Source organism: Ruegeria alba (genome assembly GCF_022321465.1).
Taxonomy (GTDB): Bacteria; Pseudomonadota; Alphaproteobacteria; order Rhodobacterales; family Rhodobacteraceae; genus Ruegeria_B; species Ruegeria_B alba.
The window spans coordinates 1-91,186 of record NZ_JAKOEM010000017.1; the positions used below are offsets into that span (position 1 = coordinate 1).

Sequence of the window (91,186 nt, forward strand, 5' to 3'; positions counted from 1 at the left end):
TCAGCAACTCTCCTGCAAATCAAGAGAATTGAATCAGCAGCCAAAGCATCGCTCAAGCAGAGTTTTTCAACAGCATCTCCGCAAAGAGGCCATTTTTTTCTCTCGCCGCAAATGCCGGGCTCTTACGCGGCGCGAGGGTTTCCTGCGGTAACTCGACGACCACGGATAAACTCCGGTTCGCCGAGTCTTCTGCCATCCCGGGTGTCACTTGCCGTCGCTACTGCCCCAGCCCCGGAAGCCAGAGCGCGATACCGGGGAATACGATCAGCAGCGCCACCAAGAGCATCGAACAGCCGATGAAAGGGATCGCGGACACGTAGATGTCGCGCATGCTGGTGCCGGGGGCCGAAACTCCCTTCATCACGAAGAGCAGCAGGCCGAAGGGCGGGGTGGTGAAGCTGATCTCGAGCGCCAAGAGCACGATCACCCCGAACCAGATCAGGTCGAACCCCAGCGTCTGCGCCAGCGGAAAGAAGATCGGCACGGTCAGCAGCATCATGCTGAGCTGGTCCATGAACATGCCCAGAACCAGCAGGATGGCGAACATGATCAGGAGCATCGTGCTGGGTTCCAGGTCGAACCCGGTGGCCCAGCGGATCAGCCCCGAGGAGGCCCCGGAGAAGGCCAGGAGCGCCGAGAAGGTGGCCGAGCCGAAGATGATCAGCAGCGCCATGGTGGTCACCTTGAGAGCGCCGGCCACGGATTTTACGATCCCCTCCCATGTCAGCGAGCGATAGAGGGCGGCCAGCACGACGACGCCGAGGCAGCCGAAGGCAGCGCTTTCCGACGGTGTGGCGATGCCGAACATGATCACCAGGATCACGCCGATCACGATCGAGACCATCGGCAGGATGTCGACAAAGATGAGGCGCAGTTTCTCGGTCCAACTCGAACCCTCGACCTCGTAGGCGGGGGCGGCGCTGGGATCGTAAAGCGCCATGCCCAGGATCATGATCGCGTAGAACACCGCCAGCAAGAGACCGGGCATGATGCCCGCGATCAGCAGGTCGCCGATGTCGAGTTCCGCCAGGGTCGCCAGCAGCACCGCCAGCGCCGAGGGCGGGATAAGCATTGCGAGGCCCCCGGTGCCCAGGATCGGGCCGATGGCCATATGCTTCTTGTAGCCGCGCTTCTGCATCTCGGGCACCATCAAGGAGCCCAGCAGCGCGGTCGAGCCCATCGACGACCCCGACAGCGTGGCAAAGGCAGTGCCGCCCGCCACGGTGACAAAGGACAGGCGCGCGGGCAGCTTGCCCATCAGCCGGTCGACCGCGCCGAACATGCGGTTGGCGAGGCCGGTGAAAAAGAAGATCTCGCCCATCAGCAGGAACATCGGCACCGGCATCAGGTTGAACGAGGTGACGGTGGGAATCGCGTTGTTCGCCAGTTGCCCGATGCCGCGCGCCATCTGGCTGGCGATATCGCCGCGCCCGCCCATGAAATAGGCCGCACCGATCATGTTGGCCGCCAGAAAGGCCAGCGCCACCGGAATGCCGAGCGCCATGAAAAAAAGGATCATGCCCAGCAGAAAGACGAGCGCCTCATACCATTCCATTGCCTGCGCCTCTTTTATTCTTGATTGTCATTCGTGTACGCCCGCTTCGCCGGTATGCATGGTCTCAGGGCCAAAGACAAAGCGGAGAAACTGTGCCGCCATCAGGCCGAACCCGATCGGCATCGCGCCCAGAAGCAGGTATTTCGGCATATCGAGGCTGCGCATCTCGGCATCGCCGAACTTCCAGGCCCGGGCGGTTGCACCCCAGGTGTACCAGACCAGCGTCAGGCAGATCACGACACAGAGCGCCGAGATCACCCGGCTGTAGGGCCGTTGCATCCGGAGCGGCAGGGCCGCGCTCAGAAGCTCGATGAACACATGGCCCCGATGGCGCACCAGCCAGGGCGAGGCGGCCATCACGATATAGAGCAGTCCGAATTCGGTGAAGGTGAAGATATGGCTGGACCAAGAGCCGGACAGGTTCAGCGTGCGGGCCAGCGCGCTGATCACGATCCCGAACATGATCCCTACCAGATAGATACCGGCCAGTATGGCCAGCAGGTCGCAAATACGGTCGATCAGGCGCATCATTTCTTGGCTTTGTTTGCTGGGGCAGGCCACGGCGTCACAGCCGCGGCCTGCCTTCAGGCTGTGTTACTCTTCCAGAGCATAGGTCTTGCGCAGGGCCTTGTAGGTTTCGGCACCGGCGCCGCCGCCGTCAATGCGCTCGTACATCCGCGCCCAGGCGGCATCGTCGGCCATCTTGCGATAGACTTCGCCCGCTTCGGCGGAATGGGCAACAAAGGTCATGCCGCCATCGGCCAGGGTCTTGGCATCTGCCGCAACTTCCGCCTGACGGTCGGCATAGGATTTGCCTTCCCACTCGATCACCACCTCTTCGATCAGCTTCTGGCTTTCCGGGGAAAGCGCGTTCCAGGCGTCGAGGTTGAAGATCACGCCGATATCGGTGTTGTAGAAGGTCGGGTCCACCCGATACTTGAGGAATTCGTTCCACTTGAGCTGCGGAATGCCGATTTCGGTCCAGGCCGCCGCGTCGACGACGCCCTTTTCAAGCGCCGAATAGACTTCGGTCGCCGGCATCGAGGCGGTGGTCGCGTTCAGTTGCTCGAAGAAGGCGTGATAGATCGGGTTGTCGCGCAGCTTGACCCCGGTCAGATCCAGAATGCCGTCGTCGCGGAACTTGGGTTCGCTGTTCATGTAGATGTGGAACTTGATGCCGCCATCGATCCAGCCCAGGTGGCGGACGTTGAAGCGCTCTTGATGTGCCTTGTCCATCAGTGCCGCGCCGCCATTGGCCCGGGCCTCCATCGGAGTCACGCGCGAGGCGACCATTGCGTCGATCTCGGGCACGTTGGCGCCATAGAAACTGCCGGGCGTGTGCACCATGTCGACCACGCCGTCACGCACGGCGGCGGGTTGCTCGAACATGCCGATCGCCTCGGGACCACCCCGCACCTCGATCTGCACGACGCCCTTGCCGCGCTCGTTGATGTCCGCGACCATCGCGAGAAAGGTCTTGGTGTAAACCAGAAACTCGGGGAACGCATGGACCGCGCTGACCCGGTCCTCGGCCTTGGCCGACATCGGGGCAGCCATGACGGCGAGTGCTGTCGCCGCCATCAGATAAGTGGCTTTTCTGGAAAGCCCGCTGAAGATTTTCATGTCACAACTCCCTGTTGATCCAACGGAGGATGAACCGCCTTCTGTCGGGCGGTACATTCCCTAAGGTGAAGTTAGGTCGGTCTGTCCCGACTTCTATGCATTTTCATGTAAGACCGGCCATCGGGCCCAATGCAATAGAAATATCCTTGATATATGATTTTTCATGTATGTAATCTGCTCCAGCAACTATCGGTGCGGGAGGGGGCGATGGAGATTGCAGTTCTAGGCGGTGGCAACGGCTCGACCGCCGCAGCGGTTGATCTGACAGCGCAGGGGCACAACATACGGTTCTGGCGCAGAAATGCGTCTGCGCAAGCAGAGCTGAGGGTGCGCGACAACGTCATCACGCTCAAGGATTTCGAGGGCGCGCGACCGATTCGCATTTCAATGGTCACTGACGATATCGGCGAGGCCATCCGGGGCGCCGACCTGATCGTCTGCCCGACACCGGCCACGGCCCAAGCCGATATCGCGGCGGCCATGGCGCCCTACCTGACAGACGGGCAGGTCGTCTTTTTGCCGCCGGGCAGCTTTGGCAGCTGGATCATGGCCGATATCGTCCGCAAGGCGGGAAACCACGCCGATGTCAGCTGGGCCGAAACCGGCACTCTGCCATATCTCACGCGTCTGCACGGAGCAGATACCGTCGCCATCACCACCCGTGCCACCCGTCTGCCCACCGGGGTCTATCCGCTTCGCAACGCGGAACATGCCCATTCGGTCCTTGCGCGGGCCTATCCCGCGGTCGAACCGGCGGGTGATGCGCTGTCGGGGGCGCTGATGAATGCCGGGCCTATCATCCATCCGCCGCTGATCACGATGAACGCGGGCCCGATCGAGCATTTCGACCATTGGGACATTCACAACGAGGGCACCCAGCCCGCCATCCGCCGGGTCACTACGCGGCTCGATGCCGAGCGTATGGCTGTGCGCGAGGCACTGGGCTATGGCGCGCCGCATTTCCCGCTGGCCGATCACTACGAGACCTCGGACTGGATGTACGGCAACCTCGCCCATGACAAGCTGGTCGACAGCGGCGACTGGCGCGAGCACCTGGTCCTGACCGAGCATCGCTACATGCGCGAGGATGTGGCGGTGGGGCTGGCCTTGCTGGTCTCGGTCGCCGATTGGGCCGGGGTACCCGCGCCCACGGCGACGGGGCTCCTGGCGCTGGGTTCGGCGATCTGCGAAGACGATTTCCGCCAGAGCGGCCGGACATTGGAAAACCTCGGGCTGGTCGGGATGGACCGCGCCGCTTTGCAGACCATGCTGCGGGACGGGGCCTGAGATGGCGGCGCGGGAAACCATCGCCGCTGTGGGCGCCGGGCGCATGGGCCGGGGCATGGCCGTCGCCTTCGCCTATTCCGGCCACCCGGTCCGCCTGATCGACGCCAAGCCTCGACCGATGGCAGAGTTTGACCGGCTCCGGGCCGAGATACGGGCCGAACTGCGCGCCACCTTTGCGCTGATGGCCGATGTGGGCCTGATGCGGGCGGCCGAAGCTGACGCCATGCTGGCGCGTGTCGAGGTTGTGGGCCACGACGATCTGGCGGCGGCGCTGGCGGGTGTACCCTTTATCTTCGAAGGCGTACCCGAGACGCTGGCGGCCAAGCGCGAGGTTTTCGATCTCCTGTCGCGCCACGCGGATGCAGATGCGGTGATCGCCTCGACCACCTCGACCATCCTGTCAAACGACCTTCAGGGGTTTGTCACCCCGCCCGAACGGTTCCTCAACGCCCACTGGCTCAACCCCGCCTACCTGGTGCCGCTGGTCGAGGTTTCGCCCGGCGATGCCACCGATCCGGCGATAACCGCCCGCCTGATCGACCTGCTGGAGCGGATCGGCAAGGTGCCCGTCACCTGTGCCGCCAGCCCCGGCTATATCGTGCCGCGCATCCAGGCGCTGGCGATGAACGAGGCCGCGCGCCTGGTCGAGGAAGGCGTTGCCAGCAGCGCCGATATCGACAAGGCCACGAAATACGGCTTCGGCTTCCGTTTCGCGGTTCTGGGCCTGCTGGAATTCATCGACTGGGGCGGCGGCGATATCCTCTATCACGCCAGCCGCTACATGACCCGCGCCACCGGGCAGGACAGGTTTGCCGCCCCCGACATCATCGAGACCAACATGGCCGAGGGTCGGCGCGGCCTGCGCGACGGGCGCGGTTTCCTCGACTATGAAGGACTCGATGTCGCCGCCTATCAGAGAGAGCGTATCGGCGCTTTTGCCGCCATGCTGCGGCACCTGGGCAAGATGCCGGTCAAGGGCGACTAGATCGGAGTTTGCACCCCGCCTCCTGCTTCTTTCTGGTCAAAAATACTCAAAAAAACACCGGCGCCATCCGCGCCGCCATTCCCGATTTAGCTTTGCCCGATGAACCTGCGCACACTGTCCAGCAGCAGATCGTTATGCGCGGGCAGCGACAGCGAGAAGCGGAAGAACGCTTCCAGCCCCGCCTCGCGGGTACGGTTGACGACGATTCCCGCATCCTCGAACAGATGCTCGACCAGTGCTTCAGTTCGGGCCGCATCGCCGTCCCGGAAACGGGCGATCAGGAAATTGGTGCGGCTGGGCACAACGACCAGCCCCAACTGTCCCAGTGCACCGGCCAGACGCGCGCGTTCGGACACGATCTCATCGACCCGCGCCTGGATAGCCTCAGGGTCGCCAAGGCCCGCCACCGCCCCGGCCTGCGCCATCGCGTTGACCGTCCCCATGCCGCGCGCGGCGTAGAGGACGGGCACCATCCACGCGGGTGCGTGGCACCAGCCAACGCGCGCCCCGGCGAGGCCATAGGCCTTGGAAAAGGTCCGGGTGACAACGATGTTCTCGTGGTTTGCCGCCAGGCTGTGCACCGCCGCGCAATAGTCGGGTGCGGCGAACTCGCCATAGGCGAGGTCAAGCACCAGCACGACCTGCGCAGGCAGGTCGCGGACCAGCCGGGAGAATTCGTCCATTTCCAACATGGTGCCAGTCGGATTGTTGGGATTGGCCAGGAACAAGAGCCGGGTGTGGTCGGTGACCGCCGCCAGCAGGGCATCGACATCGCTGGTGTAGTCGCGCTCGCGCGCCTTCACCAATGTCGCCCCCACCCGGTTGGCGGTCAGGGCGAACTGGATGTACCCGAACTCCGAGATCAGGATCTCGTCCCCGGGCCGGGCGAAGCAGCGGGCGATCACGTCGAGCAGCTCTTCGGACCCGTTGCCGCAGACGATCTGCTCGGGGTCCAGCCCATGCGCCGCGCCCAAGGCATCGCGCAGCGCGTCGCAATGCGGGCTGCCATAGGATTGCGCCCGCGCGGCGGTTTCCTCCATCGCGGCGCGGATCGCGGGCAGGGGGGGATAGGGCAGTTCGTTGTAGCCCATGTTGATGACCGGCAGGCCCTTGAGCTGCGGCCTGCTGATGCGCCCGCGCACGGGAACCGGGGCAAGATAGGGCGTTGGGCGCATGGGATCCTCGGCGTTGCTGCGTTACATGAGATGGTGTTTTTCTGGCAGGTTCAAGACACAGCCTCGCGACACGATCCCGCGATCCGGCCCAGCACAACCGCGCTCAGCAACCCGTTGCCGGACAGATATCCGCTGTCCCCGTTGCCTGACACGCCACAGGCCGCGCCGCCGCCCGCGTAAAGGCCCGGCACCGGCGTGCCATCGCGGCGCAGCACGCGGGCTTGCGTATCGGTGCGCAACCCGCCCTGGGTGTGAAACAGCGCCCCCGTCACCCGCACGCCGCAAAAGGGCGGGGCAAGCGGTGGGGGCTGGAACAGTCGCCCGAACCCATCGGTTCCGTCGCGGGGCAGGTCGCGCAGGGTTTGCGCCAACGCGTCGGGCGGCAGGCCGAGCAATCGGGCAAGCGCCTCGGACGTATCGGCCTGCCGGATCGCACCTGCGGCTTCGGCGCGGCGAAAATCCTCGAACTGGCGCGCTATACCCGCGATACGCGCGTCGAAGACTGCAAAAGCCTCGCCTCCGGGTTGCTCCATCACCGCGCGGGCGGCTTCGGAATAGCCTTGGCATTCATCCCAGAACCGCTCCCCGTCGCGGTTCACCTGCACACCGCCCGAGGTGATCACCGCCCAGGTGATCAGGATGCCGTGCGGATGGGCGACATTGCCATGCCCCTGATAGGCCCCGAGGTGTTTCAGATCGGCCCCCAGCGCGGCGCCCCACAGCACCGCCTCTCCCCGGTTACCATCATGCCCGAACCAGAGCGCCTCGCGGATCTCTGGCATGTGGTCGGTGACCAGTTGCCGATTGCCACCAAACCCATTGCAGGCCAGGATCAGCCGGTCGCAGGCGATGGTTTCGCCGCTGCCGTCGGGGCCAAAGACTGTGACACCGCGCACACGGCCGTTTTCCATATGCAGGATATGCGCCCGCCGGGAACAGATGATGTCGATCCCCTGCGCCTCGCAGGCGTGACGCAGCGCGTCGATCAGCTCTTCGCCCGAGCGGCCGGGCAGGCCGTGCATCCGGCGGCGGCTGTGTCCGGGATAGTCGAAATCGGTGACAACGGAGAAGGGCAGACCATGGCGCTGAGCCAGCCAGTCGATGACCGGCCCGGCCCCTGCGGCCAGGGTTTCGACCAGATCAGGATCGTTCTGCCCCTTGGCCTTGGCCTGGATGTCCTGCGAGAAGAGTGTGGCGCTGTCCTCGATCCCTGCCGCGCGCTGCATGGTGGTGCCGGGCGCCGGGATCAGCCCGGCCGAGAGCGCGGTCGAGCCGCGCGGTACTGCATCGGCCTCGACCACCAGAACCTCTTGCCCCGCTTCGCGTGCCGCAAGCGCGGCCACCAGCCCGCACGCCCCGGCGCCGATGATCAGCGTCTGGCAAGCGATGTCGAAGCGCGCGGGCGGCGGCGCGATATGCGGGTCACTGTCCGGGGGCATAGCGTTTGCCGCGCTCCAGCATCTCACCGGTTCCGATTATCTCGTTCAGGCCGGCAAAATCATACATCCGGTCCCGGAACGGTGCGGTGGTGCCATGCGCGCGCAGGCTGGTGTAATAGTCACGCGCCGTATGGGCGAGCGCCCGCACGATGCCGCCGGGAAAGATCACGAGGCGGAAGCCCAGCGCCTGCAACGCCTCGGCCGAGCGGATCGGCGTCGCACCCCCCTCGACCATGTTGGCGAGCAGCGGCACACGTGCCGCGAACCTGTCCGCGATACCGGTGAGCTCTGTCTCGGTCTGTGGCGCCTCGACGAACAACACATCGGCCCCGGCGGCCAGATAGGTCTCTGCCCGCTCCAGCGCCGCGTCGAAGCCTTCGACCGCGATGGCATCGGTGCGGGCGATGATCAGCGTCTGGTCCGAGCGGCGGGCGTCGGCCATGGCGGCGATCTTGCCCGCCATCTCGGCGGCCGGGATCAGCGCCTTGTCCTTCAGGTGGCCGCAGCGCTTGGGATAGGTCTGATCCTCGACCTGCAAGGCTGCCGCGCCTGCCCGTTCATAAAGCCGCATGGTGCGCTGGGCGTTCAGCGCGTTGCCGAAGCCGGTATCGGCGTCGATGATCACCGGCAGTCGGGTGCGGTCGGCGATCAGGGTCATGGTCTCGGCCATTTCCGTCACCGAGGTGAGGCCGATGTCTGGCCGCCCAAGCCGGGTATAGGCCACCGCCGCGCCGCTGAGATACAGCGCCTCGAACCCCGCCTGTTCCGCGATCAGCGCGGTCAGCCCATCGTAAATGCCGGGCGCCAACACGATGCCATCCCCGGCCAGCCTTGCCTTGAGCTTCATGCCGCGCCCTCCAGCCAGCCCAGTGCCTTGGCACAGGTCATCTGATGCGTGACGGTGCCCAGCGACAGCAGGGTGGCGTCATGCACCTCGTCCCGGAAGGCCGCACAGCCGTCGGTCAGCATCACGGTGTCGATGTCGCGCAGATGCGCGTCGCGCAGGGTCGATGCGACGCCGCCATTGGTGACGATGCCGCCGACGATCAGTTGGCGGATATTCATCGCGCGCAGGATGTATTCCAGCCGGGTTTGGTAAAAGGCGGAATAGGCCACTTTCTCGACGGTGAAGTCTGCGGGTTGCAGCGTATCGACCAATTGGTGGCCGAAACTGCCGGGCGCGAAATCGCCCCGCGTCAGAAAGGGCCGCAGCACCTTGAGATGCGGCGAGATCAATGGCTCGCCCCCCGGGCCTGGCACCAGTGTAAACTGGGCTGAGATGTAAAGCCCGCCCTTGGTCCGCAGCGCAGCGACCAGCGGCGCGATGCGGGTGGGCAGGGCGGCGATGGCGGCGGCTCCCTGTCCGGCCCGGCCATAGGCGCCCTCGGGATGCAGAAAGTCGTTTTGCAGGTCGATGGTCAGCAGCGCGGTCTGCGCCAGGGTCCAGCCTCTGGGATCGCTCATGCGCCTGCCTCCGGTCCGGTTTCAAGTATGACATTGCCCAGCGGGTCGACCCGGCCCACAAGCCCCGGTTCGATCAGCACCGTGGTGTCGGGCTGTTCCAGGATCGCTGGCCCGGTGATCACGGTGCCGACCGGCAATGTCAGGCGGTCGTAGATCGCGGTTTCATGCCAGTCCGTGCCAAAATGAACCTTGCGGGTGGATTTCGGACGGACCGGGTCGGTCACCGTGGGGGCCAGCGTGGCCAGGTCGAACTTGGGCCGCTTGCCGGTCACGGCACTGCGCAGGTTCAGGATGCGCCGCACCCCGCCGGGCAGAAGCCGCCCAAAAGTGTCGCGATAGACATTGTCGAAGGCGGCGGCGATCTGGGCCTGCGTCGGCGAATGCACCTTGCCCGCGCTCACCTGCGCGGGGATCGGCACCGAAACGGTATGGGTCTGGCCGATATAGGCCATGTCGAGCGCGAAAGTCGCGTCGCGCGCCTCGAACCGGGTGCCGGCGGCCTTTAGCATCGCCATGCCGCGATCATGATGGTCCTGCATCACCGCGCCAAGCATCTCGGTGTCCAAACCGTCCAGCATCGCGTTGAGGGTCTGGACGAAATCCTGCCGCATGTCGGCGATGACGCAGCCCAAGGCCGAGGTCACGCCCGGATAGCGCGGCACGATGGCGCGCGCGATCCCGACCTCGGCCAGCATCGCGCCCGCATGCAGCGCGCCGCCTCCACCAAAGGGCATGAAGGCGAATTTCTTGGGGTCGAAACCGCGCTCGATGCTGACCAGCCGCAAGGCGCCCGCCATGCGCGAGTTGGCCACCCGCAGGATCGCCTCGGCGGCCGCCAGCGTGTCGAGGCCCAGCGGCTGGCCGACATGGATGTCGATGGCCCGCGTCGCCGCCTCGACATCCAGCCGCGCAAGCTTGCCGCCGATGGGGTTCTCGGGGTCGATCCGGCCCAGCACCACATTGGCGTCGGTCACGGTGGGGCGGTCGTTGCCCAGCCCATAGGCCACCGGCCCCGGGTCTGACCCCGCGCTTTCCGGGCCGATGTTCAACAGCCCGCCCTTGTCCACCCAGGCGATCGAGCCGCCGCCCGCGCCGATGGTGGTGATCTCGATCATCGGGGTCCGCACCACCATGCCAAAGTCGATCGAGGTCTGCGGCGCCAGCATCGAGCGCCCCTCGGCGATCAGCGAGACATCGAAACTGGTGCCCCCCATGTCGCCGGTGATCACGTTGTCGAACCCGGCCGAGCGGGCGATATAGCCCGCCGCGATTACCCCCGCAGCAGGGCCAGACAGCGCCGTGCGGATCGGAAAGCGGCAGGCGGTGTCCACATCCATAACCCCGCCATTTGACTGCACGATCATGAACTCGCCGCCAAACCCGCCCGAGTCGAGCGCGGCCCCCAGCCGCCCCAGATAGCCCGAGACCTCAGGTTGCAGATAGGCGTTGAGCGCGGTGGTCGAGAACCGCTCGTATTCGCGGATCTCGGGCAGGATTTCCGAGGAGGCGGAGACATGTTCGTTGGGCCAGATCTGGCGCAGGGCAGCCACGGCGGCGGCCTCGTTGGCGGGGTTGGCATAGGCGTTGGCAAAGAGGATAGCGACAGCGATACAGCCCTGATCCTGCAATTGCCGGGCTGCGCGGCGCACCGCATCCAGGTCAACGGGGGTGCGGATGGTGCCATCGGCCAGCGTCCGTTCCGGCACTTCCAGCCGGTCGCGCCGGTCCACGACCGGCTCGAAATCGCCGCGCAACCCCCAGGTGCGGGGCCGGTCGCGGCGGCGCATCTCCAGCACGTCGCGCAAGCCTTGGGTGCAGATCACGCCCGTCCGCGCGCCCTTGCGCTCCAAGAGCGCATTGGTGCCCGCCGTGGTGCCATGCACCACCACGCCGACGCTGCCGATATCGGCGACCGCCTCGGTGATCCCTTGCAGGAAGCCCGTGGACTGGTCGGGGCGCGAGGTCGGCACCTTGCCGACACGGGCGGTGCCGTCGCTTTCATCGAGGACAAAGATATCCGTGAAAGTGCCGCCGACATCGACACCGATCATCTTGCCGCTCATCGCATGCCCTCACGCCAGGTTGGGCCATAGAGGCGGTCGGCCTCGGCCTCGCTCAGATAATCGCGCGCCACGTCCAGCGCCACGGCGGTGGGGTCACGTTCGGCGGGCGGGCCATAGCCGCCGCCGCCGGGGGTTTCCAGCCGCACCGCCTCGCCCTGTTTCAGGCGGATGCCACGCATCTTGGATACCAGCGGCGGGTGCGGCCACTCCGCCCCCTGCTGGTAGGTGAACACGTTCAGCGCGCCTTCCTGCCCGCCCGCCACGCCCTTGGGCGCAAAGCGCCCGCGCTCGCCGAACAGGAAGCCCTCGGCGCCGTTCTCCTCCAGCACCTCGATTTCATAGACCGCGCCCAGCCCGCCGCGATGCCGGCCCGCGCCCGCGCTGTCGCGCCTCAGCGCCCATTGCCGGAACATCACCGGATAGGCGGCCTCGAGGATCTCGAGCGGCGGGATGGTTGCCGTGGATATCGGCGCATTGCCGTGGTTCAACCCGTCGCCCTCGGGTGATCCGCCATGGCCGCCGCCGTAAAAGCTGAACATCACCCAGGGCTTGCCATTGCTGCGCCGCCCGGCAATGGAAAGCGCGTTGATCGTGCCATAGGCATTGGCCACCACCCGGTCCGGCACCGCTTGCGCAAAAGCGCAGAATACCACGTCGATCATCCGCAGGATGGTTTCGGTATAGCCGCCGGTGGGCGCGGGAAACTCCGCCGACAGGATCGAGCCCTCGGGAACCGTGACCTCGATGGGCCGCATCACACCCGCGTTAGCGGGCAGCAGCGGGAATATATGTTTGATGGCTACATAAACGGTGGCGATGGTGGTGGGCAGCGCGATATTCACCGGCCCGGCACATTTCGGAGCAGAGCCGGTGAAATCCAGATGCATCCGGTCGCCCTTGATCTCCAGCGCCACCCGGATCGGCAGCGGCGTGTCGGCAATGCCGTCGTTGTCGAGAAAATCCTCGGCCTCCCAGCGCCCGTCGGGAATAGCCTCCAGTTCCGAACGCATCAGCCGCTCAGCCCGGATGCCCAGAGCGTCGAGCGCCGCATCGACCGTGCCTGCGCCATATTCGTCCAGGAGTTCGTCCATCCGACGCAAGCCCAGATCCAGCGCGCCCAACTGGCCGTTCAGATCACCCTGCGCCGATTGCGGCAGGCGGGTGTTGCGCAGCAGGATGTCGATGATGTCCTGGTTGACCACACCCGCGCGCGCCAGCCGCACGGGTGGCAGCACAAACGCCTCTTGAAACACTTCGGTCGCGGCCGGGTTGTAATTGCCCGGCACGGCGCCGCCCACATCATGCCAATGCCCGACCGAGGCCAGCCAGCAGAACAGCTTCCCCTCCCGGAAATAGGGCCGCACAAGGCGCATGTCGCTCAGATGCGTGCCGCCGATATGGGCGTCGTTGAAGATGAAGATATCGCCATCGGCCAGGTCGCCATCCGCTGTGACCTTCTCGATCACCGCCTTTACGGCAAAGGACATGACGCCGACAAAGATCGGCAGGCCCGATTTGCCCTGCACCAGCGTGTCGCCGGTTTCGGCGTGATAGAGGCCGTGGCTTGCATCATGCGCTTCGGCGATGATCGGGTTGAAGGCGGCGCGAAACAGGGTCGCGTCCATCTCGTCGGCGATCTGTTCCATGCGCCCGGCCAGAACCGACAGGGTGATCGGGTCGATCTCGCTCATGTCCGCCCCCGCATTTCGCCCATGTCGTTCCACACGTCCTGCCGGGTGATCTTTCCTCCGATCAACTCGAACCGGTCGATGAAGCGGATGCCGGAAAAGGCGGTGCCATCCAGCCATTCGCCCGACAGCGTGCCACGGCAGTAGACGACCGAGGTATCGCCCGCACCGGGCATGGCGTCGAACCCCTCATAGGTCTTGGTCACAAAGCTGTAGCGGGGACGCGCCCAGTCGATCAGATCGGACAGATCGGTCATCGGGCCGGTACCGGGGAAAAACATGGTGAACCCGTCGCCCTGCATCGCGCGGGCGGCGTCCAGATCGCGCGCCTCCATCGCGGCCAGATAGGCATGCACGACTTCGGCCGGGTCGGGCAAGGCGGGTGCAGGGGTCTTTGTGCTGCGGCCCCGGAAATAAGCATCGGGCGCCATTTCGTGGATCATCACCACGACGCCTTCGGGCGCGGCAGGCACGACGAACCTCACGGCATCCGTCAGCGCATGGCCCAGGCGGCGCTTGTCCTCTTCGCCATACCCTTCGATCAGGTGCAGTTCGACCACCGGCATCGCATCCCTCCACGGATGAAAGCTGTATCATTGATAATACATTTAACCGGGATATAGTCAGAGGCAATTCTTTCCTTTCGAACGGGTCGAAAATGACAGAGCCGGGGATGCAGACGGGGGGCGGGATTCGGTTACCCGCAGGCGCGAAATCGCGTCGCGTCTACCTGTCCTTGCTGGAACAGATCTCGGCCGGGCGGCTGGAGCCGAGCCGGAAACTGCCGGGCGAGGAGCAGCTGGCAGAGGATTACGGCGTCTCTCGTGTCACCGTGCGCCGGGCGCTGGATGCATTGGCGGAAAACGGTTTTCTGTCGCGGCGTGCGGGCAGCGGCACCCGGGTGCGGCCGCGCCCCTCTGCGCCACAGCCGGTGACGATGGATTTCTCGACCCTGCTGCCGCAGCTGGTGGAAATCGGGCGCAGCACCGAGGTGCGCCTGTTGTCCAGCCGCATGGACGCCGCCCCCGAGCATGTGGCGCGCGCATTGGGCCTGGCGCCGGGCGAAGCGGTGCAGATCGCCCAGCGGACCCGCAGCATCGGTGGAACGGCCTATTCGCATCTGACCACCTATGTGCCGTCGCGCATCGCGGCGGGTATCTCGGACGAGGACCTTTCGCGAGAACCGCTGCATGTACTGCTGGAACGCAATGGCGTGCAGATCGCCGATGCGCGGCAGTCGGTGTCGGCCACCCTAGCAGGCCCCGAAGTGGCCTCGGCACTTGGCCTGCCCGAAGGCGCGGCCCTGCTGTCGCTGGACCGGGTCGTGCGTGATGCCACGGGGCGGGGGGTCGAGTGTCTGACCGGCCTCTACCGCCCCGACATGTTCCGCCTCGACATGAGCCTGGCGCGGGTCGAAAATGGCGAGGGCCGCCATTGGGAACCGGCCATCACCCCACTGAAGGAAACACCCCGATGAACGCGCCGCTGACCCTGTTGGACCGGCTCTGGTCGATACACGAGGTGCATCGCGGCGAGGATGGCGCATCGCTGCTTTGGGTCGACCGGCACCTGGTGCATGAGGGATCGCACCACGCCTTTGCGCGGCTGGCCGAGCGGGGCCTGCCGGTGGCCGAACCCGGCCTGACATTCGCGTTGGTGGATCACTATGCGCCGACCCGCAGGGCGGGCCCGATTGCCGACCCGGCGATTGCCCGCATGATCGAGACCCTGCGCGGCAATGCCGCCCGGCATGGGCTGCGCCTTTTCGATCTGGATGACCCCGATCAGGGAATTGTGCATGTGGTCGGGCCCGAGCAGGGGCTGACGCTGCCCGGCCTGCTGATCACCTGCGGCGATAGCCATACCTCGACCCACGGCGCATTCGGTGCGCTCGCCTTCGGCATCGGCGCGACCGAGGTGGCGCATGTGCTGGCAACCCAGACCATCTGGCAACGCAAGCCGCAGGCGATGCGGATCACCGTTGACGGCGCTTTGCCCGCGGGTGTGTCGGCCAAGGATATCGCACTGAACTGGATCGCGCGGCTCGGCGCTGACGGGGCACAGGGCCATGCGGTGGAATATGCTGGCAGCGCCATCCGTAGCCTGTCGATGGAGGGTCGGATGACCCTGTGCAACCTGACCATCGAAGGCGGCGGGCGCATGGGCATGGTGGCCCCGGACGAGGTGAGTTTTGCCTATCTGCGCAACAGGTCGCAGGCGCCCAGGGGCGGGGACTGGCACAAGGCGCTGGACAACTGGCAGGCCCTGGCCAGCGACGCCGATGCAGTGTTCGACCGCGACGTCGCCCTGTTGGCCGAGGAGATCGCGCCCATCGTAACCTGGGGCACCAGCCCCGAACAGGCCCTGCCCATTGATGCGTCCGTTCCCATCCCCGACACATTGCCGCCAGCCAAGGTGCAGGCCGCCCGCGCCGCGCTCGACTACATGGGGCTGGTGCCGGGTCGCTCGTTGGCGGGCACGCCGGTCGATCAGGTGTTCATCGGCTCCTGCACCAATGGCCGGATCGAGGATCTGCGTGCCGCCGCCGCGGTTCTGGCCGGGCGCAGGGCGCGCGTGCCCGGGCTGGTCTCGCCCGGTTCAGCCCGGGTCAAGGCGCAGGCCGAAGAGGAGGGGTTGGACCGTGTGTTCACCGAGGCGGGGCTGGACTGGGTCGCGTCGGGTTGTTCCATGTGCGTGGGCATGAACGGTGATCTGGTCGCCGCGGGCAAGCGATGCGCCTCTTCCACCAACCGCAATTTTCGCGGCCGTCAGGGCAAGGGCGCACGCACGCATCTGATGTCACCGGCCATGGTGGCGGCGGCGGCGGTCACCGGCACGCTGTGCGATGTCCGCCCCATGTTGCGGGGGAGGCCAGTCTGATGGCGGGGTGGAGCGAACAGCGTGGCAAGGCGATACTTTTGCCAATGGCCAATATCGACACCGATCAGCTGATCCCGGCGCGGTTCATGTCGACACCGCGCGCCGAGGGCTATGGCCGGTTCCTGCTGCACGATGTGCGGCGCACTTCCGAGGGCGAGATGGACCCGGAGTTTCCGCTCAATGCCCATCCGGACGCCTGCATTCTGGTGACAGGCCGAAACTTCGGCAGCGGGTCCTCGCGTGAGGCGGCGGTTTATGCGCTTGTGGATGCCGGGATACGCGTCGTTGTGGCGCCCAGTTTCGGCGATATCTTCGCGGGAAATGCGGTCAATAACGGCCTGCTTCCGGCCCGCGTGAGTGAGGCGGATGCGAAGCTGTTGACCAAGACCCTGTCCTCGGGCGTGGGGACCGGTGTCGCCGATCTGGCCTCGCGATTGCTGCTTATCCGGGGGGTGTCGGTTCCGTTCCAGCTGGATGATGTCTGGCGAACCAAGCTGCTGAACGGATGGGACGATATCGACCTTACCCGCCACCACAGCGCCGAAATAGCGGCATATCGCGGACGCATCCTTTCGGAACCGGGCCGCTTCCCCGCTGGCGACGCGCCCTGACACCGGCTGCAGGACCTTTGAAAGGGACAAGACCAGAGCCGCAGGATCGACCAATGGAGCGGGGTTCGATACTACTGGAGCGACGACCGTCGTTCGGTGGCAACTGCGTTTCCACGTCGAACCCTGCGTCCGACAAGATCGTCGGCGCAATTTCTCTGTTGCTGTACCAGAGGTCTCGCCCTCAGAAAACCTACCACGAGAAGGCTGTTTCGCGGCATAAGTGCCAGAACATGGATGCCAGGAACGAGCCTATTTCTGTCACCCGCCGCAAAGCCGGGACGCGCAAAGTCATAATGCCGGACGCGGTCCTGGCGGTCGTTGTCCGACCGAAAAGCTTGGGCAAAGGTCATCAAAGTGAGCGCCTCGGGACCACCGGGAAGCGCTTGTGCCGGTATTCAGCCCGCTGCATGCGGTGTATCGACGCCATCCGTACCGAACCTGCCCGCAAAACTTGCTGAAACACGTTATGCGACTTTAGATTGTTTCTGGGCACGGGAGTGTTGCTAGTCGGGGGAATGGCCCGGGAAATGCCGAAAGGTGCGGTCTTGACCGAGAACACGTTTACCATTCGAAATCTCAAGAAGATTTACGGCCACGGAGATACCGCCGTGCATGCCCTGCGTGGTGTCGATCTGGATATTCCGGTGGGCGAGTTCGTAGTTCTGCTGGGGGCGTCGGGCAGCGGAAAGTCGACACTCCTCAACATCATTGGCGGGCTCGACCGCGCCAGCGAAGGTACAGCATTGTTTCGGGATCGTGAGCTGACCACAATGTCGGACAGCGAGCTGACGCGATATCGGCGTGACCACGTGGGCTTTGTCTTTCAGTTCTACAACCTGATGCCAAGCTTGACTGCTCGCGAGAATGTCGAACTGGTGACCGAGATCGCCCGCAAACCGATGGACGCCGATACCGCGCTGGCGCTGGTGGGGTTGGCCGAGCGGGCCGATCATTTCCCGGCCCAGCTCTCGGGCGGTGAACAGCAGCGGGTGGCAATTGCCCGCGCGGTGGCCAAACAGCCCGAGGTGCTGTTCTGCGACGAACCCACCGGCGCGCTGGACAGCACCACGGGCCGGGCGGTGCTGAAGGTGCTGAAAGAGGTGAACGAGCGGCTGGGTGCCACGGTTCTGGTGGTCACCCATGCGGCCTCGCAGGCGGCAATGGCCGACCGGGTGATCCGGTTCGGCGACGGGCAGGTGATCGAGGTCAAGGTGAACGAGACCAAGCTGACCCCGGAGCAGATCGAATGGTAGGGGGGCGATGTCACCGCTAAGCATCAAACTCGGCCGCGATCTGTGGCGGATCAAGGGGCAGGCCGTCGCCATCGCCCTGGTGGTGGCGGTAGGGGTGCTGCTGCAAGTGATGCAAACAGGTCTGGTGCGCAGTCTCGACGAGACCCGGCGGGCCTATTACGAGCGATACCGGCTGGCGGAGGTATTCGCCCCGGTCACCCGCGCGCCCGTCCATGCGGCGGTCGATCTGCGCAAGATCGACGGTGTTGCCGCGGTCGAGACCCGGGTCGCAGGTGCAGCGATGGTCGATTTGCCCGGTGCGGCGGTGCCGGTGCGGGCACAGGTCGCCTCGCTGCCCGCGCAGGGCGCGCCCCGGCTGAACGATGTGCTGCTGACCGACGGGCGCGCCCTGTCGGGCGAGCGTCCCGATGAAATCCTGCTGTTGCAAAGCTTTGCCCGCGCGCATGGGCTGAAACCGGGTGACCGGATCAGCGCCACCATGAACGGGGCGCGGCACGACTTTACCGTCTCGGGCCTCGCCGTCTCTCCCGAGTTCATCTATACTACTGCGCCCGGTGAACTGGTGCCCGATGACCGCCGCTTTGCCGTGCTGTGGATGACCCGAACCGCGCTGGAGGCGGCGTTCGACATGGATGGCGCCTTTAACGAGGCGCTGCTGTCGCTGTCGCGCGGGACCGAGCCCGACGCGGTGATGGCCGAGGTGGACCGGCTGCTTGATCGCTATGGCGGCACCGGCGCCTATCATCTGGACGATCTACCCTCGAACAAATTCGTGGTCGAGGAGATTTCGGGCATCAAGCGAACCTCGAAAACGGTTCCGCCGGTGTTCATGGCGGTGGCGGCCTTTCTTCTCTACATCGTGATCTCGCGCCTGGTGGATGCAGAGCGCAAGGAGATCGGGCTGATGAAGGCCTTTGGCTATACCAGTTGGGAGGTGGGGGTACATTACCTCAAGATGGTGCTGGTGATCGCGGTTGGGGGCGCGGTTCTGGGCAGCGTATTGGGCGTCCTGGCGGGGCGCTGGTCGGTCAATGTCTACATGTTGTATTACAAGTTTCCCTTTCTGGTATTCCGGCTCGACCCGCCCAGCTTTGCTATCGGGTTCGGCGTCAGTGTGCTGGCGGCCTCGGCGGGTGGGCTCTTGGTGCTGCGGCGGGTCTTTGCCCTGACGCCGGCGGTGGCGATGCGCGCCGCCGCGCCCGCCGACTACAGCCGCGCCCGCCCGCTGGGTGGCTGGTTGGGCCGGGTGCTGGATCAGCCCACGCGCATGGTGTTGCGCCGATTGACGCGCCAGCCGCTGCGCATGGGGGGTGCGATCGCCGGAGTGGGCGCGGCAACCGCGCTGGGGGCGGCGATGGCCTCGTTGTTGGCCGCCTATGACGCCATGGTCGAGACGAGCTTTGGCGTCATAGACCGCAGCGATGTCACCGTGACCTTCACCCATCCCATCGCCGAGCAGAGCCGGTATGACCTTGCTTCCATTCCTGGCGTCATCGAGGTCGAGCCGATCCGGATTGTCAGCGCGGTGTTGCGTAACGGGCGCCACAGTTATCGCGGCGCGGTCAACGGCATGGCCGAGGCGCCGCGCCTGTACCGCGCGGTCGATGCGGATATGACCGATATCCCGATCCGCAGAGACGGCATCATCCTGTCCACGGGTCTGGCGCGCGAGCTGGAGATCGAAGCGGGCGACCGGCTGATCCTGGATGTACGAGAGGGGCGTCGACCCATTGTTGAGGTCCCCGTCAGCGGTGTCTCGGAAAGCCTGATCGGCTCACCCGCTTATATGGAGATCGGCGCGCTGAACCGGCTACTGAAAGAGCCGCTGCGTATCTCGGGCGCCTTCCTGCGGGTGGACCCGGCACAAGGCGACAGTGTCTACCGTATTCTCAAGGACCGGCCCATGGTGGCGGGGGTGGCGCTGAAATCCGAAAGCCGCGCCGCCTTGCGCAAGATGATGGACCAGGGCGCTGGCGCCATGCGCTATGTCATGGCGGTGATCGCCGGGGTGATCACATTCGGTGTCATCTACAATGCCGCGCGGGTGGCCCAGGCCGAGCGCGAGCGCGATCTGGCCGGGTTGCGGGTACTTGGCTTTACTCGGGGCGAGGTCGCCTTTGTCCTGCTGGGAGAGCTGGCAGCGGTGGTGGTGCTGGCGATGCCTCTGGGTGCTTTGGGGGGCTATTGGCTGAACCTTGCGATTTCGGCGGGGTTCAGCACCGATCTTTATCAGATACCGGCCAGTTTCGGGCTGACCGGTTTTGGCCAGGCGATGATCGTGGTGCTGATCGCGGCGCTGCTGTCGGGATGGCTGGTGAAACGTGATATCGACAGGACCGACCTGATCCTGGCGCTGAAAAACAGAGAGTGACGAGAGTGGCCCGGCAACGAAGACGATCCCGCAGCGTTCTGACCCTCGCAACCGCGCTTGGTGTGGCCGGGTTTCTGGCCTTCGCCTTCTGGCCGCGCCCGATGCTGGTGGATATGGCCGAGGTCCGGCAGGGCCGCATGGTGCTCACCATCGACGAGGAGGGGCGCACGCGGGTCAAGGAACCCTATGTGGTCTCTTCTCCAGTGGCCGGCGAGTTGCAGCGTGTCACGGTGGAACCGGGCGAGGTGGTCGAGCGTGGCAAGACCGTGGTGGCGCAGATGCGGCCCGCCAACCCCTCGGCGCTGGATGTGCGCACCCGCGAACAGGCCCATGCCGCCGTCACCGCCGCCGAGGCGGCGCTGCGGCTGGCCCATGCAGACCTGAACGCGGCCGAGGCCAAGCGCGACTTTGCCGAAAGCGAGCTGGAACGCGCCGGCAAGCTGGTCGAGCGCGGCGTGACCAGTCAGGTCACCCTGCAACGGGCCGAGCAGGAGGCACGGGTGGCACGGGCCAATCTGGACACGGTGGGCGCGGCCATCGCCATGCGCGAGGCAGAACTGGCCAATGCGCGCGCGCAGTTGATCGGATTTGACGACGCGGCGTTGGGGGCCGCGCTCTCCGAGCGCAACCCCGACGGCCACAGTATTCCGCTGCGCGCGCCCATCGACGGCACCATCCTGAAGGTGATCCAGAAAAGCGAGACAACCCTGCCGGCCGGTGCCCCGATCCTGGAAATCGGCGATATCGAAGGCGATCTGGAGGTGATGGCCGAACTGCTCTCCTCGGACGCGGTACAGGTGCAAACTGGGGATCGGGTGATCATCACCAACTGGGGCGGCGCGCGCGATCTGTCCGGTATCGTCAGCCGGATCGACCCCTATGGCTATACCAAGCATTCCGCCCTCGGGGTCGAGGAACAGCGGGTACAGGTCATCATCCAGTTCGAGACGCCCAGCGACGAGCGCGAGAACCTGGGCCATGGCTATCGGGTCGAGGTGCGGATCGTTGTCTGGGAGCGCGCGGATGCGCTGATCGTGCCCTCGGCGGCGATCTTCCGCCATGGCGACGCTTGGGCAGTCTTTGCGGTCGAAGAGGGGCGCGCGGTGCTGCGCGAGATCGAGGCCGGGCGCAACAACGGGCGCGAGGCTGAAGTCCTGTCTGGGCTAAAGTCCGGCGCGCGGGTGGTACTGTTCCCCTCGGCGGAACTGGTCGAGGGCGCGAAACTGGCACAGCGCCAACTGGATTGAGCGGCGCGCGGGATCGCCCCGCGCGCCTTGTGCCTCAGCTGCCCGCGGCCGTGGCGCGGCGCCACTTGGCCGGGCCGCTCTGGTGGATCGAATTGCCTTTGGTGTCGACCGCGACGGTTACCGGCATGTCCTCGACCTTGAGCTCGTAGATGGCTTCCATCCCGAGGTCCTGGAACGCGACCGGCTTGGCCGCCTTGATCGCCTTGGAGACCAGATAGGCCGCGCCCCCCACTGCGATCAGATAGGCCGCCTTGTGCTTGGCGATCGCCTCGATGGCGACCGGGCCGCGCTCGGCCTTGCCGACCATCACCTTGAGCCCGGTATCGCCCAGGATACGGTCGGTGAACTTGTCCATCCGGGTCGAGGTGGTCGGGCCCGCCGGGCCGATCACCTCGTCGCCCACCGCATCGACGGGACCGACGTAATAGATCGCCTTGCCCTTCAGATCGACGGGCAGCGGTTCGCCCTTGTCGAGCATGTCGACCATCCGCTTATGCGCGGCGTCGCGCCCGGTATAAAGCGTGCCCGAGAGCAGCAGCGTCTGTCCCGGTTCCAGCGCCGCCAGCGCGCTGTCGTTCAGATCGTCGAGGTTGAGCCGCGTCGCCTGCGCCCCGGCCGCATCCAGCAGGATGTCGGGATACAGGTCCATCGAGGGCGGGGTGAATTCAGCGGCCCCCGACCCGTCGAGGGTGAAATGCACATGCCTTGTGGCGGCGCAGTTGGGGATCAACCCCACGGGCAGCGAGGCCGCATGGGTCGGGAAGCTCTTGATCTTGACATCAAGCACGGTGGTCACGCCGCCCAGGCCCTGTGCGCCGATCCCCAGCGCGTTGACACGGTCATAGATTTCCAACCGCAGCTCCTCGGTCTTGTCCGAGGGGCCGCGGCGCAGCAGGTCGGCCATGTCGAGCGGTTCGCTCAGCGCCTGTTTGGCCAGCGCCATCGCCTTGTCGGCATTGCCGCCCACACCGATGCCCAGCACGCCCGGCGGGCACCAGCCGGCACCCAGCGTCTCGACCGTCTGCACCACCCAGTCGGCCACATTGCCCGAGGGGTTGAGCGTGGTGAATTTCGACTTGTTCTCGGATCCGCCACCCTTGGCCGCGACCTCGACCTCGATCGTGTCGCCCGCGACCATCTCGACCGTCAGCATGCAGGGCGTGTTGTCGCCCGAGTTCTTGCGGGCGCCGAACGGGTCGACCACCACGCTGGCGCGCAGCGGGTTGGTGTCGCGCTGGTATCCCTGGCGGGTGCCCTCGTCACAGATCTCTTGCAGCGAGCGGCTGAAATCGGTCTTGGCCTGGACGCCCACCTTGACGTGGATATTGGCGGCGCCGGTATCCTGACAGATCGGGCGGCGGCCCATGGCGCACATGCGCGAGTTGACCAGGATTTGGGCCATCGCGGCCTTGGCGCCGGGGTTTTCCTCGCGCTCCCAGGCGCTGGTCATGGCCCCGATGAAATCTGCCGGGTGGTAATACGAGATATATTGCAGCGCCTCGGCGATGCTTTCGATCATGTCGCTTTCGCGGATCACGCCCATGTCGGTCCTCCTGGGTGCGGCGGGCCGCGCCGGGGGCGCGCGGGTTGCCGGGTTGCCTGGTCTTAGGTGTCTGGCCACGCAAAGCGGCCGGTTTATGCGGGGTTTAGCGCGATTCCGGGGAGTGCTGCCATAGGGATATGCCCGGTGCGGCCTCGCGCCCCAATCGGGGCTTGCCTGTTGTGGCGCACTGGCGCAGCCTGCCGCAGTGGTCACGAAACAGGACGGGCAGGGAAGATGCAGCAGCGAACCGTTACCGCAGGCGTGCTCGCGGTCACCTATCTGGAGACGGGGCCCACCGATGGCTGGCCCTGTATCCTGAGCCATGGCTTTCCCTATGACGTGCAGACCTATGCCGAGGCCGCGCCGCTGCTGGCGGCGGCGGGGGCGCGGGTGATCGTGCCCTGGCTGCGCGGCTATGGCCCGACCCGGTTCCTGTCGCCCGACACGCCCCGCTCGGGCGAGCAGGCGGCGCTGGCCGCCGATCTTCTGGCGCTGATGGATGCGCTGGGGATCGGGCGCGCGCTGCTGGGGGGCTATGACTGGGGCGGGCGCGCCTCGTGCATTGTCGCGGCGCTTTGGCCCGAACGGGTCGAGGCGCTGGTGAGCGGCAATTCCTACAACATCCAGAACATCCCCCGTTCGGGCGAGCCCGAGGCGCCCGAGGTCGAGGCAAGTTTCTGGTACCAGTACTACTTTCATTCCGAGCGTGGGCGGCGCGGGTTGGAACGGGACCGCCGCGCGCTGGCCCGAACGCTCTGGCGCATGTGGTCGCCCACATGGGCATTCAGCACGGCAGAGTTCGACCGCACGGCGGACGCCTTCGACAACCCGGACTTTGTTGACGTGGTGATCCATTCCTATCGCCACCGCTTCGGCCTGGTGCCGGGTGATCCGGCCTATGCCCATATCGAGACGCAGCTGGTGGCGCAGCCCAGGATCAGCGTGCCGACGGTGGCAATCGACGGCAACCGCGACGGCGTGAACGCCGGAACCGCGGGGCATGCGACACAGTTCACCGGCCCGTTCGACTATCGGGTTTTCGAAGGTGCGGGCCACAATTTGCCACAGGAGCGGCCCCGTGACTGGGCGCAAGCGGTGCTGGATGCGCGGGCAATGGCGCGCGCCTAACCTTTGCGCGGCATCCGGCGATAGGTGAACTCTGCCGCGTCCCCCTCGGCCAGCGCGGTCTCGAGCAGCGCGGTGACCTTGTGGTGATCGGGTGAGCGCGAGCAGACAGGATCGGTCGCCGCCGCGTCGCCGGCCAGCGCCAGCGCTTGGCAGCGGCAGCCGCCAAAGTCGATCCCGACCCGCTCGCAGCTGCGGCAGGTCTCGGGCAGGTGATCGGTGCCGCGATAGGCGTTGAAGGCGGCGCCGTCATACCAGATCTCGCGCAGGGATTTGTCGGGGAAGCGGTCAAAGTCGAGATGCGGGATGGTCTCGGCCGCGTGACAGGGCAGCACAGTGCCATCGGGCGCGATGTTCAAACCTGCCGAACCCCAGCCGCCCATGCAGGCCTTTGGATAGTCGGCGTAATAGTCGGGCGGCACGAAATCGAAGGCGAGCGTGCCGCGCAGCCGCGCCTCGGCCTCGGCCACGATCCGCTTGGCGGCCTCGGTCTGGGAGCGGCTGGGCAGCAGCGCGGCGCGGTTGCGGGTGGCCCAGCCATGGAACTGCACGCATGCCACTTCGAGCCGGCGGGCGCCCAGCTCGATGGCCAATTCGATGGTGCGTTCCAGATCGTCGAGATTGTGGCGATGCATCACCGCGTTCAGGGTCAGCGGGATGCCGCGCGCCTTGATCTCGGCGGCCACCGCCATCTTGCGGGCAAAGCCACCTTTGTAGCCGCCGATGCGGTCGGCCAGTTCGGGCGTGGTGCCTTGCAGCGACAGCTGGATATGGTCGAGGCCCACGGCCTCGAGCGCGTCGAGCCGCGCGGGGGTCAAACCGATGCCGCTGGTGATCAGGTTGGTATAGAGCCCTGCCTCATGGGCCGCGCGGGTCAGATCGACCAGATCGGGACGCGAGGCGGGTTCGCCGCCAGAGAGATGTAGCTGCAATACACCCAGTTCGGCAGCCTCACCAAAGGCGCGCGCCCAGGTTTCAGTGCTCAGCTCGTTCTCCTTGCCGTGGAGCGCGAGCGGGTTCGAGCAATAGGGGCAGGCCAGCGGGCAGCGATGGGTCAGCTCGGCCAGCATGGCGATGGGAGCGGGAACACTCATGCGGGACGCCTCGCCGCCGGAATTCGGCACGAATTCCGGCCCGGAAAACCAATGGTTTTCCGGATCGTTTTCCGTGCCGGAAAACGCCCCCCCGTCATGGCGACACCATCAGGAACATGCGGGCGCGCAACCCTTGCAGAAAGGCCTGCACATCCTGCTCGATCTGCATCCGGGGCGCGTCATAGGCGGCCGCCAGCTGATCGACCAGCGCCGCCAGGCTGGTCTGCCCGTCCACGCGCGACAGGATCGCCTCGCCCACCGCATCCAGCGCCACCGCCTTTTCCGGCGCCAGCAGCACAAGGCCGCCGCGCACCCGGTCCGCCACCAGCCGCACGCCGCGCGGCAGATAGGGGCGGTCGGTGGGGGCCAGCGCCAGGGTCATGCCATGCCCTCGCCGGGGCGCCATGCGCCGGGGGGCACATGGCCGTCCACATATGCGCCCCAGAGCGCGTCGAGCTGCGCCCAGAGCACATCCGTCTTGAAGATCAGCGCCGCGCAGGCCATGTCGGCCTTCTCGGGCGTATCCGCGTGGTCCAGCACCCAGCCCAGCCCATAAGCCACGTCGCGCGGCGCCTCGGTCAGGCGTTTGCGGAAGTAACTCAGGCTGGTGTCGTCGGCGAAATCATAGTGCCTGAGCAGCCCCTCGATCCGGTTCTCGTGGATTTTCGGCGCGAACAGCTCTGTCAGGGACGAGGCCACCGCCTGCAACAAAGGTTGTTCGCGGACATAGTGGATATAGGCCTCGACCGCAAAGCGGGTGGCGGGGAGGATACCGCGCCCCGAGGCCACGTAGTCGGGGTCGAGCCCCACTGCCTCGGCCAGTTTCAGCCAGCGCCGCAGCCCGCCGCCGCTGTCGACCCCGCCATCGTGATCCTCGATCCGCGAGCGCCAGGCGCGGCGGATATCGGGATCGGCACAGCGTGACAGAAAGGCCGCGTCCTTCATCGGGATCGCCGCCTGATAGGCCCAGCGGTTGATCACCCAGGCACGCACCTGGTCGGGGGTGCAGTCGCCGCCATGCAGCTTGTGATGGAACGGGTGCTTGTCGTGATAGCGTTCGGCGCCGATTGCGCGCAGCCGGGCCTCAAGGTCTTTGCGGCTCATAGCACGATCTCCAATCCGTCATGGGCCACCTGCCAGCCCTGCCGCGCCACTTCGGCGCGTTCCGCGCCGTCCTCGCGCCAGACCGGATTGGTGTTGTTGATATGGATATAGGTCTTGTCCGCGGCCAGCCCGGTGAGCCGGACCATCGAGCCATCGGGGCCCGAGATCGGGATATGTCCCATGCGACGCCCGGTCTTGATGCCGGTGCCGCTGCGGATCATCTCGTCATCGTCCCAGAGCGTGCCGTCGAACAGCAGATGATCCGCATCCGACAGCCGGGCCAGCAGATCGTCGGGCACATGGGCGCAGCCGGGGATGTAATAGGCGATGCTGCGCCCGTCGCTGAGGCGCACGCCAACCGTCTGTTCGCCGATCAACCCGGTATCGACGGTCTCGCCCTCCATGAACAGAGGCACCTTGCCGGGCACAGCGAACAGCATGGCGTCCAGCCCGTCATGCAGCGCAAAGGGCGTGTCCAGAGCGACGCGGCGGCGGGCGACCTTGTCGCGGGCCAGTGCGTCAAAGATACGGTTGCCCTCCAGAACCTCGTGAATACCGGCAGTGGCAAACAGATCAAACGGCGTCTGCTCGCGCAGCGACAACAGCCCGGCGATATGGTCGATATCGCCATTGGTCACCAGCACCGAGGCCACGGGCGAGCCGCGCAGGCCTTGCGGGTGCAGCACGGGCCTGTCCTGCATCTGCTGGCGGATATCGGGCGAGGCATTCAGGATCGACCATTGCGACCCGTCCGCCGAGACCGCCAACGACGACTGGCCGGACGACCTGAGTCGCCCGGCACGCGCATCGTTGCAATTGACGCAGCCGCAATTCCATTGCGGCAGGCCCCCACCGGCCGCGGCACCCAGAACGACGATCTTCATCTTCGGGCCTCCGCGGCGGGGTCGTGGTTACAGGATCGGGTCGGTGCCGCGACCGCCTTCATCCTCTGCCGGGGCGTACATGTTGATTTCCATGCCGCAGTTCACTTCACGAAGCTTCGGAGCCTTCCAAGCCATTTTTCACCTCCACTGGCTGATTGTCTTATCGGTCAGCCTACCCCGTGGGACCGGACTGGCAAATGCTCCTTTGGTCGAATGCCGGTCAGGATGTGCTGGCGGTGGCCCCGGACAGAAATCCGCGCAGGGTTTCGGCCGCGATCGGCTTGTGAAACAGCTCCCAGCCCTGTTGCACGCAGATGTCGATCACCGCCGGAGAGCGCGAGGCGGTGATGATGCATGACGGTACCGGCCCCAGACGGGTACGGATCATGTTGAGCAGCACGGTCCCCATCTCGCCCCGGTCCAGTTGCAGATCGGCGATCACCGCATCGGGCTGAATGCCTTCGTCGTCGATCAGCGCCAGCGCCTCGGCGATCGAGGCGGAGGGCAGGACACAGACATCCCAGGCTTCCATCGCGATGGTCAGCGCGTTGCGCAATTCGGCATCGTTCTCGACCAGCAGCACGATCAGGCCGTTCAGCCCCGACGGAGCCAGTGCAGGGCCGGAGGTGCGGCGGAAACTGGTGAAATCCGGTGTCGGCGCCACCGACAATTCGACCAGAAACCCCGAGCCGCGCCCCACGGTCGAAACCAGATCGAGCGGATGGCCAAGCAAGGCGCAGGCCCGCTCGACAATGGCCAGACCCAGCCCCATCCCCTCGGCGGCAGAGGCGGCGGCGTCGAGCCGCTGGAATTCGCGAAAGATGATGTCACGCTGTTCGGCGGCAATGCCCGGTCCGGTATCCCATACCTCGAGCCGCACCGATTTGCCCCGCCGCCTTACCCCCACCACGATCTTGCCCTTGCGGGTATACCGAATGGCATTGACGATCAGGTTCTGCGCGATGCGGCGCAAATAGGTAGCGTCCGACAGCACCACCGCGCCCGAAGGGATCACCCGCAACTCCAGCCCCTTGGCGCGGGCGGTGGGGCCCAGCTCCTCGGCCAGTTGTGCCAGGATCACCCCCAGCGGCACCGGGGCACGATGCACTTCGGCCTTGCCGGAATCGAGGGTCGAGATATCCAGCAGCGCCTCGAGAATGGTCTCGACACTGTCGAGCGAGCGCCGGGCCTTGTCGGCGATCTGGTGAATCTGGGTGGGGTCCTGACCCGGCTCGATCGAGGCCATGTAGAGCTTGGCCGCCGAAAGGGGCTGAAGCAGATCGTGGCTGGCCGCCGCGACAAAGCGCGATTTCGAGGCATTGGCGCGCTCGGCCTCGGACAGGGCGTCTGCCAGTTCCAGGGTGCGTTCGGCCACCCGCGCCTCGAGCAATTCGTTGGCTTGCCGGATCGCGCGCACGGCGGCGCGTTCTGCGGACACGTCGCTGAACGAGATCACGAAACCACGGTCCGGCATCTCCTGGGCATGCACCGAGAGGGTCTTGTTCTCGCCCTGGCGGATCTCGAACCCGATCGGCGGGCGGCCGTCGGTGGCGGTGATCCAGGCACGGATGGTTTCCTCGGTGATGCCGTTCGAATATGAGGCGTTGCGGGTAAAGCCTTCGAACAGCGAGAAAAACCGCACCCCCATCGAAAAGCGCCGGGCCGGGATCGACAGCATTTCCCCCACCCGCTGGTTCCAGCCCGCCAGCCGGCCCTGATTGTCGAAGATGCACACGCCCTGATCGAGATGTTCCAGCGTGGCGCGGATCAGCCGGGCCTGATCGTCCAGCATCCGGTCGCGCTCCTGCCGCTCCAGCCGCATGATGTCGCTGACATCGGTTTGCAGGATCACGGTGCCGCCATCGGGGGTGCGATGCTCGCTGACCTGAACCCAGCGGCTGCCGACCATGCGGACGTTGAAGATGACATGATCGTCGGTGTGCCGCCGCATCCGCTGTGCCGCCCAGTCGCGCGGTGTCTTGTTTTCCGGCAGGGACAGATAGCGCGAGCCGCTGACCAGATCGACATATTGGCGAAAGGTGATGCCGGGGCGGAAACGGTCTCGGATATCAGGCATATGCAGGCCAAAGCGCGAGTTGCACATGACCAGCCGCTCGTCGGGATCGAAGAGGGCAAACCCCTCCTGCACCGTCTCGATGGCATTGGCCAGGTTCGAACGCGCCTCTTCGGTGGCGCGGTTGGCCTCGGCCAGGCGGGCGTTGGAATCGTTGAGAAGGTCGAGCGCGCGTTCCAGGTCGCGGGTGCGGTTGCGCACCTCTTCCTCGAGCAGGGCGGCGCGCTCGAACTGGGCATAGGCCGCGCCAGAGGCGTCGGTGGCCTGTTCCACACGGCGCATCAGGGCGGCGTTGATCTTGACCAGCTTCTCGATCTGCCGGTCCGGCGTGTCGGCGGGGTTGAGCAGCGATCCCGGCATGGGGCCTCACAAATCGTCGGGTGGGTAGATGGCCACGCCGGTCAGCGTCTGGTTCACATGCATCGAGTTGAACTGTTCGCCATACGTCGAGAAACCGACAACACGATTCTCTCGCAGGATGTCTGACAGCGCACCCAGAACCTGTTTCTGCTGCGCTTCCATCCGCCGCAACAGGCAATCGCACCCCAGGATTACCGCGGGCGGACCATCGGTCGAAAGGCGCGACAGTTCCTCGCGCAGATGATCGCGCATGTCGCGCGCCTCGGCCAGGGTCAGCACCAGCCCCTCGTCGATCGCGGAGAAGAATACCAGGTCGCCATTCTCGGCCACCCGCTGGATCGAGCGCACGTGATGCTGGCCCCCGATCCGGACCACGACCGGGTGGGCTGCAAAGGTAAAGGTGGTGAGTTGTTCGGGATCCTTGCCCAGAATGCGCGCATATTCGCGCGCGGCCGGTTCGGCGTTGAGCTCGTGCACCAGCCGCCGGTCGGGATTGGCGCCGGTGACCACCATGCGTTGTTCGGTGGGCGACAGGTGGTCCGTCTTGAACACCTGGATCGGGCAGCGGGTTCGGACCTGCATCAGCACCGCGGCGTTGCTGTGGGCGCGGCCTTCGTGGAATACGAACGTGGCACCGAACCGTTCGCCATCGCCCGCCGATCCACCAAACAGCGGTACCGGCCCAAGCCCGATGGCCAGATCCGAGACCAGCCGGTCCTCGAGCGTTGACAAGCCGTCGATCAGCAGAAAATTGAACTCGTGTCCCCAGTCGGGCTGGGCAACGGCCAGATCGTTGCGGGTCTGGATCATCCGGTCGATCAGGGCCTGGGGATCATAGTCCAGGAGATCGGGGACCAGCATCGTCTGCGCCTTGAAATAGGCCCGAGGCATGCCGATGGCGACAATCTCTCCCTCGGTATAGCCGGCGGCCGAAATTTCGCCTGCCGTGGTGCAGCCGACAATCCGGGTGCCTGGCAGAACCAATGCGGCGCGGGCCAGAAGGGCCGGGATATCCGCCTGGGGTGAAGCCATCAGCAGCAGCAGTTCCAGTTCGACCGGACCCAATGCTTCGGCCAAGGCCTCGACGGCATGCGGATGGTCGTGGTGCACCGAGGCGGTGCACAACACCTGAGGCGCGGCCTGTGCCGCGCGGATCGGACCCAGACTGAGGTCCAAGCGCTCCTCCCTTTTCTCCCGACTGGCAGGTTATGCCTGTTTCTGCGCCTCTGGCAAGAAACTCGAGAAACTGGTCTTTTTGGCGATCAGCACCGCCTGGGTGCGGCTTTGCACCCCGAGCTTGCGCATGATGGCGGTGACATGCGCCTTGACCGTCGTTTCGGCGATCGACAGGTCATAGGCGATCTGCTTGTTGAGCTTGCCCTCGCAGACCAGTTGCAGGATGCGGGCCTGCTGGTTGGTCAGCGCCGAGAGGCGGGCCAGCGCATCCTCGATCTCGGGCCCGTCGCCCCCATCACTGGCGATATCGACAAAGCCTTCGGGGGTGAAGACGGCGCCGGTCGAGACGGTTTCGATTGCGGTGCGAAACACTTCGCGCTGCGAATGCTTGGGCACGAAACCGGCCGCGCCTGCCTGGATCACGCCCGAAATGACCCGGTTGTCGGCCATGGAAGAAACCACGATGACCGGGGCGCGGGCGGCGGTGCGGATGCGGACCAGCCCGTCGAGCCCTTCGACATCGGGCAGGTTGAGGTCGAGGATGACCAGGTCGGGGGCAGGGTGGTTGCCAAGCCAGTCCAGCGCCTCCTCGAGCCGGGCCAGCGTCTGCACGGTACGGATACCGGACACGGCTTGCAGGGTCATCGACAGGGCATCACAGAACAGCGGGTGATCGTCGACGATAAGGGCGGAGCGAAGCGGCTGCGCCGGCGATGTCCCTGCCTGGGTCTGCATGATCCGATCCATAGTTTTGTTCATGCTACAACTGTAACGCGGGTGCGGCGAAACGCCATTGGCCAAAGGTCTAATACCGGGTCCTACCATCGGGCGATGGCGGAATTCTGCAAGAATTCCGGGCCGGAAAACATTGTTTTCCGAGCCGTTTTCCCTGGGAAAACGGCAAGCAAAAAAAACGCGCGCCCGGGGGGCGCGCGTTTGCGTCAATGGCGATGCCGTCAGTTCGCGGCGGCCAGCTGCTTGGGCAGCTTGAAGGTCCAGAGCGTGCCGCCCTGGTTGAGATAGTTCACCTTCTTGGCAACCTCTCCACCCCAGAGAGGCACAGCGCCACCCCAGCCGGAGATGACCGAGACATATTGCTCGCCGCCCATCTCCCAGGTGACGGGCTGGCCGACGATGCCCGAACCGGTCTGGAACGACCACAGGACCTCGCCGGTTTCGTCGTCAAAGGCGATGAACTTGCCCTCGGGCGTACCGGTGAACACCAGCCCGCCGGCGGTGGTCATCACGCCACCCCAAAGCGGGGCGTCGTTCTTGAACTCCCATTTCAACTCGCCGGTATCGGGATCGATCGCCTTGAGGCTGCCGATATGGTCCTCATAGTTCGGCTTGATGGTGAAGCCCGCGCCCAGGTAGGCCGCGCCCTTCTTGTAGGTGATCGGCTCGTTCCAGATATCCATGCCCCATTCGTTCGAGGGCACGTAGAAATTGCCGGTCTTCTGGCTGAAGGCCATCGGCATCCAGTTCTTGCCGCCCAGGAAAGAGGGAGAGGCAAAGATCACCTCGCCCTTGGCGCCATCGGCCGCCGCTGCCGGGTCGCCCGGACGGTTGTCCTCGTTGAAGATCGGGCGGCCGTTCTCATCCAGGCCGGAGGCCCAGGTGATATCCTTGACGAACGGCACGCCGCGCACGAACTTGCCGTCCTCGCGGTTCAGCACATAGAAGAACCCGTTGCGGTCGGCGGTGGCCCAGCGCTTGTTGCCGTCGCGGTCGGTATAGGCCACGACCTCGTTCACACCGTCATAGTCCCAGCCTTCGCGCGGGGTGGTCTGGAAATGCCACTTGATCTCGCCATTGTCGGGATTGATGCCGATGCGCGAGGCGGCATAGAGGTTGTCGCCCGAACCATCGTTGTTCTGACCGGCATCGCGCAGCCAGCTGTTCCAGGGGGCGGGGTTGCCCGCGCCAAAGACCAGCGTATCGGTCTCGGCGTCATAGGAGCCGCCCAGCCAGGTGGCGCCGCCGCCGGTCTTCCACATGTCGCCCGGCCAGGTCGCGTTCAGCGTGCCGGTCATGGTGCTTTCTTCGCCTTTGAAGGTGCCCATGTGGCCTTCGATCACGGGCCGGGTCCAGACCATCTCGCCGGTCTCGGCGTCGCGCGCCTGCACCTCGCCCACGATGCCGAACTCACCGCCCGAGTTGCCGGTGATCACCAGCCCCTTCACGATCAGCGGCGCGGCGGTATAGGAGTAGCCTGCCTTGTAATCGGCGATCTTCTTGTTCCAGACCACGTCGCCGGATTTGGCGTCCAGCGCCACGATCCGCGCATCAAGGGTGCCGAAATAGATCTTGTCGCCATAAATGGCCGCACCGCGGTTGATCACGTCGCAGCAGGGCAGGATACCTTCGGGCAGACGGGCATCGTACTGCCAAAGCTCCTCGCCGGTATTGACGTCGATGGCATAGAGCCTGCTGTACGAGCCGGTGATATACATCACGCCGTCATGGACCAGCGGCTGGGTTTCCTGCCCGCGCTGTTTCTCTCCACCCAGGCTGAAGGCCCAGGCGGGCATCAGGTTCTTGACGTTGTCCTTGTTCAGAATGTCCAGCGGGCTGTAGCGCTGCAAATGCCGGCCCATGCCGTTGGTCAATACGCTGGACGTGTTGGCCGTGTCATTGGCCAGGTCCTCTTCGGTGACACCGGCCGCCAGCGCGGTGCTGTGCCAGCCCGCTGTCGCGACCAGGCCCGCCACTGCGGCCATGATGATCTTGTTCATCGGTTTCCTCCCTTGCATCCTCTCCAAGCCGAACCACCCCAAACCGCGGGTTTTTGGCTGAGCGGTATTATTGGAACGAAGCCGCTCGCGCGAAATTGAACAAAGGTCGTAGGGTCAACCTGAGGCCTTCCGGAGGGGGATGACCAGACCAAGATCGCGCTGTGCGGTGTGCACGGCGCGGATTCATCTTTCGCTGAAGGTTTGTTTCGTAAGAAATTGATTATAAATCTTAAAATAGCATCTCTTTCCGGCGCCGGATACCCCCTCCGGCGCCGGGTTCCGGGGTTAGTCCGAGATCTTCTTGGGGTCGCGGGTGCTGAGGCTGGCCAGATAGGCAAGAATGAAATCCTGCACGGTGCGGTCCTCGATCCCGACATGGCGCATCTTGGTGCCTGGCATGAAGCCGGTATTGTCCTCCATCCAGGCGCGCAGCGCCGCAGGCGTCCAGACGATGCCCGAGGCCTCGAGCGCGATGGAATAATCATAGTCGGGATAGGTACCGGCCCCGCGCCCCAGCACGTTTTCCAGCGGTGGGCCATAGCTCTCGTGATCAGTGTCCGAGGCATGGCAGCGCCGGCATTCGGCATCATAGAGCGCCGCGCCGGCCTCGATCTTGATCTGTTCGAATTTGGTGTCGGCCAGGGCGGGCGAAGCCGCCATCATCAGCGCCAGCGCATAGGAAACAGGTCTCATTTCTCACTCCTGAATGAGGTCCCCGCCGGGGCGGGTGCAAGCGCGCGTTTCCTGCCGCAGTCTTAGCAAGCGCTGGAGCGGTTTTCCCTTGTTCTTTGGTCGAAGGCGGGCCGATCAGCCCTTGCGCCGCAGTAGGCCGCGCGCCGGGTCATACCCCCAAAAGGCCAGCCCCAGAAACACCGCCCCCGCCAGTACCGTCCAGCCCAGCGCGGGTCCGTTGAACTGGCCGTAGAGCGCAAAGCGGATCAGTTCGACCGCATGGGTGAACGGGTTCACCGCGCAGATATCGCGCAAAAGGGTCGAGCTTTCGGCCATCTTCCACAGCGGGTAGAGCGCGGTGGACAAAAAGAACATCGGAAAGATGACAAAGTTCATCACGCCCGCGAAATTCTCCAGCTGCCGGATCAGCGAGGACAGCGCCAGCCCCAGCGCGCCCAACATGATGCCCGCAACCACCAGCGCCGGCAGCACCGCCACATAACCCCAGACCGGAAGCTGGATGCCAAAGGCCGCCGCCACTGCCAGAAAGCAATAGGTTTGCAGGATCGAAATGGCGGTCGAGGCGAGCAGCCGGCAGAACAGGAGCCACCAGCGCGGCAGGGGCGAGGTCAAGAGCAGCCGCATCGAGCCCATCTCGCGGTCATAGACCAGGCTGAGGCTGGATTGCATGCCGTTGAACAGGGCAATCATGCCGCAGAGGCCCGGCACGATATAGACCTCGTAAGTGATATAGGTCTGATAGGGCGGTGTGATCGACAGGCCCAGCGCGGCGCGAAACCCGGCGGCAAAGACCAGCAGCCAGATCAGCGGTCGCACCAGCGCCGCGACGAACCGCCCCCGCTGGCGGACAAAGCGCAGCGCCTCGCGCAGGACGATGGCGCGCAGGGCGATCAGCGCGGCATTCATGCCCGTTCCCCGATCCGGTCGGATGTCTGGGACAGGAAATGCTCGCGCAGGGGCAGCGCCCCGCGCAGCGTGCCCGCGGTGCCGTCCTGCAACAGCCGCCCGCGATGCAGGATCAGCAACTGGTCGTCATCCTCGATCTCGTCGGTCAGATGGGTGGCCCAGAGCACGGTCAGCCCCCGCTCGCGCGACAGCGCATGCACATGGTCGGTGATCGCCTTGCGGCTGGCCGCGTCCAGCCCCACGGTGGGTTCGTCGAGCAGCAGCACCGAGGGGGCGTGGATCAGGGCGCGCGCAATCTCGGTCCGGCGCCGGTGGCCGCCATTCAGGTCGCGGGCGCGCTCGTGGGCGCGGTCGCTCAGGTCGAGCCGCTCCAGCGCCGCGGCGATCCGGGTTTGCGCGGTGCGCCCCGACAGCCCGTGCAGGGCGGCGAAATAGGTCAGGTTGCGCATCACGCTCAGATCCAGATCCAGCGTCGGCTGCTGGAACACGACCCCGATCCGCGCCAGCGCCGCGCGCGGATTCTTAGACAGGTCATGCCCGGCGACCGAGATCTGGCCCGAACGTGTGGTGAAAAGCCGGGTCAGCAAGGAGAACAGCGTCGATTTTCCCGCACCATTGGGCCCCAGCAACGCCGCAAACCGGCCCGGCGCCACGTCAAAGCTGACTGCGTCGAGCGCCTTGCGGCTGCCATAGGAATAGTCGAGATTTCGGACGCTTAGCCCTGTCACTTGATGGTGATCTCCAACCGCTGGGTTTCGCCGGTGCTGCCCGGTACCTTCAGGTAATAGCGGCCCGGCTTGATCGCGACAAAGCCTATCTCCATCTCGCCGGCCTCGTCGAATTCGACCGAGTCGAGGCCCAGCGGCCGGATCTCCAGCCCTTCGACCACGATCTCGTCGATCCAGATGGCGCGAAAGAACTCAGGCCCCACCAGCGCCAGCTCCTGGCTGCCGTCGCCCTGGATCTCGAACTCGTAATAGGTGCCCGATTGCAGCACCCAGGGCGCATCGGCCAGCGGCATCCCGGCCGACAGGATGATCGGCGGCAGGTCTTCCTTGTTCTTGGCCGAGAGCAGCCCGGCCAGTCCCAGCCGACCGTCATCGCCATCGGCCTGTGCGGTCAGGGGCAGGGCCGCAACCAGAAGGGCGGCAAGACAGGGTTTCAGCATCATGTGTCCTTTCCTATCACGGGCGCAGGGCGGCGCCCCAGGGGAAGCGCCCGACCTTGATGGATTTGATCGCCTCGCGGCGGGCCACGTCGATCACCGTCACGTCGCCCGAGACACCGTTGGTGGTGAACAAGAGCGACTTGTCGCTGTTGAAGGCCATGTGCCAGACCCGGCGGCCCACAAGGATGTAATCGACCACCTCATAGGTGGCGGTATCCACCACCGCCACATGGTTCGAGGGGCCAAGCGCGACAAAGGCGGTTTTCTCATCCGCCGTCAGCTCGAACCCGACCGGCTGCACCCGGTCGGGATGCACGCCCTTGACCTCGAAGGCGATCTTGGCCTTGTCGGCCTGCGTGGCCACGTCGAACACGGTCACGGTGCCACCGATCTCGGAACTGACCCACAGCTCGGCCCCGTCATGCACGAATTCTGCGTGGCGCGGGCGGGCATCGACCAGCGTATTGGCAAAAAGCTGCCGCGTCTCGGTGTCGATCCAATGCGCCATGTTGGTGGTCTCGGACGTGGTGATGGCGATGCGGCCATCGGGGCTGACCGCCATGCCCTCGGGTTCGATGCCCACGTCGATCTGGGCGATGACCCGGCGGGTTTCGGTATCGACCACGGTGGTGATCGCGTCATCCTCGTTGGCGATATAGAGATGCCGGTCATTGGGATGCAGGACAAATTGCTCGGGGTCTTCGCCCGAAGGCAGGTCATGCAGGATCTCACCCGTCTCGGGGTCCATCACCTGCACCGTGTCGCTGTCCGAGGCACAGATATAGACCCGGCTGAAATCGTGGGAAAAGGTGATGCCGCGCGGCCGCTCGCCGGTGGCGATGGTGCGCACCACCTCGAGCGTGGCGACGTCGATCACGCTGATCGTGTCGTCCTTTTCATTGGTGACCCAGATTTCCTCGGCGGCCAGCGGCGCGGCGAGGGTCAGGGCCAAAAGGGCAAGGGCAGTCCGCATGAGGCTCACTCCTGAAACGCGGTGCAACGGGATTCGGGCGCGTCGAGGCCCAGCGTGTCAAGCTCGCTGCGCTGGTGCAGGAACCCTTCGACCGGGGCCTGCATCACCACCGCGCGCTCGGTGACCACCGGGATCGGCTGGCGCAGCTGACCGTTCCAGTGACGAAAGCTCATCGGGCGGCCCTTGAAGCCGGCCAGCTCGAACGCGTCCGATAGGATATAGGCGCGCAGGGTGGCGGGATCGGTGCTGTTGGTGCGGGTGACCGCCTCGCCCAGCACACGCAGGGCCGCCCAGGCGGCATAGTCGCGCGGGCGCATGTCGCGGCCGGTCAGGTCCCAGAACCGCGATTGCAGCTGTGCCGCGCCCCATTGTTCCACCACCCGAGACCAGGCAACGGGCACCAGCCCCTCGGACCCGGCCACCGGTCGTGGCGACCAGGTATTATAGGCGATATAGCGCCCGAAATCGCCGATCTCGTCGGCGACCAGCAGGATGTCATGTTCGGCGAAATCCTGGGTGAACAGCGGCACTTCCTGGCTGGCATTGCGGCGCATGTCGGCGTCAAAGGGCCAGGGTGTGTCGGCCACGATCCTGAGGCCGAACTTGGCCGCCGAGCGACGGAGCGCCTCGGCATAGGCCAGGTCTGGGGCGCCATGGCCGGTGATCATGGCCAGCCGCGAGAACCGCTTGCGCTGCAATACCTGCATCAGCGCATCCGCCCGCATCGCCAGCGAGGGCCCCGTGTGCAACAGGTTGGCGCGGCAGTCGGCATCGCGCAGCGCGCCCTCTTCGGCAGCGGCGTTGAACAACAGCGCGCCCTGCGCCTCGGCCAGATCGGCGATGCGCAGCACCGCCTCGGCGGGGGCGTCGATGACCAGCATCCGCGCCTCGGCCAGCGCCGCGCGTGCCGCCGCCTCGAGATCGCCGCCGATCGCGACCTCATAGGTGTCGAGCATATAGGTCTGGCCCAGAAACCGACCGCTGGTCCGGTTGTCCTCCAGCCCCAGCCGGGCGCCGTCGAGGCCCAGCCCGGCGGGCTCGGGATCGAGATTGGACAGGACCGGCGGACGCTCCACTTCCTGCCGCAGATAGGCCACGCGCAGCTGCACCTCGCCCAAGGCGGGCAGGGCGGCCATTCCCATCGCCAGTGCTGCGATGATCGGTCTCAGCAGGCTTTGCACGCGCATTCTCTCTCCCTTGTCGGCCAAGGCTAGAGCGCGCGTGCGGGACGGTTCTATTCGACCAAAGTCCACATTCCCCGGCAGATCAAACCAAGGTCGAATACCAGCGCAGGGTTCGAGGCGTTATCACCAGCCCCGAACGAGGAGACTGGAGGACCGCAGATGATCAACGCTGCAAAAGCAGGTGCATTGGGCCTGTGCCTAAGCGCGGGGATGGCGCTGGCGCATGGAGACGTCGCACCGCAACCCGTCAACACCGACGCCCTGCCTGACGTGGGCGAGGAATGGCTGATCGAGAACCCCTATCGCGCCGAGGCGGCGGGAGAAGAGGTCTGGGCCGCCGCCATCCGGATCGGCGATTCCGGCTATAACCAGAACTGCGCGCGCTGCCATGGGCTGGGCGTGGTGTCGGGCGGTCTGGCGCCGGACCTGCGCTATCTCGAGGCCGCCGAATACGGCGATGAATGGTATGTCGAGCGGTTCCGCCACGGCTATACCCAGAACGGGATCACCAAGATGCCCGGCTTTGGCGAGCTGCTGGGCCAAAAGGCCGCCTGGGCCATCCGCACCTATATCGAGACCCGGCCCGACGACGGGGCGCTCGACGCCCATACGCCGCGCCTGAAGGAGATCCGCGACCAACTTGCAGCGGGCGAGGGCGATGCCGCCGTATTGGCCGCCGAACTGACCCAGATCGCCGCCGAGGTCGAGACCGCCTCGGGCGCGCCGGTGGCCGACAGCGCCGCCTCGCGCGCGGCGACCCTGATCTCGGGCGACGCGCCTGATTTCACCGCCGCTGCCGAGGCGCTGACCATCGGCCTGTCGGCGGCCCATTGAGCATGGCGCGGGCGGGGACGCTGCGGGTCGCGCTGGCGGTGTTGCTGCTTGGGACCGGCTTGGCGCCGGCCTGGGCACAGACCCGCTGCGCCGATCACGTGCCCCAGGCCCGCCCGCAGAATGCCAGCCGCGATATCGTCGGCGCCGATCTGGACACCATACAGGAACGCGGCTGGATATCCTTCGCCGTCTACGAGGACTATCCACCCTGGAGCTGGGAAGAGAATGGCGCGCCAAAGGGTGTCGATATCGATCTGGGCCACCTGATCGCCGGGGAACTGGGGGTCGAGGCCCGTTTTACCCTGGTCGCGGCGGGCGAGAACCTCGAGGCCGATCTGCGCAACTGGATCTGGAAGGGGCCCATCGTGGGCGGGCGGGTCGCCAATGTGATGCTGCATGTGCCCTATGACAGCAACTTTGCCTGCCGGGTCGAACAGGTGGTGTTCACAGGACAATACCATGTGGAGCGGATGGGGATAGCCTTTGGCAAGGCAGAGTATCCCGAGGACAAACCGGTTCCGGCCTATTTCCGCTTTGACACGGTTGGGGTCGAGAACGACTCGATTGCCGATTTCTACCTGACCGCCTTTCCCGGCGGCCAGCTGCGCGGCAACATCCGCCGCTATCCCGACATGGGTGCGGCGATGGCCGGGCTGGCGGCGGGCGAGGTCAAGACCGCGATGGGGCCGCTGGCGCAACTGGAACATGGACTGACCGCGGATCTGGATGTGCACAGCCCGCCCTTGCCGGGCTTTGCGACCGGCAGCTGGACCGTCGGGGTGGGGGTGCATTTCGCCTATCGCCCGCTGGCCTATGCCGTCGACGATGCTATCGTTGCCGGGATGGGCGACGGTCGGATCCAGGAAATTTTCCGCAGTTACGGGCTGACCTTTTCGCCGCCCGAGCTGCGCTGACAGGGCGATCGACGCGCCCCGCAGGCGGCCCTTCCGGGGACGTCTACACCCAAGGTCGAATGGAACAACCCGACCGCGCCGCGTAGCGTGGTCGCAACGGACGGAGACGAACGACATGGAACTGAGCGATTCAAAGGTGATCGCGGCGGACCGGGAAACGGTCTGGGAGGCACTGCTCTCGCCCGATGTGCTGAAGGACTGCGTACCCGGCTGCCAGGAGATGAGTGGCAACGCCGAGGACGGGTTCGAGGCCACGGTGGTGCAAAAGGTCGGGCCGGTAAAAGCCACGTTCAAGGGCGGCGTGACGCTGTCCGACATGGTGGCGCCCGAAAGCCTGACCCTGACCGGCGAGGGCAAGGGCGGGGCGGCGGGCTTTGCCAAGGGCGCGGCGCGCGTGCGGCTTGAGGCGGGCGAGGATGGTACCACCGTCCTGTCCTACGAGGTCGAGGCCAAGGTTGGTGGCAAACTGGCCCAACTGGGCAGCCGGATCATCGACGGTTTCGCGCGCAAGATGGCCGACCAGTTCTTTACCCGCTTTCAGGAAGTGCTCGAGGGGCCGGCTGAAGCGGATGGTCCCGAGACCGAAACCACTGATGATGCAAAAAAGAAAGGCTGGTTCAAACGGGTGATTTCCGGTTGAATTGCCGAAACGAGACACACAAGGGAGGATTGTCGTGCCTGAGATAAACATGGTTGTGAATGGCCGGAGTATGCGGGCTGAAGCTGAGCCACGTGCTTTGCTGTCTGATTTCCTACGCGAGGACCTGTCGCTAACGGGGACGCATGTGGGCTGTGACACCGGTCAATGCGGTGCGTGTGTCGTGCATGTGGACGGCGTAGCGGTGAAGTCCTGCAACATGCTGGCTGTCGAGGCAGCGGGATGCGAGGTTTCGACGATCGAGGGTCAGGCGGGGCCGGACGGGACGCTGAACGCGTTGCAGCAGGCGTTTCAGGATCATCACGGTCTGCAATGCGGTTTCTGCACGCCGGGGATGGTGATGTCGGCGGCGGCGCTGCTGAAGGAGAACCCGACGCCCAGCGAGGCCGAGGTGCGGGCGCATCTTGAGGGCAACCTGTGCCGGTGCACGGGCTATCACAACATCGTCAAGGCGATTTTGGCAGCGTCCGGTCAGGACGTGAGCGGGATCGCGGCCGAATAAGGCCACGCGGAGCTTTCCGCGGACCATTCTGATATCTGGAGGAGACGAGACATGCCCAAAGACAGTGGCATCGGGGCCAGCAGCAAGCGGCGCGAGGACGTGCGCTTTCTGACCGGCGCCGGCAATTACACCGACGACATCAACATTCACGGCCAGGCTTACGTGCATTTCCTGCGCTCGGACGTGGCGCATGGGCGGATCGTGTCGCTGGACACGTCTGCCGCGGCGGCGATGCCCGGCGTTGTGCGCATCTTTACCGGCGCCGATTTCGAGGGCGTGGGCGGTCTGCCCTGCGGCTGGCAGGTGACCGACAGGCATGGCCAACCCATGGCCGAGCCGGGGCATCCGGTTCTGGCGCAGGGCAAGGTGCGCCATGTGGGCGACCCGATCGCGGCGGTTGTGGCCGAGAGCCCCGAACAGGCGCGCGACGCGGCCGAGGCGATCGAGGCCGAGATCGAGGAACTGCCGGCGGTGATCGACATGAAGGCGGCGCTGGCCGAGGGCGCGGCGAAGGTGCATGACGATCTGCCGTCGAACCTCTGCTACGACTGGGGTTTCGTCGAGGAGAACAAGGGCGCGGTGGACGCGGCCTTTGCCGAGGCGGCGCATGTGACGACGCTGGAACTGGTGAACAACCGGCTGGTGGCCAACCCGATGGAACCGCGGGTGGCGATCGGCGATTATGCCCGGGCAACGGGGGAGTCGACGCTCTACACCACCAGCCAGAACCCGCATGTGATCCGGCTTCTGATGGGGGCCTTCGTGCTGGGCATCCCCGAGCACAAGCTCAGGGTGGTGGCGCCCGATGTGGGGGGCGGCTTCGGCTCGAAGATCTTCCACTATGCGGAAGAGGCGTTCTGCACCTTCGCGGCCAAGGCGCTGGCGCGGCCGGTCAAATGGACCTCGTCGCGGTCCGAGGCCTTCATGTCGGACGCGCATGGGCGCGACCATGTGTCGAAGATCGAGCTGGCGCTGGACGCCGACAACAACTTCACCGCGCTCAGGACCGAGACCTATGCCAACATGGGCGCCTATCTGTCGACCTTTGCGCCGAGCGTTCCGACCTGGCTGCATGGCACGCTGATGGCGGGCAATTACAAGACGCCGCTGATCTATGTGAACGTGAAGGCGGTGTTCACCAACACGGTGCCGGTGGATGCCTATCGCGGCGCCGGGCGGCCCGAGGCGACCTATCAGCTGGAACGCGTGATCGACAAGGCGGCGCGCGAGCTGGGGGTCGACCCGATCGCGCTCAGGCGTCAGAACTTCGTGACCGAGTTCCCCTATCAGACGCCGGTTGCGGTGGTCTATGACACGGGCGACTACAACGCCACGATGGACAAGCTGGAAGAGATCGCCGACATCGCGGGTTTTGCGGCGCGGCGGGCGGAGTCCGAGGCGCGCGGCAAGCTGCGGGGCCTGGGCGTGAACTGCTATATCGAGGCCTGCGGCATCGCGCCGTCGAACCTGGTGGGCCAGCTGGGCGCGCGGGCGGGTCTTTACGACGCGGCCACGGTGCGGGTGAACGCGACCGGCTCGATCTCGGTGATGGTGGGGGCGCATAGCCACGGCCAGGGCCACGAGACGGCGTTCCCGCAGGTGGTGGCCGAGATGCTGGGCATCGACGAGAGCATGATCGAGATCGTGCATGGCGATTCCAGCAAGATCCCGTTCGGCATGGGCACCTATGGCTCGCGCAGCCTGGCGGTCTGCGGCTCGGCCATGGTGCGGGCGACCGAGAAGATCATCAACAAGGCCAAGAAAATCGCGGCGCATCTGATGGAGGCCAGCGAGGCCGATATCGAGCTGAAGGGCGGCCAGTTCACGGTTGCGGGCACGGATAAATCCGTGGCCTGGGGCGACGTGACGCTGGCGGCTTATGTGCCGCACAACTACCCGCTGGAGGATATCGAGCCGGGGCTGGAGGAGACGGCGTTCTACGACCCGTCGAACTTCACCTATCCGGCCGGGGCCTATGCCTGCGAGGTGGAGGTGGACCCCGAGACCGGCAAGGTGACGGTGGAGCGGTTCAGCGCGGCCGATGATTTCGGCAATATCGTCAACCCGATGATCGTGTCGGGGCAGGTGCACGGCGGCCTGGGCCAGGGGATCGGCCAGGCGCTGCTGGAAAACTGCGCCTATGATCCGGAGACCGGGCAGCTTTTGAGCGCGTCCTACATGGATTACGCGATGCCGCGCGCCGATGACGTGCCGTTCTATGCTGTGGATCATTCCTGCGCCACGCCCTGCACCCACAACCCGCTGGGGGTGAAGGGCTGCGGCGAGGCCGGGGCCATCGGCAGCCCGCCTTCGGTGGTGAACGCGGTGATCGACGCGCTGCAATCGGGCGGCAAGGCGGTCACCCATATCGACATGCCGATGAGCCCGTCGCGGGTCTGGTCGGCGATGCAGGGCTGAGACGAGAGGGCGGACCGGGGGCCAGCCCCCGGACCCCCGGGATATTTTCAGCAAGAGGAAAGGGCAGGACCCGGCCCTCTTGGAGGAGGAACGAGATGTATAATTTCGAGTTTGAGCGGCCCGGCAGCGTGGCCGAGGCGGTTGCGGCGCTGAAGAGCGAGGAGGCGCAGGCGCTGGGGGGCGGGCAGACCCTGATCCCGACGCTGAAGCAGCGGCTGGCGGCGCCGGCGAAGCTGGTGTCGCTGGGCGGCATCGCCGAGATGAAGGGTGTGTGTCTGAACGACGATGGCTCGCTGTCGATCGGCGGCGGCACCACCCATGCCGAGGTGGCGCGCGCGGCGGCGGCGCATTACCCGGCGCTGGCGGCGCTGGCCGGCGGCATCGGCGACCCGGCGGTGCGCAACCGGGGCACCATCGGCGGCAGCTTGGCCAATAACGACCCCTCGGCCTGCTACCCGTCGGCGGCGCTGGGGTCGGGGGCGACCATCGTGACCGACCGGCGCGAGATCGCGGCGGACGACTATTTCCAGGGCCTGTTCACCACGGCACTGGACGAGGGCGAGATCATCACCAGCGTGCGCTTCCCGGTGCCGGAGAAGGCCAATTACCAGAAGTTCCTGCAACCCGCCTCGCGCTTTGCGCTGGTGGGCGTGTTCGTGGCGCACTATGCCGGCGGCACAAGGATCGCGGTGACCGGTGCGTCCGAGGATGGTGTGTTCCGCTGGAGCGCGGCCGAAGAGGCGCTGGCCAGCGGCGCCGCACTGGACGGAATGGCACCCGAGGCGGACGGCATGATCGCCGACCTGCACGGCACCAAAGCCTATCGCGCCCACCTGACAGGCGTCCTCACCCGCCGCGCCCTCCAGGCTATGGCCTGACACCAAAACCCGCGCGCGCCAAGCCGCGCGCGCGGACCTCTTCTCAAAGAGCAACATCGCAGAGTTTGCAAAGGCAAACTCTGTTAACAAAATCTCATCAGAGATTTTGGGGGCTTTGCCTCGAGCGCCGGCGCGCCAGGATCAGCGGCACGCATTGATTGGGCGAGTCGTGAATGGTCACGCAGTCGAGACACTGGAAGCATTCGTCATAATCGATTTCTCCGCCCGGCCGGATGGCGCGATAGTTGCAGCGTACCCGGCAGAGCTGGCAGGGGCTGCCGCATTCGGGTCGGCGTGGTATCCAGCGACGCAGGCGCAACAGCCCGCCAATCGCCATCAGCGCGCCCAGCGGGCAGACATAGCGGCAGAACCCCTTGAAGGTCACCATGGAGAGGGCGACCCAGGCCCCGGCATAAAGCGCGAAATACCATTCGCGCAAAAAGAAGGTGGTGATCGCGGTCTTGAACGGCTCCACTTCGGCTGCGGTTTCCAGTTCGCCGGGCGCCAAGAGCACCACCGCCACCAGACCGGCCAGCACCGCGTATTTCAGCCATTTCAATCGCCGGTCCCAGGCGTCGGGCAGGGGCAGGCGAGGCAGGCGCAGCCAACGACCCAGATGATGGGCGAATTCCTGCATCGCGCCATAGGGGCAGAGCCAGCCACAGAACAATCCGCGCCCCCAGAGCAGGAAGCCCAGCACCGCAGCGCCCCAAAGCAGCAGCGAGACCGGATCATAGAGCAGGAACGCCAGACTGCCGCCATCCAGAGCACCACGCAGCACCGCCAGCGGCGTCACCACCGACAGCTGGCCCTGTGCCCACCAGCCGATAAAACCCAGTGTTATTGCCAGCACTCCCAATCGCAGCGGGACATAGGCGCGCAGCGCCGCCAGCTGGCTTTGTCGCAGCAGCAGCGCCGGCACCAGCAACCCCAGAAACACCGTGAGCAGGCCGATATCGAACGCGCGTCCACGCAGCGCCTCTTGCCAGGGCGGCAGCGCAGTGGGGCCGGTTTCAGACAGAAAGAACCGTTCGGGCGTGGCATGGGTGAAACTGAAGCTGCGCGCACCGATCACCGGCTGGAAACTGCCATGAGCACGTTGCACTTGCAGGGTCAGCTCCCAGTCCGAGGCCGGATCGAAACCCAGCCGCCGGTCGGCCCGCAGGATCATTGCGCGGCCTTCGGGCAGGCCGGGCGCCAGTTCGACAAAGAGATCCGCATCGCGCAGGGCTACCGGCAGGCTGCCTTGTTCCGCCGAAACCAGATCGGGGGCGGTGTTGCGAACGAAATCCTCGCCCACCAACCCGTGACGCGCGGTCTCGATCAGCAGGATCGGTTCATCATGGGGAGAGAGCGTCTGAAACTGCTGCAATTCTTCCAGCGTTTGCGCCGACAGGACGGCGCGGGCAATCGCGGGCGGACCCAGATCGAGGATCCAGAGGTCGACAAAGGGCGCTTGGGGATCGGCCAGCGCCTGCGCGTCGTCGCCCGCCCAGAGGGTGCCGTCGAACCCTGCCTGCACCTGCGCGTTGCTGACCACGTGATGGCTGGCGATCCCTTGGGCCACTAGCGCGGCCCAGTCGAGCGGTTCGTCATGATCGGGGTCGGGCGCGCGCGGCGGCGCGGTGGCGATGCCCTGCATGCGTTCGCGCGCCACGGCCAGGCTGGCGGCCAACACGGTTTCATGGGCGATGCGGACCGAGGCGGTGGCCTTGGTCACCCCGTCCAGATAGGTCAGTGCCGAGGCGCCGCCGCCGCTGTTGCCATAGGGCGTGCCCACCACCATCGGCGTGGCGATATTGAGACCGCGATATTGTTCCAAGAACTGTTCGAACGGCGCCACGCCCAAGCCCGAGACAAAGATCGGCTCGTTCTGTTCGATCAGGCGCACCTCAATGAAGCTGCCCTCGGCATCCAGCATCACCAACAAGTTGACCGGGGCACCGGAAAAGCCGGGGAGGGGGGCCAGCGGTTCGGTTTCGAACACATAGCCCGCCGGTTTTCCATAGACGTCGATCAGCGAGAATATCCCGGTATCCTCGACCACTTCGCCCAGCAGCAGCGGTGGTTTGACATAGGCGGCGATCTGGTCCGGCGTCAGCGGATCGGCCCCGGCTACCATGGCCGCCAGCATCAGACAGAAGGAGAGTAAAAGCGCACGCATGGCGCCAAGGCTAGGCCGGGTTGCGGGGTGTGTGACATTGGACCAAGGTCTTAGGAGTGGCCGTTGAAGAACGTGGGGCAAGCAGAAGCAATCTCTGGATACTTCAACTTATTAGCGCTTGACAGCTTGTGCGATCCGGGTCCCAATCGCCCAACCCTGGGGCAATGGAGATCGTGCATGCGGCTTGTGGCTGCACTGTTGGCAATTGCCTTGTTGGTGGATGCGGGTTCGGCTTTGGCCGAGACCTCTGACGCCATCCGCGCGCGCAAGCCCGACCTGTTCCATCCTGAAACCGGCCTCAGGATCGACCGTCATCGGGCACCGGTGCCCGAGGATATTCCGCCGCCTGCAAGCAAGATCTCGGCCCTTTGGGCGCGCAAGCTGATCGCGCGCGGTGCGGTGGCGCTGGATGTCTATGGTGCGTCGCAATCGCGCTATGACGAGTTGGACGGCACCTGGCTGGTGCCGGAACCGCGCCAGAGTCTGCCGGGCGCGGTCTGGCTGCCCGAGGTCGGGCGCGGGGTGCTGGAACCTGCCATGCAGGCCTATCTGGAGCGCGAGTTGCAGCGGCTGACCGGTGGCAGCAAGGCCCGTGCCATCGTGGTGTTCTGCGTGGCCGATTGCTGGATGAGCTGGAACGCCGCGCAGCGGATCGCCGGGTTGGGGTATCTTCAGGTGCACTGGTTCCCGCTGGGCACCGATGGCTGGCGCGAACTGGGCTGGCCGCTGGAGCCGGTCGAACCGGTGCCTGTTCCGGTGGACTGACCGGGCGCTAGTTCGCGCGCGGCAGCACCGCGCGCTCCACGCCGGGGAACAGATGCGCGACCGAGCGGTGAAACTCCTGCGGTTGCGCGCCCATGGCGGCGAACTCCTCTGGCAGCGGCAGATCCATCACCTCGACCATGTCGAGGCCGGTGCGGGCGGCATCATGCAGGGTCTCGTCCAGCCAGGACAGATAGGCGCGGGTCTGACGCAACGCCGCGCCGGTACGGTCGAACGGACCATGGCCCGGCAGCACGGCGGGGGCGCCCAGCCCTTCGAGCGTGGTGAGCGCCTCTTGCCAGCGCGCCAGATCCGCGTGCGGCGTGGTGGGGGCGCGGTCGAGAAAGGCGAGATCGCCGGTGATCAGCAACCCGGTTTCAATGTCGACCAGCGCCAGATCGGCCTCGGTATGTCCGCCGAGCGGCAGCGCGGTGAACCGGCGACCGTCTATGGTCACTTCGCCCCCGTCCAGCGCGGTATTGGGCGGCACCGGCTCGGTGCCGCGCATCCAGTCGCCCAGCAGCCGATACATGTTGTCGGCGAAGGCGTCGCCGTCGCGGCGGGCGGCCTCCAACGTCTGGCCTAGGGCAAGGATCGGCCGGTCGGCAAAGACCTGGTTGCCAAAGAAATGATCCGGGTGGTGGTGCGTGTTGACCACCGCCGACACGCCGCGCAGGTCGAGCGGTCGCAGGGTTGCCGCCAGCGCCTCGCCATAGCGGCGCGAGGGACCGCTGTCGATCAGGATCAACCCCGATTGCCCCTGAAGAACGGCGCAATTGACGATGGCACCGCCATTGACCTTGTCGAAATAGTCGGTGACGCCCTCGATCATCCAGACGCCGGGCAGCACCGGGCGCGGCGCCAGATCATAGCGCAGCTTTGCCTGCGCAAAGACCGGGGCGGCGGGCAGGGCGGACAGTCCCAGCCCGGCGGCGGCACCGGCCAGCAGGGCACGGCGGCTTGGCATCAGTTGACTTCCTCGCCCGTCAGCGTGCCCGCGATCTGGTTGCCGTTGTTGTCGCGCCCGCTGACATGCAGCAGCGGCGGCATCCGTGCGGGGTCGAAATAGAGGGTAAAGGCCGGGTCTTCGTTCACCGGTTCGCTCAGCGCCAGCCGCGCCAGTTCCTGTCCGGCGTCGTTGGTAAAGCTGAGATCGCGGATGATGAAGACCGGGATGCCATCGGCCAGCCCGGTATCCATCGGGTGATCCACGATCAGCCGGGCCCGCCCGGTGGCGGCCCAGAGCCGGCCATGGATCTCGCCCAGCTTCTCCTCCCAGTCGTCCGAGGCATAGGCCTGCGCGGGTGCGGTACAGCCGCCGCCCGCCGCGTCGATCAGGGTGCCGCCCACATGCCAGCTGCCGCTTTTGGTGCGGACCGAGGCGCGCACGGCGGTGGCCTGGTCGATCTTGAAGCGCAGCGCCAGTTTCGCCTGCGCCTCGCCGGGAAAATAGCTGAGGATCTTGGGGATCGGGCCGTAATCGGCTGTGACCACGATCTCCTCGACATCGGGGATGGCGGTGGCGTCGATCAAGAGGGGCACGTGAAACGCATCCTCTGCGGCGGCGGGCGCAAACACGCGCACCCGGTCGTCGAACCGGATATCGGCGGGGTCGCCCAGGATCGCGATCTGGTGGTCCTCCCACATGCCCGAGGCAAACGGATCGTCAAGCGGCACTTGCGGCGTGTCGGCGGCCAGCGCCGCACCCGCCAGCAACGTGGCGCACAGGGAAAGCCCGTATCTGAACATCTCTCTCTCCTCCGCGCCGCATTGGGCCAGATGGCGGCGCGAAGGGCAATGGCACTTTGGTTCTATACCGCCTGCTCAGGTCTTGAACACGCGGTAGATGGCCGGGATCACCAGCACCGTCAGCAGGGTCGAGCTGAGCAGCCCGAAGAGCAGCGACAGCGCCAGCCCCTGAAAGATCGGGTCGGTCAGGATCACCGCCGCCCCGATCATCGCCGCCACCGCGGTCAGCAGGATCGGCTTGAACCGGATCGCGCCTGCCTCGATCAGCGTCTCGATCTTGTCCAGCGACGGGTCCGCATGGCGGATGAAGTCCACCAGCAGGATCGAGTTGCGCACGATGATCCCCGCCAGCGCGATGAAGCCGATCATCGAGGGCGCCGAGAAGGGCGCGTTGAACAACCAATGCCCGATGATGATGCCCAGAAAGGTCAGAGGCACCGGCGTCAGCACCACCAGCGGCAGCCGGAACGAGCCGAATTGCGCCACCACCAGGATGTAGATGCCCAACAGCGCCACACCAAAGGCCGCGCCCATGTCGCGGAAGGTGATCCAGGTGACCTCCCATTCGCCGTCCCACAGCAGGGTGATGCCGCTTTCATCCTCGGGCTGGCCGTTCAGACGGATCTGGGGCTTGGTGCCTTCGGGCCAGTCCATCGCATCCAGCGCCTCGGCCACCGCGAGCATTCCGTAAAGCGGCGCCTCGAAATCGCCGGCCAGTTCGGCCATCACCATCTCGGCGGCGCGCCCGTTATGACGGAACACGGGGTACGAGGCGCGCTCTTCACGCAGCTCGACCACATCGCCCAGCTCGACCACGCCGCGCGCACCCGGCAGCACATTGGCCGGAACCGGGGTCGACAGGAACCGTTCGTCCACCACCCGGTCGGCGCTGTCGCGCGCGACCTCGATGGGGATCGGGCGGCGGCCCTCGCCCCGGTGCGAATAGCCCACCGTCTGGCCCGCGTTCAGGATCGCCAGCGTCGAGAAGACGTCATGCTCCTGCACGCCGAAGAACTCCAGCTGATCGGTCGAGACCGTGGCCCTGAGACGGCGGGCCTGAGTGCCGAAACTGTCATCCACATCGACCACGAAAGGCACGCTTTCGAACGCCTCGCGGATGCGGGTGGCGGCGGCGCGGCGGCTGTCGGCATCGGGGCCATAGACCTCGGCCAGCAGGGTGGCGATGACCGGCGGGCCGGGGGGCGGCTCGACGGTTTTCAGCACCGTGCCCTCGGGCAGGTCGAGCGTGGAGAGCCGCTGGCGGATATCCAGCGCGATGTCGTGGCTGGTGCGCTCACGTGCATCCTTGGGCAGCAGGTTGATCTGTACATCACCCAGTTCGGGCCGGGCACGCAGATAGTAATGGCGCACCAGCCCGTTGAAGTTGAAGGGCGCCGCATCGCCCGCATGGGTCTGGGCCGAGATCACCTCGGGCAGATCCAGCACGCGACGCGCCACCTGTTGCGCTACCGCGTCGGTCTCCTCGACCGAGGCGCCTTCGGGCAGGTCGATCACCACCGAGAGTTCGGACTTGTTGTCGAACGGCAAGAGCTTGACCGTCACGTCGCGGGTATAAAGCGCGCCCAGCGAGCCGAAGGACAGAACCGCCGCCACCAAAAGGAACAACCCGCTGCCGGATTTGGTGCGCAACAGCGGACGTGCCACCGCGCGATAGAGGCGCCCCAGCGTGCCGCCATGCTGGGCGGCCTCGTCATGGGCATGGGCGGGCGCGCGGCCGGCGATCTTGACCATCAGCCATGGGGTGATGATCACCGCCACGAAAAAGGAAAAGATCATCGCCGCCGAGGCATTGGCGGGGATCGGGCTCATATACGGCCCCATCAGCCCCGACACGAACAGCATCGGCAGCAGCGCCGCCACCACGGTCAGCGTGGCGACGATGGTGGGGTTGCCCACCTCGGCCACCGCGCGGATCGCCTTTTGGGTGCGGCTGGCGCTGTCGGGCATGGCCCAGTGACGGGCGATGTTCTCGATCACGACGATGGCGTCATCGACGAGGATGCCGATGGAAAAGATCAGCGCAAACAGTGACACCCGGTTCAGCGTGTAGCCCATGACCCAAGCCGCAAAGAGCGTCAGCAGGATGGTGACCGGGATCACCACCGCGACCACGATGCTTTCGCGCCAGCCGATCGAGAACAGCACCAGCACCACGATGGACACGGTGGCCAGGCCAAGGTGGAACAGCAGCTCGTTGGCCTTTTCATTGGCGGTCTCGCCATAGTCGCGGGTCACCGTGACCTCGACACTGTCGGGGATCAGGTCGTGCTCCAGAAGATGCACCCGGTGCAGGATCTCTTCGGCCACCACCACGGCATTGGCCCCGGCGCGCTTGGCCAGCGCCAGCGTCACCGCCGGGCTGCGGCGGATCTCGCCGCTGTCGTCGCGGGTGACATTGGCCACGATCCGCTCGGACGTGTCGGGGACAAAGCGCACATCGGCCACGTCGCGCACATAGACGGGCCGGTTGTCGCGGGTGGTCAGCAGCAGGTTGGCGATCTCGGCGGGCGCGTGCAGCGTCTCGCCCGCCACCAGCGCGATCTGTTCGCCGCCATCGCGCACCAGCCCGGTGGCCAGCGCCCGGTTGGCGCCCTCGACCTTGGCCGCCAACTGTTGCAGCGTCACGCCGTACAGCGCCAGCCGTTCGGGGTCGGGCGCGATGCGGATCGCCTCGGGCGCTTCGCCCACCAGATAGGTCAGGCCCACATCGCCGATCTTGGCCAGTTGCACCTGCAATTCCCGCGCGATGCGGGTCAGGTCGTTGGCCGAGACATCCCCGGCCCCGTCGCGCGGCGACAGGGTCAGCGAGACGATGGCCACGTCGTCGATGCCCCGCCCGACGATCAGCGGCTCGCCGATGCCCACCGGGATGCGGTCCATGTTGGCGCGCACCTTGTCATGCACGCGCAGGATGGCGGTATCGGCAGGGGTGCCGACCAGGAACCGGGCGGTGACCATGGCATAATCGTCGCCGGTCTGCGAATAGACATGGTCCACATCGCCGATCGCCTTGACGATGGTCTCCATCGGTTCGGTGACCAGTTTCACCGCATCCTCGGCCTTGAGCCCCGGTGCCTGGATATGGATATCAACCAGCGGCACCGAGATCTGCGGCTCTTCCTCGCGTGGCAGGCTGATCAGCGCCACCAGCCCCATGGCAAGGGCCGCAAGGATCATCAGCGGCGTCAGGGCCGAGCGGATGAAGCCGCGTGTCAGCCCGCCCGCGATGCCAAGGGGGGTGTTCTGTGATCCCTCACTCATGATCGGCCACCAGCACTTCGCCACCCTTGAGGCCGGACAGGATTTCGATCAGGCTTTCGCCCTCGTCCTCGACCGGGGTGCCGATCACCACCACACGTTCGGTGGCGCCGCCATCCGGTCCGGCGACGCGCACGAAATCAAGACCCATGCGCGAGGCGACCGCCGCGGGTGGCACCGCCACCACCTCGGCCCGGCCCACCGGCAGGCGCACCAGTACCCGGCGCCCGATGAATTCGGAGGACAGGCCAGCAACCTCGACATCGGCGATCACCCGGCCATTCTCGATCTGGGGATAGAGCTTGGCGAGGGTGCCGGTCTCGGCGCCCTCGATCCCGGCGATGGCGATGCTGTCGCCCTCGGCCAGGAAATCGGCATGCCGCTCGGGCACGGCGAGGCGCAGGAAGAAGCCGCCGCCGCCGATCACCGCGATCATCTCGCCCGGCAGCACCACCGAGCCTTCGGTCACCGGAACGTCGATCACCGTGCCGGTGATCGGCGCCAGGATGCGGCCCTCGTCGGTGCGTTGCAACAGGACGTCCCGCTGGGCGCGGGTGGTGCCGATCCGGCCCTCGATCACCTGCACGCGGGTGCGCAGCGCGTCGACATTCTGTTCGGTGGTCACCCCGCGTTCCAGCAGGTTCTGGCCGCGTGTCAGCTCGGCCTCGGCATTGCTCAGCTCCGATCCCAGCGCGTTCAGCTGCGCGTCGATGGCGCGCAGTTCCAGCTCCAGCTTCTCGTCCACCGTGGTGCCGATCTGCTGGCCCCGGGTGACGGCGCTGCCCTCGGCCACGGTGATTTCCTGCAAGATGCCACCCAGCCGCGACCGGGCGGGCAGGCTGTCGCGCGGTTCGACCTTGGCAAAGACCGTTTTCCATTCGGTGACGGTGACGCGGCGGGCGGTGGTTTCGGCCAGCACGGGCGCCGCGATCAACGCGGCAAGGCTCATCAGCAGGGCAGGGAGGATCACTTTCATAGGGCACCTTTCGGTTCGGTCGACCGATCTGGGTGACGGGTCGAAACCGCTTGGTTTCTATATATTCAAAAAAACGATTGCGTTTCAATGGGCGGCCCGTGTTTTTTGCATGAAACACAGCGCCAAAGCGTCGCGCCGGGGGGCATTATGCGCGGGCGATTACTGCGCTTATCCCGTTGCAAAACTTGGAAAAACGCCGTCTGGGGACGGGCAGGGCATGGTGCAGCGCATCCAGAGGCGCCCCGGCGGGGGCCTTGAGTTCGCAAACGGTCCAGGACTCGCGATGCGCCAGCTGTCCGTCAGGGCGTGCATAGGAGATGTCGCGATCAAAGGTGATGCGCAGCCCGTTCAGGCTGTAATAGGAGCGGCGATAGCTGACCTCGACCATCGGCATCAAGGTGCCGTAGTCGCGGTCGAAATGACCCTGTCTCAGCAACCGTGCTTCAGTTCCGGCATCGACGGGCCGGGTGGTCTTGAACCGTCCCTCGACCGAGGAGATCTTGGTCTCCAGCACCGCGCCTGCGTCGGTCTGTTCGGGATAGCGGCGCAGGCGAACCTTCTTGCGCGGCAGCACCCCTTCCTCTGAGTCCGAAAACATCTGCAACCCTGTGGTGTCGAAATAGACCGAGCGGATCAGCCGCGCGGGATAGAGCGGCACCATGCCACGGCCTTGCAGATCGGCTTGCAGGCGGGCCATGTCGCTTGCCGTCAGAACCACCTTTTCTTCGATCCGGAAGCTCATCCGCTGTCCCCGTGCGGATCGAGGACCGAGTCGGCGTCGACCCAGCCCGCCGGACCGTTGCATTGGCCGGGACCAAGGCGCAGATAGGCGCCGGGGAATTCCTGTTTCTTGCGAAAGACCTCGTGGCAGAACAGCGTGGCCTCGATCCCGACCCGGTCGACGGTCACGCTTGATCCGTCCTTGGACGAGATGCCTATGGCGCTGGCACGCGCGTCCAGATCGCCGATGGCGACCGCGCTTGCCTCGCCGACCGACACCGCCTTGTCGCCGCAGTTGGCCGCCAGTACCAGATCGAACCGATAGTGGCCGCCGCTGAGATCCAGACAGTCATTGCCCGCGCCGGTGATCCTTGTCTCGGCCACATGCAGATCGGCAAAGTCCATGTCCACCGCATCCGAGGCGGCATCGTGGACCTCGAGCAGCGCGATGTCCCCCCGGCTGGAGACGATGTTGACGCCGTCTTCGCATCCGCCGCCTTCGGTGCTGATCCGCACCCGGGAGAGGGTCATGCCATAAAGGGTCAGGCAGCCGGTCAGCCCATAGGGGTTGAACCGCTGCTCGGGCGGGGCCTCGGCAGCGGCGGGCGGCGGGGGCAGGCCCTTGAACGCGATCTCGACCCCTTCCAGCCGGTCGCCCATCAAGAGGGCCCAGTCGTCAGGTGCCGACTGGGTCAGCACCAGCCGCCGGCCTTGCGGGTCCGGCTCTATGGCAAGGCCCGGGCTGTGGCGCAGGGTCAGGCCCCAGCCGGTCAGGGGCGTGGTGGTATAGGCCGTGCCATCCGCTGTTTGCGCGGTCAGGGTCATGGTCAGTTTCATGCCGTCCAGAACCGCGCCCGACAGGGCCGCCACATGGGCGGCGCGGTCCAGAACCTGTGTTTCGCAGTTGTCGCGGGAGCAGAGCTCTGCTGTTGCGATCCCGCTGGCCGGATCGGCGGCGGCGATGTCCCGGCTGCGGGCCTCGGGCAGTCGCTGGAAGAGGCGCGCGCGGAAGACGGGCCAGGGATCGGCGAGGGCGGCCCCGGTGGCCTCCGAGGGCAGGACCAGCGCGGGCAGGTTCGCGGCCAGACGGTCCAGCAGACGAGCCGCCGCATCGGGTGCGCAGCCGCTGTCGCAGAGCGCCCGGTAGCGCGCGGTCAGGTCGGCGCCGTCCAGCGCGGCCACCGCCGCTTGAAGTCGGGCCATGCGTTCGACGCTGAAATGCGGTGCATAAAGCACCTTGTCGAGTGCGCGCAGATAGCGCGGATCGGCCCGTTTCGGATCGGCCTCACCATCGTAATAGATCGGCTCCATGCCTTGCAGAAAGGCGTTCCAGTAGAATTTGCGGTTATGCGGGCGCAGCCCGTGGCTGGCGCGCATGGCGAACATCAGCGCGGCATAGTCCCACCAGATGCGCGCGGCCTCGGCGCTGTCGGTTGCGGGCACAGGCATGCCGGTCAGGGCCTGCGAAGGATCGGGCGCATGGGCGTTGCCGTAGGTGGCGTAAGCGGCCTGTAACCGGGTGAAGGCATCCGCCGTCATCGCCACCGAGGCAGCACCGCGCTCGACCCATTTGCCGTTGACCACCCGCGCCAGGCCCAGATCCTCGAGCAGATAGCCGCCCCGGTCCGACCACAGCGCCAGCAGCGCCTCGTCGCCCTCGAACATCGGGCCTTCGCGGCGGCGGTTGTGTTCCAGAAACTCCTTGGCCACGGTTTCCTGCCATAGCATGCGCACCGGCGTGCCGTTCTGCACCACATCGACGACCCGGGTACGCGGCGCCAGAAAGCCCAGCCGCGACAACAGCAGGGTGGCCAGCACCTCGTTTTCGGAATTGCGGGTTTTTTGCAGGAACAGCTTGAACCGTACCGCATGGGCGATATTGCCCTCGTCCAGACGGATGTTCAGGCTTTGCAGCAGGCGGCCCCGGTCCAGCTCCACATGATCCTTGAAATCGCCGTTCTGGCGCAGTCGGGCAGGAAAGTCGCAACGGCCGAAATCGTAGAATACCGAGACGGTTCCGTTAAAACTCCGCTTGTATTTCTCGGCGATCTGTTCGCCATCCGACGTAATGATCCGCAGCCCGTTGCGGGCCCATTTTCGGGCCTTGTCGACGCTCACTTCGATCCGCCGGACCGAAGCAATATCCGCCAGTTCCGCCCGGTATTGCCCGGTCGGAAAGTCGCAGCCCGCCTCGGCCACCACCGCCAGCAGCAGGGCGGGCAGTGCAGTCAGAAGGCGCCGCCACATGGCGTTCAGGCCGCCGCAAAGGCGATGCGGGTGATCCCGGTCTGGCCGTTGACCGCACCGCTCAGCGCCAGCAGGTCCTGCCGCGAGGGGCTGGCAAATCGATAGACGACCCCCTCGGGTGTCTTGTCGAACCCGACCAGCGCGGCATGGCCCAGCAGGTCGGGCATCTCGGTTTCGGAGAACACCTCGAGCGTGTGCAGCGCATTGCCCTCGGTAAAGGACGTTGTGTAGAGCGGCACCCCCCGGACCCGTCGCGACCACCGGTTGAACAGTTCCGCCACCACCAGCGTACCCACCGCGCTGCCGACCAGCAACACCAGCCACGAGACACTGACCGCGGCCGCGATCCCGCAGGAGATCATCAGGAAATAGGTCACCAGTTCCAGCGGCGATTTTACCGGGTTGCGGAAGCGCACGATCGACAGCGCCCCTACCATGCCCAGCGACAGCGCGATATTGCCCGAGATGACCGAGGTCAGCGAATAGGTGACCAGCGGCAACAGAAGCAATGTCAGCGTATGCGAAAAGGTCCGGATCCAGGTCTGGCCTGAAAAGATCACCGCCTGACGCACCAGCAGCGAAGCGCAAAGCAGCAGCGCAACCGCCAGCAGCTTGTCCAGTTCGGATGACAATACGCCCATATCCCCCCTCCCGAGATGTGCGGCAATCCTGAAGGGCGGCAACACCGAACCTGCGCCATGCTTACGCGCGTCACATGGCTGTCCAGCGAAATCGGCAAGGCCCCCACCTTTGGATCACGCTTCTTGCGACCGGTGCCTTCGACCCCCCCGAGGCAACCGGATACGAGTATCCTAATCAGTAACTTGCCTTGTGGCCACGGTAATCGACCACGTTGGAAACTGTCTGTTTCCGAAACCGGTACCCCTAGCGCCGCCTGCGACGCAAAAGCGCCAGCAGGGCCTGCATTTCAGGCAGGCGCAACAGAGCGCATCCAGCCAGGAACAGCAGTCCGACGGTCAGCGCATGGGCGCACAGCAGGGCCAGGTCGCCCAGGTCCAGTTGCCACCAGACCAGCGTCGAGACCGCCGCCGCAACCACCGCGGCGCCGATCATCAGGGCGATCTCGCGCAGGTCGTGCCAGGTGCCCAACGCGCCGTGGCGGCGATGGAGCGCGCGTGCCAGCACCAGCGCCGACCCGGTCGAGGCCAGCAGGATCGAGCTTGCCACCCCCTTGAGGCCGAACAGCGCGCCCAGCGGCAGGCCGGCGGCAAAGCGGATCAGTAGCGCGACCGCCGAGAACCACAGGAACACCCGCACCAGCGGCAGCCCGTCATCGGCCAGCGTCGCCGGCAGAAAGGCGGCCAGCACCGCGTTCACCAGCAAGAGTGGCGCCAGGAAACGCACCAGATCGGCGGTGGCGGCGGTGTCCTCGGCGGTAAAGGCGCCACGTTCCAGCAGAAAGGTAATGAGCGGTGTTGCCGCGATCATCACGAAAGCCACCAGTGGCAGGGTCAGGAACAGGCTGATCCGCACGGCGGCGGCGATGGTGGGGCGGGCGCCGGCCTCGGCCCCGGCGGCATGGGAGTATTCGGTGTAATAGGCCGAGTTCACGGCCGAATTGACGGCGCCGGGGGCCGCGCTCAGCAGGCGCTGGGCGACAAACATGATGGTGACGCCACCCAGACCGGTCAGCGAGGCAAGCGCCGCGTCGGCCCAGCCCATCGCCATCTGTGCGGCGGCGTTGATGGTGACGGCGGCAGCCCGGCGCGGCGTGGTCGACCGGCGCGGCATCGAATGACCGCCACGGTCCATCCGGCGCAGGTCGCGCAGGCCCTGAACCACGATCATCAGCGCCATAAGCGCGACCCCGATGACCAGCGCCCATGACAGCGACAGCGGCGTCACCGCCGCGCCCATCACCAGGAGAACCGGCAACAAGGTCACGCGCGGCAGCAGCCGCGCCAGCGTGGTCAGGCCAAACCGGCGGCGGGCAAAGTTGAACGCGCCCGCAAGCGCGGCGATCCCGGTCAGCGGTAGGCACAGCGCGACCACGCCCAACAGCTCGGCCGCCTGTGCCAGCCGGTCGTCGTCGAAGCCCGGCGCCAGCAGCCGTACCACCGGTTCGGCAAAGACCCACAGCGCCAGCGCGATCAGGCTGAGCAACCCCACGATGGGGATGCCGAAACGCAAGAGCGCCCGCCGCATGCCGGCATGACCGCCGCTCTGCACCTCGCGCACGAATTCAGGCACTGCCAGCTGGTTGGTCGCCTCAAAGGCCATGGCGATGGCCGATAGTACGAAGCGGCGTACGGTGAAATAGGCATCTGCTGCCGGGGTGGTGCCAAAGGCGGCGGTTTGCAGCACGATCAGCAGAACGCTGAGCAGCAGCCCCACCAGCTTCAGTCCGGTCATCAGCACGATATTGGCCAGCAGGCGCGCGGCGGACATGATACGGGTCAGGCCTTTCTGCCGGGGGCTGGGCCGCGCCCGAACAGACGGGCGGCGGTCGCGTCCGCCGGGAAACAAAGTGTTTCGGAGCAAATCATCGAGATTAAGGTTGAATGCTTTCCAGCCTTGCATGCAACATGAATCATTCGTTCCGTCCGCCACATTGTGCAGTGGGTGGGGGCGGAAACCGTCGGGGGGACGGATGTACGCGTATGAACGCATTACCGATCCGGCCGGGTTCGCCGCGATCGAAGGTGAGTGGCACGCGCTGGCCAAGGCCAGCGATGGCGGCGTCTTTGCCAGCCACGCCTTTCTTCTCAGCTGGGCCGAGACATATGGCCGGGGCCGCCCGCTGGTGGTCTCGCTTTTGCGCCACAAGGGAAAGCTGGTGGGCGCCATGCCGATGTTCCGCACCGGAAAGGCCCGCGCGGTGGCCGCCATGGGCGAGGGACGGGCGGGCATGGCGCAATGGCTGCTGCATCCCGACCTGCCCGATGCCGACGCGGCGCTGGCGGCGCTGCTGCGGCCCGACTGGCTCAGCTTCTGGCGGCTGGAGCCGCTGGAGACCCCGGATGCCGAGATGCTGGAACGCGCGGCCCGGCTGGCCGGGCTGGCGGTGCGGCGCAAGGCCACCATGAGTGCCTGCAGCGTGACGGCCAATGGCGATTTCGACAGCTATCTGGGCGGGCTCAAGTCCAAGACCCGGCAGGTGTTCCGGCGCAGCGAGCGCAAGCTGGCCGAGATGGAGGTGCGCGATCTGCGCTCGGACCGGGACGGGCGCGCGGCACTCGACGCCTATCTGGCGGCCTCGCGGGCCTCGTGGAAGGGGCTGACCGGCACCGGGTACGGGGCCGCGCCCGAGGGCGTTGCGTTTCTCGAAAAGCTCTTTGCGAGGCTTGGACCCGAGGCCTGTTTCTTTGCCGCCCGACAGGTGGACGATGTGGCGATCTCGGGCCGCTTCGTTCTGGTGCATGGCAATGTGCATTACGGAATGGCCAATGATTTCAACGAGGAATACGCCGAACTTGCGGTGGGTCGTAACTCGGTCATGCAAAGTGTCCGCGACGCGTTCGAGGGGGGCGCGGTGGGCTTCGACTTTACCCGTTGCAATGGGTTGGTGCGCGAGGTCTCGACCGACGAGCGCCCGCTGGAACGGCTCTTGATTCACCGGCCTGGCGATCCGACGCTGGCGGCCTTCTTTGCCGCGCGCGGGGTCCGGCGGTTGCGGCGCAAGGCCAGCGGCTGGCAAAAGGGCCGGCGCGGGGTGGTGTCGTGAAGGTCGTGCTGAGCCGCGATCTGACGCCCGGACAGCACGCGGCGGTCAGAACCTTTTGCGATGCCAGCCCCGGCTACAGCTATCTGCAGGATCCCGACTGGCCGGGCCTCATGCAGGACGAGGGCGGGCGGCACAGCTATCGGCATGTGCTGGTCGAACGCGATGCGGGCGGGTTGGCCGCCTATGGTGTGCTGCGGCTCAGCCGGGTGCCGGGCGGTTTGGCGCTGGGCGCGTTCCGGCGCGGTCCGGTGGTGGCCGCCCCCGCCGATCTGGAACCGGTGTTGGCGGCGCTTCTGCCTGCCCTGCGCAATGCGGGCCTGATCACCGTCGCCATGAATCCGCGATGGGAGGATGCCGAGGCCGAGATCGTTGAACGCCTGCTGGCGCGGCTGGGCGGGCAGGTGGCCCCGCCAGCGCGGCAGCGCCTGCACAGTTGCACCGGCCTGATCGATCTTGCCCCGACGCCCGAGGAGATCTTTGCCGCCTGCACCGCCCATGCAAGGCGCAACCTGCGCAAGCTCGACAAGCTGGACCTGACCCTGCGCCCGGTCGCGGCCGGGGCCGAGATGGCACGGGTCCGCGACTGGACCCAGGCCTTTGCCCGCGCGCGGGGTCTGACCACGCGGGGCCTGCCGGGGCTTGAGGCGCAGCGCGACTGGATCGCCCGCCATGGCGGCGCGCTGATATTGGTCGAGGCCGAGGGCGCCCCGGTCGGGGCTTTCTCCCTGCTGCGCGACGGGCCGCGCGTGCTCAACATGTCCAATGGCTGGGCCGATCCCGATGCGCGTCTGCCGCGGTCCTACCTTGTCTATTGGTACGCGATCCGGCGCTGGGCGGGCGGCGCCGAGCCGGGCGGGCCGCGCTGGCTGGACCTGGCCGGACGCGACGACCCCCGCGTGCCCCGTGCCGATGCCGGGGCCGAGGGACGCGAGCGGTTCAAGGACGGGTTTCCCCAGCGCCACGCGGTGCTGCCCCGGATGTACCGGTTTGTCCTGCGTCCGCTGCTGGCCCGTGCCCTTGACGGGGTCGAGTATCTGCGCGGCTAGGGCCAGCGTTCCAGCGTGACGGCGCCCAGATAGAGGGTGACGGTCTCGGGGTTGGAATTTGCGGTAATGCCGATCTGCAAGCGGTCGATGGCGGCGCGCTTGGCGGGTACATCGGGCAGGGTGCGACCCCGGTTGTCGAGAACCTTTTGCCCGTCGAGATAGACCTGCGATCTGCCGGGCGCCGCATCGGTGCCGAGGTTCAGCTCCCAGGTGACCAGATGCCATCGGCCCGTGGTCAGCGCGGGCGCGCTGTCGTCGGTCCAGGCATGGCCGCCGCCGATCTTCTTGCGATCCACCCGCAGGCGGCCGTGGCGCAGGTAGAGCCGCAGCCCGGGATTGCCGGATGGGCCGCAGAACTTGCATTCCAGATCGAACAGGTGGATCGAGTTCGCCGGGTTGCCGGGGGGCAGGAACAGCTCGGCCGTGACCCGGATGCGGGCGCCGGGGCCAAGCGGGTCAAAGGGCAGGATCAGCGCCGCCTTGCCCACCTTGCCCGCCTGTTTCGCCCCGGCCCGTGCCCGGATCACCTGTCGGGTGCCGACCGGGTCGGGAGCGGGGGCAAGGGTGCCGTTCTGCTGCTGCAGACGCAGGTCGGGGCGGGCCATCAGTTCCGGCGCGCTCGCGTGATGCTCGGCCAGCGGGGCCGCCTGCGCCGTGGCGGCAGCGATCAGCAGCGGAACAAGCGATCTGAACAACGGGTGCATCGGGGCCTCGGTTCTGGTCGCCTCAGGCTGTCATTCCGGAGGTCGCACTGCAAGGGGGGCGATCCGGTCGGCAAAGATACGCGCCGCGGCAGCATGCGCATACAACCCGGCCTGCGCGGGGGCGGCGGCCAGCGCCGCGCCCAGGGCCTCGTCCTGGCCCGCCATCTCGGCAATGCCCAATGCCATGGCGTCGGTGTCGCCGATGGGAACGATCCGGCCAGCCGCCCCGGCCTGACCGAGCAGCCGCCTTGGCCCGTCGCAATCGGTGGCCAGCACCGGCGTACCCTGGGCCAGTGCCTCGACCACCACATTGCCGAACCCCTCGCGATGCGAGGGCAGCACGAACAATCCGGCGCCCGCCATATGCCGTGCCACGTCCGGGCTGTAACCGGGCATGGTGACCCGGTCCTGCAAGTCCATCGCCGCAATCAGCGCCTCCAGCTCGGGCCGGGCCTCGCCCTCGCCGAGGATGGTCAGCCGCAACTCGGGGCGGGTCCGCAGGGCGTGGGCAAAGGCGCGGATCAGGTCGGCATGCCCCTTTGCCGGATGCAAGCGACCGACCGCCAGCACCTGCGCCAGATCACGGGGCGGGCCGTCGCCTTGTACTACTTGCGTGGACAGCGCCAGCGCCTCGGGCGACAAGACCGGGTTGGGCAGGGTTGCCACCGCCGGCCGGTCCAGTTCCAGCGCCGCCAGCCAGTCGGCGCCCAGCCCCTCGGTCGGGGCCACCAGCAGATCGGCCATCGGATAGAGCCGACGCATCAGCCAGCGGCGCATGCCCGGATGGCGCGCCGTCGCCAGATAGGCGGCGGGAGAGCTGTGCTCGCTGATGATCACCGCCGGGCGCTGGTGGGCGGGCAGCAGCCGGGCCGCCATCAGCGCCGCGATATTGCGCGCATTGGTGCCGGAGTAGACCGCGTCCATCCCTGCCAGCGCCGCGCGCAGTGCCCAGAGGGAGGTCATCGCCCGCTGCCCGCCCAGATCGACGATCTCCACCGTGTCAGGGATTTGGTCCAGCAACTCGCCGGTACGGTTGCCCAGGATCAGGCGGATCGCGAACCGATGACCTTGCAACTGTTGGATCAGCGCGACAGTCGATGTCTCGATACCACCGCTGCGCAGATGCGGCAGCAGAACGGCGAGCGAGGATCGTGAGTCGAGAGAACTACACATGATCGGATCGCGCAAAAATTGTGGGCGAGCTACGATTGCAGCCTTTTGTGAGCGACATTCTCATATCATGACAAAACAATAGCGACCATCGAGCTTAACTGTATCGGAAACAAACTGTTTCCAGCCACTTATTATGTTCAAGGTTAATGTGGCGATAAGGTGTCAACATTGTGACCGTTTCAAAAGTTGGAGTCCTTTCAGGGGCGCGCGGGACGGGTATGAGGGGTTTGGCAGATGAAGAGAGACATCTATGAGGTCGATGCCGACCTTGCCGGTCTCGACGGGGGGGTGCGTCTGTTTGAGACGATGGCCCCGCTGCCGGCACAAATGCTACGCGAAGCGCAGTTTGCGCCCGGACTGAATGACGGGGCATTCGCCCCGTGGCCGGCAAAGTCACAGCGGCGTGAGAGAGCGTCTGCACCGCGTGGGCTAATGTCACCGGCGATCGTCAGATCGGGCTATGTGCCGCGCTATCCGCTTTTTGACACAGCATTAAACCGGGTGCTTGCCGGTCTGGTTCTGCTGGCGATGGCGCCAGTCATGTTTATCCTTTCGATCTTGGTCTTGCTTTCGTCCGGTCGACCTATCTTCTATTCCGGTTCGAGATTAGGTAAAGGTCGCAAGTCATTCAAAATATTGAAATTCAGGACGCTCGTGCCTGATGCTGCCGCACGGACCAGCCAGTCTACACTGCCAAGGGGAACCCTGTTGGAAACCAATGTCGGGTCCTATTTGCGCAAGTCCCGGCTGGATGAGCTGCCGCAGCTGATCAACATTCTCAGGGGCGACATGGTCTTTTTTGGCCCGCGCCCAGTACGCCCCGAACTGCTGGAACTATACATGCGCGAGGCGAGCGGCTTTGCGCTGCGGTTCAACGTCAAGCCAGGCCTGGTGGGCATGTCGCAGGCGCTGTTGCCGCATTCGGCTGGCAAGCGGCTGCGCGGGCGGTTCAACTCTCTCTGCTGCCGGGCGCCGATAAACTACTGGGCGACGCTGGGTTTCGTGCTGCATGTGGGGCTGACGGTGCTGCGCCGGGCCGGGCGTGGGGTACTTGACATGGTTCTGCACCTGGGCAGCCCGGCGATGCGGTTCAATTTTCTGCGCTCGGGCTTTCACCGGCCCCGCCACACGGTGGCGCAGTTCGAGATGGAAGGCGAGACGGTCACCGCCGGCGTGGTCGGCATTTCGGATCAGATCGTGCAATTCGTCAGCCCGCTGCCGCCCCGGCGCCGGTGTTATGCGCTGACCGTCGACCGCAAGCTGGCCTCGGGTCGGCACCTGCGGATCGGGCTTGAGGCCGAGGTGAAATCGGTGTTTCCGCTAGGTGTTGGCAAATCCGGATTCCTGTGTCATGCCTCTTATACGGCGCGCACCCCTTATCAGCGGTACCGGATCGAGCGCTATCTGCTCGACGAGACCGTGTTGTCGACCTGAGGTGCCGTGATGTCCGATGCCCGGCCCCTGACTGCGCATACCACCGCACGCCGCGCCCTGCGTCGGCGGTTGCTGGGGGGGCTGCTGTTAGTGGCGCTGATCTGCGGCCTGTCTGGAGGTGCCCTTGCTGCGCTGACCGGGGCGGCGGTTTGGGCATTTTGGCTGTTGGCGGCGGTTGCCGGTTATCTGGCGGCGGCGCGCCTTTGGCGGCTGGAGCCGGGCAATCCCGTACTGACCTATCACAGCGTCAGCGATGATGCCGCCTGGCTGCCCTGGCAAGCAGAGATCTCGATCCGTCCGGCCTCGCTCGACCGGCAACTGCGCCTGTTCCGCCGCATGGGGATGCAGATCGTTGACAGCGAGACCCTGGTGCGGGCGCGGCTGGCGGGGCGGCCGGTGCCGGGCAACTGGATGGCGCTGCATTTCGACGATGGCTATCTGGACAATTGGGTCGCCGCCACGCCGATCCTGCGCCGCCATGGCGCCTGTGCAACGCTATTCGTGTCCACAGATTTTATCGCACCGCCGCAGCCCTTGCGCCCGATGATGGGGCACGAGGAGCCGCTGCGCTGGGATGGGTATCTGAGCTGGGACGAGCTTCGCGCGCTCGAGGCCGAAGGCACCTTTCGCATCGAGGCGCATGGCACCGATCATGGCCGCATCGCAACGGGACCCGAGACGGTCGACCGCCTGACGCCCGAGAACGCGGGGCGGCTGTCGTGGATGCAATGGGCGCGGATGCCGGGGGACAAGCATGACTGGTACCTGCGCCGCAACCGGCCGGTGCCGATGGGCAGCGCCGTGCCGGTCAGCGCGCCGGCGCTTGCCGCGCGGGGCTGGTCGTCGGATACCGGTCAGGAAAGCGATGCCGCCTATGATGCGCGGGTGCGGGCGGTGCTGGCCACCAGCCGCGCGGTGATCGCCCGCGAGATGGGCCGCGCGCCGGTGCTGTTCTGCTGGCCGCAAAACCAGACCAGCGACCGCGCGCGGGCTCTGGCGCGCGAGGCGGGGTTCCTTGCGACCACGGCGGGGCAGGCGCGCAACGCCGCATCGGACCCGGCGGCGATCCTGTCGCGGGTTCATATCGGCGAAGACTACGCAGGCTTCCGCTGCGGCTGGATCGACGATCTGGCGGTGCGGGCGCAGATCCGCTGTTTCCAGGGTTACGTGGGATGGGTCGCCGTGTTGGGCGCAGTGGGCGCGCTGCGCCGCGCCGTGCGGCTGCTGGCCCGGACGCGTGTCCGGGGCAGTGGCGCCGGATCGGGCGCCTTGCAGGAGGGGATGTCATGAAACTGGCCGTTATCGTTACCGAATTTCCCAAGACCACCGAAACCTTCATCCTGCGTGATCTGATGGTGTTTCTCGAGGCCGGGGTGGACCTGCGCCTGTATCACCTGGCGCCCTGGCGCAATGATCAGATCCTGCACGATTTCGGGGCCGAGGCGGGACGCCGCGCGCGGCACATACCGCTGTTTTCGCCGCGTTCGCTGGCGGCGCTGGCGTCGCATCCGCTGGCTGCGACACAGCTGGCGGGTAGCATCGCGCTGCATCAGGGGCGCGAGGCGAAATTCGCCGCCAAGTCGTTGGCCTTGCTGCCCGCGGCGCTGCGGCTGGGGCAAGAGCTGCGCGATTGGGGCGCCGATCACATCCATGCCGAGTTTGCCGGTCATCCCGCTACCGCCGCCTGGATCGCCCATCGCGTGTCTGGCGTGCCCTACTCGGTCAGCTGCCGGGCGCATGACATTTTCCGCAGCCAGCGCCTGTTGGAACAGAAATTCGCCGATGCCGCGCTGGTGCGGGCGGTCAGCACCTATGCCAGCCGGTTCCTGGCCGAGCATGTGCCGGGCATCCGCCAGCAGGATATCGCCGTCATCCATTCCAGTGTCGATGTCTCGGCCATCGCGCCCAGCGATCCGCCCCCGCCCGAAGACGGGTTCCGCATCCTCTATGTCGGCTCGCTGCAACAGCGCAAAGGCGTCGATGTGCTGCTGCGGGCGCTGGCCGGGTTCGACCGGCCGGGCTGGCAGCTTGACATCGTGGGCGACGGACCGGATCGCGCCAAGCTCGAGGCGCTGAGCGCCGGGCTGGGGTTGGACGACCGGGTGCATTTTTTCGGCCAGCGGCCATTCGGCGAGATCGACGGGTTCTATCGCTCCGCCTCGGTCTGCGTTGCGCCCTCGATCATCGGGCCCAATGGCCGGACCGAGGGCATTCCGAACGTGATGATCGAGGCGCTGGCCTATGCCCGGCCTGCCATCTCGACCAATGTGTCGGGCATTCCCGAACTGATCCGGCCCGGCGAGACCGGCTGGTTGACCGAGCCGGGCGATGTGGCGGGGCTGACGGCGGCGCTTTGCGCGGTGCATGACGCGCCCGAGGCGGCCAGCAAACTGGCCTGGCAGGGGCGGGCGCTTGTCGAGCGCGAGTTCGACCTGCGGGTCAACGCAAGGCGCCAGCTGGAACTGTTCGCCGCTGCCGGCAAGGGGCAGGCGCCGCAGGGCGCCCGCATGGTGACGCCATGACCACGCCGCGCCCCATCTTTGTTCTGGGTCTGCAACGTTCGGGCACCACGCTCATCGGCAACCTGCTGGCGGCGCATCCGGATGTGGCGGGGGTGACCGATCCGCGCCATAGGGGCATCCACGAGAGCGTATTCTTTTCTCATTTCGCCCGTGCCTGGGACTGGACCGATGCCATCGCCCGCGCGCAGGCGGTGGCGGCGTTTCTGGACAGCGACTATGGCCGCCTGCTGGACCTTACGGACGAGGACAGGCACCGGGTGGAGCACGTTGGCGATCCGGAGGTGTTCTTTCACCAGGCGATGACCGCCCATGCCCGCCAGCAGGGGGCGCTGGCCTGGGTCGAAAAATCGCCCCATCACGTGCACGAGGCGGCCCGGATCGCGGCGGCCTATCCCGATGCGCGCTTTGTCGCGATCCATCGCGACAGCGCCGGTCTGGTGCGCTCGCGGCTCTGGGCCTATGGCCGGGTGCCGCGCACGGGGCTGGCCCGGTTGCCCGCGGTGCTGCGCGGGGCGCTGTCCAATGCCTATCATCGGCGGGTTCTGCGCCGGTTCGCACGCCAGTTCCCCGAGCGGGTGAGCGTGCTCGACTATCGCGGCTTCGTCTCGGGGGGCGACGCGTCGGTGGCGGCGATGGTCGATGCGCTGGGCTTGCCGCCCGCGCCGGGCCTTGCGCCGGAATACGCGCCCAACAGCAGCTTTGCCGCGCCCGGTGTGGCGGGCGGGCTGACCCGTGCCGACCATGCCGCCATCGCGGTGGCCGAGACGCTGTCGGCGCTGGTGCCGCTCTGGCTGCTTGATCGTCTGCGTACCGGCGTCTCCGGGCGTCGTCCCGAATTTCCCCGCTGGGTATGGAGCGGCCTCGTGCCGCCGCCAACCACTCGTTCCGGACCCTCGTTCGCGGCGCCGCTTGGCGCCGAGGCGGCGGCCCCATTGCAGGAGAGCCCCTCGCCATGTCGCGACTAGAGTTGATCCACGACCTGCCCAGCCCCGCCCGCAACCGGCCCGCCGACCCGTCCGGCCCCCGCGAGGTGGGGGGCGGGGCACCGCGCCAGAACGAGGCGGGCGCCGCCATCCGCCATGTGGCCGAGCTGATGCGGCAGAGCCGTCGGCTGATCCTGCTGCTGATGCTGGCCTGCGCGGCGCTGTCCTGTGCCTATGCGGTCTACAAGCTGAATTTCTCGCCGGTCTACCGGGCCTCGGCCAAGGTGACCGCGCAGCCCACCGACGCCGAGTTGCGCTATTCTCAGGTCTATGTACGCTCGTCCTCGCTGGACAGCGCCAATGTGATCACCCGCAGCCATATCGAATATCTCAAGAGCCGCGAGATCGCCGAACGCGCCCGGCTTGAGGTGTTCGGCGCCGCGGGGGCCGCGACCGAAGAGCCGCAGATCCCGCCGTTGCTCGCCTTTGCCAAGGAGGCCAAGCAACAGGTCGAGGCCGGTCTGCGCTGGCTCAACTCCGGCAGCGCCGGGGCCGCGGCGGGTGACAAGGATCTGGTGACCGAGATCCAGGACGCGATCGAGTTGAAGATGGTCGAAAGCTCGTTCGTGATGGAAATCTCGGTGGCCTGGGAGGATCCGAAGATCGCCGCCGAGCTGGCCAATGTACTGGCGCGGGTCTATCGCTCCCGCAGTCGCGAGCAGGTTGCCGCAACCACCGGTGAACTGACGAGTTTCCTGGAAACGCAAAAACTAGCCACCGAGCGCCGTCTGTCCGACCTGATCGACGAGCGCAACGCGCTGCGCATGGCCTCGGGCGTGGTCGAGATCGAGACCGAGCGCCGCGAACTGCTGGCGCGCCTGTTTGCTGAATCCGCACAGCGCGATGCCGACCGCCGCAGCCTGCTGGCCATACAGGCACAGCTACGCGCCTTTCTGCCCGACCGGCCGCTCAACCGGCATGACGGGCTGACCCAGACCACCAAGGAAGAGCTGAACCTGGCCCGCCTGCGCGAGGTTGAACTGGCCGCCGCCGTGGTCGAAAGCGACAAGATCGTCGCCCGGCTGGAACAGCGGATCGAGGCGTTGGCAAAGCTGGAGACCCGGTTCGAGGGTTTGAACTCCGAGATCGACCGCACCCGCGTGCAGCTTGACGACATCGACGCGCGCCTGCTCGAGGTGCGCATCAGCGAAGCCGAGAGCATCGAGACGCTGCGCATCGTCGACCTGGCAAAGCCGCCGGCTCTGCCCGAGGAACCGAAGGTGGTGAACCGGACCGTGATGGGGGCGGTGTCGGGCTTCCTTCTGGCGATGATGGTCGTGCTCAGCCGCGATTACATGGCGACCCGCCTGCGCACCCAGACCGATCTGTCCGGCGTGGCCGGGCTGCGGGTTCTGTCTCCGGCGGCGCTGGAGGCGACCGAGCTGACGGGCGCGGCCGCCAGTCCGGCGATGGCCGCCGCCGAGGAGGGCATGCGACCCTATCTGGACTGGGATGCGCTGGATACCGATGACATGGTGGCGGTCCTCGACGTGTCGGACCCGCGCCGGGCCGAGGCGGTGGGCCGCCGGGTGATGCAGAGCTATCCCTATAGCGACCAAGTCTACACGGGGCTGCTGCGCCGGGCGGTGCGGCCGGGGAATATGGCTCCTAGTGCTGCGGTGTTGATCACGCTCGGCCGGGACGAGGTGTCGGCAAGCGAACTGCGCGACTATCTCGACCAGTTGCGCGCCCTGACGCGGTCGCTGCCGGTGGCGGTGGCCTTTGTGGATATTCGGGGGCGCGTGGGATGACCCCGGCGACGCGGCAGCTGGCGCTGGGTTTTGGCAGCGCGGTGCTGACCGCCGCTGCCGCCCTGTCCGGACCGGCCCTGGCGGCGGGGCTTCTGGCTACTGCGCTTGGCGGGTTTGCCGTGCTGGGCAACACCGTGCTGGGCGCCTATCTGCTGGTCGCGCTGGCCCAGCTCGACGGGATCGCGTTGCTGGTCGATCAAAGACTGCCGATCTCGCTGTTCAAGGCAGTCACCGCGCTGGTTCTGCTGTCGCTTGTGCTGACGGTGCGGCGCCATCCGCTGATGCAGGGGCGGTTGCGGCTGTCGCCCACGGCGATGTTCACCCTGCTGTTCGCCATCTGGCTGTGTGTCTCGTATCTGGCCTCGGACTGGCAGAGCTATTCCTATGATCATACCAAAGGGTTCTTGCAGACCCTGCTGCTGGTGCCGATCCTTGGTCTGACGGTGACCTCGCCCCGGCACTTGCGGCGCATGGTGCTGGTGATTGCGGCCAGCGGCGCGATATCGGCGGTCTTTGTCATCCTCGAGACAGTGTTCGGACTGCGGCTTTTGCCCTATGCGGACGAGGGCGACGTGGCCGCCTGGCTGGGGGCGGTGCGGTCCGCCGGGGCCTCGGCCTATAACCCCACCACCTCGTCACATCTGATGGCGGTGAGCCTGATGCTGGCGCTGGTGCTGGCGCTCTATGACTGGCGCGGGCGGCGGCTGTGGGTCTTGATTTCGCTGCTCTGCCTGGTGGCTCTGCCGATGATGGGCGCGCGATCGGGCGCGATTGCCGTGGCCATGGGGATCGGGCTGATCGGCTTTCGCATGCGGCATCACCGGCTGTTCCCGGTGGTGGCGCTGGGGGCGCTGGCGGCACTGGTGGTCGCGGTGCTGAACGCGCCCGATACGCTGGTCGAGCGGTTCGGCGTGCTGGGTGATTTCCTGGGCGACGGCGATACATCGGACCGGTCGCTGTTGCGGCGGCTCAGCTATAACCAGATCGGACTGGCGCTTTGGGCCGAACATCCTGTGACCGGGCTGGGGCCGGGGGCCTATCCGGTCAATTACGCCAGCGACGCATTCCGCTGGTATCCCGGGCGCGAGGCCGAGGCGCGGCAGCTTCACAATGCCTATCTCGAGGTGGCGGTGGAAACCGGGATCGTGGGCATCGCGCTGTTTCTGGGCGCGCTGTTGAGCGCGGCCTGGGCGGCGCTGAAGGCCGGGCTGCATCCGGTGACCGAGACACAGGTACTGGCCCAGGCGTTGGGGGTCGCGATGGCGGTGTTCATGTTTGCCAGCCTGTTCATGCCCAACGAGGACATCAAATACACCTGGATCCTCGCCGCGCTCTGCGCGCGCGCGGCGCAGCTGGCGGGCGGTTGGCGGGTGGACACGGGGCAGGCGGCATGACGCTACTGTTCTGGACCTGCCTGGGGCTGATCCTGTTTTCGCTGGTTGGTTATGGCCTGCTCTGGATCGGATTGGCGCGGCTGGTGCGCGACCGCCCGGCGCATCCGCCGGTGACGCAGTCGGCCACGGTTCTGATCGCGGCGCGCAACGAGGCGCGCGATATCGGCGCCAAGATCCGCTCGCTCAGGGCGCAGCGCCGGGACGGTCACCGGGTGCGGGTGCTGGTGGTTTCGGACGGGTCCGAAGATGCCACCCTGACCGAGGCCGCGGCGGCGGCTGAGGGTGACGCTGATATCCAGGTGATCGGGCTTTCACAGCATGGCGGCAAGGCCGCAGCGCTCAATCACGGTCTGGCGATGATCCCCGAGGACGAGATCGTGATCTTCTCGGATGCCAACAGCCTGCTGGACCCGGACGCCTTGATCCGTCTTCTGGCACCCTTTGCCGACCCCGGTGTCGGGGGCAGCATCGGACAACTGGGGATCAAGGGTCGCGACGGGCTGATGGCGCGGGCCGAACGGCTTTACTGGCGTTATGACAATGCGCTGAAACGGGCCGAAGACCGGATCGCGGGCACCGTATCGGCGCAGGGGACGCTTTACGCGGTGCGGCGGGGGCTGGTCGGGGTGGTGCCGGCGGACATGGCCGACGATCTGGCGATCTCGCTGGGGGTGGTGGCGCGCGGATACCGGCTGGCCTATGCGCCGGGAGCGGTGGCGCGCGAGGCGGTGACCTCGAACCTGCGCGGAGAATTCGGGCGGCGGGTGCGCTCGACCGAGCGCGGCTGGCGTGGATTGATGCATTATGCGGGGCTGATGAATCCGGGCCGGACCGGGCTTTATGCGGTGCAACTCTTCTGCCACAAGCTGCTGCGCCGTCTGGTGGCGGTGCTTCTGCCACTGCTGCTGCTGGCCAATATCGCCCTGCTGGATCAGGGCGCGTTCTATGTGGCGATGTTCGGCGCGCAGGTCGCGCTTTGTGCCGTTGCGCTGGCCGCGGTGACGACCCGCTGGGGCCGGCGGCTTCCGGGCGCTTCGATGGCGGTGCTGTTCGTGATGGGGCACGCGGCGATTTTTTGGGCGCTGCTGCGTTATGCCATGGGAGTACGCTCGACCAAATGGGCGCCCGTGCGCGGTTAGCGGCCAAGACTTTTAAGCAAAAGTCTTGGCAAAAGTCTGATTTCAGACTTTTGTTCCGCCAGGCCCGCGCGTCGGGTGACACAAGATCGGGAGAGAGTTCATGAAACTGCTGCGCCATGGGGCTCCGGGAGCCGAGAAGCCCGGACTGCTGGATGCCGAGGGCAACATTCGCGACCTGTCGGATCATGTCGACGATATCACCGGCGACGTGCTGGGCGATGCCGCGCTTGAGCAGTTGCGGGCGCTTGATCCGGCCTCGCTGCCGCTCGTATCCGGCACCACCCGGCTGGGCCCCTGTGTCGGCGGCATTGGCAAGTTCCTCTGCATCGGCCTCAATTACCACGATCACGCGGCCGAGATCGGTGCCGATATCCCGGCCCATCCGATCCTGTTCCTCAAGGCCAATTCCGCCATTGTCGGCCCGAATGACGATGTGGTGATCCCGCGCGGCTCGACCAGCACCGATTGGGAGGTCGAACTGGGCGTGGTGATCGGCAAGACCGCGAAATATGTCACCGAGGCCGAGGCGCTGGATCACGTGGCGGGCTATTGCATTGTCAATGATGTCAGCGAACGGCAGTTTCAGACCGCGCTCAGCGGGCAATGGACCAAGGGCAAGTCCTGCGACACCTTCGGCCCCACCGGCCCCTGGCTGGTCACCCGGGACGAGGTGCCCGACCCGCAGGCGCTGGGCCTCTCGCTGGAGGTGAACGGCAAGCGGATGCAGACCGGGACCACCGGCACCATGATCTTTGGCGTGGCGCAGATCATCGCGCATCTGAGCCAGCTGTTCACCCTGCATCCGGGCGACGTGATCTCGACCGGCACGCCGCCCGGTGTCGGCATGGGGATGAAGCCCGCGCCGGTCTACCTCAAACCGGGCGACGTGATGGAGCTGCGCATCGAGGGGCTGGGCCAGCAGCGCCAGACCGTGCGGGCCGACGTCTGAGCCGGGACCGGCTCAGGCCTTGCGTGAAAACGGGTCGGGCGGTGTGTTGAGCCGCAGATGCCGCATGAAGGCGCGGGCGGGCCTTGTCATCGGCCGGGTCTCGGACACAAGGAAATAGCTGCGATACTCCAGGTCCGAGGCAAAGGGCACAAAGGCCAGATCCCCGGCGCGGTAATGGTAGATCGGAAAGGGGTTGATCACGGTCAGCCCCAAACCCTCCCTTGCCAGGTCGGCGGCGGCGAAAGAGGTCGAAACCTCGGCCACGATGCGCGGCGTGGCACGGGCCTGGTGCAGCAGCCGTTCCAGCTGCCCGCGCCGCACGTGGCGGCGGGTCAGCGCGATCATGTCCTGCCCGTGCAGATCGGCCGGCCCGACCCGATCACGCGTTGCCAGCGGGTGATCCGTCGGCATGGCACAGACCGCGCCCGACACCCGATAGGGCATGGTCTTGACGCCCGCGCGGCTCTGCTCGACCCCGCTGATGCCCAGGTCAAAGCGGTCGTCCAGAATGCCGCGTGTCACCTCGTCCGAGGTATTGACCTCGAAACTGACGAAAAACGTCGGGTTCATGTCCAGGAAACTGCTGATCTGCGCTACCAGGAAACGGTGCGCGTAAGAGGGCGGGGCGATCAGGCGCAGCGTCTCGCGCACCGGCTCGGTCTGTCCGTCGATCCGGTCGAGCGCTTCGAACAGCGGGTCGAGGCGCAGGTTCAGCCGCACCGCTTCTTGCGTCGGGCGCAGCCGACCCGCCTCGCGCTCGAACAGAGCGGTTCCCAGCCGGTTCTCCAGGCTGGCGACCGAGCGGCTGACCGCCGATTGCGACAGGCCCAGCTGATGCGCGGCGCCGGTGGTGGTGCCGGTCTGCATCAGCGCACGCAGGGCGAAATACTCGGGCAGCGAGTGCCAGGTCTTGGGCTTGGCCATGGGCGGTCTCAAGTTCAGACTAGTTCTATGAGTACAACTCATACAGTTTTGACTCTGCCATGCAAATTTCTTCTCCTATCATCCGGGCAACCGCCAACGGGGGAGGCTCACCATGCCGGCAACGCATCCGGCGATCATCGACGGGCATAACGATGTCCTGCTCAAGCTCTACCGCGCAGGTGGGCTGGCACAGGCGGGCACGTTCCTGAGCGGCCGCGACGGTGCGCTCGACCTGCCCAAGGCGCGGGCGGGCGGCTTTGGCGGCGGCTTTTTTGCGGTCTACGTGCCCTCGCCGATGGATCGCGAAGCCCGCGATGCCGAGATGACCAATGCCAGCTATGACCTGCCTCTGCCCGAACCGATCGACTGGGAGGACGCGCTGCCGGTAGTGCTGAGCCAGGCCGCGATCCTGTTCGAGCTGGAGCGTCAGGGCGCGTTGAGCGTCTGCCGCAGCGTGGCCGAGATGCGCGCGGCGCTGGCGGCGGGCCGGATCGCCGCCATCTTTCACATCGAAGGGGCCGAGGGGATCGACCCCGACCTGCATATGCTGGACGTGCTGCACGCGGCCGGCTTGCGCTCGCTGGGTCCGGTCTGGAGCCGCAACACGATCTTTGGCCATGGGGTGCCGTTCCGCTTCCCTTCGGGGCCGGATATCGGGCCGGGGCTGACCGATCACGGCATCCGGCTGGTGCGGCGCTGCAATCAGCTGGGCATTCTGATCGACCTGTCGCACATGAATGCGGCAGGGTTCTGGGATGTTGCCCGCCATTCGGACAAACCGCTGGTGGCGACCCATTCCAATGCCCATGCACTCTGTCCCATCTCGCGCAACCTGACCGATGATCAGCTGCGCGCGATTGCCGAAAGCGACGGGATGGTGGGGTTGAATTTCGCAGTGGCCTTTCTGCGCGAAGACGGGCGCAAGCTGAGCGATGTGCCGCTCGAGACCATGCTGCGCCATCTCGATCACATGATGGGTATCCTGGGCGAGGACCGGGTTGGCCTCGGCTCGGATTACGACGGTGCCATCGTGCCCGAGGCGTTGACCACGGTTGCCGATCTGCCGGTGCTGCGCCAGGCCATGGCCGACCATGGCTATGGCGCGGCGCTGATCGACAAGCTCTGCCGGGACAACTGGCTGCGCGTGCTGGAACGCACCTGGGGCGCATGACCACCGCAAGAATTGACCAAGACCAAGACAACAGGAGAGGAAAAGACAAAATGAATGCTTTGAACCGACTTCTATCGACCGCCGTGCTGGGCGCGGCCGTCGTGATGACCGCTCCGGTGCCGATGGCACAGGCCGAGACGCCGCCCAACATGCTGGTGATCGCGAACCGGATCGACGATATCACCACGCTGGATCCGGCCGAGAGCTTTGAATTCGCGGGCTCGGATGTCAGCCGCAATGTCTATATGAAACTGGTCAACTTCGATCCGATGAACCTGAAGGCGGGTTATCAGCCCGAGATCGCCGAAAGCTGGACGGTGAGCGAGGACAAGCGCTCGATCACCTTTACCATCCGCGAGGGGCTGAAATTCCATTCCGGCAACCCGGTGCGCGCCGAGGATGTGGAATTCTCGTTGCAACGGGCGGTGATCCTGAACAAGACGCCGGCATTCATCCTGACCCAGTTCGGCTTTACCGCCGAAAACGTGGCCGAGACTATCAAGGCCGAAGGCAACACGGTCACCATCACCACCGACAAACCCTATGCGACCTCGTTCGTGCTGAACTGTCTGACGGCGACCATCGGCGGCATTGTCGACAAGGAAGTCGTCATGGCGAACGAGCAGGATGGCGACATGGGCAATACCTGGCTCAAGACCAACACCGCCGGGTCGGGCGCCTACAAGCTGGTCAGCTGGAAGCCGAATGAAAGCGTGACGATCCAGTCGAACCCCGATTATTACCGCGGTGCTCCGGCGATGGAGCGCGTGATCGTGCGCCACGTGCAGGAAAGCGCCAGCCAGCGTCTGCTGCTGGAGCGTGGCGATATCGACATCGCCCGCAACCTCAACCCCGAGGATATCGCGGGCGTTCGCGATGCCGAGGGCGTCAAGGTCGAGGAAGAGCTGAAGGGGCGGCTGATGTATGTCTCGCTCAGCCAGAAGCACCCCGAACTCAGCAAGCCGCAGGTGCGGCAGGCCTTCAAGTACCTGATCGATTACGAAGGGATGAAGAACAGCTTCCTCAGCGGTCAGTACACGATCCACCAGAACTTCCTGCCGCAGACCTATCTGGGGGCTTCGGATGCCGCGCCGTTCACCTATGACGTGGAAAAGGCCAAGGCGCTCTTGGCCGAGGCGGGCATTCCCGAAGGCATGGAGATCGAGGTCGGCGTGCGCGAGGCGCAGGAACGCATCGAGATCGCCCAGTCGCTGCAGAACTCGCTGGGGCAGGTGGGGATCAAGATGAACATCACCATCGGTACGGCCAAGCAGATCCTCGGACGCTACCGCGCGCGGGAACTGGATGTCTATCTGGGTGCCTGGGGACCGGACTATCCCGATCCGCACACCAATGCGGGCACCTTTGCCTATAACCCGGACAATTCCGACGCGGCCCAGGCCACCGGTCTCTTGGCATGGCGCAACAGCTGGGACACCGGCGGGCTGACCGAAAAGACCGCCGCAGCGGTCATCGAGAACGATCGCGACATCCGCGCCAAGATGTATGACGAGATCCAGGCCGAGTTCCGCGAAACCTCGCCTTTTGTCGTCATGTTCCAGCAGATCGAGCAATCGGCGCAGCGCGACAACGTGATGAACTTCTCGACCGGGCAGGCCATCACCTCGGCGTCCTACTGGCAAGTCACCAAGTAAATGGCACTGACGGAAAACACTCGCGAGAGGCGCGTTCGCGCGTCTCTCGCCCCTTGGTTGAAGGCGGTCCTGGTGGCATTGGGGTCGGTCTCGATCACCATGCTGGGGCTGCTCTTTGTCACCTTCGTCATTGGTCGGGTCATGCCGATCGACCCGGTGCTGGCGATCGTGGGCGAACGCGCCAGCCAATCCACCTATGACGCGGTCTACGAGCAGCTTGGCCTCGACAAGCCGCTGTTGGTGCAGTTTCTCTATTACCTCTGGGACGTGCTGCATGGCGATTTCGGCATGTCGCTGCTGAACGCGCGCCCGGTTTCCGAGGATATCGCCCGCGTCTTTCCCGCCACGCTGGAACTGGCCACGCTGGGCACGCTGATCGGCGTGCTGCTGGGCGTGCCGCTGGGCGTCATCGCCGCCGTGCGCCGGGGCAGCTGGATCGACCAGATCGCCCGTGTCGTGGCGCTGGTGGGTTATTCGATGCCGATCTTCTGGCTGGGCCTGATGGGTCTGCTGGTGTTTTACGGCGTGCTGGGCTGGGTCGGCGGGCCGGGGCGGCTCGATATCTTTTACCAGGACATCGTGCCCTCGCGTACCGGCATGATCCTGATCGACAGTGCCATCGCCGGCGACTGGGGCGTGTTCCGCAACGCCTTCTCGCATATCATCCTGCCTGCGACCCTGCTGGGCTATTACTCGCTGGCCTATATCAGCCGCATGACGCGATCCTTCATGCTGGAGCAGTTGTCGGCGGAATACATCACCACCGCCCGCGTCAAGGGCATGTCCGAGCGGCAGGTGATCTGGGGTCATGCCTTTCGCAACATCCGCGTGCAGTTGATCACGGTGATCGCGCTGAGCTATGCCAACCTGCTCGAAGGGTCGGTGCTGACCGAGATCATCTTCAGCTGGCCCGGGATCGGCAGCTATATCACCACCGCGCTCCTCAGCGCCGACATGAACGCCGTTCTGGGCGGAACCGTCGTGGTGGGGCTGATCTTCATCTGTCTCAATCTCTTTTCCGACCTGCTCTACCGGGTCTTCGATCCGAGGGCGAAATGAGCGAAACACTCACCTTGCGGCAATGGCTCTTGACCGACGAGCCGACCTCGCGCCGTCATGCGCGGCTGGCCAGCCTTTACAAGGGCTGGCTGACCCTGCGCGGTAATACCATGGCGATGTTCGGGCTGGGCATTCTGGTGGCGCTGGTGCTTATGGCGCTGTTTGCGCCCTTTCTGGCACCGCATGATCCCTATGTGCAGAACCTGGGCAACCGGTTGCAGCCGCTGGGCAGCCCCGGCCACCCTTTCGGCACCGACAGCCTGGGCCGCGATATCCTGAGCCGCTTGATCTATGGCAGCCGCATCACCCTTTATATCGTGGCGCTGGTCGCCTTGATCGCGCCTGTGGCGGGGCTGTTGGTGGGCACCGTGGCGGGCTATGTCGGCGGCTGGGTCGATGTGATCCTGATGCGGGTCACCGACATCTTTCTGGCCTTTCCCCGGCTGGTTCTGGCGCTGGCCTTTGTGGCGGCGCTGGGCGCGGGGATCGAAAACGCGGTGCTGGCGATCTCGCTCACCGCCTGGCCGCCCTATGCGCGCATGGCGCGGGCCGAGACGCTGACCATCCGCGCCTCGGACTATATCAGCGCGGTGCGCCTGCAGGGGGCCAGCCCGGTGCGGATCATCACCAAGCATATCTGGCCGCTTTGCATCTCGTCGCTGATCGTGCGGGTGACGCTGGACATGGCGGGGATCATCCTTGCCGCCGCCGGTCTGGGCTTTCTCGGTCTGGGCGCGCAGCCACCCAGCCCGGAATGGGGCGCGATGATCTCCGAGGGGCGCCGCTTCATCCTCGATCACTGGTGGGTGGCCACCATGCCGGGGCTGGCGATCTTTACCGTCAGCCTTGCCTTCAACCTGCTGGGCGACGGGTTGCGCGATGTGCTCGACCCCAAGGAGGGCAGTCAATGAGCCTCTTGGACGTGGAAAACCTGTGGGTCAAGTTCCCCACCCGTCAGGGCGTGGTCGAGGCGGTGCGCGGCATATCCTTCTCGCTGGGACGCGAGCGGCTGGGCATTGTGGGCGAAAGCGGTTCGGGCAAGTCGATGACCGGCCGCGCCATCCTGCGCCTGATCCGCCCGCCGGGGATGATCGAGGCCGACCGGATCGCGCTGGAGGGGCAGAACCTGCTGGATCTCAGCGAAAAGGACATGCGCGCGGTGCGGGGCGAGCGCATCTCGATGGTGATGCAGGACCCCAAATTCTCGCTGAACCCGGTGATGCGCGTGGGCGACCAGATCATGGAGGCCTATCTGCTGCATAACAAGGTGGGCAAGGCCGAGGCGCGCAAACGCTCGCTGGAGATGCTTGACGCGGTGTCGATCCGCGACCCTGAACGGGTGATGCGGGCCTATCCGCACGAGGTTTCGGGCGGCATGGGGCAGCGGATCATGATCGCGATGATGCTGATCCCCAACCCGCAGATCCTGATCGCGGACGAGCCGACCTCGGCGCTGGACGTGTCGGTGCAGCGGCAGGTGCTGAACATCATGGACGATCTGGTGAAACAGCGCGGCATGGGGCTGATCTTCATCAGTCACGACCTCAATCTGGTGTCCGAATTCTGCGACCGGGTGCTGATCATGTATGCGGGCCGCATCGTCGAGGTTTGCGACGCCGACAAGCTGCATCAGGCGACGCATCCCTATACGCGGGGCCTGTTGAACTCGCTGCCGCGGCTGGACCAGCCGCGCGCCAAGCTGGAGGTGCTGAGCCGCGATCCCGCCTGGTCCGAGGCGCCAAGCGTCGGAGGCCGGGCATGAGCATGATCGAGATCGAGGGGCTGAACGTCTGGTTCGGCCATGGCCCCGACCGGGTCGACGCGGTGCGCGGCGCCAGTTTCTCGGTGGCGCGCGGCGAGAGCTTTGGCCTGGTGGGGGAAAGTGGCTCGGGCAAGTCCACCATCCTGCGGGCGATCACCGGGCTGGCGCCCGACTGGTCGGGCCGGGTCGATATCGACGGTCAGGCACTGGCGGGCGGCAAGCGTGACCGTGCCTTCTTCCGCAAGGTGCAGATGGTGTTTCAGGACCCCTATGCCTCGCTGCATCCGCGCCATTCGGTGGATCAGGTCCTGTCGGAAACCCTGCATCTGCACGGCATCCCCGATATCGACGCCCGCGTGCGGCGTCTGTTGGACGATGTCGGGCTGGGCGGGCGGTTCCGCTTTCGCTATCCGCACCAGCTCTCGGGCGGTCAGCGGCAGCGGGTGGCGATTGCCCGCGCGTTGGCGGGCGAGCCCGAGATCCTGCTCTTGGACGAGCCGACTTCGGCGCTGGATGTCTCGGTTCAGGCCGAGATCCTCAATCTGCTCACCGATCTGCGCGAGGAACACAAGCTGACCTATCTGATGGTCAGTCACGATCTGGCGGTGATCGGTCACATGTGTGACCGGCTGGCGGTGATGAAGGATGGCGAGATCGTCGAGGTGATGGGGGTCGAGGCCCTGCGCGCGATGCGGGCCGAGCATGCCTATACCCGAGACCTGCTGGCGGCCTCGGTCGCGCCGGGCGCGCAACCGGTTTGACCGGTCAGGACACGAAAAGAACGCGTCAGGTCTGGCTTGAACCCTTCGTATCCGTGTCTTGATAAATGATGATATTTCAACGGTAAGGCCGATCACCTTCATGCTCTTTCTGAACATTGCGGCGCGATGCCTTCATCGCGCCGCGATCCGTTTGGAGACTGCCCAACCCGTGGTTCACTGCCCAAAAAACGGGCATCGGATTCAGTCCTAAAAAATGTAACATTCTACTGCAGTGAAAAATATTTGACAGAAAGTAAAGTTTTCGGAACACTCATGGCAGGCCCGGAAGCGCGCGATTGTTTCGAGAAGTCGTTGCAAATGATACCGGCCCAACAGGGAGAATGATGAAAATGAAGAAAATTACGACTGCGCTCGCCACCGGCGTTGTGGCGCTCTCTCCGCTGGCTGCGATGGCCGACAGCAGCGACCCGATCGTGATTCCGATCCATAACTGGTCCTCTCAGATCGTTATGTCGAACGTTGTGGGCCAGATCTTCGAAGAGATGGGCAACTCGGTCGAATATGTCACCACCGACAGCCAGGCGGTCTATGAATCGGTGCGCCTGGGCGATGTGACGCTGGAGTTGGAAGTGTGGGAAGGGGCCTTTGGTGCCTCGTTCCGCGCCGCGCTGGAAAAGGGCGGCATCGTCGATGTCGGCGATCATGACGCCGTCACCCGCGAGGATTGGTGGTATCCGATGTGGACCAAGGACGCTTGCCCGGGTCTGCCAGACTGGAAGGCGCTGAATGACTGCGCCGCCGTGTTCGCCACCGCCGAGACCGGCGACAAGGGCCGCTATCTGGACGGTCCGGTCGACTGGCTCAAGCATGGCAAGGAGCGGGTCGAGGCATTGGGCATGAACTTCGAGGTGATCAACGCCGGTTCGGCTGCGGCACTCTGGGCCGAGATCGGCGCGGCCGAGGCCGACAAGCGCCCGGTGGTGGTGTTCAACTGGACCCCGAACTTTGCCGAAGCGGTCTGGCCGGGCGAGTTCGTGGAGTTCCCCGAATGGGTCGATGGCTGCGACAAGGACCCCGCGGTCGGCCCCAACCCCGATGCGCTTTATGACTGCGGCAACCCCGCCACCGGCTATCTGAAGAAAGCCGCGTGGGAGGGGATGGAGGCCAAATGGCCCGATGCCTATGCGGTGCTGACCCGTATCTCCTTCACCAATCCGCAGATCGCCGAGATGGCCAAGCTGGTCGATGTCGACGAGATGGAGCCCGACGAGGCCGCCGAGGCCTGGCTGGAAGCCAACGAGGATATCTGGCGCCCCTGGCTGGATGGCTGAGCCGTTCACCTGAGAACGACAGACCATCGCGCTTGTCCGGCACACGCGGTCGGACAAGCCATTTCTCTTGAAAGGTGAGGATCATGGGCAGTCCTGTCATCTCGGCAAGGAATGTGTGGAAGATATTTGGCAAGGATCCGGTCGGTTACCTGAAAACGCTGCAACCGGGCCGGTCGTTCGAAGATATCCGCGCCGACGGCTATATCGCCGGGGTGCGGGATGTCTCGCTGGATGTGGGGCGGGGCGAGATGCTGGTGATCATGGGCCTTTCGGGCTCGGGCAAGTCGACGCTGGTGCGCTGTTTCTCGCGCCTGCACGAGATCACTGGCGGCAGTATCGAGGTCGATGGGCAGATCATCGGGGATCTGAGCGAAAAGGATCTGATCGAGCTGCGCCGCAACAAGATGGGCATGGTTTTCCAGTCCTTTGGCCTGCTGCCGCATCGCACGGTGCTGGACAATGTAGCCTTTCCGCTGGAAATGCGCGGGCAGGACCGGCACACCCGGCGCAAACGCGCGCTGGAGGTGATCGAACTGGTCGGCCTTGCCGGGCGCGAGGATTATTTCCCGCGCGAGCTGAGCGGCGGTCAGCAGCAGCGCGTCGGCATTGCCCGCAGCCTGGCGATCGAACCCGATATCTGGTTCCTGGACGAGCCGTTTTCGGCGCTGGACCCGCTGATCCGGCGCGAGATGCAGGACGAGTTCCTGCGGCTTCAGGCGATGCTGGGCAAGACCATCGTCTTCATCACCCATGATTTCGACGAGGCGCTGCGCCTGGCCGACCGGATCGCCATCATGAAAGACGGCGCGGTCGAACAATGCGATACGCCCGACCAGATCGTGATGAACCCGACCACCGACTATGTCGCCAAGTTCACCGAAGAGATCGACAAGGCCCGCGTGGTGCATGCCGGTGTTCTGGCGCGCGCGGGCGTGGCGGGCGAGGGCCAGCCGGTCGAGGCCGGGGCCACGGTACAGCAGCTGGCCCGCCTGTTGGTCAATGACAGCCGCGACCTGATCCCGGTTGCCGACAAGGGGCAGGTGATCGGTGCGCTCGACCGTCAGGGCGCGCTCGACATCCTGCTGAAGGCAAGCTGATGACGGCGACAACCACAGAAGCCGCCACAACCGCCCCGGCGCTGCCGCGCAAGACGCTGGGTCTGGCCATGATCGGTCTGGCGGTGATGATGACGCTGCTGCACTATGCCGGGCTGTTGCCCGCATGGCTGCACCGGCTGCCCGAGGCGATCATTCCGCCCTTTGCAACCTGGCTCGACGCGATTTTCAACTTCGTCAAGGACGATCTGGGCCTGCTGGCGCTGACCCGTCTGCTGACCGACGGGCTTGAGGTGGTGCTGGACGCCACTGCCAACCTGCTGTTCGGCAAGCGGCGCTGGCCCAATATCGGCCCCATCCCCTGGAGCGCGATTGCCGCCATGGCGGCGGTGGTGGGCTATTACCTGGGCGGCTGGCGCATGGCGCTGCTGGCGGGGGGCACCTTTGTCTGGACCGCGATGATCGGGCAATGGGACATCGCGATGCAGACCATGTCGGTGCTGGTCGTTGCCGCACCGCTGGCCTTTGTCATCGGGCTGGTGCTGGGCATCACGGCCTGGAAATCCCCCAGCTTTGACGCGGTGCTGCGCCCGGTGCTGGCGGTGTTGCAGACGCTGCCGTTCTTCACCTACCTCTTGCCGGCGGTGATCTTCTTCAAGGTGGGGCCAACGGCCGGGGCGGTGGCGACCACCGTCTATGCCATCCCCCCGATGATCCTGATGACCACGCTGGGTCTGCAAAAGGTCAGCCCCGAAGTGGTCGAGGCCGGCAAGATGAGCGGCTGCACCCGCTGGCAGATGCTGCGCCATGTCTATATCCCCGCCGCCCGGACCGAGATCCTGGTGGGCGTCAACCAGGTCATCATGCTGTGTCTGGCGATGGTGGTCCTGACCGCCTTTATCGGCATGCCGGGGCTGGGGGCCAAGCTGCTGGCGATGATGGGCAGTTTCAAGATCGGCCGCTCGTTCGAGATCGGGGTGACCATCGTGCTGCTGGCGGTGACGCTGGACCGCATGTCCAAGGCCTGGGTGGTCAAGCTGCCCGAGCATTTCGAGCGCGGAACGCCCTTCTGGATCCGGCACAAGTTCCTGCTGATGGCTATCGGCGCCTTTGTCGGCTTTACCCTGATCGCCCAGTTCGTGCCGATCCTGTCCGAGGTCGGACGCAAGCAATCCTGGTCGCAGGGCAAGGAAATCGACACGCTGATCAAGAACTTTCTGGCCATTGACCTGGTGCAGTCGATCACCAATTCGATCCGCTATGTGCTGAATATCTGGGTGCTGAACCCGCTGCGCGATTTCATGCTGAGCATTCCGACCGTAGCCTTTGTTCTGCTCGTCTCGGCGGCCGCACTGCTGGTGGCGGGACGGCGCGAGGCGGTGCTGGCGGCGGTATTCTTTGGCCTCGTCGCGCTGACCGGCTGGTGGGACCGCTCGGTGATCACGCTCTATTCGGTGCTGGCGGCCGTCAGTATCGCGCTGCTGTTGGGCGTGCCCATCGGCATCCTCGCCGCACGCAAGGAAAAGACGGCCAATGCGGTGCTGCTGGCCTGTGATACGGCGCAGACCTTTCCCAGCTTCATCTACCTGATCCCGGCGATCATGCTGTTCGGCATCACCGCGACCTCGGTCGTGATGTCGATCCTGATCTTTTCCATGGTGCCCTTGGTGCGCTACACGATCGAGGGGCTGCGCAACGTGCCCGACGAGATGACCGAGGCCGCCGACATGTCGGGCGCCACCCGGATGCAGAAACTGTGGAATGTGCAGCTGCCGCTGGCGCTGCCGACCATGGCGGTGGGGTTCAACCAGGCGATCATGTTCGCGTTCTTCATGGTGATCATCGCCGCCTTCATCGGGACTCAGGACCTGGGGCAGGAGTTGCAGCGGACACTGGCAGGAACCGATCTGGGCAAGAACTTTGTTCTGGGCATCTGCGTGACGCTGATGGCGCTGACCTTTGACATGGTCATCATGAAATGGGCCGATGACAAGAAGGCGCGGCTGGGTCTGAACTGACCGGGCCGTTGCCCTGAATGGGGTCCCGCGGCAAGACGGGGAGAACAGAATCGAACCTGCCGCGGGAGTTTCGCCGGTACGGATGGGCCGAACGGGCGAGCGTGGCGACCTCTGTGGGCAAACAGAGGTGCCGGAATGCCCGGGGCGGTTTTCGAGCCCGCCCCGAACATGTCAGTTGCGCAGATACGCCTCCATGCTGTCGTCCAGCGCGTCCTTCCACGGGGTGTGATGGACCGGGGCCAGCGTGCCGGTGATCACCGAGGTATAGCTGTTGTTGCGGAAGGCCATGATGTCTTCGGCCTTGTGCTTCTTCCACTGGAAGAAGGCCTCGCAAGCGCCGTCGATGTCAAAGCTGGGATAGTCGGTTTCAGCCACCAGTTCCTTGACGTAATCGGCCTGATAGCGGATCGCGTATTTGACGTCGTCATCGGCCTCTTCGCGGGTCTCCCGCTCTTTCACATCCGCCAGCATCTGTTCCTTGGTGACATTGGACAGGTCGATCTTGCCCATGATCGCGTCGCGCACCCACCAGGCCTGGGCGTCGAACATGTTGAAGGTGAACCACTGGTCCTGCATGCCCAGATAGAACATCTTGGGGTTATGGACATAAGCCACACCCTTGTAGAGATCGGCGGTGGCCAGGCGGTTGGCGGTCTTCAGGCGCAGATCGTCGGGCAGGAAGTTGAAGAAATGCTTGTAGCCGGTGCACAGGATGATCGCGTCCACCTCGCGCGAGGTGCCATCCGAGAAGAACACGGTGTTCTTGTCGACCTTGACCAGCGCGGGCTTTTCTTCCCAGTTGTCGGGCCATTTGAAGCCCATGGGCGCCGAGCGATAGCATGAGGTGATCGACTTGGCGCCGTATTTCCAGCATTGCGAGCCGATATCCTCGGCCGAGTAGGAGGAGCCGACGACCAAGATGTCCTTGCCCGCGAATTCGCGCGCGTCGCGGAAGTCGTGGGCATGCACCAGCCGGCCGTTGAAGGTCTCGAAACCTTCGTAATGGGGCACGTTCGGGGTCGAGAAATGGCCCGAGGCACAGATCACATGATCGAATTCCTCGGAATAGACATGGTCCTTGGTGTGGTCATGCACGGTGACCTTGAACTGGCCGGTCTCGTCATTGTAGTCGATCCAGCGCACGGCGGTGTTGAAGCGGATCCAGTCGCGCACATTGGCCTTCAGAACCCGGCCCTCGATATAGTCGAACAACACGGCGCGCGGCGGGTAGGAGGCGATCTGCTTGCCGAAATGCTCTTCGAACGAATAGTCGGCGAATTCCAGACCTTCCTTGGGGCCGTTCGACCACAGGTAACGATACATCGAGCAATGGACCGGCTCGCCATTTTCATCCAGCCCGGTGCGCCAGGTGTAGTTCCACAGCCCGCCCCAGTTGTCCTGTTTCTCGAAACAGACGATCTCGGGGATCTCCTCGCCCTTGGCGGCGGCGGATTGAAAGGCGCGCAATTGCGCCAGGCCGGACGGTCCCGCGCCGATGATCGCCACTCGTTTGCTGGTCATGTCGGTCTCCCTGCTTGGTTGGATCAATTGGTTCTTTTTGGTCTGAACCAGATGTTGCTTTTCGCGGACCAGTCTGTCAACGATTTTTCACCGCAGGGATAAAATTTCCCCTCTGATAAAGGCGAACTCCTTTTGACATTGCGCGGCGGAGTGGTAGAAATTGGTATGCTATCCTCCAGTTTCGCACATCGCATGGCGGTCACGTCTCTCTTCCCGCAGGACCGGGTGGGGATGAGCGAGCCGATCAAGATCGGGTTTCTGGCGCCCCTGACCGGGCCGGTCAGCTCATGGGGCCTGCCGGGCCTGCATGGCTGCCGTTTGTGGGAGGATTGGCTGAACCGGGCGGGCGGCATCCTGGTGGGCGGGCGCCGCTATCCGGTCAGCATCGTGCCTTTCGACTGCGGCTATGACCCCGAGCGCGCGATGGAGGGCGCGCGCCATCTGGTTCATACCGAACAGGTGAAGCTGCTGATGATGCTGGGGGGCGATACCTTTACACCGCTGCGCGGCTTTCTGACCGAAAACAAGGTGCTGACCTCGACCCTGTTGCCCAGCGACCTGTCGCCCGATACCCGCTATCTGATCGCGCCGTCCGAGGTGCACCCGATCTATAACGTGACCGGCGTCGACTGGCTGGCGCGCAACCGGCCCGAGCTGCGCCGGGTCGCCATGTGCAGCCAGAAAGACGCACTGGGCCTGCCCTCGATCGCCACCTATCGCGCCGCCTTCGAGGCCGCCGGTGTACCGGTGGTGAAAGAGGTCGAATACGACCCCGAAATGACCGATGTCGCCGCCATCGTGCAGCCGATGCTGGATGCGCAGCCCGATCTGCTGTGCTGGTGCACCAGTTACACGCCGATGGTGCATGCGATGACGGAATATGCCCATGCCAAGGGGTTTTCCGGGCAAATCCTGTCCTGCACGCTGGACAATTACCAGCGTCTGGTGGCACGGACCTCGACCGAATTCATGGAAGGCGCGTTGTTCCAGTTTCCCGATTTCGACGACCCGAAACTGGCGCGCAAGGCGTTCTTCTTCAACCGGCCCAGCACCTTTTTCAAGGAGTACAACGCCCGCTATCCCGGAAACTGGAGCGCGGTGAGCTGGGAATATGTCGCCATCCTCGATATCTGGCACGCCGCGGTCGAAAAGGTGGCATCGGTCCACCCGGTCTCGGTGCTGGCCACGATGAAACAGATGGACCCCGTCACCCATGCCTTTGGCCCGGCGCGCTGGTGGGGCGAGAGCATCTTTGGCATCGACCACGCGCTGGTGGGCGACTGGCCGGTGGTCCGCATTCAGGAGGGCCGCGCGCGCATCGTCGAATTCGGCTCGATCCCGGCCTGGCTCGACAAGCACGAGGACATGTTGCGCCGCCATATGCAGGCGGCGGGCCAGATGTGGCAGCAAAGGCTGGAAACCGGCGAGGCGCAGACCGGCCTGACCACCCGCGATCTGGTGGACTAGGCTCAGGGTCCTGAGCCTAAGGCGCCCGCGGCGCGCTCAGCCCTCGTGCAGGAACAGTTTCTGTTCTTCGACCAGATGCAGCTTGGTGATTTCGACCGCCGCCTCGACATCGCGGGTGGCGATGGCGTTGAACAACGAGTTGAAGCGGGTCTGATAGTTCTGGATGCGGTCCGGCGTCAGATGCTTGCGCATCAGCGCGGTGCGAAAGCTTTGGCGGCAAACCTCGATGGTCAGCTCATAGCAGGATTCCAGAAGCGGATTGCGGGTCGAGCGCGCGATCCGGCGATAGAAATCCTCTTCGCAGCGGGTGAATTCGGCCTGATCGGCGCGCACGGATTCGATGCGGGCGACGGTCTGCGCCAATTCGTCCAGCTCCTTGGGTGTCATGTTCATTACCGCCAGCCGGATCATCTCGGGCTCGATGATCGAGCGCACGATCAGATGGTCCAGCGGGCTGGTGCGTTCGCCGACCGAGCCGGGGGCAGGGGTGTCCTTGCTGTCCAGCTGATAGGTCACGAAACTGCCGCTGCCCTGGCGGCGGCGGATCATGTCGCGGTTTTCCAGCACATCCAGCGCCTCGCGCACCGTATTGCGCGACACGCCCAGTTCGGCGGCCAGCGCCCGTTCGCTGGGCAGGCGCGAATCCGGCGGATACTCGCCTGAACTGATGCGCGCGAACAGCGTATCCGCCACGATGCGGACGGTTTCGCCGATGGATTGGCCGATCGGCATCTCTGCCTTGAGTGTCTGGTTCATATGGCCCTCGTTGCGGCGCGCGTGCTGCTCTTTGCCTGCCCCATGTTAGGGCATTCGCCCGGCCAACCACAAGCGCGGCGGCGCAAAGCAAAAGGCCCCGGCAACCGCCGGGGCCTTGATGGCGCGTCAAAGATCAGGCGCGCGGGATGCTGTCGGCATGGGTATGCACATCCGGCTCCAGGTCCCAGATCTTCTTGTCCAGCCCGTCGATCTGGTCATGCTCGTCCACCCGCAGGCCAACGGTCTTGTCCAGGATCACCGACAGGATCAGCGCGGTGACAACCCCGGCGCCGATGCAGACCGCGATCCCCACCAGCTGCATCCCCAGCGAGATCTGGCCATGTTGAAAGGCATAGGCGCCCTCTTCAAAGCCCAGGTAACCACCGCGCGGCGTACCCGCCTTGAACACGCCCAGCACGATCATGCCAAAGGTGCCGCAGCCCAGGAACAGCGGGAACAGCTTGTGCTCGTCAATGCCGCGCTTGAGCGTGAATTCGTAGACGGCATAGGCGATGAAAGGCGCGGCCAGACCGATCAGGAAGGCTTGCCAGGGCAGGTAGACGTCAAAGCCCGATGCGCCCGCCACGTAACCGGCAAGCGGCCCAAGCAGCGTATAGGCATAATTGCCCGAACGATAGGCCAGGATCAGCCCGGTCACCGCGCCGCCGGCCCAGACCAGCGCATAGTTGTTCAGCGCGATACCGACGCTGGTATCGGCCATGGTCACACTTACGGCCAGCGCCTCGGGGTCAAAGAAGAACAGGCAGGACATGATCACCATCGGCAGGCCGGCAAAGATCAGCAGCAGACCCGGAGCGCACAGCCCGATGCTGGGCGCCAGATAGGCCGAGACGCGGGCATGCGGCTCCATCATGCCGGGGCGCGCGCCCAGCTTCGGGGTAAAGACCAGCGCCATGCCGGCCGGGAACAGATAGACGAAACCGACGCCAAAGAAGTCGTGGAACCCCGCATTGGTCAGCGGCCCGACCGACCCCCAGGTGGCCCAGCTCAGCACCGAGGACACCACCGCGGCAACCACGCAGGTGATGTAATAGGCCGAGGCCTTCATCCGTTCCGAGACCGAGAAATGCAGCAGGATGTTGATGATCCCGGCAAAGACCGCGAGGAAGAAGACGAAGATCTGGAACGTGTTCAGCCCCGGAAACAGCGCCGGGTCCACGTGATGGGCCAGCGAGTTGGTCATGCCGCCACCCAGCCACCAGTCCTTGATCGAATCCGTCATGGTGGCATCGACCATGATGTAATACTGCGCCGCCCAGATGCCGAAGCCGATCACGTAATAGGTGGCAAAGCCCAGGAAGAATCCCAGCGTCTTCTCGATGGTCGAATTGAACAGGTTCTTGCGCCGGGCGGTGCCCGCGTCGATCAGCAGCAGACCGACCACGACCAGAATGGCCCCGACCGTGCCCGAGGCATAGAGCAGGTTCTGCACCAGTGAATTCAGGGTGACCTGTTCTGCATGTATTGCGCTTATGTCCAGTGACATCTTGTTTTCCCTCTTGGTTCTCAGTTGGCTCCGGCCTTGCTTTGCCGGGTGTGGCTGGCGTTTCAGGGGACCAATCGGGCGACCAGTGCCAGCGTCTTGTGGGCCAATTCAGACCAGAACTGCGATCTGAGCGGCGGTGTGGCGATGATGGATCAAAATTGGCACTTTTCAAACATCTTTTTTACCCAAGGGAAAGATTTTTGCCCCTTTGTATCTTGTTGGGATTGATGAGTTGCCTGCGAAGAAACCAAAAAGAACCAATTCTGCGAAAAAACAGACGGTTCTGGTTCTGAGTTGGGCGCGAACCCTTGCCACAGCGCTGTCAGAGCGGGTGAACCGATGCAGAAAAGGGCCAATTTCATATTGACTGTCAGGAAAATAAATTGAGTATAGAGAATATTGCATGCGGTGGTATGTCGTGTGCCGCAGGAGGTTTTGACAGATGTCGCTGGATGATGCGGGCGTATGGAAGAGTGGTCGTGGTCGAGGGCGTCGATTGCCGAAGGGTCGTGTTTATAGCGATGAGGGTTTGGCGGCTGTACGGGCTTTGCTGGGGGATCGTCCGCGGCGGCGGGATTTGCTGATCGAGTTTCTGCACCTGATCCAGGACGCTTATGGTTATCTGTCGGCGGATCATCTTGCGGCTTTGGCGTTCGAGATGAAGCTGGGGCAGGCGGAGGTTTACGAGACCGCAACC

Annotated in this window: 78 protein-coding genes; 37 read left to right on the forward strand and 41 right to left on the reverse strand. The window is 65.5% G+C overall.

Annotation, left to right across the window (positions count from 1 at the left end; translation table 11 throughout):
* Positions 1-217 precede the first annotated feature (217 nt).
* From MB818_RS16270 to dctP, 3 genes are all read right to left on the reverse strand, one after another.
* A complete protein-coding gene (locus tag MB818_RS16270) occupies positions 218-1,555 on the reverse strand; it encodes a TRAP transporter large permease (protein WP_234177694.1) in 1,338 nt (445 codons plus the stop codon).
* 27 nt (positions 1,556-1,582) lie between these two features.
* Positions 1,583-2,086 carry a TRAP transporter small permease gene (locus MB818_RS16275; RefSeq protein WP_234177695.1) on the reverse strand — a complete coding sequence of 168 codons (504 nt, stop codon included), beginning with the start codon at positions 2,084-2,086 and terminating at the stop codon, positions 1,583-1,585.
* Between the two features lie 63 nt (positions 2,087-2,149).
* Positions 2,150-3,178, reverse strand: a complete 1,029-nt coding sequence (dctP, locus tag MB818_RS16280) for a TRAP transporter substrate-binding protein DctP (protein WP_234137939.1) — start codon at positions 3,176-3,178, stop codon at positions 2,150-2,152.
* Between the two features lie 207 nt (positions 3,179-3,385).
* Between dctP and MB818_RS16285 the strand changes: the two genes are divergently transcribed.
* Positions 3,386-4,465, forward strand: a complete 1,080-nt coding sequence (locus tag MB818_RS16285) for an NAD/NADP-dependent octopine/nopaline dehydrogenase family protein (RefSeq protein WP_234217297.1) — start codon at positions 3,386-3,388, stop codon at positions 4,463-4,465.
* Position 4,466: 1 nt separating this feature from the next.
* Positions 4,467-5,450 carry a 3-hydroxybutyryl-CoA dehydrogenase gene (locus MB818_RS16290; protein WP_234217296.1) on the forward strand — a complete coding sequence of 328 codons (984 nt, stop codon included), beginning with the start codon at positions 4,467-4,469 and terminating at the stop codon, positions 5,448-5,450.
* An 86-nt stretch (positions 5,451-5,536) separates the two neighbouring features.
* On the opposite strand, the gene MB818_RS16295 is transcribed toward MB818_RS16290, so the two are convergent.
* From MB818_RS16295 to MB818_RS16325, 7 genes are read right to left on the reverse strand one after another with little or no spacing between them, the layout of a single operon-like run.
* The gene (locus MB818_RS16295; protein WP_234217295.1) at positions 5,537-6,625 is read right to left on the reverse strand and encodes a pyridoxal phosphate-dependent aminotransferase; all 1,089 of its coding nucleotides are present in this window, start codon (positions 6,623-6,625) and stop codon (positions 5,537-5,539) included.
* A 50-nt stretch (positions 6,626-6,675) separates the two neighbouring features.
* Positions 6,676-8,064 carry an FAD-dependent oxidoreductase gene (locus tag MB818_RS16300; protein WP_238905745.1) on the reverse strand — a complete coding sequence of 463 codons (1,389 nt, stop codon included), beginning with the start codon at positions 8,062-8,064 and terminating at the stop codon, positions 6,676-6,678.
* Entirely contained in the window at positions 8,048-8,911 is an 864-nt protein-coding gene (locus MB818_RS16305; RefSeq protein ID WP_234137944.1) for an isocitrate lyase/PEP mutase family protein, read from the reverse strand. The genes MB818_RS16300 and MB818_RS16305 overlap by 17 nt, the downstream gene beginning before the upstream one ends.
* Positions 8,908-9,528: a cysteine hydrolase family protein gene (locus MB818_RS16310; RefSeq protein ID WP_234137945.1), complete on the reverse strand. Its 621-nt coding sequence runs from the start codon at positions 9,526-9,528 to the stop codon at positions 8,908-8,910. Before MB818_RS16310 ends, MB818_RS16305 begins: the two co-directional genes overlap by 4 nt.
* The gene (locus MB818_RS16315) at positions 9,525-11,591 is read right to left on the reverse strand and encodes a hydantoinase/oxoprolinase family protein (protein WP_234177700.1); all 2,067 of its coding nucleotides are present in this window, start codon (positions 11,589-11,591) and stop codon (positions 9,525-9,527) included. The genes MB818_RS16310 and MB818_RS16315 overlap by 4 nt, the downstream gene beginning before the upstream one ends.
* Complete coding sequence (locus MB818_RS16320) at positions 11,588-13,282, reverse strand: hydantoinase B/oxoprolinase family protein (protein ID WP_234137947.1); 1,695 nt, start codon at positions 13,280-13,282, stop codon at positions 11,588-11,590. Before MB818_RS16320 ends, MB818_RS16315 begins: the two co-directional genes overlap by 4 nt.
* On the reverse strand, positions 13,279-13,845 hold the full coding sequence (locus MB818_RS16325) for a tautomerase family protein (protein ID WP_234177702.1): 567 nt from the start codon (positions 13,843-13,845) through the stop codon (positions 13,279-13,281). Before MB818_RS16325 ends, MB818_RS16320 begins: the two co-directional genes overlap by 4 nt.
* A gap of 92 nt (positions 13,846-13,937) precedes the next feature.
* Here MB818_RS16325 and MB818_RS16330 point away from each other — a divergent pair, with 92 nt between their 5' ends.
* The 6 genes from MB818_RS16330 to MB818_RS16355 all read left to right on the forward strand — a co-directional run bounded on the left by MB818_RS16330 (position 13,938) and on the right by MB818_RS16355 (position 21,641).
* Positions 13,938-14,756 carry a GntR family transcriptional regulator gene (locus MB818_RS16330; RefSeq protein ID WP_238905746.1) on the forward strand — a complete coding sequence of 273 codons (819 nt, stop codon included), beginning with the start codon at positions 13,938-13,940 and terminating at the stop codon, positions 14,754-14,756.
* Positions 14,753-16,159 (forward strand): 3-isopropylmalate dehydratase large subunit, encoded by a 1,407-nt coding sequence (gene leuC / locus MB818_RS16335; RefSeq protein ID WP_234162925.1) that lies wholly within the window; start codon positions 14,753-14,755, stop codon positions 16,157-16,159. Before MB818_RS16330 ends, leuC begins: the two co-directional genes overlap by 4 nt.
* On the forward strand, positions 16,159-16,770 hold the full coding sequence (leuD, locus tag MB818_RS16340) for a 3-isopropylmalate dehydratase small subunit (protein WP_234137951.1): 612 nt from the start codon (positions 16,159-16,161) through the stop codon (positions 16,768-16,770). The genes leuC and leuD overlap by 1 nt, the downstream gene beginning before the upstream one ends.
* A 545-nt stretch (positions 16,771-17,315) precedes the next feature.
* A complete protein-coding gene (locus MB818_RS16345) occupies positions 17,316-18,023 on the forward strand; it encodes an ABC transporter ATP-binding protein (protein WP_234166826.1) in 708 nt (235 codons plus the stop codon).
* Positions 18,024-18,030: 7 nt separating this feature from the next.
* Complete coding sequence (locus tag MB818_RS16350) at positions 18,031-20,394, forward strand: ABC transporter permease (protein WP_234137953.1); 2,364 nt, start codon at positions 18,031-18,033, stop codon at positions 20,392-20,394.
* A 5-nt stretch (positions 20,395-20,399) separates the two neighbouring features.
* Positions 20,400-21,641 (forward strand): efflux RND transporter periplasmic adaptor subunit, encoded by a 1,242-nt coding sequence (locus MB818_RS16355; RefSeq protein ID WP_238905748.1) that lies wholly within the window; start codon positions 20,400-20,402, stop codon positions 21,639-21,641.
* Between the two features lie 34 nt (positions 21,642-21,675).
* Here the strand turns inward: MB818_RS16355 and MB818_RS16360 are convergent, their stop codons facing one another.
* Positions 21,676-23,184 (reverse strand): fumarate hydratase, encoded by a 1,509-nt coding sequence (locus MB818_RS16360; protein WP_234137955.1) that lies wholly within the window; start codon positions 23,182-23,184, stop codon positions 21,676-21,678.
* A 234-nt stretch (positions 23,185-23,418) separates the two neighbouring features.
* Here MB818_RS16360 and MB818_RS16365 point away from each other — a divergent pair, with 234 nt between their 5' ends.
* Positions 23,419-24,312: an alpha/beta fold hydrolase gene (locus MB818_RS16365; protein WP_234177707.1), complete on the forward strand. Its 894-nt coding sequence runs from the start codon at positions 23,419-23,421 to the stop codon at positions 24,310-24,312.
* On the opposite strand, the gene pqqE is transcribed toward MB818_RS16365, so the two are convergent.
* The 15 genes from pqqE to MB818_RS16440 all read right to left on the reverse strand — a co-directional run bounded on the left by pqqE (position 24,309) and on the right by MB818_RS16440 (position 38,663).
* Positions 24,309-25,403 carry a pyrroloquinoline quinone biosynthesis protein PqqE gene (pqqE, locus tag MB818_RS16370; protein WP_234137957.1) on the reverse strand — a complete coding sequence of 365 codons (1,095 nt, stop codon included), beginning with the start codon at positions 25,401-25,403 and terminating at the stop codon, positions 24,309-24,311. The two genes, MB818_RS16365 and pqqE, sit on opposite strands and share 4 nt — an antisense overlap.
* Positions 25,404-25,497: 94 nt before the next feature.
* Complete coding sequence (gene pqqD, locus MB818_RS16375; protein ID WP_238905750.1) at positions 25,498-25,785, reverse strand: pyrroloquinoline quinone biosynthesis peptide chaperone PqqD; 288 nt, start codon at positions 25,783-25,785, stop codon at positions 25,498-25,500.
* Positions 25,782-26,507, reverse strand: a complete 726-nt coding sequence (gene pqqC, locus MB818_RS16380; RefSeq protein WP_234137959.1) for a pyrroloquinoline-quinone synthase PqqC — start codon at positions 26,505-26,507, stop codon at positions 25,782-25,784. Before pqqC ends, pqqD begins: the two co-directional genes overlap by 4 nt.
* The gene (gene pqqB / locus MB818_RS16385) at positions 26,504-27,391 is read right to left on the reverse strand and encodes a pyrroloquinoline quinone biosynthesis protein PqqB (RefSeq protein WP_238905752.1); all 888 of its coding nucleotides are present in this window, start codon (positions 27,389-27,391) and stop codon (positions 26,504-26,506) included. The genes pqqC and pqqB overlap by 4 nt, the downstream gene beginning before the upstream one ends.
* 27 nt (positions 27,392-27,418) lie before the next feature.
* The gene (gene pqqA / locus MB818_RS16390) at positions 27,419-27,526 is read right to left on the reverse strand and encodes a pyrroloquinoline quinone precursor peptide PqqA (RefSeq protein ID WP_238905754.1); all 108 of its coding nucleotides are present in this window, start codon (positions 27,524-27,526) and stop codon (positions 27,419-27,421) included.
* Between the two features lie 85 nt (positions 27,527-27,611).
* Positions 27,612-29,825, reverse strand: coding sequence for a hybrid sensor histidine kinase/response regulator (locus tag MB818_RS16395; RefSeq protein WP_234137961.1), 2,214 nt, complete (start codon positions 29,823-29,825; stop codon positions 27,612-27,614).
* Between the two features lie 6 nt (positions 29,826-29,831).
* Positions 29,832-31,001 carry an FIST N-terminal domain-containing protein gene (locus tag MB818_RS16400; protein WP_234137962.1) on the reverse strand — a complete coding sequence of 390 codons (1,170 nt, stop codon included), beginning with the start codon at positions 30,999-31,001 and terminating at the stop codon, positions 29,832-29,834.
* Positions 31,002-31,031: 30 nt separating this feature from the next.
* Complete coding sequence (locus MB818_RS16405; protein WP_234138120.1) at positions 31,032-31,736, reverse strand: response regulator; 705 nt, start codon at positions 31,734-31,736, stop codon at positions 31,032-31,034.
* Between the two features lie 221 nt (positions 31,737-31,957).
* A complete protein-coding gene (locus MB818_RS16410) occupies positions 31,958-33,736 on the reverse strand; it encodes a PQQ-dependent methanol/ethanol family dehydrogenase (protein WP_234144949.1) in 1,779 nt (592 codons plus the stop codon).
* A gap of 285 nt (positions 33,737-34,021) precedes the next feature.
* Positions 34,022-34,429, reverse strand: a complete 408-nt coding sequence (locus MB818_RS16415; RefSeq protein ID WP_234137964.1) for a c-type cytochrome — start codon at positions 34,427-34,429, stop codon at positions 34,022-34,024.
* Positions 34,430-34,543: 114 nt separating this feature from the next.
* Positions 34,544-35,335 carry an ABC transporter permease gene (locus tag MB818_RS16420; RefSeq protein ID WP_234137965.1) on the reverse strand — a complete coding sequence of 264 codons (792 nt, stop codon included), beginning with the start codon at positions 35,333-35,335 and terminating at the stop codon, positions 34,544-34,546.
* The gene (locus MB818_RS16425) at positions 35,332-36,063 is read right to left on the reverse strand and encodes an ABC transporter ATP-binding protein (protein WP_238905756.1); all 732 of its coding nucleotides are present in this window, start codon (positions 36,061-36,063) and stop codon (positions 35,332-35,334) included. Before MB818_RS16425 ends, MB818_RS16420 begins: the two co-directional genes overlap by 4 nt.
* Positions 36,060-36,506, reverse strand: a complete 447-nt coding sequence (locus tag MB818_RS16430) for a hypothetical protein (protein WP_439653294.1) — start codon at positions 36,504-36,506, stop codon at positions 36,060-36,062. Before MB818_RS16430 ends, MB818_RS16425 begins: the two co-directional genes overlap by 4 nt.
* Before the next feature lie 13 nt (positions 36,507-36,519).
* Positions 36,520-37,476, reverse strand: coding sequence for a YVTN family beta-propeller repeat protein (locus MB818_RS16435; RefSeq protein ID WP_238905757.1), 957 nt, complete (start codon positions 37,474-37,476; stop codon positions 36,520-36,522).
* Between the two features lie 5 nt (positions 37,477-37,481).
* A complete protein-coding gene (locus MB818_RS16440; protein ID WP_238905758.1) occupies positions 37,482-38,663 on the reverse strand; it encodes an ABC transporter substrate-binding protein in 1,182 nt (393 codons plus the stop codon).
* Positions 38,664-38,819: 156 nt separating this feature from the next.
* On the opposite strand from MB818_RS16440, the gene pedF reads away from it, so the two are divergent.
* From pedF to MB818_RS16470, 6 genes are all read left to right on the forward strand, one after another.
* Positions 38,820-39,494, forward strand: coding sequence for a cytochrome c-550 PedF (pedF, locus tag MB818_RS16445; RefSeq protein WP_234137970.1), 675 nt, complete (start codon positions 38,820-38,822; stop codon positions 39,492-39,494).
* A gap of 2 nt (positions 39,495-39,496) precedes the next feature.
* The gene (locus MB818_RS16450; protein WP_234177716.1) at positions 39,497-40,408 is read left to right on the forward strand and encodes a substrate-binding periplasmic protein; all 912 of its coding nucleotides are present in this window, start codon (positions 39,497-39,499) and stop codon (positions 40,406-40,408) included.
* A 115-nt stretch (positions 40,409-40,523) separates the two neighbouring features.
* The gene (locus MB818_RS16455) at positions 40,524-41,048 is read left to right on the forward strand and encodes an SRPBCC family protein (protein ID WP_234137972.1); all 525 of its coding nucleotides are present in this window, start codon (positions 40,524-40,526) and stop codon (positions 41,046-41,048) included.
* 34 nt (positions 41,049-41,082) lie between these two features.
* Positions 41,083-41,568, forward strand: a complete 486-nt coding sequence (locus tag MB818_RS16460; protein ID WP_234137973.1) for a (2Fe-2S)-binding protein — start codon at positions 41,083-41,085, stop codon at positions 41,566-41,568.
* 51 nt (positions 41,569-41,619) lie between these two features.
* Complete coding sequence (locus tag MB818_RS16465) at positions 41,620-43,986, forward strand: xanthine dehydrogenase family protein molybdopterin-binding subunit (protein ID WP_234177717.1); 2,367 nt, start codon at positions 41,620-41,622, stop codon at positions 43,984-43,986.
* A gap of 95 nt (positions 43,987-44,081) precedes the next feature.
* On the forward strand, positions 44,082-44,864 hold the full coding sequence (locus MB818_RS16470; RefSeq protein WP_234137975.1) for an FAD binding domain-containing protein: 783 nt from the start codon (positions 44,082-44,084) through the stop codon (positions 44,862-44,864).
* A 97-nt stretch (positions 44,865-44,961) separates the two neighbouring features.
* Here the strand turns inward: MB818_RS16470 and MB818_RS16475 are convergent, their stop codons facing one another.
* Entirely contained in the window at positions 44,962-47,028 is a 2,067-nt protein-coding gene (locus MB818_RS16475) for a 4Fe-4S binding protein (protein ID WP_238905759.1), read from the reverse strand.
* A gap of 177 nt (positions 47,029-47,205) precedes the next feature.
* Between MB818_RS16475 and MB818_RS16480 the strand changes: the two genes are divergently transcribed.
* The gene (locus MB818_RS16480) at positions 47,206-47,793 is read left to right on the forward strand and encodes a PQQ-dependent catabolism-associated CXXCW motif protein (protein ID WP_234166810.1); all 588 of its coding nucleotides are present in this window, start codon (positions 47,206-47,208) and stop codon (positions 47,791-47,793) included.
* Between the two features lie 7 nt (positions 47,794-47,800).
* Here MB818_RS16480 and MB818_RS16485 read toward each other — a convergent pair whose 3' ends face one another.
* The 8 genes from MB818_RS16485 to murJ all read right to left on the reverse strand — a co-directional run bounded on the left by MB818_RS16485 (position 47,801) and on the right by murJ (position 59,170).
* Entirely contained in the window at positions 47,801-48,757 is a 957-nt protein-coding gene (locus MB818_RS16485) for a quinoprotein relay system zinc metallohydrolase 1 (RefSeq protein ID WP_234137978.1), read from the reverse strand.
* Entirely contained in the window at positions 48,757-49,539 is a 783-nt protein-coding gene (locus tag MB818_RS16490) for a quinoprotein dehydrogenase-associated SoxYZ-like carrier (RefSeq protein WP_234137979.1), read from the reverse strand. The genes MB818_RS16485 and MB818_RS16490 overlap by 1 nt, the downstream gene beginning before the upstream one ends.
* A gap of 75 nt (positions 49,540-49,614) precedes the next feature.
* Positions 49,615-52,821: an efflux RND transporter permease subunit gene (locus MB818_RS16495; protein WP_238905760.1), complete on the reverse strand. Its 3,207-nt coding sequence runs from the start codon at positions 52,819-52,821 to the stop codon at positions 49,615-49,617.
* Entirely contained in the window at positions 52,814-53,794 is a 981-nt protein-coding gene (locus tag MB818_RS16500; RefSeq protein ID WP_238905761.1) for an efflux RND transporter periplasmic adaptor subunit, read from the reverse strand. The genes MB818_RS16495 and MB818_RS16500 overlap by 8 nt, the downstream gene beginning before the upstream one ends.
* Before the next feature lie 145 nt (positions 53,795-53,939).
* Positions 53,940-54,536 (reverse strand): VTC domain-containing protein, encoded by a 597-nt coding sequence (locus MB818_RS16505; RefSeq protein ID WP_238905762.1) that lies wholly within the window; start codon positions 54,534-54,536, stop codon positions 53,940-53,942.
* The gene (locus tag MB818_RS16510) at positions 54,533-56,761 is read right to left on the reverse strand and encodes a hypothetical protein (protein WP_238905763.1); all 2,229 of its coding nucleotides are present in this window, start codon (positions 56,759-56,761) and stop codon (positions 54,533-54,535) included. The genes MB818_RS16505 and MB818_RS16510 overlap by 4 nt, the downstream gene beginning before the upstream one ends.
* Before the next feature lie 5 nt (positions 56,762-56,766).
* Positions 56,767-57,402 carry a DUF4956 domain-containing protein gene (locus MB818_RS16515; RefSeq protein ID WP_234145918.1) on the reverse strand — a complete coding sequence of 212 codons (636 nt, stop codon included), beginning with the start codon at positions 57,400-57,402 and terminating at the stop codon, positions 56,767-56,769.
* 244 nt (positions 57,403-57,646) lie between these two features.
* Entirely contained in the window at positions 57,647-59,170 is a 1,524-nt protein-coding gene (murJ, locus tag MB818_RS16520) for a murein biosynthesis integral membrane protein MurJ (protein WP_238905765.1), read from the reverse strand.
* 202 nt (positions 59,171-59,372) lie between these two features.
* On the opposite strand from murJ, the gene MB818_RS16525 reads away from it, so the two are divergent.
* Both MB818_RS16525 and MB818_RS16530 read left to right on the forward strand, forming a co-directional pair.
* Entirely contained in the window at positions 59,373-60,446 is a 1,074-nt protein-coding gene (locus tag MB818_RS16525) for a GNAT family N-acetyltransferase (protein WP_238905767.1), read from the forward strand.
* Positions 60,443-61,492: a GNAT family N-acetyltransferase gene (locus MB818_RS16530; RefSeq protein WP_234162909.1), complete on the forward strand. Its 1,050-nt coding sequence runs from the start codon at positions 60,443-60,445 to the stop codon at positions 61,490-61,492. Before MB818_RS16525 ends, MB818_RS16530 begins: the two co-directional genes overlap by 4 nt.
* On the opposite strand, the gene MB818_RS16535 is transcribed toward MB818_RS16530, so the two are convergent.
* Positions 61,489-62,187: a polysaccharide lyase family protein gene (locus tag MB818_RS16535; protein WP_238905769.1), complete on the reverse strand. Its 699-nt coding sequence runs from the start codon at positions 62,185-62,187 to the stop codon at positions 61,489-61,491. The genes MB818_RS16530 and MB818_RS16535 overlap by 4 nt on opposite strands.
* Before the next feature lie 39 nt (positions 62,188-62,226).
* Positions 62,227-63,369, reverse strand: coding sequence for a glycosyltransferase (locus tag MB818_RS16540; RefSeq protein WP_238905771.1), 1,143 nt, complete (start codon positions 63,367-63,369; stop codon positions 62,227-62,229).
* 432 nt (positions 63,370-63,801) lie between these two features.
* On the opposite strand from MB818_RS16540, the gene MB818_RS16545 reads away from it, so the two are divergent.
* The 8 genes from MB818_RS16545 (at position 63,802) to MB818_RS16580 (ending at position 73,541) form a co-directional block, all read left to right on the forward strand.
* On the forward strand, positions 63,802-64,803 hold the full coding sequence (locus tag MB818_RS16545) for a sugar transferase (protein WP_255700168.1): 1,002 nt from the start codon (positions 63,802-63,804) through the stop codon (positions 64,801-64,803).
* Positions 64,804-64,812: 9 nt separating this feature from the next.
* Positions 64,813-66,093 carry a polysaccharide deacetylase family protein gene (locus MB818_RS16550; protein ID WP_238905773.1) on the forward strand — a complete coding sequence of 427 codons (1,281 nt, stop codon included), beginning with the start codon at positions 64,813-64,815 and terminating at the stop codon, positions 66,091-66,093.
* Positions 66,090-67,325, forward strand: coding sequence for a glycosyltransferase family 4 protein (locus MB818_RS16555; protein ID WP_234217272.1), 1,236 nt, complete (start codon positions 66,090-66,092; stop codon positions 67,323-67,325). The genes MB818_RS16550 and MB818_RS16555 overlap by 4 nt, the downstream gene beginning before the upstream one ends.
* Positions 67,322-68,290 carry a sulfotransferase family protein gene (locus tag MB818_RS16560; RefSeq protein WP_234217271.1) on the forward strand — a complete coding sequence of 323 codons (969 nt, stop codon included), beginning with the start codon at positions 67,322-67,324 and terminating at the stop codon, positions 68,288-68,290. The genes MB818_RS16555 and MB818_RS16560 overlap by 4 nt, the downstream gene beginning before the upstream one ends.
* Positions 68,278-70,059, forward strand: coding sequence for a GumC domain-containing protein (locus tag MB818_RS16565; RefSeq protein ID WP_234217270.1), 1,782 nt, complete (start codon positions 68,278-68,280; stop codon positions 70,057-70,059). Before MB818_RS16560 ends, MB818_RS16565 begins: the two co-directional genes overlap by 13 nt.
* The gene (locus tag MB818_RS16570; RefSeq protein ID WP_238905775.1) at positions 70,056-71,453 is read left to right on the forward strand and encodes an O-antigen ligase family protein; all 1,398 of its coding nucleotides are present in this window, start codon (positions 70,056-70,058) and stop codon (positions 71,451-71,453) included. Before MB818_RS16565 ends, MB818_RS16570 begins: the two co-directional genes overlap by 4 nt.
* Positions 71,450-72,592, forward strand: coding sequence for a glycosyltransferase (locus tag MB818_RS16575; RefSeq protein WP_238905776.1), 1,143 nt, complete (start codon positions 71,450-71,452; stop codon positions 72,590-72,592). The genes MB818_RS16570 and MB818_RS16575 overlap by 4 nt, the downstream gene beginning before the upstream one ends.
* Positions 72,593-72,692: 100 nt before the next feature.
* Positions 72,693-73,541: a fumarylacetoacetate hydrolase family protein gene (locus tag MB818_RS16580; RefSeq protein ID WP_238905777.1), complete on the forward strand. Its 849-nt coding sequence runs from the start codon at positions 72,693-72,695 to the stop codon at positions 73,539-73,541.
* 12 nt (positions 73,542-73,553) lie between these two features.
* Here the strand turns inward: MB818_RS16580 and MB818_RS16585 are convergent, their stop codons facing one another.
* Positions 73,554-74,465 (reverse strand): LysR substrate-binding domain-containing protein, encoded by a 912-nt coding sequence (locus MB818_RS16585; RefSeq protein WP_238905778.1) that lies wholly within the window; start codon positions 74,463-74,465, stop codon positions 73,554-73,556.
* 112 nt (positions 74,466-74,577) lie between these two features.
* Between MB818_RS16585 and MB818_RS16590 the strand changes: the two genes are divergently transcribed.
* From MB818_RS16590 to MB818_RS16630, 9 genes are all read left to right on the forward strand, one after another.
* Complete coding sequence (locus MB818_RS16590; protein ID WP_234138023.1) at positions 74,578-75,636, forward strand: dipeptidase; 1,059 nt, start codon at positions 74,578-74,580, stop codon at positions 75,634-75,636.
* Positions 75,637-75,686: 50 nt separating this feature from the next.
* Positions 75,687-77,291: an ABC transporter substrate-binding protein gene (locus tag MB818_RS16595; RefSeq protein ID WP_234138025.1), complete on the forward strand. Its 1,605-nt coding sequence runs from the start codon at positions 75,687-75,689 to the stop codon at positions 77,289-77,291.
* Positions 77,292-78,350: an ABC transporter permease gene (locus MB818_RS16600; RefSeq protein ID WP_234138029.1), complete on the forward strand. Its 1,059-nt coding sequence runs from the start codon at positions 77,292-77,294 to the stop codon at positions 78,348-78,350.
* Complete coding sequence (gene nikC, locus MB818_RS16605; protein WP_234138033.1) at positions 78,347-79,261, forward strand: nickel transporter permease; 915 nt, start codon at positions 78,347-78,349, stop codon at positions 79,259-79,261. The genes MB818_RS16600 and nikC overlap by 4 nt, the downstream gene beginning before the upstream one ends.
* Positions 79,258-80,112, forward strand: a complete 855-nt coding sequence (locus MB818_RS16610; RefSeq protein ID WP_234138038.1) for an ABC transporter ATP-binding protein — start codon at positions 79,258-79,260, stop codon at positions 80,110-80,112. Before nikC ends, MB818_RS16610 begins: the two co-directional genes overlap by 4 nt.
* Positions 80,109-80,873: an ABC transporter ATP-binding protein gene (locus MB818_RS16615; RefSeq protein WP_234145534.1), complete on the forward strand. Its 765-nt coding sequence runs from the start codon at positions 80,109-80,111 to the stop codon at positions 80,871-80,873. Before MB818_RS16610 ends, MB818_RS16615 begins: the two co-directional genes overlap by 4 nt.
* Positions 80,874-81,223: 350 nt before the next feature.
* Positions 81,224-82,165 (forward strand): ABC transporter substrate-binding protein, encoded by a 942-nt coding sequence (locus tag MB818_RS16620; RefSeq protein WP_234145535.1) that lies wholly within the window; start codon positions 81,224-81,226, stop codon positions 82,163-82,165.
* Positions 82,166-82,248: 83 nt separating this feature from the next.
* The gene (locus MB818_RS16625; RefSeq protein ID WP_234138048.1) at positions 82,249-83,262 is read left to right on the forward strand and encodes a quaternary amine ABC transporter ATP-binding protein; all 1,014 of its coding nucleotides are present in this window, start codon (positions 82,249-82,251) and stop codon (positions 83,260-83,262) included.
* Positions 83,262-85,238: an ABC transporter permease gene (locus tag MB818_RS16630; RefSeq protein WP_234162897.1), complete on the forward strand. Its 1,977-nt coding sequence runs from the start codon at positions 83,262-83,264 to the stop codon at positions 85,236-85,238. The genes MB818_RS16625 and MB818_RS16630 overlap by 1 nt, the downstream gene beginning before the upstream one ends.
* Before the next feature lie 171 nt (positions 85,239-85,409).
* Here the strand turns inward: MB818_RS16630 and MB818_RS16635 are convergent, their stop codons facing one another.
* Complete coding sequence (locus MB818_RS16635; RefSeq protein WP_234145537.1) at positions 85,410-86,759, reverse strand: trimethylamine monooxygenase; 1,350 nt, start codon at positions 86,757-86,759, stop codon at positions 85,410-85,412.
* 165 nt (positions 86,760-86,924) lie between these two features.
* Here MB818_RS16635 and MB818_RS16640 point away from each other — a divergent pair, with 165 nt between their 5' ends.
* Positions 86,925-88,226, forward strand: a complete 1,302-nt coding sequence (locus tag MB818_RS16640) for an ABC transporter substrate-binding protein (protein ID WP_234138063.1) — start codon at positions 86,925-86,927, stop codon at positions 88,224-88,226.
* Positions 88,227-88,262: 36 nt separating this feature from the next.
* Here the strand turns inward: MB818_RS16640 and MB818_RS16645 are convergent, their stop codons facing one another.
* Positions 88,263-88,982: a FadR/GntR family transcriptional regulator gene (locus MB818_RS16645; protein ID WP_234138067.1), complete on the reverse strand. Its 720-nt coding sequence runs from the start codon at positions 88,980-88,982 to the stop codon at positions 88,263-88,265.
* A 133-nt stretch (positions 88,983-89,115) separates the two neighbouring features.
* Positions 89,116-90,489, reverse strand: coding sequence for an ammonium transporter (locus tag MB818_RS16650; protein WP_234177739.1), 1,374 nt, complete (start codon positions 90,487-90,489; stop codon positions 89,116-89,118).
* Between the two features lie 442 nt (positions 90,490-90,931).
* Here MB818_RS16650 and MB818_RS16655 point away from each other — a divergent pair.
* Positions 90,932-91,186 (forward strand): NAD(P)H-dependent oxidoreductase subunit E (locus MB818_RS16655; protein ID WP_238905779.1); only part of this gene is annotated, 255 nt, incomplete at its 3' end.

Coding starts and splice junctions, on each gene's coding strand:
- MB818_RS16580 (WP_238905777.1), top strand. CDS start 72,693: ATGAAACTGCTGCGCCATGGGGCTCCGGGAGCCGAGAAGCCCGGACTG.
- MB818_RS16505 (WP_238905762.1), bottom strand. CDS start 54,536: ATGAGCTTCCGGATCGAAGAAAAGGTGGTTCTGACGGCAAGCGACATG.
- MB818_RS16330 (WP_238905746.1), top strand. CDS start 13,938: ATGACAGAGCCGGGGATGCAGACGGGGGGCGGGATTCGGTTACCCGCA.
- murJ (WP_238905765.1), bottom strand. CDS start 59,170: ATGTCCGCCGCGCGCCTGCTGGCCAATATCGTGCTGATGACCGGACTG.
- MB818_RS16315 (WP_234177700.1), bottom strand. CDS start 11,591: ATGAGCGGCAAGATGATCGGTGTCGATGTCGGCGGCACTTTCACGGAT.
- MB818_RS16415 (WP_234137964.1), bottom strand. CDS start 34,429: ATGAGACCTGTTTCCTATGCGCTGGCGCTGATGATGGCGGCTTCGCCC.
- pqqA (WP_238905754.1), bottom strand. CDS start 27,526: ATGGCTTGGAAGGCTCCGAAGCTTCGTGAAGTGAACTGCGGCATGGAA.
- MB818_RS16550 (WP_238905773.1), top strand. CDS start 64,813: ATGTCCGATGCCCGGCCCCTGACTGCGCATACCACCGCACGCCGCGCC.
- MB818_RS16495 (WP_238905760.1), bottom strand. CDS start 52,821: ATGAGTGAGGGATCACAGAACACCCCCCTTGGCATCGCGGGCGGGCTG.
- MB818_RS16650 (WP_234177739.1), bottom strand. CDS start 90,489: ATGTCACTGGACATAAGCGCAATACATGCAGAACAGGTCACCCTGAAT.
- MB818_RS16350 (WP_234137953.1), top strand. CDS start 18,031: ATGTCACCGCTAAGCATCAAACTCGGCCGCGATCTGTGGCGGATCAAG.
- MB818_RS16565 (WP_234217270.1), top strand. CDS start 68,278: ATGTCGCGACTAGAGTTGATCCACGACCTGCCCAGCCCCGCCCGCAAC.
- MB818_RS16465 (WP_234177717.1), top strand. CDS start 41,620: ATGCCCAAAGACAGTGGCATCGGGGCCAGCAGCAAGCGGCGCGAGGAC.
- MB818_RS16515 (WP_234145918.1), bottom strand. CDS start 57,402: ATGGGCGTATTGTCATCCGAACTGGACAAGCTGCTGGCGGTTGCGCTG.
- MB818_RS16615 (WP_234145534.1), top strand. CDS start 80,109: ATGAGCATGATCGAGATCGAGGGGCTGAACGTCTGGTTCGGCCATGGC.
- nikC (WP_234138033.1), top strand. CDS start 78,347: ATGAGCGAAACACTCACCTTGCGGCAATGGCTCTTGACCGACGAGCCG.
- MB818_RS16285 (WP_234217297.1), top strand. CDS start 3,386: ATGGAGATTGCAGTTCTAGGCGGTGGCAACGGCTCGACCGCCGCAGCG.
- MB818_RS16525 (WP_238905767.1), top strand. CDS start 59,373: ATGTACGCGTATGAACGCATTACCGATCCGGCCGGGTTCGCCGCGATC.
- MB818_RS16320 (WP_234137947.1), bottom strand. CDS start 13,282: ATGAGCGAGATCGACCCGATCACCCTGTCGGTTCTGGCCGGGCGCATG.
- MB818_RS16470 (WP_234137975.1), top strand. CDS start 44,082: ATGTATAATTTCGAGTTTGAGCGGCCCGGCAGCGTGGCCGAGGCGGTT.
- MB818_RS16475 (WP_238905759.1), bottom strand. CDS start 47,028: ATGCGTGCGCTTTTACTCTCCTTCTGTCTGATGCTGGCGGCCATGGTA.
- MB818_RS16450 (WP_234177716.1), top strand. CDS start 39,497: ATGGCGCGGGCGGGGACGCTGCGGGTCGCGCTGGCGGTGTTGCTGCTT.
- MB818_RS16360 (WP_234137955.1), bottom strand. CDS start 23,184: ATGGGCGTGATCCGCGAAAGCGACATGATCGAAAGCATCGCCGAGGCG.
- MB818_RS16500 (WP_238905761.1), bottom strand. CDS start 53,794: ATGAAAGTGATCCTCCCTGCCCTGCTGATGAGCCTTGCCGCGTTGATC.
- MB818_RS16555 (WP_234217272.1), top strand. CDS start 66,090: ATGAAACTGGCCGTTATCGTTACCGAATTTCCCAAGACCACCGAAACC.
- pqqB (WP_238905752.1), bottom strand. CDS start 27,391: ATGAAGATCGTCGTTCTGGGTGCCGCGGCCGGTGGGGGCCTGCCGCAA.
- dctP (WP_234137939.1), bottom strand. CDS start 3,178: ATGAAAATCTTCAGCGGGCTTTCCAGAAAAGCCACTTATCTGATGGCG.
- leuC (WP_234162925.1), top strand. CDS start 14,753: ATGAACGCGCCGCTGACCCTGTTGGACCGGCTCTGGTCGATACACGAG.
- MB818_RS16620 (WP_234145535.1), top strand. CDS start 81,224: ATGAAGAAAATTACGACTGCGCTCGCCACCGGCGTTGTGGCGCTCTCT.
- MB818_RS16575 (WP_238905776.1), top strand. CDS start 71,450: ATGACGCTACTGTTCTGGACCTGCCTGGGGCTGATCCTGTTTTCGCTG.
- MB818_RS16305 (WP_234137944.1), bottom strand. CDS start 8,911: ATGAAGCTCAAGGCAAGGCTGGCCGGGGATGGCATCGTGTTGGCGCCC.
- leuD (WP_234137951.1), top strand. CDS start 16,159: ATGGCGGGGTGGAGCGAACAGCGTGGCAAGGCGATACTTTTGCCAATG.
- MB818_RS16635 (WP_234145537.1), bottom strand. CDS start 86,759: ATGACCAGCAAACGAGTGGCGATCATCGGCGCGGGACCGTCCGGCCTG.
- MB818_RS16625 (WP_234138048.1), top strand. CDS start 82,249: ATGGGCAGTCCTGTCATCTCGGCAAGGAATGTGTGGAAGATATTTGGC.
- MB818_RS16640 (WP_234138063.1), top strand. CDS start 86,925: ATGCTATCCTCCAGTTTCGCACATCGCATGGCGGTCACGTCTCTCTTC.
- pedF (WP_234137970.1), top strand. CDS start 38,820: ATGATCAACGCTGCAAAAGCAGGTGCATTGGGCCTGTGCCTAAGCGCG.
- MB818_RS16430 (WP_439653294.1), bottom strand. CDS start 36,506: ATGATGCTGAAACCCTGTCTTGCCGCCCTTCTGGTTGCGGCCCTGCCC.
- MB818_RS16365 (WP_234177707.1), top strand. CDS start 23,419: ATGCAGCAGCGAACCGTTACCGCAGGCGTGCTCGCGGTCACCTATCTG.
- pqqE (WP_234137957.1), bottom strand. CDS start 25,403: ATGAGTGTTCCCGCTCCCATCGCCATGCTGGCCGAGCTGACCCATCGC.
- MB818_RS16405 (WP_234138120.1), bottom strand. CDS start 31,736: ATGCAGACCCAGGCAGGGACATCGCCGGCGCAGCCGCTTCGCTCCGCC.
- MB818_RS16645 (WP_234138067.1), bottom strand. CDS start 88,982: ATGAACCAGACACTCAAGGCAGAGATGCCGATCGGCCAATCCATCGGC.
- MB818_RS16540 (WP_238905771.1), bottom strand. CDS start 63,369: ATGTGTAGTTCTCTCGACTCACGATCCTCGCTCGCCGTTCTGCTGCCG.
- MB818_RS16490 (WP_234137979.1), bottom strand. CDS start 49,539: ATGTTCAGATACGGGCTTTCCCTGTGCGCCACGTTGCTGGCGGGTGCG.
- MB818_RS16295 (WP_234217295.1), bottom strand. CDS start 6,625: ATGCGCCCAACGCCCTATCTTGCCCCGGTTCCCGTGCGCGGGCGCATC.
- MB818_RS16585 (WP_238905778.1), bottom strand. CDS start 74,465: ATGGCCAAGCCCAAGACCTGGCACTCGCTGCCCGAGTATTTCGCCCTG.
- MB818_RS16300 (WP_238905745.1), bottom strand. CDS start 8,064: ATGCCCCCGGACAGTGACCCGCATATCGCGCCGCCGCCCGCGCGCTTC.
- MB818_RS16595 (WP_234138025.1), top strand. CDS start 75,687: ATGAATGCTTTGAACCGACTTCTATCGACCGCCGTGCTGGGCGCGGCC.
- MB818_RS16310 (WP_234137945.1), bottom strand. CDS start 9,528: ATGAGCGATCCCAGAGGCTGGACCCTGGCGCAGACCGCGCTGCTGACC.
- MB818_RS16630 (WP_234162897.1), top strand. CDS start 83,262: ATGACGGCGACAACCACAGAAGCCGCCACAACCGCCCCGGCGCTGCCG.
- MB818_RS16510 (WP_238905763.1), bottom strand. CDS start 56,761: ATGTGGCGGCGCCTTCTGACTGCACTGCCCGCCCTGCTGCTGGCGGTG.
- pqqC (WP_234137959.1), bottom strand. CDS start 26,507: ATGAGCCGCAAAGACCTTGAGGCCCGGCTGCGCGCAATCGGCGCCGAA.
- MB818_RS16610 (WP_234138038.1), top strand. CDS start 79,258: ATGAGCCTCTTGGACGTGGAAAACCTGTGGGTCAAGTTCCCCACCCGT.
- MB818_RS16420 (WP_234137965.1), bottom strand. CDS start 35,335: ATGAATGCCGCGCTGATCGCCCTGCGCGCCATCGTCCTGCGCGAGGCG.
- MB818_RS16590 (WP_234138023.1), top strand. CDS start 74,578: ATGCCGGCAACGCATCCGGCGATCATCGACGGGCATAACGATGTCCTG.
- MB818_RS16435 (WP_238905757.1), bottom strand. CDS start 37,476: ATGCGGACTGCCCTTGCCCTTTTGGCCCTGACCCTCGCCGCGCCGCTG.
- MB818_RS16455 (WP_234137972.1), top strand. CDS start 40,524: ATGGAACTGAGCGATTCAAAGGTGATCGCGGCGGACCGGGAAACGGTC.
- MB818_RS16600 (WP_234138029.1), top strand. CDS start 77,292: ATGGCACTGACGGAAAACACTCGCGAGAGGCGCGTTCGCGCGTCTCTC.
- MB818_RS16325 (WP_234177702.1), bottom strand. CDS start 13,845: ATGCCGGTGGTCGAACTGCACCTGATCGAAGGGTATGGCGAAGAGGAC.
- MB818_RS16275 (WP_234177695.1), bottom strand. CDS start 2,086: ATGATGCGCCTGATCGACCGTATTTGCGACCTGCTGGCCATACTGGCC.
- MB818_RS16570 (WP_238905775.1), top strand. CDS start 70,056: ATGACCCCGGCGACGCGGCAGCTGGCGCTGGGTTTTGGCAGCGCGGTG.
- MB818_RS16410 (WP_234144949.1), bottom strand. CDS start 33,736: ATGAACAAGATCATCATGGCCGCAGTGGCGGGCCTGGTCGCGACAGCG.
- MB818_RS16560 (WP_234217271.1), top strand. CDS start 67,322: ATGACCACGCCGCGCCCCATCTTTGTTCTGGGTCTGCAACGTTCGGGC.
- pqqD (WP_238905750.1), bottom strand. CDS start 25,785: ATGACCCTGGCGCTGGCCCCCACCGACCGCCCCTATCTGCCGCGCGGC.
- MB818_RS16290 (WP_234217296.1), top strand. CDS start 4,467: ATGGCGGCGCGGGAAACCATCGCCGCTGTGGGCGCCGGGCGCATGGGC.
- MB818_RS16480 (WP_234166810.1), top strand. CDS start 47,206: ATGCGGCTTGTGGCTGCACTGTTGGCAATTGCCTTGTTGGTGGATGCG.
- MB818_RS16485 (WP_234137978.1), bottom strand. CDS start 48,757: ATGCCAAGCCGCCGTGCCCTGCTGGCCGGTGCCGCCGCCGGGCTGGGA.
- MB818_RS16270 (WP_234177694.1), bottom strand. CDS start 1,555: ATGGAATGGTATGAGGCGCTCGTCTTTCTGCTGGGCATGATCCTTTTT.
- MB818_RS16395 (WP_234137961.1), bottom strand. CDS start 29,825: ATGCCGGGATCGCTGCTCAACCCCGCCGACACGCCGGACCGGCAGATC.
- MB818_RS16440 (WP_238905758.1), bottom strand. CDS start 38,663: ATGCGCGTGCAAAGCCTGCTGAGACCGATCATCGCAGCACTGGCGATG.
- MB818_RS16545 (WP_255700168.1), top strand. CDS start 63,802: ATGTCACCGGCGATCGTCAGATCGGGCTATGTGCCGCGCTATCCGCTT.